The sequence below is a fragment of the Pseudoxanthomonas suwonensis genome (assembly GCF_010093235.1).
In the GTDB taxonomy this organism is placed as follows: Bacteria; Pseudomonadota; Gammaproteobacteria; order Xanthomonadales; family Xanthomonadaceae; genus Pseudoxanthomonas; species Pseudoxanthomonas suwonensis.
This window is the reverse complement of record NZ_PDWP01000004.1, coordinates 1-113,503: the sequence shown is the minus strand read 5'-3', so window position 1 is coordinate 113,503 and position 113,503 is coordinate 1. Positions and strand designations below refer to the sequence as shown.

Below are 113,503 nucleotides of genomic sequence, written 5' to 3'. Positions count from 1 at the left end.
GCCATCGAGCGCGGGGCCTGGAAATACTCGCGGCGCATGTCCTCGATCGTGCCGGTGTCCTCGTCCTCCACGATGCGGTCGTTACCGCCGGCGCGAAGGGTCCGTACCGCCGCCTCCAGCACTTCCTGGCGCCGCTCGGGGGTGGTGCGGATCAGGTATTCGCCGCTGACCGCATAGTGCGGGCGCACAGGGAAGATCATCGAATAGTGGGCGGCTTCGGGTCCGCCGACGCCGGCGGGGCGGATCAGGCGGTCGATCACCCCGACCACCGGGATCGGCAGGTCGCCCCACGCGTAGATCGTCCTGCCGATCGGGTCCTCGCCCGGGAACAGGCGCTGGGCCATGGAACGGGTGATGATGACCGCCGGCATGCCGCCCTCGTAGTCCGCCGACTGCGCGTCGTTGTACTCGATGTACTCCTCCGGGTTGAAGGTGCGCCCGGCGACCAGCTGCACGCCGAGCGTTTCCAGCATCTGGTCGTCGCCCAGGTAGATCGAGGCCAGCAGGGTGCTGCGCTGCTGTTCCAGGCTCAGGCGCACGCCGGTGTTCCAGGACGAGCGGGTGAACGGCATCTGGTTCATCACCGTCGCGTTCTTCACGCCGGGCAGGGCGCGGAGCGTGGCCAGGTCGCTGCGGGTACGCGCCACCTCGTCGGGGTCGCTGCCGATGCCCTCGACCTGGACCCGGACCAGCTCTTCCTCGGCGATGCCGCTGGGCTGGCGGACCTCGGCCAGGCGGTCGCTGATCAGGAACAGCGCATTGCAGATGATCGCGCAGGTCAGGGCGATCTCGACCACGATCAGGGAAGCCGCGGTCTTGTGCCGCAGCAGGGTGGAAAGGATGGGGCGGATGTCCATGGGTGGTCTCCGTTGTGCGGGTGGCGGACCGGGCCGTCACTGGCTCTTGAGCTGGATGGCGGGGGTCACCTGCATCGCGCGCCAGGCCGGCAGCAGACCGGCCAGCACGCTGGCGGCGATGGCCAGGACGAAGGTGAAGACCAGCATTCGCAGGTCCAGGTGGGCGAGCTCGGCGTAGCTGGCCGGCTGCTGGCGCACCGCCCACAGGCCGAGCAGGGAAAGGCCCAGGCCGAGGATGCCGCCGACCAGGCCCACGGTGCCGGCCTCGACCAGGCACTGGCTGAAGATCGCTTGGCGCGAGGCGCCCAGGGCGCGACGCACGCCGATCTCGCTGCCACGGCGCAGGAACTTGGCCAGCAGCAGCCCGACCGTGTTCACCAGGCACACCAGCAGGAAGCCCAGGCCCAGCCACAGCTGCATCACCACGTCGTTGGGCACCACGCGCTTGAACTCCAGCCACTCCATGACGCTGCGCAGGCGCACGTTGGTCGGGCGCTCGAAACGCCCGGCCGCGCGCTGCTGGTCGGAGTAGTTGGCCAGGTAGTTGCGGTACTCGGAGACCCTGGACGGATCGGCCAGCTCCACCCAGTACTGGATCCAGACGCAAGGCGCGCCCAGTCCCATCTCGTCGCCGTTGCTCGAGCCCCAGCAGTCCATGCTTCCGGAGCGGTCCATCTTCATCGCGACCGCGGTCTGGAACGGGACGAACACGTCTTCCAGCTTGCCGTAGCGGTCGCTGTTCATGTCGTAGAAGCGCGGCACCGGGCGCCAGTCGCCGACCACGCCGACCACGGTGAAGTCGCCCTGGTCCAGCCGGAGCTGCTTGCCCACGCTGTCGCCGCCGCCGAACACGCGCTCGTTCAGCGCGCTGGAGATCACCGCGACCCGGGCGCGCGCCTCGTCCTCGTTCGCGCTCCAGCCGCGACCGTAAAGCATGGGTACGTCGAACATCGGGAAGAAGTCGGCGGAGGTGAAGCGGGCCCCTGCATTGAACGGGACCACGCCCTCGCGGTCCGGCGTCACCACGACGCTGCCGCCGGTCATCATCGCCTGGCGGTCGCCGCGCTTTTCGCGCAGCAGGGTTTCGGCGTCCAGGCGGGTGACCTGCTCCTGGGGTTCGTCGCCGGGCTCGTAGCCCTGCATTGCCGCCGCGTCCAGCTGCACGTAGAACAGGCGGCTGCTCTTGGAGGGGATCGGGTCGCCGGACAGCACGTGGAACACGGTCAGCGTGGTCATGCACGCGCCGATGCCCAGGGCGATGGCCAGCACCATCAGCATCGTCAGGGCCTTGTCGCGGCGGAAGCTGCGCAGGGCGAGGTTGAAGTAGTAGGCGAACATGGCGGCTTCCTCAGGCGACCGCGGCGCGGGCCAGGTGGCCCTGGCCGGGTTCCAGCGTCAGGTCGGTGGCCACGCCGTCGACGATGTGGACGTTGCGCTGCGCGCGCGCGGCCAGCTCCGGGTCGTGGGTGACCATGACGATGGTGGTGCCGGCGGCGTTGATCTGCTCCAGCAGTTCCATCACCCCGCGGGCCATCTGCGAGTCCAGGTTGCCGGTCGGTTCGTCCGCCAGCAGCAGGCGCGGCTCGCCGGCCAGGGCCCTGGCGATGGCCACGCGCTGCTGCTGGCCGCCGGACAGCTCGGCCGGGAAGTGCTTCATGCGCGAGGCCAGGCCCACCTGCGACAGCGCCTTCTCGATGCGCGCCTTGCGCTCGGCCGCCGGCAGCCCGCGGTAGCGCAGCGGCACGTCGACGTTGTCGAACAGGTTGAGGTCGGGGATCAGGTTGAAGCCCTGGAAGATGAAGCCGATCTTGCGGTTGCGCAGGCGGCTGCGGGCGTCGTCCGACAGGCCGCGCACGTTCTCGCCGTCCAGCAGGTAGTCGCCGGAGTCGAACGGCTCCAGCAGCCCGGCGATGTTGAGGAAGGTGGTCTTGCCCGAGCCCGAGGGACCGGTGACCGCGACGAACTCGCCCTCGCGGACGTGCAGGTCGAGCGAGCGCAGCGCATGGGTTTCGACCATCGCGGTGCGGTAGACCTTGGAGACCTGGCGCATTTCCAACATCGGAAGCTCCTTGTGATTCGTGATTCGTGATTGGTGATTGGTGATTCGTGATTGGTGATTGGTGATTGGTGATTGGTGATTGGTGATTGGTGATTCGCCTGGTGGCCGGGAGTGAGCGGGTGGCAGTTGCTTCTGCTGTTACGAATCACGAATCCCGAATCACCAATCACTGGCCATCAATTGATGGCCACTCTCTCTGCCTCGCCGAACTGGTCGGCGCCGGAGACCACGATCCGCTCGCCCTCCTGGACGCCGGAGACGATCTCGACGTAGCCGAGGCTGCTGGCGCCTGTCTGCACCGGGCGGCGCACGGCGCTGCGTCCGTCCACGACCCAGGCGTAGTTGCCGCCGCCCTGCTCGACGAACGGGCCACGCTCGACCATCAGCACGTTCTTGCGGGTATCCAGCACGATGCGGCTGGACAGGCGCTGGTTCTGGCGCAGGCCCGGCGGCTGCTGGCCCTCCTCGAAGCGCAGGCGCGCGGTGACCTCGCCGTTGACCACTTCCGGCGACACCGCCGAGACCTTGGCCGGCCACGCCTTGCCCTGGCTGGTGACCTGCGCCGGCACGCCGATGCCCAGGTCGCGGGCGAAGCTCTCCGGCACGCGGATCTCGACCTCGAACTCGCTCAGGTCCACCACGCTGAGGATCGGCGCGTTGACCGCCACGTTGGTGCCCTGCGAGACCTGCACCTGGCCGACCTGGCCGTCGAACGGCGCGCGCAGGGTCAGCAGGTCCACCTGGCGGCGCAGCTCCTCCACCACCGCCTTCTGGCGGTCGGCCAGCAGGCGCTTGTTGCGCGCATCCAGCGCCGCGCCCTGTTCCTGCAGCCGGGCGTCGTTGCGCGCGGCCTCCAGTCCGATCTGGGCCTTCTTCAGCTCGTCCTGGGCGCGGGCCAGCTCGTTGTTGGACACCGCGCCGCCGGCATGGGCGCGCTCGTAGCGCTCCAGGTCGCGCTGCGCGGCGGTGTGGTCGATCTGGGCCTGGTCGCGCGCCTTGTGCGCGTTGAGGCTGGCGATGCGCGCGTCCAGCTGCGCGCGGCTGGCCTCGGCCTCCATGCTTGCCAGGGTCGATTCCTCCTGGACCAGCTTGCTGCGCAGCTCGGGGCTGTCGATCACCGCCAGCACCTGTCCCTTCTCCACCACGTCGCCGGCCACCACCTGCAGCGACACTGTGCCGCCGGCGATGGCGTAGAGCACCGGGCTGTTGGCGGTGATCACCCGCCCGTCGGCGGACAGGTCGCGGACCAGGTCGCCGCGCTTCACCTCGGCGATGCGCAGGCGCGAGGCGTCGTAGGAGCGCGCACCGGCGCTCCAGCCGGAGACCACCCAGCCGGCAAGGACCAGGACACCCGCGGCGGCGGCGGCCGGCAGCAGCCAGCGGCGCCAGGCCGGGGGCTGGCCGGCGTGGGAGAGGGGGCGGTCCTGGGCGGAGGTGTCGGGGATCATGTGGGTCCGTGTGGCATGGGTGTCCGGTCTCCCTGTTGCAGGTCCCGTGCCAACTGCAGGCTGTTGATTTGAAAGGTTTCCTGCACGGCGCCCCAGTGTCCGGGGCGTCCGCCGGACAGCCGGGCGGACACCGTCCGGGGGCGGACGGGCGGACACTGGTGGCCGGCACCCCCGGCGTGCGGCCGGCGAGTGGCCGTGCGCACGGCAAGGCGCACGCCAGGGCTGGATGGCGGGACGCCGGGCGCCACCGTTCCGCCGGCGCGTTCCGCCGGTCGGACCGTACGCTCCGGTAGAATCGCGGGCCTGTTACCCGTGGGAAGACGGCATGTGCGGCATTGTTGGCGCGATCGCGGATCGCGATGTGGTTCCGGTCCTGATCGAGGGACTCAAGCGCCTGGAATACCGCGGCTATGACTCGGCCGGCCTGGCCGTGGTCGAGACCGGGGGCATCCGCCGGGTGCGCCGCACCGGCCGCGTGGCGGAGATGGAGCATGCCGCCGCCGCCGAGGACTTCCACGGCGTGCTGGGCATCGGCCACACCCGCTGGGCGACCCATGGCGGCGTGACCGAGGCCAACGCCCACCCGCACGTCAGCCATGGCGAGCTGGCCCTGGTCCACAACGGCATCATCGAGAACCACGAGGAGCAGCGCGAACGCCTGCGCGGCCTCGGCTACCAGTTCGAGTCGCAGACCGATACCGAGGTCATCGCCCACCTGATCCACTACTACATGCAGCAGGGCCAGGACCTGCTGGGCGCGCTGCAGCACGCGGTCAAGGAGCTGAGCGGCGCCTACGCCCTGGCCGTGGTCAGCCTGCGCGAGCCGGGCCGCCTGGTCGGCGCGCGCATGGGTTGCCCGCTGCTGGTCGGCGTGGGCGAGGGCGAGAACTTCCTCGCCTCCGACGTCTCCGCGATCATCTCCGCCACCCGCCGGGTGATCTTCCTCGAGGAAGGCGATACCGCCGACATCCGCCGCGAGGGGGTGCGCGTGTTCGACTCGGCCGACCAGGAGGTGGCACGCGAGGTCCACGTGTCCGACGTGTCGCTGGCCTCGCTGGAGCTGGGCCCGTACCGGCACTTCATGCAGAAGGAGATCCACGAGCAGCCGCGCGCCATCGCCGACACCGTCGAGGCGGTGATCGACGCCGGCAGCTTCGAGCCGACCCTGTTCGGCGCCAATGCCGAGGAGGTGCTGCGCAAGGTCCGCGGCGTGCAGATCCTGGCCTGCGGCACCAGCTACTACGCCGGCCTGACCGCGCGCTACTGGATCGAGGCCGTCGCCGGCCTGCCCTGCAGCGTGGAGATCGCCAGCGAATACCGCTACCGCGATGCCTACGCCGACCCGGACTACCTGGTCGTCACCATCTCCCAGTCCGGCGAAACCCTGGACACGATGGAGGCGCTCAAGTACGCCAGGTCGCTGGGCCACCGCCACACGCTGTCGATCTGCAACGTGCCCGAGAGCGCGATCCCGCGCGCCAGCGAGCTGGTCTGCTACACCCGCGCCGGCGCCGAGATCGGCGTGGCCTCGACCAAGGCCTTCACCACCCAGCTGGCCGCGCTGTTCCAGCTGACCGTGGTGCTGGGCAAGCTGCACGGCCGGGTCACCGCCGAACAGGAGGCCGGCTACCTGGAGCAGCTGCGCATGCTGCCGGGCAGCGTGCAGCACGCGCTGAACCTGGAGCCGCAGATCCAGGTCTGGGCCGAGCGCTTCGCCGCCAAGCAGAACGCCCTGTTCCTGGGCCGCGGCCTGCACTACCCGATCGCCCTGGAAGGCGCGCTCAAGCTCAAGGAAATCTCCTACATCCACGCCGAGGCCTATCCGGCCGGCGAGCTCAAGCACGGCCCGCTGGCGCTGGTGGACGCGGCCATGCCGGTGGTGGTGATCGCCCCGAACGACCGCCTGCTGGAAAAGGTCAAGTCCAACATGCAGGAAGTGCGCGCCCGCGGCGGCGAGCTGTTCGTGTTCGCCGACCAGGACAGCAACTTCACCGCCTCCGAGGGCGTGCACGTGATCCGCACCCCGCGCCATGCCGGCGTGCTGAGCCCGGTGATCCACACCATCCCGGTGCAGCTGCTGGCCTACCACACCGCCCTGGCCCGCGGCACCGACGTGGACAAGCCGCGCAACCTGGCCAAGTCGGTCACGGTCGAGTAGCCGGCATCGGCCGGGGCGGCGCGGGTGCGCTGCACCGCGCCGGGCGCCATGGCCCCCGGCGCGGCCCGCGGCAGGGTGGCGCGGTGACGCCACCCCGCCGCGTCACCGGGCGGCCGATTCGCGCATGACCATGGCCGCCTCGACCATCCTGCGCAGCGCCAGGTCCGTTTCCTCCCAGCCGCGTGTCTTCAGCCCGCAGTCCGGGTTCACCCACAGCTGGTCCGGCGCCAGCACCTCCCGCGCCTTGCCGAGCAGTTCCACCATCTCGGCGGTGGTGGGGATGCGCGGGGAGTGGATGTCGTACACGCCCGGGCCGATCTGGTTGGGGTAGCGGAACCTGGCGAAGGCATCCAGCAGCTCCATCCGCGAGCGCGAGGTCTCGATCGAGATCACGTCCGCGTCCATCGCCGCCACCGCCTGGATGATGTCGTTGAATTCGGCGTAGCACATGTGGGTGTGGATCTGGGTGGCATCGTCCACCCCGGACGCGCACAGGCGGAAGCATTCGACCGCCCATTCCAGGTAGGCGTCCCAGTGCGCGCGCCGCAGTGGCAGCCCCTCGCGCAGGGCCGGTTCGTCGATCTGGATCACCCGGATGCCGGCCGCCTCCAGGTCCAGGACTTCGTCGCGCAGGGCCAGTGCGATCTGCCTGCAGGTGTCCGCGCGCGGCTGGTCGTCGCGCACGAACGACCACTGCATCAGGGTCACCGGGCCGGTGAGCATGCCCTTGACCGGGCGCGAGGTCAGCGACTGGGCGTACCGCGCCCAGCGCACCGTCATCGGCGCCGGCCGCGCCACGTCACCGAAGATCACCGGGGGTTTCACGCAACGGCTGCCGTAGCTCTGCACCCAGCCCAGCCTGGTGAACGCGAAGCCGTCCAGCTGTTCGCCGAAATACTCGACCATGTCGTTGCGCTCGAACTCGCCGTGGACCAGGACGTCGATCCCGACCTGCTCCTGGAAGCGCACGCACTGTTCGGTCTGCGCCTCCAGGAACGCCTCATAGGCCGCCCCCTCCAGCTTGCCCGACTTGAACTTCGCCCGCGCCTCGCGCACCTGGCGGGTCTGCGGGAAGGAGCCGATGGTCGTGGTCGGGTACGGCGGCAATGCCAGGGCCGCCTGCTGGGCCTGGCGGCGCGCCGGGGAGTCCGAGACGCGGCGGCCCAGCGCCGGGTCGATGGCGGCCACGCGCTGCGCCACCTCCGGCCGGTGCACGCGCGTGGAGGCGCGGCGCGAGGCGTGGCGCAGGCGTGCGTCCTCCAGCGCGGCCTCGGCACCGGGGTGGCCATCCAGGGCATCGGCCAGCACCCGGATCTCGCCGAGCTTCTGCTTGGCGAAGGACAGCCAGGAGCGCAGTTCCGGATCCAGGCCGTTCTCGGCGTCCAGGTCCACCGGCACGTGCAGCAGCGAACACGACGGCGCCAGGCACACGTTGTCCGCGCCGAGCCGGGTGCGCGCGTACCGCGCCAGCAGCAGCGCGTTGTCCAGGCGGGTGCGCCAGACATTGCGCCCGTCCACCAGCCCCAGCGAGAGCATCCGCCCGGGCGGCAGCGCGTCCAGCGCCGCTTCCAGCTGTTCCGGTGCGCGCACCAGGTCCAGGTGCAGGCCATCCACCGGCAGCGCCGTGGCCAGGGCCAGGTTGTCACCGAGCGCGCCGAAGTACGGGGCCAGCATCAGCTTCGGCCGTGGCCCGGTCGCCAGCCGGGCATAGGCGCGGCGACAGGCCTCGCGGACCGGCTCCGGCAGGTCCAGCACCAGGGCCGGCTCGTCGACCTGGACCCAGCCCGCGCCCGCCGCGTGCAGTTTCTCCAGCAGCTGCACATAGGCCGGGACCAGCCGGTCCAGCAGCGCGAAGCGGTCGCTGCCGTCGACCGTCTTGGACAGCCACAGGAAGGTGACAGGCCCGATCAGGACCGGCCGGGTCTCGATGCCGAGCCTGCGCGCCTCCAGGTACTGCGCCACCGGCGTGTCGCCGCGCAGGGCGAAGTCCTGGCCGGCCTCCAGCTCGGGCACGAGGTAGTGGTAGTTGGTGTCGAACCACTTGGTCATCTCCAGCGCGTGCAGGTCGATGCCCGGGCGCTGCAGTCCGCGCGCCATGGCGAAGTAGCCGGCCAGCGGTGCCGCCTCGACCACGGCGCGGTAGCGCCGGGGGATCGCGTCGAACAGCAACGCCGTGTCCAGGACCTGGTCGTACAGCGAGAAGTCGTTGGAGGGCGGCAGGTCGATGCCGGCCTCCCGTTGCAGCCGCCAGTGGCGGGCGCGCAGCTCCCGCGCGGTGTCGAGCAGTTGCGTGGCGGGCAGCTCGCCGCGCCAGTGGGCTTCCAGGGCCTGCTTCAGTTCGCGGCGTGGCCCGATGCGGGGAAAGCCGAGGTTGGTGGTCAGTGTCATCGATGTGATTCCTCATGCGTGGACGATGAGGAACGAAGGACCGGCGGCGTGCGCGGCTGGACACCGCGCACGCCGCCATGGCGACCTTCGCCCCCGCGGGCGAGCCGGCGCAGCCCGGGGGGCGGGCGCGGGAACACTGCGTGGCCACGGCCACGCGATGCCTCCGGCCACCTCCCCGCGGAGGCTCCAGGTCAGGCGGAAGACGGACGCGTCTTCCGGCCGGGGCAGGTCTTCGGGCTCATGGACGGGCGGCGAAGGCCGCGTGCCTACTGTCCGCCGCTTCCCGGCCGGTGGGCCAGTGCGATGGCGGGGTTCGTTTCCAATTACCGCTGCGGGGCAGCGCCGGAATTGTCCTGCAGGGCAGGACGCACCGGACTTCCCTTTTAATTCATCGCTACATCTGGATGAAGCGATGAAACCTTCGGCGCGGAGAAGGTAGCCGGTCCACCGGCGACCGGTCAACCGCCGCCGCCTGCACGGGCATGGCGCCGATCTGGGAAAATGGCGGCCGATCCGGGCCTGGCGCCCGGCAGGATTCCCGCTTGAGCAGTACCGCGTTCCCGTCCCTGTTCGCGCATGTGCCGGCCGGCGCCTTCGGGCCGCTGGCCTCGCCCAACCGCGAGCGCTACTGGCGCCTGCTGTGCCGGCTGTTCGACGAGTACTTCGGCCCGGACGCGCCGCTGCCGCCCAGCCATGGCTTCGCCCGGCGCGAGATCGTCGCCGCGCTGGAGCGCTACCTGCTGGCCGAGGAGACCTGGGAGGACGAGGGCGACGCCCCGCTGCAGGGCGGCCTGGCCGCGCGCGCGGCCGCCGTGTACGACCGCCTGCGCCAGGCCGGCTGGCTGCGCCAGGACAAGCTCGGCGCGCGCGAGATGGTGCTGATGCCACCGGCCCTGGCCCAGCTGTTGGGCACCCTGGTGGAGTTCGCCGATCGCGGTCCCACTTTCGTTTCGGCCAAGATCCGTTCGATCGAGCTGCAGCTGCAGCAGGTTGTCGACCGCCGCGCCGGCGGCGAGGCGCTGGACGAGGCGGCCGAACAGGCGCGCCGGCTGCTGTCCTCGCTGGCCTCGATGAGCCTGCAGGTGCGCGACCTGATGCCCGAGCTGGTGCGCTCGGAGACCACCGCCCAGTTCGCGCGGCAGTGGTTCGAGCGCTACGTGGCCCAGTTCTTCATCCGCGACTACGCCGACCTGCACCGCGCCGACCACCCGCTGGCGCGGCGCGCGCAGATCCTGCTGATGGTGCAGGAGATCGAGAACGGCCCGCTGCGCGAGGACATCGCCGCCTGGTACCGCGAGCACGTGGCCGAGGGCGACGATGCCCGTGCCCGCCAGCTGCTGCAGCGCAGCCTGATGCGCCTGCGCGAGCTGGAGCGCATCGATGAGTACCTCGCACGCCTGGACGAGGACATGCGCCAGGCCAACCGCCGCGCGCTGGCCTTCCTCGACTACCGCCTGCGCGCGCCGGACCGCCTGGACGTGCTGCTGCACCGCGCCGCCAGGGGTGCGCTGGCCGCCGACGAGAACGCGCTGCGCATGCCGGTCGGTCCGGGTGGGCTGATGGACGAGACTCAGCTGCGTGCGCCGCGCCGCCGTCCGCAGCCGATCCCGCGCAGCGCAAACAGCAATGCCCAGCCCAGCGCCGAGCAGATCGCGCGGCTGAGCCTGCTGCGGCGGATGAAGCGGGTGCGCCTGGTCACCGCCGAGGACATGGCCTCCTACGTCGGCCGCCAGCTGCCGGCCGGCGGCAGCGTCGACTCGGAAAAGCTGGATATCGCGACCATCCAGGACCTGCGCGCCTACCAGACCCTGCTGACCCTGGCCCTGCGTGGCAGCCGCCCCGGCGGCCTGCGTCGCGACGACCCGCTCAACCGCCTGCTGCGCGGCTTCCGCGTCGAACTGGTCGACGGCGGCGAGCCGGGCGACAACGGCTGGCTGCGCGCGCCACGCTTCGTCGTCCACCACGCCGCAGGCCGCGGCCCCTCCGCTTCCAATGCCGCGCGCGCCAGCGCGCAGGCCGAGCCCGATCCCGCATGAAACGTTCCTGGAACACCCTCAGCCAGCAGTCCAACGGCATGTACGCTGTGGCCGACTTCGAGCGCGCCGCCTACCGCCTGGTCACCGAGCAGGTGCTGTACGCCAGCGATGCGCGCTCGCGCAGCGCCTACCACCTGGTGGAGGCCTACCTCGAGGACTTCGCCTCCGCGCTGGACCCGTTGGGCATCCGCCTGGAGCGCAACGCCCACCACCGCTACGTGGTCGCCCTGCCCAAGCGCGGCGAGGGCACGCCGGTGCGCCTGGACGAAACCCTGCTGCTGCTGGTCCTGCGCCAGCGCTACGACGAGGGCATGAAGCAGGGCCTGGTCGAGGAGCTGGGCGAGGTGGTGGTCGAGCTGCCGGACCTGCAGGAGGCCTGGCCGGCGCTGACCGGGCGGCCGATGCCTGAGGTCGGCGCGCTGCGCGCGCTGGCCGCCACCGCGCGCCGCTGGGGCGTGTGCCGCCTGGTCGAGGGCGAGCCGGACGACCTGCAGCCGTTCCACCTGGTGGTGCGGCCGGCGATCGTGGACATCGTCGGCGAGCAGTGGCTGCACCGCCTGGACCAGCACAACCTGGGCGGCGGCGGGCCCGATGCCGAAGGCGACCCCGATGGCGACGCCGACACCCTGGACGCGGAGGACGACCATGCAGCTGCTTGAGCGCATGCACCTCGTGCAGTACTTCCTGTTCGAGGCCAAGACCCTGCAGCTGGACCGCACGTCGGCCATCATCGCGCCCAACGGCGCGGGCAAGAGCGCGCTGCTGGACGCGCTGCAGCTGGTCCTTCTCGGCGGCGACCGCCGCCATATCCACTTCAATGCCCAGGCCGGCGGCAAGGCGCGTGCGCGCAGCATCCGCGACTACTGCCTGGGCGTGTACCGCAGTGGCGAGGACGGTCGCAAGCGGCGCACCGCCACCACCTACGTGACCCTGGTGTTCCGCGACGAGGAGACCGGTACCCCGCTGACCGCGGGCATTTCGCTGGGCGCCTCGGTAGACGAGCCCGAGCATCGCCAGCACGGCCTGTTCCTGCTGCCGGGCGTGGCCCTGGAGCTGGAAGACCACCTGGAGAAGGTCGACGGCCGCGAGCTGCCGCTGGAGTGGAGCCGCTTCCGCGAGCTGGCCGCCAAACGCTGCCGCAAGGCCGGCACCACGCCGGAGTTCCACGCCAGTGGCGAGCGCTTCGTCAAGGACCTGCTGCACCGCCTGCGTCCCGGCAGCGGCGCCGGCGTGGACTTCAACGCCTACCGCAAGGCCTTCCAGAACGCGCTCAACCTGCAGCGCGTCGAGGACGTGGACCTGTTCGTGCGCACCCTGGTGGCCGAGGACCGGCCTACCGACATTGCCCGCTTCAAGGCGCTGCTGGACAGCTTCCGCCAGATCAAGGAACGCATCGAGCAGCTTGAACGGCGCATCGCCGAGGCCGAGGCGGTGGACGCGCAGTACGGCAAGGTCGCCGCGCAGGCCCAGCGTGCCGCCTCCTACCGCGCGCTGGCGGCCGAATACGCCCGCGACCTGCTCGGCGAGCAGGTCGAGCAGGCGCAGTCGGACTGCGATGCCGGCCGCGAGGAGCTGGCCGCCGCCGGCCTGGCGCTGGAGCAGGCGCGCGCCGAGCGGCGCAGCCTGCAGGAGGAATACGAACGCGTCCGCGAGCAGCTGCAGGGCAGCGCCGGCTATGGCGAACAGGCCTCGTTCCGCGAACTGGCCGGGCGCGACCGCGAGCAGCTGCAGCGCCTGCAGTCCGACCTGCTGCGTCGCCTGGAACATCTGCGCGAACCGCTGCAGGAACTGGCCGCGCTGCGCCTGCCGGGCGTGGACGAGGCTGGCCTGGCCAGGGCGCTGGGGCCGCTGGAAGAGCTGCGCGACGAAGTGGCGGCTGCCGCCGATGGCGATGGCGAGGGCCCCGCGCCCGAAGTGTTCCATGCGCGCCTGAAGCAGGCCCTGGCCGCTGCCGCGCCGGTGCAGGCCACGGTTGCCGCCTGGGCGCGGCAGTCGCACGAAGCCTGGCAGCTGGCGCGTGCGCGCCGCGACGCCGCGCGCGGCAACCAGCAGCGCCTGGACGCCGGCCAGGCCAACCTGCGCGACGAGGTCATGCGCCTGGTGAACCACCTGCGCGAGGCCGGGATCGAGGCGCAGCCGGTGTGCGACCTGGTGCGGGTCACCGACAAGCGCTGGCAGCCGGCGATCGAGGCCTACCTGCGCAGCCATGTCGAGGCCCTGCTGGTGCCGGCCGGACGCGAAGAGGACGCGGTGCGCGTCTATCGTTCGCTGCAGGGCGCCCGCGCCGTCTACGGGGTGAAGCTGGCCCTGCCCAGCCAGGCCCGCAGCCATCGCCAGGAGCGCCTGGCCGAGGACAGCGTCGCCGCCCTCATCGAGGGCGACAACGCCGATGCGGTGGCGTACCTGCGCCGCCAGCTTGGCGACCTGCGCTGTGTCGAGACCGAGGCCGAGGTGGTGCGCACGCGCCAGGGCCTGACCCGCGACGGCCTGGTGGCCAAGGGCGGCGGCATCGAGCGACGGCGCCTGCCGTCCAGCGGCGAGCTGAAGATCGGCGTGGCCCAGGACGGCGAGCGCCTGCGCCTGCTGCGCGCCGAGCTGGAGAACGCCGAGCGCGAGCTGCGCCAGTGCGAGCCGGAGGCGCGCCGCGCCGAGGCGCTGCGGCAGAAGCGGGCGCGGCTGGACGGCGACGACGTCGCCCGCGGCCTGCACGGGCTGCTGCTGCAGTACCGCCAGGTGCTGGCCCGTTACCAGGCGCTGGAGCGCAGCCACGCCGACGCGGTCGACCCCGACCTGCTGCGCCTGGGCGAGCGCGCCACCGCGCTGAAGGCGCAGGTGCAGAAGGCCGAGTCCACGATCGAGTCGCTGGTGCGCGCCGAGGCCCTGGCCCAGGGCGAACTGGAGCGGCGCCAGGCGCTGCTGCGCGCGCTGCAGGCGCAGGAGGAGATCGTCGCCCGCAACGCGGTCGAGGCCTTCCGCGATCCGCACGTCGATCCCAACCGGGTCGAGCAGCTGCGCGAGGAGCTGGAGGCGAAGGGCACCGGCCTGGAAGAAGCGCGCAACCTGTGCGAACGCCGCGCCCAGGACAACGACCGCCAGCTGGCCTCGCTGCTGCCGGAGGCCTGGAGCCAGCTGCAGCGCTATGCCGGCAGCCATGGCCTGGACCTGGATTTCGCCGCCGACGCATGGAAGCCGGCGCGCGCGCTGATGCAGCGCGAGCTGGTGCAGTTGCGCGAAACCGAGCTGGTCAACTACCGCGCCGAGGCCGACCGCGCCTACGAAACCGCGGTGGAGACCTTCCGCTCCAACGTCGCCAACACCCTGCACGACAACTTCGTGCGGCTGAAGGCGCAGATCGACGCGCTCAACCGCACCCTGCGCAACAGCCCGGCGTTCTCCAACAACGAGCGCTACCGCTTCCACTACGAGGTGGTGGCCGAGTACCGCGACCTGCACCGCTTCATCCAGAAGGTGGCCGACGTCGGCGCCGAGGACACCCTGTTCGGCACCGCCGGCGAGGTCCCGGAGGCGTTCCGCCAGCTGATCGAGGACAGCGCCAGCGCGAAGCTGGCCGCCTCCCCGCTGGACGACTACCGCCGTTTCTTCCACTTCGGCGTGGAGATCCGCCAGGACGACCGGGTGATCGGCACCCTCAGCGAGCGCATGCGCTCGGGCTCCGGTGGCGAGCACCGCGCGCCGCTGTACGTGATCGCCGGTGCAGCGCTGGCCGCGGCCTACGGCAAGAGCGAGGCGCATCCGGGCGGCATCGGCGTGATCCTGCTGGACGAGTTCGGCGACAAGATCGACGCCCAGAACGCCCGCGCCACCACCAACTACCTGCGCTCGCTGGGCCTGCAGCTGGTGCTGGCGGCGCCGGACACCGCGCAGGGCACGTTGTCGGGCGTGCTGGACAGCTACATCGAGCTGTTCCGCGATGGCGACCTGCTCCAGGCCGAACGGATCGAGGTCAAGGAGGCGGCGCGCGAGCTGCTGCTGTCCGACCAGTTCGACCTGCATCCGGAGCTGCTGGCCGAGGAGCTGGAGCGGCTGGCGCGGGAGACCGGCGCGACGACCTGACCACGTCGCTGAACGGAAGGCCTGCCCTGGCTGGCACTCGGCCCGGGCGGCTGCCAGCACGGCGCGCCGGACAGTACTAGCCTCGAACCTGTCTTCATGGCAGGAGGAAGACATGTTCGAGATGAAACAGGGGGCGCCGGCCGAGCTGTGGCAGGCGCTGGTGCGGGACGCGGCCGGACGCACCGGCCACCCGCTGGATGAATCGCGAGAGGCCTACCTGGTGTTCGTGCTGCTGCGCTACCAGGGCGACGCCCGGCTTCTTGCGCATACCCATGCGCTGGACTGGCTGCACGCCCAGGCGCAGGTGGGGCGGCTGCGCGCCGATGCCCTGCGCGACGTGGGTGACCGCTGCCTGCTGGTGGCCGGCCTGTTCCCGGGCCGGGCCGCGCGCCGCCGGGTGAGCGTGGACTACTTCGTCGACCTCGGCCGTGGCGCCTACCGCGAGGTGGCCGAGGCCAGCCGCGCCGCCTACGCCGCGCTGTTCGACCAGCTGGCCGAGGGCTACCGCGAACTGGTGGAGGTCCTGCGCGGGCTGCGTGGCGGGCCGCGGCTCCCGCACGCCTGGCCCGCCATGGCCGGCCGCACCCGGCACTGAACCGTTGCCACTGGCGGGCGCGCCGTCGCGATGGCGACGGCGTGCCCGGTTCCGGTTGCGCGTGGCGGGGCGGATAATCGGGCCTTTCCATCGCCGTGGATCGCCATGTCGCAGCGCGAGTGGGTGGCCGCCGCCATCCGCAAGATCGAGGCCGACTTCAACCGTTCGGCCGATACCCACCTGATCCCGATGCCGCTGCCCGGCTATCCCGGCATCGACGTCTACCTCAAGGACGAATCCAGCCATCCCACCGGCAGCCTCAAGCACCGGCTGGCGCGCTCGCTGTTCCTGTACGCGCTGGCCAATGGCTGGCTGCGCGAGGGCAGCACGGTGATCGAGGCCTCCAGCGGCTCGACCGCGGTGTCGGAGGCCTACTTCGCGCGGCTGCTGGGCCTGCCCTTCATCGCCGTGATCCCGGCCTCGACCTCGCCGGAGAAGATCGCGGCGATCGAGTTCCAGGGCGGCCGCTGCCACCTGGTCGACAGCCCATGCACGATCAACGAGGTTTCGGCCCGGCTGGCACGCGAGACCGGCGGCCACTTCATGGACCAGTTCACCTACGCCGAACGGGCCACCGACTGGCGCGCCAACAACAACATCGCCGAGTCCATCTTCAAGCAGATGGCCGAGGAACCGCATCCGGTGCCGGCATGGATCGTGTGCGGCCCGGGCACCGGCGGCACCAGCGCGACCCTGGGACGCTACGTGCGCTACCGCCGCCACGACACCCGCGTGCTGTGCGCCGACCCGGAGCATTCGGTGTTCTACGACTACTACCGCGGCGCGCTGGAGGGGCAGGCCGATCCGTCGCTGGCGCTGCCCGGCGGTTCCCGCATCGAGGGCATCGGCCGGCCGCGTGTGGAGGCCAGCTTCATTCCGTCCTGCGTGGACGCGATGGCCAGGGTGCCCGATGCCCTGAGCCTGGCGGCAATGCGCCACGTCAGCGCGGTGCTGGGGCGCCGCGTCGGCGGTTCGACCGGCACCAACTTCGTCGGCGTGCTGCGCGCCGCGCAGTCCATGCACGAGGCGGGGCAGGGCGGTTCGATCGTGACCATCCTGTGCGACAGCGGCGACCGCTACGCCCACAGCTATTACGATCCGGCCTGGTATTCGCGGCACGGGATCGAGGTGGAGGCGGCGGACCAGGCCATCGCCCGCGCCGTGGCCGGCGAGCCCCTGCCGCTGGAGGCCTGCGGCGATCTGTGATCCGGCCTGGCGCGGGTTGAAATCCCCGCTGCCGGGCGCATCTGCAAGTACACACGCGGCGCTGCCGCCCCCACCGCAACCGCGAGGTCCCATGGACAATCCGCTGCTCGACTTCTCCGGCCTCCCCCGTTTCGACCAGATCCGGCCCGAACACGTCGGTCCGGCCGTGGACACCCTGCTGGAACAGGCGGAAGCCGCGGTGAGGCGGGCCGAGACGGTCAGTCCGGTCACCTGGGACAGTTTCGTGACCCCGCTGGAGGACGCCACCGAGCGCCTGTGGCGCGCCTGGGGCCAGGTCCAGCACCTGCAGGCGGTGATGAACACCCCGGAGCTGCGCGAGGCGTACAACGCCAACCTGCCGCGGGTGATCCGTTTCGGTGCCTCGCTGGGCCAGAACCTGGCCCTGTATTCCCAGTACAAGGCCCTGGCCGCTTCGGCCGAATACGCCGGCTACGACGCGGTGCGGCGCAAGGTGGTGGAGAACGCCCTGCGCGACTTCCGCCTCGGCGGCGCCGAACTGGACGAGGCTTCCAAGCAGCGCTTCGCCGCGATCCAGGAAGAGCTGGCTGCCCTGTCGGCGAAGTTCTCGCAGAACGTGCTCGACGCCACCGACGCCTTCGCCCTGTACGTGGAGGACCAGTCGCGCCTGGCCGGGCTGCCGGCCGAGGTGGTGGCTGCCGCCCGCTCGGCCGCGGAGAAGGACGGCAAGCCGGGCTGGAAGCTGACCCTGCAGATGCCGTGCTACCTGCCGGTACAGACCTACGCCGAGGACCGCAGCCTGCGCGAGGCGCTGTACCGCGCCCACGGCCTGCGCGCCTCCGAGGCCGGCCCGGCCGAGTGGGACAACAGCGGCAACATCGACCGCATCGTCGCCCTGCGCGGCGAACTGGCCGCGCTGCTGGGCTTTTCCAGCTCCGCCGAGTACTCGCTTGCCACCAAGATGGCGCAGAGTCCGGACGAGGTGCTGGGCTTCCTGCGCGACCTGGCCGGCCGCGCGCTGCCGTTCGCACGCCGCGACCGTGCCGAACTGGAAGCCTTCGCCCGCGACGAGCTGGGCCTGGACGAGCTGCAGCCATGGGACCTGGCCTGGGCCAGCGAGAAGCTCAAGCAGTCCCGCTACAGCTACTCCGAGCAGGAGGTGAAGGACTACTTCACCGAACCGAAGGTGCTTGCCGGCCTGTTCGGCGTCATCGAGTCGCTCTACCAGGTGAAGGTGAAGCCGGACACCGCGCCGCTTTGGCACGAGGACGTGCGCTTCTACCGCGTCGAGGATGCGCAGGGCCGCCTGCTGGGCCAGTTCTACCTGGACCCGTATGCCCGCGAGGGCAAGCGCGGCGGGGCCTGGATGGACGATTGCCGCAACCGCCGCGTCCGCGCCGACGGCGTGCAGACGCCGCTGGTCTACCTCGTGTGCAACTTCGGCAAGCCCGCGCCCGGCAAGCCGGCGACCCTGCGCTTCAACGAGGTCACCACCCTGTTCCACGAGATGGGCCACGGCCTGCACCAGCTGCTGACCGCCATCGACGAGCTGCCGGTGGCCGGCATCAACGGCGTGGAATGGGACGCGGTGGAGCTGCCCAGCCAGTTCATGGAGAACTTCTGCTGGGAGTGGGAGCGGGTGCAGGCCATGACCGCCCACGTGGACACCGGCGCGCCGCTGCCGCGCGAACTGTTCGACAGGATGCTGGCGGCGAAGAACTTCCAGGCCGGCATGTTCACCGTGCGCCAGCTGGAGTTCGCCCTGTTCGACATGGAGCTGCACAGCCGCTTCGATCCGGCCCGGGACAGCGTCCTGCAGTTGCTGGAGCGGGTGCGCGACGAGGTCGCGGTCAATCGCGCCCCGGCGTGGCACCGTTTCCCGCACCAGTTCAACCACATCTTCGCCGGCGGCTACGCGGCCGGCTACTACAGCTACAAGTGGGCCGAGGTGCTCAGCGCCGACGCCTATGCTGCGTTCGAGGAAACCCCCGGGCAGCTGGCCGAAACCGGCGCCCGCTTCCTGCGCGAGATCCTTTCCCGCGGCGGCAGCCGCAGCGCGCTGGAGAACTTCAAGGCCTTCCGCGGCCGCGAGCCCAGCCTCGACGCCCTGCTGCGCCACAACGGCATGGCGGCGTGAGGCATCCCCCTCCCCCGCCGGGGAGGGGATGGGGGGGCAGGGTCGGATCAGCGGGCTGCGCCAGCCTCCGCTTCCCGCGCGCTGGCGGCTGCCGCGGCATAGGCTGCGCGTATGGCCGCCTTGCGCGCCTCCAGGTCGTCCCGCGGATACCAGCGGCCGTCGGCCATCACGCCCAGGGGTGATGCAAGGGTGGCGAGGTCGCGCAGTGGATCGGTGGCCACCAGCAGCAGGTCTGCGCGCGCACCTCCTGCCACCACGCCCGATAGCGGAAGCTCGGGGCGATGCCGACGCAGGAATTCGCCGGGCGTGCGGGTGGCGGTCGCAAGCGCCGCATGTGGCGTAAGCCCGGCCTCGACCAGCGCGGCGAGGTTGCGATGCAGTGCAAAGCCCGTGACCAGGCCGGGGATGCTGGGGGCATCGGTACCCGAGAGCAGCGGCACGCCCGCCTCGTCCATGGCTTTGGTGAAGCGGTGCAGGAACTGCAGGCGTGCGTCGAGGCTTCCATCCCGGCGGCTGTAGCCCTGCCTGGGCCAGGACACACGCATCTGCGGCGGCAGGTAGCGCGATTCCGGCGAGCGCAGGAAGGATTCGACCACCTCCGGCCGACCCCATTGCCGGGCGATCGCCTCGTAGGTCACCAGGTCGGCGACGACGGTTGCACCGTGCCGGCGCAGCAGGCTGATGGCGCCCTGCATCTGCTCCTCTCCCGGTGCCGCGTTCGGATCCGCATCCGATGGCTCGGGAAAGAATGCGTAGAGGAATTCCTCCGCATGCGCCACCAGCGACTGCCCCGCTTCCAGCTGTCGCTGCAGGCCAACGTCCTTCACGCCGTGGCCGACAAGTCCGACGCCGTGCTCCCGCGCCTCCCTGGCCAACGCCTCGAAAGCCGGCGCGGACAGCGTGTTGTAGACCTTGATGAAGTCGTAGCCGTTCCTGGAGGCGAGCCGCACCGCGGCCTGCGCGTCTCCCGCATCGGCGACCACGAGGTGGCCATAGCGCGGGGATCCATCGACCGCCAGCGCCGCCAGGATCCTCGGCCCGGCGCTCTCGCCGTTGGCCACCGCGTGGCGCATGCGCCCGACGAAGCTGTTGGGTGCTTCGCCCATGTGCAGCGTCGTGGTGATGCCGAGGGCCAGCAGCAACTCCTGGTCCTGTGGCGCGTGGGCGTGGTTATGCATGTCGGCCAGTCCCGGCAGCAGCCAGGCACGCCCATTGCCGTCGACCACGCGCGCGCCCTCGGGTATCTCCAGGGACGGGGCCACGGCGACGATGCGGCCGCCGTCGACCAGTACCGAGTGGTTGTGCAGTACGCCGGGCCGGTCCATCGGCAGGACATGGACATCGACGAAGGCAAGTGTTTCCTGCTCCGGAACGGCCGGTCGGGCGAGTGCCGGCGCGGCGGCGGCGGTCAGGCAGGCCAACAGCGCCCTGCAGGCATGGCGGCGGAATCGGGAATGCAAGGGACGGCTCCCGGAAAAGACGAGTCCCGATACTGCGTCAGTTGCCTTGTCCGCATCAGCGCACGTCGTCACATCCACGGGCATCACCGTGCCGTGCCAGCCCGACGGTGACGGGGCAGCAGGTTCCTCCGGGAAAGAAAAAGCCCGGCTTTCGCCGGGCTTTTCCGTGTCCTGCCGTCGTGGCGCTCAGGCCCGCGCGAACACCAGGGTCGCGTTGGTGCCGCCGAAGCCGAAGCTGTTGGACATCACCACGTCCAGCTGCGCATCGCGGCTCTCGCGCGCGATCGGGAAGCCTTCGGCCTTCGGGTCCAGGGTCTCGATGTTGGCCGAGCCGGCGATGAAGCCGTCGCGCATCATCAGCAGGCTGTAGATCGCCTCGTGCACGCTGGCCGCGCCGAGCGAATGGCCGGAGAGCGCCTTGGTCGAGGAGATTGGCGGCATGTCGTCGCCGAACACCTCGCGCACCGCGTTGAGCTCCACGATGTCACCCAGCGGGGTCGAGGTGCCGTGGGTGTTGAGGTAGTCGACCTTGCGGCCGCCCAGGTTCTCCATCGCCATGTGCATGCAGCGCACCGCGCCCTCGCCGGACGGGGCCACCATGTCGGCGCCGTCGGAGGTCACGCCGTAGCCGACCAGCTCCGCGTGGATGCGCGCGCCGCGGGCCACCGCGTGGTCCCAGTCCTCCAGCACCAGCATGCCGCCGCCACCGGCGATGACGAAACCATCGCGGCCGGCGTCGTACGGACGCGAGGCCTTCTCCGGGGTGTCGTTGTACGAGGACGACAGTGCGCCCATGGCGTCGAACATCACGCTCATGGTCCAGTCCAGGTCCTCGCCGCCGCCGGCGAACACCACGTCCTGCGCGCCGTGGCGGATCAGGTCCGCGGCCGCGCCGATGCAGTGCGCCGAGGTCGCGCAGGCGGCGCTGATGGAATAGCTGACGCCCTTGATCTTGAGCGCGGTGGCCAGGTTGGCCGACACGGTCGAGCACATCGTGCGCGGGACCATGTACGGGCCGACCTTGCGCACGCCCTTCTCGCGCAGGAGGTCGGCGGTCTCCACCTGCCAGCGGCTGGAACCGCCGCCGGAGCCGGCGACCAGGCCAGTGCGCGGATGGCTTACCAGGTCCTCATCCAGGCCGGCATCGGCGATGGCGTCGCGCATGGACACGTAGCTGTAGGCCGCCGCGTCGCTCATGAAGCGCTTGAGCTTGCGGTCGATCCCCGCGTCCAGGTCCAGGTCCACCGCACCGCCGACCTGGCTGCGCAGGCCGTGCTCGGCGGCATCGGGCAGGTGGCGGATGCCGGCGCGTCCCTCGCGCAGCGCGGCCGAGACGGGGTCCAGGTCGTTGCCCAGGCAGGAGGCGATGCCCATGCCGGTAATGGCGACGCGACGCATGATCAGAAATCCTCCGTCGAGGTGAACAGGCCCACGCGCAGGTCCCTGGCGGTGTAGATCTCGCGGCCGTCGACCAGCATGCGCGCGTCGGCCTGGGCCATCACCAGCTTGCGGTTGATCACGCGGCTGATGTCGATCTCGTAGGTGACCAGCCTGGCGGTGGGAAGCACCTGGCCGAAGAACTTCACCTCGCCGCAGCCCAGGGCGCGGCCGCGGCCGGGGGCGCCCAGCCAGGTCAGGAAGAAGCCGACCAGCTGCCACATGGCGTCCAGGCCCAGGCAGCCGGGCATCACCGGATCGCCGATGAAGTGGCACTGGAAGAACCACAGGTCCGGGCGGATGTCGAGCTCGGCGCGGATGAAGCCCTTGCCGTACTTGCCGCCGTCGTCGTTGATCTCGACGATGCGGTCGAACATCAGCATCGGGTCGGCAGGCAGGCGGGCGTCGCCGGTGGCGAACAGTTCACCGCGGCCGCTGGCCTCCAGCTGCTCACGGGTGAACGAAGAAGCGCGGTTCATGCGGAATCCGGTGGAGAAAGGACTGAAGCGTGCCCGACGCTGGCGTTTCAATCAATTGTTTGAGCCGTGAAGGCCGGTGCACGGCCCTCGCGAGCATGGTGATCCGCGGCCGGCCATGAGCCGGCGGGGCCATCGCAGGCGCCCCGGCCCCACCCCGTGCCCCGGACCGGTCCACAATGACGGGGCAATGCAGGCCCCGCCCGTTCCAGCCCAGCGCAAGATCATCCACGTGGACATGGACGCGTTCTACGCGTCGGTGGAGCAGCGCGACGACCCTTCCCTGCGCGGGCGCCCGGTGGTCGTGGCCTGGCGCGGTGCGCGCTCGGTGGTCTGCGCCGCCTCCTACGAGGCCCGCAAGTTCGGGGTGCGCTCGGCCATGCCGGCGCTGCGCGCCGAGCGGCTATGCCCGGACGCGGTGTTCGTGCCGCCGGATTTCGTCCGCTACAAGGCCGTTTCGCGCCAGGTGCGGCAGATCATGCTCGAGCACACCGACCTGGTGGAGCCGCTGTCGCTGGACGAGGCGTACCTGGACGTGACGTCGCCGAAGACCGGCCTGCCCAGCGCCACCGCGGTGGCCGAGGCGATCCGCGCCAGGATCCGTGCCGAGACCGGGCTGACCGCCTCGGCCGGCGTCGCACCGAACAAGTTCCTGGCCAAGATCGCCTCGGACTGGGACAAGCCGGACGGCCTGTTCGTGATCCGCCCGCAGCACGTGGAGCGGTTCCTGACCCCGCTGCCGGTCGAGCGCATCCCCGGCGTGGGCAAGGTCATGCAAGGAAAACTGGCGCAGCTGGGCATCGCCACCGTGGGCGACCTGCGCGCAGGGCCGCTGGAGGAGCTGCAGCAGCGCTTCGGCAGCTTCGGCGCGGCCCTGTACCGGCGCGCGCGCGGCATCGATGAGCGCCCTGTGGAGCCGGACCAGCCGGTGCGCTCGGTCTCCTCCGAGGACACCTTCGCCGAGGACCTGCCGCTGGAGGCGCTGGAGCCAGCGATCCGGCAGCTGGCGGAGAAGACCTGGAACGCCTCGCGCCGTGCCGGCCGCACCGGCCATACCGTGGTCCTCAAGCTCAAGACCGCGCAGTTCCGGATCCTGACCCGGAGCCTGACCCTGGAGCGGCCGCCAGCATCGGCGGCCGAGCTGGCGGAACTGGCCTGCGCCCTGCGCGAGCGGGTGTCGCTGGCGGCCGATACCCGCTACCGCCTGGTTGGCGTGGGCCTGTCCGGCTTCCGCGATGCGGACGAGGCCGCGCCACAGGGCGACCTGTTCGACGACCTGGCCGCGCCCGCGGAAGCCACGGCGCGCTAGCCCCTCTGGCAGGGGGCGCGGGCGGGGACGCCGGCTACCATCGGCTGTCCGCGCCTGCCGGCGCGATCGGCGCTGCCGTAGCCTCCGCGAACATTGGTCGTGGACGCCGGCGGCGCCGCCCAGCCGCCAATCCGGAGCGTCCATGTCCCATCCGTCCCGTGCCTCGGTCCTCGTCCTGTCCATGCTGCTGTCTCCCGGGCTTGCCGCGGCCGCCATGCCGGCTGCAGCCGGCAGCCGCCAGGTCGCCCAGGCCGGCACCCCCGCGCAGGCCCTGCGCGCGCTGTACACGGCCGAATGGGAATGGCGCCAGCGCGAATACGGCCACGAATACATCGATGGCCGCTGGCAGCCAGGCACGCGCATGCCCGCGGTGAAGCCGGCGGACTGGGAGCGGCGTGCCGCCTACTGGGACCAGGTGCTGCGCGACCTCGACCGCATTGCGCTGGAGCAGCTGCCGGGCGAGGAGCGGATCAATGCCGAGGTGTTCCGGGCGATGGTCGAGACGGATCGCAACAATGCCCGCTGGCGCACCTGGGAAGCGCCTTTCAACAGCGACAGCTTCTTCTGGGCCGAGGTGGTGCCGTGGGCGCCGTACCGCACGGAGGCGGAGTGGCGCCGCTTCATCGCGCGCCTGCGCGACGTGCCACGGTATTTCGCCGACCAGCGCGCCAACATGGAGGCCGGCCTGGCGCGCGGCTGGAGCGTGCCGCGGGCCTCCCTGGACGGCCGCGACCGCACCATCGAGCCGTACACCCGGACCGGTGCCGGCAATCCCGCGCTGGACGTGTTCGACGCCATCCCGGCCTCGATCCCGGGGGACGTGCGCAAGGCGCTGCGTGAGGAGGGCCGCGCCGCGGTGCTCCAGCACGTGGTCCCGGCCTACCGCGAGCTGCTGGACTACTACCGCAACCGATACCTGCCGCGCACCCGCACCACCGTGTCGGCGCGCGACCTGCCGGGCGGGGCGGAGTTCTACCGCAGCCAGATCCGCGAGTACGTCACCCTGGACATGACTCCGGCGCAGATCCACCAGTTGGGCCTGGCCGAGGTGGAGCGGATCTCGGCGGAAATGCGCGATGTGATGGCACGCGTCGGGTTCGAGGGCAGCTTCGAGGAATTCCTGCAGTTCCTGCGCACTGATCAGCGGTTCTATGCGAAGACCCCGCGCGAGCTGCTGGCGGCCGCCTCGTACCACGCCAAGCGCATCGACGGCGAGCTCAACCACGTGATCGGCACGCTGCCGCGCTACCGCTTCACCATCCGCCCGGTGCCGGACGACATCGCGCCCAACTACACCTCCGGCCGTGGCGGCCTGGAGTCGTGCCTGTTCAACACCTACGACCTGCCTTCGCGGCCGCTGTACAACCTGCCGGCGCTGGTGCTGCACGAGTGCGCGCCCGGGCACAGCCTGCAGGCCGCGCTGGCGCTGGAGGCGCCGGAGCGGCCCGAGTTCCGCCAGCAGGTCTACTTCTCCGGCTACGGCGAGGGCTGGGGCCTGTACACCGAATGGCTCGGTACCCGGATGGGGATCTACGAGACCCCGTACGAGGAGTTCGGCCGCCTGACCTTCGAGATGTGGCGCGCCGCGCGCCTGGTGATCGACACCGGCCTGCACGAGTACGGCTGGAGCCGGCAACAGGCGATCGACTACCTCGCCAGCCACACCGCGCTGGCGCAGATCGACGTGGTCAACGAGGTCGACCGCTACATCTCCTGGCCGGGACAGGCGCTTTCCTATTACATCGGCTACCGCACCCTGCTGGACCTGCGTCGCGAAGCGGAGGAGGAACTGGGCCCGCGTTTCGACCAGAAGGCCTTCCACGACATGGTGCTGGGCCTGGGCGCGGTGCCGCTGTCGACCCTGCAGCGCGAGGTGCGGGCGTCCATCGCCGCGGAGAAGGCGAAGCCGGAACCGGGCGCGGCGCAGGGCTGAGGCCGGCGCCACCCCGCGGCAGGCGCCAGGGCGGCGCCTGCCTCTGACCGCTCACGGCGTGCGGTACTGCAGAGCCAGGGCGTACTCGCGCCCGGGCTGGTTGTACCAGGCCGCGGTTTCGTAGCTGCGGTCGAACACGTTGTTCGCCTTGGCCTGCAGGGTCCACGCCGGCGACAGGGTCCACTCCAGGCGCAGGTCGACCAGTCCGTAGCCGCCCAGGCGGGTGGTGTTGGCGACATCGTCGTAGCGGTTGCTGGCGCCGGTGACGCTCAGGCCTGCATTGAACACGCCGAAGCGGCGGTCCACGTCGATGCGGCCGGTGCGGCGCGCGCGCCGCGGCAGCCAGTTGCCGTCGTTGAGGCCGTCGCTGTCGTTGCGCGGATCCAGCCAGCTCAGTTCCAGCGCCAGGTCGAAGCCGGCCAGCGCGGTGGCCGCGGTCAGCTCGGCGCCGCGGATGCGGGCGCGGTCGATGTTCACCAGGTTGAAGCCGGTGTCATAGCCGATCAGTTCGTCGATCCGGGTCTGGAACACGTCCACGCCCAGGCTCCAGCCTTCGCCCTGGCCGTGCACGCCAAGGTTCACGCTGCGCGACTCCTCCGGTTCCAGCAGCGGATTGCTGAAGCCGGGGTAGTACAGGTCGTTGAAGGTCGGCGCCTTGAAGCCGGTTCCGGCGCTGGCGGCCAGGCGCCAGGTCCCGTCCAGGTCGAAGCCGTAGCCGAGGCTGCCGGTGGCGTGGTCGCCGAACTGGGCGTTGTCGTCGTTGCGCACGCTGGCCTGCAGCGAGTGCGCGCCGAAGCGGCCCTGGTACTCGACGAAGGCGCCGAGGTTGTCGCGGCGGTCGCGGTCGAAACCGTTGGCGCTGGCGACATGGTCGTCCTGCCAGTCCAGGCCGGCGCTGAGCAGCTGGTCGGCGCCGAAACCCGCATCCAGCTGCAGCGAGGCCAGGTCGCGGCGGGTGCGGAACACGTTGACCAGGGTGCGCGAGGCGCCGTCGCGGTGGTAGCCGTGGGCGTCGTCGCGGGTACGGCCGAGCTGGGCCTGCAGGGAGACACGCTCGGCGATGCGCCAGTCGAGGCGGCCGCCGACCACCTGCTGCAGGTTGTCGGCTTCGTTGCCGCCGAACACGCTGCCGTCGTACTCGTTGCGGCTGGCGGAGTCGAGCAGGTGCGCCTGCACTTCCACGTCCTCGCCCAGCTTCATTCCGCCGCGCAGGTTGAGCGAGGTGTTGCGGTGGCCGTCCCGATCCGGCTCGTCCACGTAGCAGCCGGCGCCCCAGCCCGCGGCGGTGCCGCGGCAGGCGTTGAAGCCCTCTTCCTCGCGGTGGCCGGCGCGGGCCGCGACCCAGCCACCCTGGCCGCGGTACGACAGGCCGGCATTGGCCTCGCGCAGTCCATGGCTGCCCACGCCGATGCGCAGGTCCTGGCGCAGGCCATCGCCGGCGGCGCGGGTGAACACCTGGATCACGCCGCCGATCGCCTCCGAGCCGTACAGGCTGGAGCGCGGCCCGCGCACGATCTCGATCCGCTCGACCTGGTCCAGGGGGATGTCCTGCAGCGCGGGCATGCCGTTGCTGGCCGCACCGATGCGCATGCCGTCGACCAGCATCAGCACGTGGTCGGACTCGGTGCCGCGCAGCATCAGTGCGCTGACCTTGCCGTGACCGCCCTGGTTGGACAGGTTGATGCCGGCGCGGCCGCGCAGCAGATCCTGCAGCGAGCCGGCCTGGCTGCGCTCGATGGCGGCGCGGTCGATCACCTGCACCGGCACCAGGCTCTCGTGCACGGACTGGACGGTACGGGTAGCGGTGACCACGACCTGGTCGAGGTCGGTGGCCGCCTCCAGCGCGAAGGCGCTGGCAGGCGCCAGGGCAGCGGCCATGGCAAGGCAAAGCGGACGGAACGGGGACGGCTTCATGCATCTCTCCTGGGGTCGCGCACGCCCGCGCGACATGGCGGTAGGGGCTGCAAGGCAGGAGGGGATGCAAACGCCAGGCGCGTGCGGACGACACGCATCTGCCGCCCACGATGCCCACCGCATCGCAACCAGTCGTCTTCCGGGCCGGTCTCCGGGCTCGCGGGCGAACAGGCGCGTGGCCTGCTCCATCCGGGCGCCTTCCCATGCGATTCGCACAGTGGCGGTGTGCCCGGACTTGTCCTGCTTACCGTTGCGGGGGCAGCGCCGGACTATCCGCGTGGCCTGGGGCCGCGCCGGACTCACCGGCTTCCCGTTTCAACCGCGGCCCATGCCGCGGTCACCCGAAAGTGCGCGCAGTCTATGCCGAAGAGGCAGGGCGGGCAAAGGAGCGGGACGGAGGGCAGGCCGTGGCGGCCATGCCCTCGGGTGCCGCGATCAGCGCAGCGACTGCACGAAGGCGGCGGCGATGGCTTCCAGGCCGGCCTGGTCGTCCGCGTCGAAGCGGTCGGGCTCCGGGCTGTCCAGGTCGAACACGCCGATCAGGGAGTCGCCATCGACCAGCGGCACGACCAGCTCCGAACGCGAGGCCGAGTCGCAGGCGATATGGCCCGGGAAGGCATGCACGTCGGCCACGCGCTGGGTCTGGCGGGTGCTCGCCGCCGCGCCGCACACGCCCTTGTCCAGGGGGATGCGCACGCAGGCCGGCAGGCCCTGGAACGGACCCACGACAAGTTCCTCGCCGTCGTGGAAGTAGAAGCCGACCCAGTTGAGCGCGGGCAGGGCGTGGTAGACCAGTGACGACAGGTTGGCGGCATTGGCGATGCGGTCGCGTTCGCCATGCAGCAGGCCGCGCACCTGCGACAGGAGCTGGTCGTACTGTTCCGGCTTGCTGCCGGTAAGCGGGATGGTGGTGAAGGACATGCGCGCATGTTACCTGCAGCGCCGGCCGGACATCGCACGGGTCGCGGGATGCTGCGTGGCGCGTATGATCCGCCGGCCGCATCCGGCGGCCGACTGGAGTTGGAGATGGACCTGGGCAGCGTCGACCGCCTCTACGTCACCGGCACCGATACCGGCGCCGGCAAGACCCTCGCCAGCTGTGCCCTGCTGCATGCGCTGCGCAACGCGGGCCGGCGCGCGGTCGGCATGAAGCCGGTGGCCAGCGGTTGCGAGCGCATCGAAGGGGCGTGGCGCAACGAGGATGCGCTGGCGCTGCAGGCGGCCAGCGATCCGCGACCGGCCTATGCCGACCTCAATCCCTGTGCGCTGCCGGAGCCGCTGGCGCCGGAACTGGCCGCGCGCGCCGCCGGTGTCGGGATCACGCTGCCGCCGTTGCTGGAAGCCTTCGGCCGCCTGCGCGCGCAGGCGGACGTCGTCGTCGTCGAGGGCGTGGGCGGCTGGGCCGCGCCGCTGGCCGGTGATATCGACCAGGCCGACCTGGTGCGCGCGCTGGAGGCGCCGGTGGTGCTGGTGGTCGGCATGCGCCTGGGCTGCCTCAACCATGCCCGCCTGACCGCGCGCGCGATCGCCGCCGACGGGTTCCGGCTGGCCGGCTGGATCGCCAGCGAGGTCGATCCGCACATGGCCTGCCGCGAGGAGAACCTCGCACTGCTTTCGGCGCGCCTGGACGCGCCCTGCCTGGGCCGGCTGCCGTACTGCCCGGCGCCGGATCCGGCGCGGCTGGCGTCGAACCTGTCGCTGGCCGGCTGAGGCGCGCCCCGGGCGGGCGCGCCCCAGCCGCGGTCCCGGCTCAGCCTTCGAAGCCGGCCAGGGTGGTCTTGCCGATCGCCTTGCCGCTTTCCAGCAGGGCATGCGCCTGGCGCAGGTTGGCGGCATTGATCGCGCCCAGCGAACCGGTGCGGGTGGTGGAGATCTTCCCCGCGTCCACCAGGCGTGCCACCTCGCCCAGGATTTCCTGCTGGCGCTGCAGGTCCGCCGTGCCGAACAGCGGGCGGGTGAACATCAGCTCCCAGTGGATCGACAGGCTCTTGCGCTTGAGCGGCAGGATGTCCAGCGAGGCCGGGTCGTCGATCAGCGCGATGCGGCCCTGCGGTGCGATCAGGTCCACGATGTCGGCCAGGTAGCGGTCGGTGTGGGTGGTCGAGAACACGAAGGCCGGCGCGCCCAGGCCCAGCGCCGCGACCTGCGGCGCCAGCGGCTGGCGGTGGTCGATGACGTGGTGGGCGCCCATCTTCTTCACCCATTCCACGGTTTCCGGGCGCGAGGCCGTGGCGATCACGGTCAATCCGGTGAGCGCGCGCGCCAGCTGTATGGTGATCGACCCGACGCCGCCGGCGCCGCCGATCACCAGCAGGGCATGGGCCGAACCGGGCACAGGGTCGTGCACGCGCAGGCGGTCGAACAGGGTTTCCCAGCCGGTCAGGGAGGTCAGCGGCAGGGCGGCCGCGTCCTCGTCGCCCAGGGTCCGCGGCGCATGCGCGGCGATGCGCGCATCCACGGCCTGCAGCTGGGCGTTGGATCCGGGCCGGTCGATCTGGCCGGCGTAGTACACGCGGTCGCCGGGCTGGAACCCTTCGACCCGGCTGCCGACCGCCCGCACCTGGCCGACCGCGTCCCAGCCGAGGATGCGGTGGCTGCCGGCCTCGGGCTGGGCTGAGGCGCGGACCTTCACGTCCACGGGGTTGACCGAGATGGCGCGGACTTCGACCAGCAGGTCGTGTTCGCCGTATTCCGGATCCGGCAGCTCCAGGTCGACCAGCGAGCGCGGGTCGGAAGCGGGCAGGGGCCCGGTGGTGCCGATCGCTTTCATGGCGTGCTCCAAGCGTTCTGGGGGGAGCGCAATTTCGCGCTTATCCTGTCGCCATGGAAGTACGCACATGCCGTGCACATAGTGTCGAAGAAGGTACCGCCATGGCCCGCACTCCCCACGCACGCTTCGACTGCACCGCCGGTTGCACGGTGGAGGCCACCCTCGAGCTGATCGGCGGCAAGTGGAAGGGCGTGATCCTCTACCGCCTGCTGGAAGCGGACGTGCTGCGCTTCAACGAGCTGCGGCGCATGCTGCCGCGGATCACCCAGCGCATGCTCACCAACCAGCTGCGCGAGCTGGAGGGCGCCGGGCTGGTGGCGCGCACCGTCTATCCGGAAGTACCGCCAAGGGTGGAGTACCGGCTCAGCGACTATGGCCGCACCCTGGCGCCGGTGATCCGGGCATTGAAGGCGTGGGGCGACCAGCACATCGGCCGCACGGCGGCTGGTGCGGACCAGGCCGCCTGAGAGACAAAAAAAGGCCCGGCAGCGGGAGGGGATGCTGCCGGGCCTGGTTTGCGCGGGGGAGGGGGTCCGCGCAAAGACTTGGAACTGTTGTCCGGGGCGTGCCCCGGGTGCCGCTCAGCGCTTGCGCGCGGCCTTGGCGACGGTGGCCTGGACCTGGCTGGTGGCGGCCTCGAACTGGCCCTTGGCCAGCTCGCCCAGGGCCTCGCCGGTCTTCAGCGTCAGGCCGATGACCTCCTGGCCGGCGGCGGCGACGCGCTCGGCGTTGTCGCGGGCGACCTGCAGGCCCTTCGGCAGCAGGTTGCGGTAGGCGTCCAGGTCGCGGGCCTCGGCGAGTTCACCCAGGTAGCTGGTGGTCGCCTCGACGTTCTTCTCCAGCGTGCGCAGCTGCACACCGAACAGGGTCTCGGCGTTCTCCAGCGCCAGGCGGTTCACGCGCGCGGCGACCGAGGCGAACTGGTGGGTATAGGCGCTGAGCTGCTCGTTGAACTGGTAGGACATGGCTGGGCTCCCTTGCGGATCACCTCTATGGTGCGATGCAGCATACGCCGACATTTTGTGCGTTGCAACATGTCGCGTATGTTTCCGGCCAGCTTTGTGAAGGCCAGCACGGAATTGCCGCCGGCCGCCAGGCGGGGCGGGGCGTCCATGGGGGGGAAGGCTTGGCGCCGGCGGCGCGGCGCGCGTGCTCAGCCGCGGTAGCGGCAGCCGGAGGTGCAGGTCTCGTGGACCACGACCTCGCTCAGCAGCGGAACGGAGGGCTTGAGCCTCGCCCAGATCCAGGCGGCCAGGTTCTCACTGGTCGGGTTTTCCAGGCCGGGGATGTCGTTGAGATAATGATGGTCCAGCTGCTCGTACAGCGGCTTGAACGCGGCCTTGAGGTCGGCGAAGTCCATCACCCAGCCGGCCTGCGGATCGACCGGGCCTTCCACGTGCAACTCCACCCGGAACGAGTGGCCGTGCAGGCGCGAGCACTTGTGGCCCTCGGGCACGTTGGGCAGGCGATGTGCCGCCTCGAGGGTGAAGACCTTGAAGATTTCCATGGCAGGGATTGTCGTTCGTGGCTGGCCGGGCCGGCAATGCGGGTCCGGCGGGGGAATCGTGGAGCCTGTAACAGGAACGGCAGCCGTGGCTGCCGTTCCTTCGTGCCGCCGTGCCGTCGCCGACTTCAGCGGTTGGCGTCGCGGCGCGGGCCGCCGCCGTTGCGCTGCTGGTTGCGCTGGTTGGCGTGCGCGGCGCCGGCCGGAGCCCGGCTGCCGCTGCGGCCGTTGCCGCCGCGGTTGCCGGCATGGGCGTGGGCCTGGCCTTCGCCACCGCCGTGCGGACGCCGGCCGCGGCCGCCACCCGGCTTGCGCGGCGGGCGCTGGCCGCCCGGCTGCTCGGCCTTGCCCGGGGCGCTGTTGCCCCAGCGGATCGGCACCTGCGGCTCGAAGCCCGGCAGGTCGCGGATTTCCATGTCACGGCCGAGCATGCGCACGATCTGGCGCAGCAGCTTGGCGTCTTCCTGCGACACCAGCGACAGGGCCTCGCCACTGGCGCCGTTGCGGCCGGTGCGGCCGATGCGGTGCACGTAGTCCTCGGCGACCATCGGCAGGTCGTAGTTGATCACCCGCGGCAGCTGGTCGATGTCGATGCCGCGCGCGGCGATGTCGGTGGCCACCAGAACGTTGACCTTGCCGGACTTGAAGTCGCCCAGCGCGCGCAGGCGCTGGCCCTGGCTCTTGTTGCCGTGGATCGCGGCGGCACGGATGCCCGCCTTCTCCAGATGGGTGGCCAGCTTGTCGCTGCCGTGCTTGGTCTTGGCGAACACCAGGGTCTGCACCCGGGCGTCCTGGCCGAGCAGGTGCAGCAGCAGCTCGCGCTTGCGCGCCGCATCGACCGGGTGCACGCGGTGGGCGATGGTCTCGGCCACGGTGTTCTGCGGAGTCACCTGGACCTCGCGCGGGTTGCGCATGAACTCCATGGCCAGCTGCTTGATCGACTCCGGGAAGGTGGCCGAGAACAGCAGGGTCTGACGGTTCTGCTTGGGCAGCTTGGCCAGGATGCGCTTGATCGAGGGCAGGAAGCCCATGTCGAGCATGCGGTCGGCCTCGTCCAGGACCAGCACCTCGATGCCGGACAGGTCGATGCTGCGGCGCTCGATGTGGTCGATCAGGCGGCCCGGGCAGGCGATCACCAGGTCAACGCCGCGGCGCAGCGCGTCCAGCTGGTTGCCCATGCCCACGCCGCCGTAGATCACGGCGCTGGGGATGCGCAGGTACTTGCTGTAGCCGCGCAGGCTGTCATGGACCTGGGTGGCCAGCTCGCGGGTGGGGGTCAGGACCAGGGCGCGCGGCTTGCGCGGGCCGCCGGAGACCTTCTGCGGCTCGGTGCCCAGGTACTGCAGCAGCGGCAGGCCGAAGGCGGCGGTCTTGCCGGTGCCGGTCTGGGCGCCGGCCAGCAGGTCGTGGCCTGCCAGGGCAAGCGGGATGGCCTGCTGCTGGATCGGGGTAGGGGTTTGGTAGCCCTGCTCGGCGAGCGCACGCAGCAGGAAGGGCGCAAGGCCCAGCGATTCGAACGACATCAAGGAACACTCCATGGATGACCCGCGGCGGTTGCCGACGGGTGCTGACCGTCTAGGTCGGTGACTCGGAGCGTTCCCGTGAATCCGCGCTGCGAGAGGGGACAGGCCGGTGGTACCGGCGCGAATGCCAGGCGGAAGGCGTCGGGGTGGAGCAGCGGGACGCCGGAGCTGGTCCGGCGCTGCCGTTCCCTGGGGGAAACGGACGGCCGCTGGCAGATCGGTGCGCGCATTCTACGGCAAGTCCGGTCCCGGCGCCCGGCACGGCCGCGGAAAGCGTTCAGGCGGCCCTGGTGGCCTATGTTTCCGATGAAACCTTTGCCGGCCTGCCGCTACAATCGGCCATCCAAAGCCAGCTGGAGCGCGCAATGAAGCTCGGAACCCTCAAGGAAGGCGGTCGCGACGGCACCCTGGTCGTGGTCTCGCGCGACCTGACCCGCGCCGTGCGCGCCACCGCCGTCGCCGCGACCCTGCAGCAGGCGCTGGACGACTGGCAGAACGCCGCGCCGCGCCTGGTGGCGCTGGCCGAGGCCCTGGAGGAGGGCAGGGCCGACGGTGCGTTCGAGCTGGATCCGGCCAGCCTGGCCGCGCCGCTGCCGCGCGCCTACGAATTCGTCGACGGCAGCGCCTACCTGCCGCATGTCGAGCGCGTGCGCCGTGCCCGCGGCGCCGAAGTCCCGGCGAGCTTCTATACCGATCCGCTGATGTACCAGGCCACCGCCGCCGGCTTCCTCGGCCCGCGCGACCCGGTGCGCGTGGTCAGCGAGGACTACGGCATCGACCTGGAGGCCGAGATCGTGGTGGTCACCGACGACGTGCCGATGGCGGTCACGCCGGAGCAGGCCGCCGGCCACATCCAGCTGGTCGGCCTGGTCAACGACGTTTCCCTGCGCAACCTGATCCCGGACGAGCTGGCCAAGGGCTTCGGCTTCCTGCAGTCCAAGCCGCGCTCGGCGCTGGGCCCGGTGTTCGTGACCCCGGACGAGCTGGGCGATGCCTGGCGCGGCAACAAGCTGCACCTGCCCCTGGTCACCCACTACAACGGCGAGTGGTTCGGGGCGCCGGAGGCAGGCGAGGACATGCAGTTCGATTTCGCCCAGCTGGTGGCGCACGCGGCCAGGACCCGGCCGCTGGCGGCCGGCACCATCGTTGGTTCCGGCACCATCGCCAACCAGGATGTGTCGCGCGGCGCCTCGTGCTTTGCCGAGAAGCGCACGGTCGAAGCCCTGCGCGATGGCAAGCCGTCCACGCCGTTCATGAAGTTTGGCGACCGCGTCCGCATCGAGATGCTGGACCGGGAGGGCAACAGCATCTTCGGCGCGATCGACCAGCGCATCGAACAGCAGCCGCTGCCGGCCTGACGCCGGCGGCGGGCCCACGCAGGCGCGTCGCGCCGGGAGGCAGGATGTCCGCAGGACTGACGCTTTACACCTACTGGCGTTCCAGTGCCGCCTACCGCGTGCGGATCGGGCTGGAACTGAAGGGCCTGGACTACGCCAGCGCGCCGGTGCACCTGGTCCAGGACGGCGGCCAGCAGCACGCCGCCGCGTATGCCGCGCTCAACCCGCAGGAACTGGTGCCGGTGCTCAGGCACGGCGACGCGGTGCTGCGCCAGTCGCTGGCGATCCTCGAGTACCTCGACGAGACCTGGCCGCAGCCGGCGCTGCTGCCGGCCGATGCCGCCGGCCGCGCGCGGGTGCGCGCGCTGGCCCAGGCGATCGCCTGCGACGTGCATCCGCTCAACAACCTGCGGGTGCTGCAGTACCTGGAGCGCGGCCTGGGCGTGGCCCCGCCGGCGCGCGAGGAATGGGTCCGGCACTGGATCCGGCTTGGCCTGGACGCGGTGGAGAAGCTGCTGGCCGGGGATCGGGGCACCGGATCCTTCTGTCACGGCGACGTGCCGGGCCTGGCCGACTGCGTGCTGGTACCGCAGCTGTACAACGCCCGCCGCTTCGGGCTGGAACTGGCGGAATGGCCGGTGATCGCGCGGATCGATGCCGCCTGCGCCGCGCTGCCGGCGTTCGCCGCCGCCGCGCCGGAGGCGCAGCCGGACGCGCCGGCTCCCTGACCCTGCAAAGCGAAAAGGCTGCGCAGGTGCGCGGCCCTTCGCCCGGGAACCAGTGCCTCAGTTGAAGCCGTGGCTGATGGCCGGGGTCGGCTGGTTGAGGTCGGCGTAGGGGTCGTGCTCGCCCTCCGATCCCTCGGACAGGCGGAACTTCAGCGCCAGGCCGTCGCGCGAGTCGGCCGCGCGCAGCGCCTCCTCCTGGTCGATCCGGCCCTGCTTCACCATGCGGAACAGGCACTGGTCGAAGGTCTGCATGCCTTCCTCCAGCGAGCCTTCCATCGCCGCCTTGATCTCGTGCACCTGGCCGCGGCGCAACAGGTCGCGGATCATCGGCGTGTTCAGCAGTACCTCGGTGGCCGGCAGGCGGCGCCCGTCGATGCCCTTGACCAGGCGCAGCGAGACCACGGCGCGCAGGTTCAGCGCCAGGTTCATCAGCACGTTCTTGTGCGCGCTCTCGGGGAAGAAGTTGAGGATGCGCTCGATGGTCTGGTCGGCGTTGTTCGAGTGCAGGGTCGCCAGGCACAGGTGGCCGGTCTCGGCGAAGGCGATCGCCGCCTCCATGGTCTCGGCGTCCAGGATCTCGCCGATCAGGATGACGTCCGGCGCTTCTCGCATCGCGTTCTTCAGCGCGTTGTGGAAGGCATGGGTGTCCAGGCCCACCTCGCGCTGGTTGACGATCGACTTCTTGTGCTTGTGCAGGTACTCGATCGGGTCCTCGATGGTGAGGATGTGCCCGGTCAGGTTGCTGTTGCGGTAGTCGATCATCGAGGCCAGCGAGGTCGACTTGCCCGAGCCGGTGGAGCCGACGATCAGCACCAGGCCGCGCGGGGTCATGATGATGTCCTTCAGGACCTCCGGCAGGTTCAGCTCCTCGATCGTCGGGATCGTGCTGCGGATGGCGCGGATCACCATGCCGACCTCGCCGCGCTGCTTGAACACGTTGACGCGGAAGCGGCCTGCGTCGCCGACGGCGATGGCCATGTTCAGCTCGAGGTCGCGCTCGAACTGCGGCACCTGGCCCTCGTCCATCAGCGAGTACGCGATCTTCTTGACCATGCCCGGCGGCAGCCCGGTGTTGCCGAGCGGGTAGAGCTTTCCCTCGATCTTGATGTAGACCGGCGCCCCGGTGGTCAGGAACATGTCCGAGGCATTCTTCTCGGTCATCAGCTTCAGGAAGTAGCCGATATCCATTAAATGACGATCCCCAATCTGTATGGCTCCCCCGCCATCCATTGCATGGATGGCCGAGGGTTCCGACAATGGCCGCGACCTTCCGGACGCGACATTCCCCGATGAACGAGCCTAGCTTCGCATACTTCCGCAGGAGCCTGTACGCCTTGGTATGCACTTTCGGGCTGGCGGTCACGGCCCATGCGCAGTCCGGCCTGTCCGCGATCCAGCTGGCCGAGCGGGCGGTGCTGGAGGCCCAGCAGGCCGATGCCGACCATTACGTCCCGGACCTGATGCAGGCCGCCCGGGAGGGGCTGATCCAGGCCCAGGCCCAGGCTGCCTCGCGCAGCCGCAGCGAGCAGCGCAAGGCCGAAGCGCTGGCCGCGCGGGTCGCCGCCGATGCCGACCTGGCCCGCGCGCGCAGCGAGCAGGCCAAGGCCGAGGCGAGCGTGCTGCAGCGGCGGCAGGAGATCGAGGCGTTGCGGGAGCAACTGGATCGTCCTGCCACGGAGGCGGCCGAATGAGCGCCCGCTGGCTGGTTCGTGGGACCGTGGCCGCGGCCCTGCTGCTGTCCCTGGCCGGCGCCCCGGCGCTGGCGGCCGAGGATCCGGACGCCGCGCGCCTGCGCGAGCGCCTGGCCGCGGTGCAGGCCGATCCGGAGCTGGCCCGCGGGGCCGGGCTGGAGCTGCTCCAGGCCCAGCAGGCGGTCGCGGCGCTGGAGGGCGCGCGGCGCAGCGGGCGTCCCGACGCGCTCTACCTGGCCGAACGCCGGGTGGAGATCGCCGAGGTGATGGCCCAGGTCGGGGCGGCGCGCAACGAGCTGTCGCGACTGGAGCTGCAGCGCAGCGAGCTGCTGCTGCAGGCCAGCCGGCGCGAGGCCGAGAAGGCCCGGCGGGAGGCCGAGCGCCTGCGCATCCAGGCCCAGATCCGGGCCGAGGAGGCCGAACGCCTGCGGCTTGCCGCCGAGGCGGAGGCGATCGCCCGCAGCGAGGCCGAGGCGGCGCTGGGCAAGGCGGCGGGCCGGCAGAGCGCGCAGGTCACCGCGGCCCGGCGCAAGGAGGCCGACCTGGCCCGCCAGGAGGCCGAGCTGGTCTCGGGCAAGAAGCTTCCGGCCTCGACCTTCGGTGCCCAGGGCGAGGTGTTCCAGCTGCCGGGTGCGGCCTTCGCCAGCGGCAAGTCCAGCCTCACCGCCAGCGGCAAGGACGCGGCCACGGCGCTGGCCGCCTACCTGCAGATCGGCAGCAAGCGGGCGGTGCGCATCCGCGCCTGGGACAGCGACCCGAAGGTCGCCCAGGCACGCGCCGCGGCCCTGCGCGAGGCCCTGGTGGCGGCCGGCGTGGACAAGGGGCGGATCAAGGCCGAGGGGGTGAAGGATCCGGCCACCAGCAAACGTTCGGCGGAAGTCACGGTCGCCCTCTGATTGCGTATTTAGATTTGTAGAATCAATGACTTGCGAGCGGCGTCTCGCCGCCTGCCGGGACGGCGGGAGGCGCCGTTGGCAGTTCCGCTGCGCCGGGGCCGCGGGCCCTTGAACCCCCCTCGGGTTGGGAGTAGGGTCGGTCGTGCGGGTGGTCGTCGTGCCGCCCGCCTGAACCGGAGTCCGCGCCGATGCAGCTGTCTGCTTCTTCCGTCCACCCCGATGCCGGGCTCCCGCCGCGGCGGCGGGATGGGGGGGGGAAGCTGCCGCATCCGCCATCCGGCAACCCCGGCGCCCTGGGCCCCTGGCCCGGGGCGTTTGTTTTCCGGCGCCGGCCAGGACGGGCCGGCACACCGCCGTCAGGGATGTAACGACCCAGGAGGTGCACTGATGTTCGAAGGGCAATCGCAGGCCGAAATCGACGCGCTGATCAAGAGCAACCCGGAGTTCAAGCAGCTCTACCAGCGACACCGTCTGCTGGACAAGAAATGCATGCAGGCCGAACTCGGGGTGCTCCCCATCGACGACATGACCCTGGGACAGATGAAGCGCGAGAAGCTTGCCGCCAAGGAGCGCCTGCTGCGCATCTACGACCGGTCGCACTGACCGGGACAACCGCGTTCCACCGCCGCGGGCGGTGGTGGCCTCCTCGTCGGCCGCCACCGCCCGCGCATCTTTTCAGGTTCGTGAAAGGCGGCGCTTTGGCGCTGCGGCGAAAGTCTCTACAGGCCGGACCCGTAACAGCCGATAATCCGGGGTCCCGCTGCACCATGCGGCGTACCTGAACCGGATCCGAGAATGGCCCTGCACGCTTCCGTGCTCGAACTCATCGGCCGCACTCCCATCGTCAAGGCGCGCCGCCTGGACACCGGACCGTGCGAGCTCTACCTCAAGCTTGAGAACTTCAACCCGGGTGGCTCGATCAAGGACCGCATCGGTCTTTCGATGATCGAGGCGGCCGAGCGCCGCGGCGAGCTCAAGCCCGGCGCCGTCCTGGTCGAGGGCACCGCCGGCAACACCGGCCTGGGCCTGGCCCTGGTCGCCCAGCAGAAGGGCTATCGCCTGATCCTGGTGGTCCCGGACAAGATGAGCCGGGAAAAGATCTTCAACCTCAAGGCCATGGGCGCGGAGGTGGTGCTGACCCGCTCGGACGTGGGCAAGGGCCACCCGGAGTACTACCAGGACCTGGCCGCGCGGATCGCCTCCGAGACCCCCGGCGCCTACTTCATCAACCAGTTCGGCAACCCGGACAACCCGGCCGCCCACCAGTACGGCACCGGCCCGGAGATCATCGAGCAGATGGCCGAGGTCGGCGGCTTCGACGCCATCGTCTTCGGCTGCGGCAGCTCCGGCACCATGACCGGCCTGTCGCGCTGCCTGGCCGAGAAGGCCCCGCACGTGGAGATGGTGCTGGCCGACCCGGTGGGCTCGATCCTGGCCCAGTACATCAACGAGGGCGTGCTCAGCGACAAGTCCGGCAGCTGGCTGGTCGAAGGCATCGGCGAGGACTTCCTGCCCTCGATCTCGGATTTCAGCCGGGTGAGGAAGGCCTACGCCATCTCCGATGCCGAGAGCTTCCACACCGCGCGCGAGCTGCTGGCGAAGGAAGGCGTGCTGGGCGGCTCGTCCACCGGCACCCTGCTGGCCGCCGCGCTGCGCTACTGCCGCGAGCAGACCTCGCCGAAGAAGGTCGTGGTGCTGGTGCCGGATACCGGCAACAAGTACCTGTCGAAGATGTACAACGACTACTGGATGCTGGACAACGGCTTCCTGGAGCGCGAGCAGCACGGCGACCTGCGCGACCTGATCCTGCGTCCGTACAGCCAGCGCGACACCGTGGTCGTGGCCCCCGGCGACCTGCTCACCACCGCCTACCAGCGCATGAAGCTGTACGACGTCTCCCAGCTGCCGGTGATGGACGGCGACCGCCTGGTCGGCATCATCGACGAGAGCGACGTGCTGCTGCACGTGTATGGCGACGAGTCCCGTTTCCGCGATCCGGTCTCGGTGGCCATGGTCAGCAAGCTGGAGAAGCTGGACGTCAAGTCGCCGATCGAGGCCCTGCTGCCGGTGTTCGACCGTGGCCAGGTGGCCATCGTCACCGAAGGCGAGCGCTTCCTCGGCCTGATCACCCGGATCGACCTGCTCAACTACCTGCGTCGCCGGGTCCAGTGACGCCTCCGGCCGGCCCCGGATCGGGGCCGGCTTTCCCCCTCCGAGCCAAGCGCCGTTAAGCAGCGGCTGCTAGAATTCGCGGCCTTTACAGAGACCCGCCATGTCCGAAAAATCCCCCCGTGATGGCCTGCGCCCGGGCGACCGTGCGTTCGCCACCCTGGCGATCCATGGCGGCCAGGCCCCCGATCCGTCCACCGGCGCGGTCATGCCGCCGATCTACGCGACCTCGACCTACGCCCAGTCGGCGCCGGGCGAGCACCAGGGCTTCGAATACTCCCGCACCCACAACCCGACCCGCTTTGCGTGGGAGCGGTGCGTGGCTGCGCTGGAGGGCGGCAGCCGCGGCTTCGCCTTCGCCTCCGGCATGGCCGCCACCTCCACCGTCCTGGAGCTGCTGGACAGCGGCGACCACGTGGTCGCCATGGACGACCTCTACGGCGGCAGCTATCGCCTGTTCGAGCGCGTGCGCCGGCGCAGCGCGGCCCTGGACTTCAGCTTCGTCGACCTGGCCGACCTGGATGCGTTCGCCGCCGCGATCACCCCGCGCACGCGGATGGTCTGGATCGAAACGCCGACCAACCCGATGCTCAAGATCGTGGATATCGCCGCGGTGGCCGAGGTCGCGCGGCGGCACGGCCTGCTGGTGGTGGTCGACAACACCTTCGCCTCGCCGGCGCTGCAGCGCCCGCTGCAACTGGGTGCCGACCTGGTCGTGCACTCGGCCACCAAGTACCTCAACGGCCATTCCGACATGGTCGGCGGCGTGGTGGTGGCCGGTACCGACGAGCTGGGCGAGCGCATGGCGTTCCTGCAGAACTCGGTCGGCGCGGTGCAGGGGCCGTTCGACAGCTTCCTGGCCCTGCGCGGCGCCAAGACCCTGCCGCTGCGCATGCGCGCCCATTGCGACAACGCGCTGGAACTGGCCCGCTGGCTGGAGGCCCATCCGGCGGTGGAGAAGGTGATCTACCCCGGCCTGGCCTCGCACCCGCAGCACGCGCTGGCGGCGCGGCAGATGTCCGGCTTCGGCGGCATCGTCTCGGTCGTGGTCAAGGGCGGCTTCGACGCGGCCAGCCGTTTCTGCTCGCGGACCGAACTGTTCACCCTGGCCGAGTCGCTGGGCGGCGTCGAGAGCCTGCTCAACCACCCGGCCGTGATGACCCACGCCTCGGTGCCACCCGAGCGGCGCGCCCGCCTGGGCATCAGCGATTCGCTGGTGCGGCTGAGCGTAGGCATCGAGGACGTCGAGGACCTGCGCCGCGACCTGGACAGGGCATTGGCCGCAGGCTGACAGAGGTCTACATGCAGCAAGTATTTCGTGGTCCCCTGTTGCCCTACGGACCGCTGGTCCGTTACGGGTACCTCGTGCGCCAGCTGGTCTGGCGCGATCTCAGTGGAAAGTTCCGTCGATCCAGCCTCGGCATGCTCTGGATCGTGCTCAGCCCGCTGATGCTGCTGGCCGGCTACACCCTGGTGTTCGGCGTACTGCTGCAGGCGCGGTGGGGTGGGGCTGGCAGCAGCCTCGAGTTCGCCCTGGTCCTGTATTCGGGCCTGATCTTCTACAACTTCTTCAGTGAGGTGGTCGGCCGCTCCCCGGCGCTGATCCACGCCAACCAGCCGTACGTGAAGAAGATGGTGTTCCCGCTGGAGGTGCTGAACTGGTCGGTCGTGCTGTCGGCCGCCGTCAACTTCCTGGTCGGACTGTTGAGCTGGATGGTGTTCTGCGTGTTCGTGAAAAAAGGCCTGCCGCTGTCGGTCTTGTGGTTGCCGCTGGTTTTCATTCCTTTCGCGCTGTTTACCCTCGGCTGCTCCTGGCTGCTTTCCGGCTATGCGGTGTTCCACCCCGACGCAGAACACGTCGTGCCGATCGTGCTCTTGCTGCTGATGTTCCTTTCGCCGCTGTTCTTCCCCGTGGACGCGCTGCCGGAGCACTTCCGCGCGGTACTGCAGTTCAACCCGCTGTCCTATGTGCTGGAGGAGGGACGCGCGGTGCTGGTGGGCGGGCGTTCCCCGGACCTGGGAGTGGTGGCGATCGGCTGGGTGGTTGGTGTGCTGATGGCCTGGCTGGGCTACGCATCATTTATGGGCAACCGCGAGGGCTTCTCCGATGCCATCTGACATCGCGATCAGCGTGCGGGGCCTGAGCAAGTACTACGAGTTCGAGCACGTCAACGAATGGAGTCTATTCGGTCGCCGTGGTCGCCGCCGCGCACGCAGTGGGAGGGGCTACCTGGCACTGTCGGATGTGAGTTTCGAGATCCCGCGCGGCCAGGCTGTCGGCCTGATCGGCCGCAACGGTGCTGGCAAGAGCACTCTCTTGCAGATTCTCACCGGTAGCCTGCAGCCTTCTGAGGGCGAGGTGGAAGTCCATGGGCGCGTCTCGGCCCTGTTGGAGCTCGGGGCCGGCTTCAATCCGGAATTTACCGGACGCGAGAACATCTTCCTGGCCGGCGCTGTGCTGGGCATGTCAGCCGCGGAAATCCGCTCGAAGTACCAGGCCATCGTCGACTTCGCCGACATCGGCGAATTCATCGAGCACCCGGTCAAGTCCTATTCCAGCGGCATGATGGTGCGTCTGGCATTCGCATTACAGGTCCACGTGGATCCCGACGTGCTGATTGTCGACGAGGCGCTTAGTGTCGGCGACATCTTCTTTCAACAGAAGTGCATCGCCAAAATTCGCGAGATCCTGCAACGCGGCGTAACCCTGCTGTTCGTTTCACACGGCCTGAATTCGGTCAAGAGTCTGTGCAGCCGCGCAATCCACCTCGAGCGCGGGGTGGTGCGGGCCGATGGTCCGGCTGAGGAAGTGTGCGATGCCTACCAGAACTCCATGACCAGCAGCTCGCTGCAGGACTGGAAGCTTGCGGTGGAGGCCTCGAAGATGGCGGAGGACGGCGAGGCGCTGCTGCCGGTCGGATGCCTTCGCGGTGCCGACGGCGCGAAGGCCGATCCCGAATTCGAACGTCGCCTATCGCAGCGCTCCGGTAGTGGCGAGCTGCGCTTCACTGGCATGCTGGTCATGGATGAACGTGGGAATCCGGTACACGCGATTGAGCAGGCGGGGCGGGTGCGTGTGCGAGCCTACCTGCAGGCGCAGAAGGACATCCCCGATGGTGCTGCCATCGGTATCTTGCTGCGTGACGCGACCGGCGTGGACCTCATGGCGTTCAATACTGATTTCTACCGTTACCGGCTCCCGGCGCTGGAGGCGGGACGCTCCTATGCCTGGGAGCTGGAGCTGGACCTGCCGCTGGCGCGTGGGTATTACTCGCTGCATTGCGGAGTCAAACCGCACGCGTCCAGCGGTTACTTCTACGATCGCTGCTTCAACGCTGCGCTGTTGGAGGTGACCTCCAACCCGGTTACCTGGGGCGAGTACGGTGGTCGGATTATCCATGCTCCGGCTTCGGCCGGACTGTTCGCGATCGAGCAGGAGGCCTGATGTTCGCGTCTGTGCTGTTGCCGTTCGCCGAGCGCGGTGCCGGCCCGCTCCACCACTGGGTGATGCTGGCGCAGATGGCGCGTTTTTCGCCGGATGAGATCGTGTTCATTGGCGACAACGCCTGTTTCGATGAGGAAAGGGTGCCGTTTGGCGAGTGGACCAAGGTTGGTGGTCTGCGTTTCCTCTGCCCGACCCGCGATCAGTTCCGTTCGTACCAGTTCGTCGTCCTGGACCAGTCGATAGCTACCGCGCTGGCCAGTGCGGGCGGCGGCCACCTGAGCGTGTTCCGGCGCCTGCTGCTGGAGCGTGTACCGGAGCTGGAGGAAGCATTCTTCCAGGCACTACAGCCATTGGGCGACCGCCTGGAAGCGGTACTGACGTGGAGCAACTGTCCCTCGCTACGCGCGGCGCTGCAGCGACTGGGCGACGTACCGCTGGTGCATAACGAGCTCGGTCCGCTCCGCTCACCGCTTTATCGCGAGACCTTCTACTTCGATTTCAAAGGTGTCAACGGCAACACCAGCCCTGCGGCCTGGGAGCCGGGAGAGGTGCGCACCCAGATGGAGGGGGCCCAGCTGCTGTCCCCCGACGAGGTGCGTGGCCTGCTGGTGGCCGATCCTGCGCGCGTTCAGGCCATCGATGTGGCCGCATCGGAGCAGCTGGTTGGCGTCGCGTTGCAGGTGGAGGACGATTCCAACACCGTCGCCTATGGCAACGGCTGGAACTCCCTGGAGCTGCTTTACGATGTGATGGGGCGGGTCGGGCCGGACGGCATGCTGGTGCGCTCGCATCCCGGCGCACGCTTCCGCTACAGCGGCGGGCTGGGCCGCCAGGACGATTCGGTCGATTCGCTCGCCTTCCTCGCCCGCGTCGCCGAGGTCGTCTCCATCAATTCGAGCGTGCTCGTCGAGGCCGTCTTGTGGGGACGTCGGTTCGACGCCAAGGGTGATAATCCGGTGCGCTTCCTCGCTCGCCCGGGAGAAGGCGCCGACTGGGCAACGCTGGCGTTCAACGCATTCTTTCTCGGCTACCTGGTGCCCTCCGAACTGCTCTTCGACCCGGAGTACTACCGCTGGCGCCTGACCTGGCCTAGCCTGGCCGAATGCCATGCCCGGCACCTGCAGGTGCTGACTGCACGCGGGACGTGCCCCATCGCTGCGCTGCCTGACGCCAGGAGCGTGCCGGCCGAGGGCCTGGTGCGTCTGCCCGCGATGTGGACCTCAACCCTGGGCCTGGAGCGCCAAGTGGCTGACCTGTCGCGTCGCGTCGCGGAGGCTGGTGGAGCTGCCGCACGTTGGCAGTCGGAAGCCGAGCGCAACTGGGACGAGCTGACTTGGTTCAAGCAGGAGCACGCGCGCCTCACCGACGAGCTTGCCGCTGCGAGCCAAGCCCGTGAAGTTCTCCAGACCCAGGTCCAAGAACGCCTCGAGGGCCTCCAAGCGGCCCTGGATGCAGTGCAAGCCCGACTGCAGGAGCGTCCGACCCTTCTCAGCAAACTGAAACGCCTCATCCGCAGGATTCCATGAACACCATTCCCGACGGCGACAGGACGCCGCTGGTCAGTGCCATCATCACCTTCCACCGCGAGGGGGTTCTGGGGCACCCAACCCTACTTTCGATCGAGCGGTGCCGCCAGCATGCTGAGGCCCATGGCATTGCGGTGGAGTTCGTCATTACCCTGGACAACGCAGACGACGAGACCCGCCGGGTTGTGGGGGAGCATCCGGCCCTGCGTGCCTGCGACAGCATCCACGAGGTTTCCTTTCGCGACCTCTCCAGTTGCCGCAACTACGCCATCGGCAAGGCGCGGGGCAGGTATATCGGCACCTTCGACGGGGACGACTTCTTCTCGCGCAACTGGATTACGCGCTGCGTGGAGCTGATCCGTGAGCAGGGTGACCACGTGATCCTTCACCCCGAGGTGATCCTCGCCTTCGGTGGCTGGAATGCCTACTGGTGGCAAGTGGACCAGAAGAGCGAGTACTACCGCCGTGGTGCGCTGCTGACGATGAACTACTGGAATGCATGCGCCTTCGCCGCATGCGACGTGTTCAAGCACTGTCCGTACGACGTGTCTCGGGTCGGTGAGGCCGGTTTCGGTTTCGAGGACTGGCACTGGAACTGCGAGACCATCGCCGCAGGATATGTGCATCGCACCGCGCCGCGCACGGTTCGTTTCGAGCGGCGCAAGGAAGGAGGTTCCCTGAACGTCGCCCACCAGCTTGCCGGTGCGGTGATCCGGCCGACCCGGTTCTTCGACGGAGATGGCAGCCATGTATAAGTTGCTGTGGGCGGCTTATGGGCTGTTGGACCGGCTGTTCGAACGCTGCTTGCCGGACTCTTGGGTGCGCGCCTGGCGAGGACTCGCCCTGCGCGTGGCGCATCGTTTCTTCCCTGGCCGCCTGGTGGTCCACGACGTGGAACAACTTGAAGCGCTTGCCCGGGGCAATCATTGGAATCCCCCCGCGCTGCCAGACTGGGTGTACGAGGAGCTGGGGGCGCTGGAGGACATCGCTCCGGAGCTGCATCCACGCGGCGAGCTGGTTTCCTCCGCCCAGTTCTATTCGGCCCCCTGGACGTACGATCTACCGGGCGAGGCCTATTTCAAGCTGCGCGCACAGTTCCCGGCGCAGCTGGACGTCGTGCTGTTCGTGCCCTGGCTCAAGAGCGGCGGCGCCGACCTTGGCGCGATCCGCTTCGCCAACGCGCTTGCCGCAGACTTCGGACTGCGGGTGGCGGTGGTCGCCACCGAGGATTCCGAATCGCCCTGGCGTGAGCGATTGCTGCCGCAGGTTACGTTCGTGGCAGCGGGCAGCTCGCTAGTACCGCTGTATGAGCAGCACCAGGTCGAGGTGGTGGTCCGCCTCCTGCTGCAGCTGGCTCCGGCGACCGTGCACATCATGAACTCACGAGTGGCCTGGGACGCAGTGAAGCGTTTCGGTCTGGCGATCCGGCAGCAGAGTCGTGTGTATGCGAGCCTGTACTGCGACGACATCAGCGAACGGGGCGAGCGTGTCGGCTATGCGCGACGCTATCTGGTCGCTTGCCACCATCTGCTTGATGGCGTGATAAGCGACAATCCAATCACTCCCTTGCGTTGGTGCGCGGAAAGCGGGGTCAGCCCCCGACTATTCCACGTGGTGCGGTTCCCAGGGCCGCAGCCGGTGGAGGAAATGCGGGAGACGGTGGCTGGCAACGGCCAGTCACGGGTACTGTGGGCCGGGCGCCTGGATCGGCAGAAGCGGCCGGACCTCCTTGCGCGCATCGCCGCGGCCATGCCCGAGGTCCAGTTTGACGTCCACGGAACCGCTGTCGTAGACGATGTCGCCGACCACGGCCTGTCCCGCCTGCCTAACGTCCACCTGCATGGCGCTTTCGACGGTTTCGAATCGCTGCTGGCAGGCGGCCATGCTGCGTACCTGTACACGTCGCAGTGGGATGGGTTGCCCAACGTGCTGCTTGAAGCGGCTGCCGCGGGATTGCCGATCGTTGCCTCCGACGTGGGTGGCGTCGGCGATTTCTTGGCCCACGAACAGCGGGTGGAGCCGTTCGATGACGTTGATGGCTACGTGCGCCGCCTGAACGCGTTGCTGGCCGATCCTTCGCTCGCATCGGAGTGGGTCGCACGGCAGCGTGCCCGGCTGCGGCAGGCGCATTCCTCGGAGGCTTTCCTGACGGCCGTAGCCGCGATCCCGGGTTACTTGCCGGTGCGGGGTGGCGCACAGACCTGTCCCGGCCAGATCGCAAGCGGCAGTTGACATCAAGGGTTGGGAAGGCGGCGTCAGGATCCTGAGGCGCGCAGAAGCAGGCTGTAAGACAAGTCGCTCCAGGACCAGCCGCCTTCCAGTACTTCAAAACCAGCGCTGGCACTGAGCCGCGAGAGCATGTCCGGCGACAGTAGCCACCACCAGGGGCCGAAGTTTGGTTGGCCGTTTGACCAGATCCAGGGTTCGTCCAGCGCCGTATTGATGGCAGCGACCCTGATGCCGCGATCGTCGAAGTGCTGGGCCACGACCCGCCGTACCTCGTCGCGCAGCGCCGGCACGTACAGGGCAGTGTCCGCGGCTAGTTCGAGGCGCCCGGCGCTGTTTTCCAACAATGGCGGCAGCACCATGCTGGTCAAAATAACGTACTCGCGGCTGAGCTGGCGCAGATTGCGCAGCATCCGCCAGGGATCGGGAACGTGGTAGATGATGCCGGAACAGTGCACCACGTCGAATACCGGGTGCGCCGAGTGTAGATCCAGGCGAGTGATGTCGAACGAACCAATGGAATCGTAGCCGCGGGCCCCGTGCGCAGCCGCATGGCGGTGGAACTGGTCCCAAAGCTCGTGCCCCTCAGGGGCGATGTCGCTCATCGTGGCCTGGCTGGCTCCGGCAGCCAGTGCGACGGTCACTTTCTCGTTGACGGTCCCCCACAGGCCTCCAACGTCGATGAAACTCCTGCCTGGGACCAGACGCTGGATCCACGCGTCCTTCGGGCAACTCATTCGCGCTCCCGTTCTGCTGCGCCTTCTGGCGGGGCGCATTGTTCCCGATCATTCGTGGAAGTATCGTTAAGCCAGCGTGAAATTGACTGAAGGCTGAATTGCTAGAATGACTTCCTCCTGTCGCCCGATGGTGGTGTCGTCCCGAAGAGGTGGCGACGTCGCAGAGGGGGCGGCGAGGCATGGGATTTGATTGACTTGAAAGACATCGCGAAGCTGGTCGCTGCCCTAGTGCTTGTGGTGGCGTTGGCGACGGGGCTGGATCCGTATCTGTCCTATCACACCCCGCTGCGCGTGCAACTGTTGAATGCTGCAGCGCCGATAGCGTTGCTGCTGCTCGCTTGGGCCATTAGTGGCCGCGCCTGGCTGGCGTTGGTGGCGCCGCTGATCATGCTGGTGCTGCTGAGGGTCGCCGATGGACTGAAGCTCAGGTACTTGGATTCGAACCTGATTTATGCCGATTTTCGCGTCATCGGCGGGCTGCTCCACGATCCGCGGCTCGTGCTGGGTTTCGTCAAGCTCGAGTATCTGGCGTGGCCACTGCTCCTGCTGGGAGTGTTGGCCGCCGCCTGGTGGCTCTTGCGCCGGCGTCCGCCGGCGCCGCGGGGGCTGCGTTGGGTATGTGGTGGACTGGCAGCTGCGCTGCTGGTCTTTGCCTTCACGATTCAACTCCCACCAGTCGTTCCTGCGATGGATTGGGAGGTCTTCCACCAGAACAACGGGGCACGAAAGGTCGGCGTTTCCGGCAACCTAGTAATGGGCTGGCTGTCTAGGGGGCGGGTGGAGCCGGTACGGGAGCCCGGCTTGGCCGAGGCGTTCTGGACGGATCCACTGGTACTAGAGGCCCAGGCAGCTCTCCAGGCTGCAAGTCACGAGCGACAGCCGGACATCATCATCATCCAGAGTGAGTCGTTATTCGACCCGGCGACGTTGTGCGAGGTGCCCGCCGATACGCTGCTGCCCGCCCTCGCGGAGCATGGCGTCGGAGGTGGCTTGGAGGTGCCGGTCTACGGTGGGCGCACCCTGCAGACCGAATTCGAGGTGCTGTCCGGTGCGCCGATCTCGGCCTATCCGCTCTCGCAGCACGCCTACTACGAGCTGCTGGATCACCCGGTGGAAGCGCTACCGCGAGCACTGGCACGGCTTGGCTACCGCACGGTGGCGATCCATCCCAATAAGCGGGGATTCTGGCGACGTGATGCGGCGATGGATCGGCTCGGTTTCTCGACCTTTCTTGACCTGGGCAGCTTCCGCTATCCGAACGACTTCTCCCGGCGAGGCTATGTCAGCGATGCGGCGTTGACACGCGCGGTGCTGTCGCTCCTGGATAGCTCCCCGTCCCCGGCCTTCATCACGGCCATTACGATGGATAACCACGGACCCTGGGGCGATGGGCCGGTGCCCAATCCGGAAGCCTTGCCTCTGCCAGAAGGTCTCGATGGCGAGGCCCGTACGCTCTTGGCCGATTATATGGCCCGTGCGATCGATGCCGATCGCGCCTATGCGTACCTGGTCAATGCGCTGGAGCGGCGTGGTCGGCCCGCGGTAGTGCTGGTGTACGGCGATCACCTGCCGGCGTTGCCCGAGGTATACGACCAGTTGTGTTTCCGCGACGGCCAACGCCCGCAGACGCAACGGCCGCCGTTCCGCTTCTGGGCCAACTTCGAGTTGCCTCCGGTGCCGCAAAGTACCCGTTCCTACCTGTTGCCTGGACTGTTGCTGCGTAACGCCGGAGTGCCGATAGATGAGGCGATGCGGGCCAGCGTGCTCGCGGCGATGGTCGACGCCCGCGAGGATCTGCCGCAGGAGGCGCGCGAGCGTGTGCTGCGCGCTTACGCCCAGGTGGCGGTAAGGCGTATGGAGCAACCGGTGCGCGACCCGGGGCTGGCGCGCACATTGGTGGTCAAGCCATCCGAGGCGGCGCGGATGCTGGGGCGCCACCTGCTGCCGGAGTCCAGCGTCGAGCGGCTGGAGAACGGTTTCGGTTTCGGTGCCAGGAGCGAGGCGGTGTTCCAAGTTGGTGCGCGAGTGGAACGGGCCGTGCTGCGCGTGCGTTTGGACGACGTGGTCGGTTGCCCGCGCGAGCAGGCGCCGCGACTGGAGGTGCTCGGCGACGGCAACCTGCTCTATTCGACATGGTTGTCGCCGAAGACCTTCCGTCTGGTCGAACTGGAGCTGGGCGGCGTGGAGCGGTTGCACATGCGGCTCCGTGGCCCGCGCGAGGACTGTGGCGGCGTGACCGTCAGGATCGCCCAGCTGCAGTGCCCCATGGCCGGCTGCAAGGACCCCCAGCAGGTCCCGGCCCATGCCCGCGCGCGGCCGCAGATGCGTGCGGTAGAAGTGGACCCGACCGAGGATGACATCCGGGCCCTTTCCATGTTGCGCGCAGAGTTCCGCCGCTCGCGCGACGAAAAAGTGGCGAACCTCGACTTCCTGCTGGCACGCGTGCTGGAGAAGGACCAGGCCTTCGGGACGTTCCGGCGTACCGGCGACGGCCAGCTGTTCATGCATCCGGCCGATGTGCGGCCGGCCAGGCTGGTGCTGGACGTGGCCGACCTCGATGCGCTGGAGATAACCCCACGGATCGAGCCGCTGAGCGAGGAATGCCTGGGTTTCAACGAGCCCGGGAAGGAGGGCGGTGTGGTCGGCCTGGAAATACTACTGGACGGGCGTCCCCTGCTATCACGGATGGTCATCGACCGTGACCATGCGTCCTCGCTGCCGTTGCAGGTGGGTGGGGGCACGCGGCTGGAGCTGCGGGTGGACAAGGGCAACGAAGTGCCGTGGTGCGACTGGTTCTCTGTCGGCGCGCAGAGCATATCGACCCTGGACGAGGCCCACGCCAGCGGCGGTTGAGTGCCGCCGCGGCAAGGGTGCGTGCCGTGGCGTGGAGGCGCACGGGCGCTGGAGCGCTACAGAGAGGCCAACGAGGCCACCCACGCCCTCGGCCTGCGCGTGGTTACGGGGAAGTTGCGCCGTGAGGTCGCGGGCGGTCGACCGCGACCGTCCGCGCTCAGCCCAACGCCGCTTCCAGCTCCGGCAGGATCGTGAACAGGTCGCCCACCAGGCCGATGTCGGCGATCTCGAAGATCGGGGCTTCCGGATCCTTGTTGATCGCCACGATCGTGCCGGCGTCCTTGATGCCGGTCAGGTGCTGGATAGCGCCGGAAATGCCAATGGCCAGGTACAGTTCCGGGGCGATGATCTTGCCGGTCTGGCCGACCTGCATCTCGTTCGGGCAGTAGCCGGCATCCACCGCGGCACGCGAGGCGCCCACGGCCGCGCCGAGCTTGTCGGCCAGCGAGTAGACGTGGCGGAAGTTCTCCTCCGAACCCACGCCACGGCCGCCGGAGACCACCCGGCGGGCGGACTGCAGGTCGGGGCGGTCGCTGGCGCCAGCGGCCAGGCCGACGTAGCGGGTGTGCGTCGGCAGCGCGGCGTCGACCTGCGCCGCCTCGACCGGGGCGCTGTTGCCGCCGGCGGCCTGCGGCCAGGAGGCGGTGCGCACGGTGGCGACCACGACCTGGCCGGCCGGGGCCTGCACGGTGACGATGGCGTTGCCGGCGTAGATCGGGCGCTTGAAGGTGTATTCGCCCTCCACCGCCATCAGGTCGGAGACCTGGTTGACGCCGAGCAGGGCGGCGACCACCGGCATCAGGTCCTTGCCGAAGGTGGTCGAGGGGCCGAAAACGTGGCTGTAACCGGCGGCCAGCTTCGCCACCTGCGGGCCCAGCACCTGGGCGATGGCCTGGGCATTGGCCGGGTTGGCGACGGCGAGCACGCGGCTGACGCCGGCGATCTGCGCGGCCTCGGCAGCGACCGCGGCCGGGTCGGCGGCCAGCACGACCACGTCGATGGCCTCCGGGTTCAGCGCCTGCGCGGCGCTGACGGTGCGCGCGGTGGCGGGGTTGAGCTTGCCGTCCAGGTGTTCGGCGACGACGAGGATCTTGGACATTGGAGCGTTCTCCGGAATCAGGGTGCCGCGCGGCGCCGGGCGCCCGGCGCGGCCAGAAGGATCAGAGCAGGCCCTTGGCCTTGAGGGTGGCGACCAGCTCGGCCGCGTCCTTGACCATCACGCCGCGGCTGCGCTTCGGCGGGGGGGCATAGGCGGTGGTCTCCAGGCCGGGGCCGGCGTCGACGCCGAGGTCGGCCAGCTGCAGGGTCTCCAGCGGCTTGCTCTTGGCCTTCATGATGTCCGGCAGCTTGATGAAGCGCGGCTCGTTGAGGCGCAGGTCGGTGGTCACCACTGCCGGAAGGTCCACTTCCAGGGTCTCCAGGCCGGCATCGACCTCGCGGGTCACCGTGGCCTTGCCGTTGGCCACTTCCAGCTTGCTGGCGAAGGTGGCCTGCGGTCGGCCCCACAGGGTGGCCAGCATCTGTCCGGTCTGGTTGGCGTCGTCGTCGATGGCCTGCTTGCCCAGGATCACCAGGTCCGGCTGCTCCTTCTCGACAAGCTTCAGCAGGGTGCGGGCGGCGGCCAGCGGCTGCACCGCCTGGTCGGTGACCACGTGGATGGCGCGGTTGGCGCCCATCGCCAGGCCGTTGCGCAGGTGCGCCTGGGCGTCGGCCGGGGCGATCGTGGCCACCACCACCTCGGTGGCGATGCCCTTGTCGCGCAGGCGGAGGGCCTCCTCGAGCGCGATCTCGTCGAACGGGTTGGGGGAGAGCTTCACGCCCTCGGTCACCACGCCGGAGCCATCCGGCTTGACCTGGATGCGGACGTTGTAATCCACGACGCGCTTGTAGGCGACCAGGATCTTCATCGTGTACGGAATCCTTGAGCTGGGACGGGGCGGCCCGGTGGTCCGGTCCGGGACGGGACTGCGATTCTACCGGGCCGGGTGCCACCATGCGATCAGGTATGGTGGAGGCTGTAACCTGAACAGCTGGGATTCAACGGCGAACGGTATCCTTGCCGCCGGCAATGTATCCGCACAGCGGACAGGAGATTCGGCCTTGGCCACGTGGCTCGTTACCGGCGGCGCCGGCTTCATCGGCGGCAATTTCGTACTCGAGGCGGTGGCGCGCGGTATCCGGGTCGTCAACCTCGATGCGCTGACCTACGCCGGCAACCTCGACACCCTGGCCTCGCTGCAGGGCAATCCGGACCACATCTTCGTGCACGGGGACATCGGGGACCGCGAGCTGGTGGCCCGCCTGCTGGCCGAGCACCGCCCCGATGCGGTGCTCAACTTCGCCGCCGAGAGCCACGTGGACCGCTCCATCGACGGCCCGGCCGCCTTCATCCAGACCAACGTGGTCGGCACCCTTGGCCTGCTGGAGGCCGTGCGCGACTACTGGAAGGGACTGGAGGGCGAGGCGAAGGCGGCGTTCCGCTTCCTGCACGTGTCCACCGACGAGGTCTACGGGACCCTGGGCGAGACCGGCAAGTTCACCGAGACTACCCCCTACGCGCCCAACTCCCCGTACTCGGCGTCGAAGGCCGCCTCGGACCACCTGGTCCGCGCCTTCCACCACACCTACGGGCTGCCGGTGCTGACCACCAACTGCTCCAACAACTACGGCCCGTACCACTTCCCGGAGAAGCTGATCCCGCTGGTGATCGCCAAGGCCCTGGCCGGCGAGCCGCTGCCGGTCTACGGCGACGGCAGGCAGGTGCGCGACTGGCTGTACGTGGCCGACCACTGCGAGGCGATCCGCACCGTGCTGGCCAGGGGCCGGGTGGGCGAGACCTACAACGTCGGCGGCAACTCGGAGAGGCAGAACATCGAGGTGGTGCGCACCATCTGCCGCCTGCTGGACCAGCGCCGTCCGCGTCCGGACGGCCAGCCGCGCGAGACCCAGATCACCCACGTGGCCGACCGCCCCGGGCACGACCGCCGTTACGCGATCGATGCCTCCAAGCTGAAGGACGAGCTGGGCTGGGAGCCGAAGTACACCTTCGAGCAGGGCATCGCCGCCACCGTGGACTGGTATCTGGCCAACCAGGAATGGGTGCAGCGGGTGCTGGACGGCAGCTACCGCCTCGAACGCATCGGCACCGCGGCTTGATCGCGAGTCCCTCGCAAGAGCCCGCACATCCCTGTGCGGACTTTCCAAGGAAAACCACGATGGCACGCAAAGGCATCATCCTGGCCGGCGGCTCCGGCACCCGGCTCTATCCGATCACCAAGGGCGTCAGCAAGCAGCTGCTGCCGGTGTACGACAAGCCGATGATCTACTACCCGCTCAGCGTGCTGATGCTGGCGGGCATCCGCGAGGTGCTGGTGATCAACACGCCGCACGAGCAGGCCCTGTTCCAGAACCTGCTGGGCGACGGCTCGCAGTGGGGCATGGACATCCGGTACGCGGTCCAGCCCAGTCCCGACGGCCTGGCCCAGGCCTACCTGATCGGCCGCGACTTCGTTGCCGGCCAGCCCAGCTGCCTGGTGCTGGGCGACAACATCTTCCACGGCCATGGCCTGACCGCCACCCTGGCCCGGGCCAATGCGCGTACCGAGGGCGCCACCGTATTCGGCTACTGGGTCAACGATCCGGAGCGCTACGGCGTGGCCGAGTTCGACGCCAGCGGCAAGGTGGTGGGCATCGAGGAGAAGCCGGCCAACCCGCGCTCCAACTACGCCGTCACCGGCCTGTACTTCTACGACGGCAAGGCCGCCGACTACGCCGCCGAGCTCAAGCCCTCGGCCCGCGGCGAGCTGGAGATCACCGACCTCAACAAGCGCTACCTGGACGAGGGCGCGCTGTACCTGGAGCAGCTGGGCCGCGGCTACGCCTGGCTGGACACCGGCACCCACCAGTCGCTGCACGATGCCTCCAACTTCATCCAGACCATCCAGGACCGCCAGGGCCTGCAGGTGTGCTGCCCGGAGGAGATCGCCTACGGCAACGGCTGGATCGACGCGGCGCAGCTGGAGAAGCTGGCGCAGCCGCTGGCCAAGAACGGCTACGGCCAGTACCTGCTGGCCCTGCTCAAGCGCGGGGTGGTGCGATGAAGGTGATCGAGACCGCCCTGCCGGGCTGCGTGGTGATCGAGCCGGCGGTGTTCGGCGACGCCCGCGGCGTGTTCTTCGAGACCTGGAACGCCGAGCGCTTCGCCCAGCACGGCCTGCCGACCCGGTTCGTGCAGAGCAACGTGTCCACCTCCACCCGCGGCGTGCTGCGCGGCCTGCATTACCAGTGGCCGCGGCCGCAGGGCAAGCTGGTGAGCGTGCTGGAAGGCGAGGTCTACGACGTGGCGGTGGACATCCGCCGCGGCTCGCCGACCTTCGGCCGCTGGGAAGCGGTGGTGCTCAGTGCGCAGAACCGGCGCCAGTTCTGGATCCCGGACGGCTTCGCCCACGGCTTCGCGGTGCTGTCCGAGCACGCGATCTTCAGCTACCTGTGCACCGACGTGTACGTGAAGGAGGCCGATGCCGGGGTGCGCTGGAACGATGGCGACATCGGCGTGGACTGGCCCATCGCCGAGCCGGTGCTGTCGGCCAAGGACAGCAGCGCGCCGTTCCTGGCCGGGATCGCCGAGGACCGCCTGCCGGTCTACACGCCATGAGCCGGCTGTTGCTGGTGGGCGGCAACGGCCAGCTGGGGCGCGAGCTGCGCCGCAGCCTGGCGCCGCTGGGCGAGGTCGTCGCCACCACCCGCGACGGTCGCCTGCACGATGGCGGCCAGGCCATCGCCGCCGACCTGGATAGCCCTGGGCGCCTGGCCGAAGTGGTGCGCGAGGTCGCGCCCGACGCGGTCATCAACGCTGCGGCCTATACCGCGGTGGACAGGGCCGAGTCCGAGGCCGAAGCCGCGTTCCGCATCAACGGCGAGGCGCCCGGCGTGTTGGCCCAGGCCTGCGCCACCGCCGGCATCCCGCTGGTGCATTACTCCACCGACTACGTGTTCGACGGGCAGGGCAGCCGCCCCTACCGCGAGGACGATCCGACCGCGCCGCTGGGCGTGTACGGGGCCAGCAAGCTGGCCGGCGAGCAGGCGATCCGCGCCGCCGGCGGCCGCTACCTGGTGTTCCGCACCGCGTGGGTGTACGCCGCACACAGCCACAACTTCCTGCGCACCATGCTGCACCTGGGCGCCGAGCGCGACGAGCTGCGGGTGGTGGTCGACCAGCTCGGCACGCCAACCCCGGCAGCGCTGATCGCCGAGGTCACCGCGGTGGCGCTGCGCCGGGCGCTGGACGATGCCGCCGTGGGCGGTACCTGGCACCTGGTTGCGGCCGGACACACCAGCTGGCATGGCTTCGCCGAGGCGATCTTCGCCGAGGCCGTGGCCGCCGGCCTGCTGCCGCGCGCCCCCAGGGTCCATCCGATCACCACCGCCGAGTTCCCCACCCCCGCAAGGCGTCCGGCATACTCCTGCCTGGACACGGCGGCACTGGAGCGCGACTTCGCGGTCGACCTGCCGCAATGGCGCCAAGCATTGCGGAGAGTGGTCGGGAGCCTGGCCGCATAGTCGTTTCTTTCCCGAGGCAAAATGATGCATCTACTGATTTGTGGTGGCGCCGGTTACATCGGCAGCCACATGGCGCAATGGCTGTCCGCGCAGGGACATCGGGTCACTGTTTTGGACAACTTGTCCACTGGCCATCGTGAGGCCGTGCGCTGGGGTGAGCTGGTCGAAGCGGATCTGCTGGACCCAAGTTCGCTCGACAGGGTCTTCCTGGGACGTCACTTCGATGCGGTAATGCATTTTTGCGCGTTCTCGCTGGTCGGCGAATCCGTGCGTGACCCCTATGCCTACTACCGCAACAATGTTGCGGGCACTCTCAACCTGTTGGAAGTGATGCGGCGCCATGACGTGCAGCGCCTGGTGTTCTCGTCGACGGCGGCGGTATTCGGCAATCCGGTAAGCGACCTGATCGACGAAGAACATCCCAAGGTGCCGATCAATCCCTACGGGGCATCCAAGTTGATGGTGGAGCGCATTCTTGTCGATGCGGCATCAGCCTACGGCCTGCGCTCGACCGCCCTGCGTTACTTCAACGCCGCGGGTGCCCTGCCGGAGCATGGCATCGGCGAGGCCCATGCCTGCGAGACACACCTCATCCCCAATGTGCTCAAGGCGGCGCTGGGCAAGGGGCCGGCGTTGAAAGTCTTCGGCGACGACTACCCGACGCCTGATGGAACTTGCGTGCGCGACTATGTGCATGTACAGGATCTGGCCCAGGCCCATGCACTGGCGCTGGGGTATATGGAATCCCACCCGGGCGCTCACGCGTTCAACCTCGGAAACGGGCAGGGTTTTTCGGTCCGTGAGGTGATCGCGGCGGCAGGCGAGGTCGCTGGCCGCTCGATTCCCTACACGGTGGAGCAGCGCCGTCCCGGCGATCCTGCGGTACTCGTTGCGTCAAGCGACCGGGCGAGGCGGGAGTTGGGGTGGACTCCCGCCTGGACCGATCTGCGCGACATCATCCGCAGCGCTTGGGACTGGCACTGCGCACAGCCTTTTTGAGCCGGCCTGCGGCCGCTCAGGTGCGGCCGTAGGTGTCCTCGAAGCGGACGATGTCGTCCTCGCCCAGGTAGCTGCCGGACTGGACCTCGATCAGCTCCAGAGGCAGCTTGCCGGGATTGCGCAGGCGGTGGGTCACCCCCAGCGGGATGTAGGTGCTCTGGTTCTCGGTCAGCAGGGTCACCTCGTCCCCGCGGGTGACCTCGGCCGTGCCGCTGACCACCACCCAGTGCTCGGCGCGGTGGTGGTGCATCTGCAGGCTGAGGCTGGCGCTCGGCTTTACCGTGATGCGCTTGACCTGGAAGCGCTGGCCGCTGTCGATCGAGTCGTAGGCGCCCCAGGGACGGTAGACCTTGCGGTGCCAGGTCGCTTCCGGCCGGTTGGCCTGGCGGATCCGGGCGACGACCTCCTTGACCTCCTGCATGCGGTCGCCGCGGCCGACCAGCAGGGCGTCGGCGGTGTCCACCACCACCACGTCGTCCAGCCCGACCAGGGCGATCAGGCGCTCGCCATAGGCGTACGTGTTGCGGCAGTCGATCGCGATCACGTCGCCGTGGTGGGCGTTGCCATCGGCGTCGCGTTCGGACACCTCGCGCAGCGCGGTCCACGAACCCACGTCGTTCCAGCCCGCATCCAGCGGCACCAGCGAAGCATCGCTGGTCTTCTCCATCACCGCATAGTCGATGGAATCCGAGGGCACCTCGGCGAAGGCGGCCGCGTCCAGGCGCACGAAGTCCGCGTCGCGGCGGGCACCTGACCAGGCCTTGCGCACCGCGGCCAGCATCGCGGGATTGAACCGCTCCAGCTCGGCCAGGTAGCGCGAGGCGCGGAACAGGAACATGCCGCTGTTCCAGAAATAGTCGCCGGAGGCGACGTAGCCTTCGGCCGTGGCCAGGTCGGGCTTCTCCACGAACTGTTCGACCGCACGCACGCCTTCGCCGGCAGCCGCGCGGATGTAGCCGTAGCCGGTCTCCGGCCCGGTGGGCACGATGCCGCAGGTGACCAGGCGGCCGGCCCCGGCAGCGGGCAGGGCCGCGGCGACCGCCTGGCGGAAGGCCGCCGCGTCGCGCACCACGTGGTCCGAAGGCAGCACCAGCAGCACCGGGTCGTCGCCGCTGGCGCCCGCTTCCAGCGCGGCCACGGCGATGGCCGGGGCGGTGTTGCGTCCGGCCGGCCCCAGCAGGACCGCCTGCGGGTCGGCGCCGACCTGGTGCAGCTGCTCGGCGGCGACGAACCGGTGCGACTCGTTGGCCACCACCAGCGGCCGGCGGGGAGCCAGGGGGGCCACCCGCTGCCAGGTCTCCTGGAGCATGGTCAGCTCCCCGTGCAGCGGCAGGAACTGCTTGGGATAGGACTCGCGGGACAGCGGCCACAGCCGCGTACCGGAGCCGCCGGACAACAGGACAGGGAGCAGATCGTTCATGGGTTCCAGGTTCAGGCGGAAAGCAGGCGCGAGATTTCCTCGGTGCGCGCGCGCAGGAGCGCTTCGTCGCCGCGCGCCTCCACGTTCAGGCGCAGCAGGGGCTCGGTGTTGGAACTGCGCAGGTTGAAGCGCCAGTCGCCGAAGTCGGCGCTGATGCCATCGGTGTGGTCCAGCGCCGGCGACTGCGCGGCGAAGTGGTCCATCACCCGCGCCACGGCGGCCTTGGCGTCGGCGACGCGGAAGTTGATCTCGCCGCTGCACGGGAACTTGCGCACGCGGGCCTCGACCAGGTCGCCCAGGCTGCGGCCGCTGGTGGAGACCAGGCTGGCGATCAGCAGCCAGGGGATCATGCCCGAGTCGGCATAGGCGAACTCGCGGAAATAGTGGTGCGCGCTCATCTCGCCGCCATACACGCAGTCCTCGGCGCGCATCTTCTCCTTGATGAAGGCGTGGCCGCTCTTGCACAGCACCGGTACGCCGCCGGCTTCCTGCACCTGCTCGACGGTGTTCCAGACCAGGCGCGGGTCGTGCACGACCTTGCCGCCGGGGTGCTTGGCCAGGATCGCCTGGGCCAGCAGGCCGACCAGGTAGTAGCCCTCGATGAAGCGGCCCTGCTCGTCGAAGAAGAAGCAGCGGTCGAAGTCGCCGTCCCAGGCGATGCCGAAGTCGGCGCCGTGCTCGCGCACCGCGTCGATGGTAGCCTGGCGGTTCTCCGGCAGCAGCGGGATGGGGATGCCGTTGGGGAAGCTGCCGTCCGGTTCGTGGTTGATGCGCACGAACTGCAGCGGCAGGTGCGGGGCCAGCAGGTCGATGATCGCGCCGGCGCCGCCGTTGCCGGCGTTGACCACCAGCTTCAGCGGCCTGAGTGCGGGCACGTCCACGTAGCCCAGCAGGTGCTGGATGTAGGCGGTCTTGTCGGTCAGCGCGCGCTCGCCGGCAGCCGGGGGCGCGGGCGGGGCGGTATCGGCCTCGGCGGCGTCGGCGATCGCGAACAGGCCGGTGTCGGACGAGATCGGCCGGGCGTTCTCGCGCACCAGCTTCATGCCGTTGTAGTCCATCGGATTGTGGCTGGCGGTGACCATCACGCCGCCGGCCGCGTCCAGGTGGTCGACCTGGAAGTACACCTCCTCGGTGCCGCACAGGCCGATGTCGATGACCTCGCGGCCCTTGCCGCGCAGCCCGTCCGACAGGGCGGCCTGCAGCGCGGGGCTGCTCAGGCGCACGTCGTGCCCGAGCACCACCGCCCCGGGGCGCAGCTGGTCGGCCAGGGCGGCGCCAATCCGGCGCGCCAGTTCCTCGTCCAGTTCGTCCGGCACGCGGCCACGGATGTCGTAAGCCTTGAAAGCGGGGAGCGTCATGGTCATTCCTTTGGGGGACGGGGGGTTCCAGATTCTAACCGTGCCGGCGTCGGCACCGGCGCGAAGGGCGGCCGAAAGGCCGCGCGGACCCACTAGAATGGCCCCATCCCGACATTGGCGAGGACACAGATGGGCAACCGGACATCCCGCAGCAAGGTCGTGGCCGACGCGCACGCCGCGCTGGCCGACCTGGTGGCCGACGGGCAGACGCTGGCAGTCGGCGGCTTCGGCCTGTGCGGCATTCCCGAGGCGCTGATCGCCGCCCTGCGCGACTCGGGCGTGAAGGACCTGACCGTGATCTCCAACAACGCGGGCGTGGACGGCTTCGGCCTGGGCCTGCTGCTGGAGACCCGCCAGATCCGCAAGATGATTTCGTCCTACGTGGGCGAGAACAAGGAATTCGAGCGCCAGTTCCTGTCCGGCGAGCTGGAGCTGGAGTTCAACCCGCAGGGCACCCTGGCCGAGCGGCTGCGTGCCGGCGGCGCAGGCATCCCGGCGTTCTACACCGCCACCGGCTACGGCACCGTGGTGGCCGAGGGCAAGGAGACCCGCGAGTTCAACGGCAAGCACTACGTGCTGGAGACCGCGCTGGTGGCCGACGTGGCCCTGGTCAAGGCGTGGAAGGCCGACGCGGCCGGCAACCTGGTGTTCCGCAAGACCGCGCGCAACTTCAATCCGGCCTGCGCCATGGCCGGCAAGGTCTGCGTGGCCGAGGTCGAGGAGATCGTCGAGGTCGGCGCGATCGACCCGGACCAGGTCCACCTGCCGGGCATCTACGTCGATCGCATCGTCCACAACCCCACGCCGGAGAAGCGGATCGAACAGCGCACCGTGCGCCAGGAGAACAAGTGATGGCCTGGACCCGTGACGAAATGGCCGCCCGCGCCGCCCGCGAGCTGACCGACGGCGCCTACGTGAACCTCGGCATCGGCCTGCCGACCCTGGTCGCCAACCACATCCCCGAGGGCGTGGACGTGTGGCTGCAGTCGGAGAACGGCCTGCTGGGCATTGGCCCGTTCCCGACCGAGGACGAGGTCGACCCCGACCTGATCAACGCCGGCAAGCAGACCGTGACCGCGCGCCCGGGCGCCAGCTACTTCGGAAGCCACGATTCCTTCGCCATGATCCGCGGCGGCCATATCGACCTGGCCATCCTCGGCGCCATGCAGGTCACCGACAAGGGCGACCTGGCCAACTGGATGGTGCCGGGCAAGATGGTCAAGGGCATGGGCGGGGCCATGGACCTGGTGGCCGGGGTGAAGCGCGTGGTGGTGCTGATGGAGCACACCGCGAAGAACGGCGAGCACAAGATCCTGCCCGAGTGCACCCTGCCGCTGACCGGCGTGGGCGTGGTCCACCGCATCATCACCGACCTGGGGGTGTTCGACGTCACTGCCGAAGGCCTGAAGCTGGTCGAGGCCGCACCGGGCGTGGGCATCGACGAATTGCGCGGCAAGACCGGCGTGCCGATCCTCGCCTGAGACGCACGCGGCGGATAACGAAGAAGGCCGGCGGATCCGCCGGCCTTCTTCGTTGTCGGGATTACAGGTTCTGGTAATTGGGACCGGAACCGCCCTCGGGCGTGACCCAGGTGATGATCTCGTACGGATCCTTGATGTCGCAGGTCTTGCAGTGCACGCAGTTGGCGGCGTTGATCTGCAGCCGCCTTCCGGCCTCGTCTTCCACCATCTCGTACACGCCGGCGGGGCAGAAGCGGGTGCAGGGATTGCCGTATTCGACCGTGCATCGCTCCACGCAGATCGAGGTGTCGGCCACCTTCAGGTGCACCGGCTGGTCCTCGTCGTGCTCGGTGGCCGCGTAGTAGACGCCCTGCAGGCGGTCGCGCGGGGGCAGGGTGCGCTCCACGTAGTCGCGCTTGGGCTGCTCGTGCTCGCCCAGCCTGTCCAGCGTGCACCAGTCCGCCGAGCCCTTGAGCGTCCACGGCGAGGCGCCGCCGGTGACGGTCTCCCAGGCCGCGTTGGCCATGCCCAGCCACAGGCCCTTCTTGAAGCCGGGCTTGATGTTGCGCACCTTCCTCAGCTCGGCCACCGCCTCGGAGGTGCGCAGCCTGGCGTCGAACCCGGCCGGGTCCAGGCCGCTGGCGGCCAGGTGCTCGGCTGCCAGCATGCCGCTGCGGATCGCCTGGTGGGTGCCCTTGACCTTGGGCACGTTGAGCAGGCCGGCGGTGTCGCCGATCAGCAGCGCGCCGGGCATTTCGACCTTCGGCAGGGCCTGGTAGCCGCCGGTGACGATGGCACGGGCGCCGGCCGACAGGATGCTGCCGCCTTCCAGCAGCGGCTTGACGTGCGGGTGGTTCTTCCACTGCTGGAAGGCCTCCCACGGCTTGTACTCCGGATCCCTGTAGTCCAGGCCGCTGACGTAGCCGATCGCCACCTGGTTGTTCTCCAGGTGGTAGAGGAAGCTGCCGCCGTAGGTGTTGTTGTCCGCCGGCCAGCCGAAGCTGTGCACGATCCTGCCAGGGCTGGTGCGGCCTTCCGGCAGCTGCCACAGCTCCTTGATGCCGATCGAGTAGCTCTGCGGGTCGCTGTCCGCGTCCAGGCCGAAACGCTTGACCAGGCGCTTGGTCAGGTGGCCGCGCGCACCCTCGGCCAGCACCGTGACCCTGGCGCGGATGTCGATGCCGGGGGTGTAGCCGGGCTTGTGCGACCCGTCCTTGGCCACGCCCATGTCTCCGATGCGCACGCCCAGCACGGTGCCGTCCTCGGCATGCAGGGTCTCGGCGGCGGCGAAGCCGGCGTAGATCTCCACGCCCAGGGCCTCGGCCTGAGGCGCCAGCCAGGCGCACATCGCGCCCAGGGAGACGATGAAGTTGCCGTGGTTGCGCATGCCCGGCGGCACGACGGGCAGTTTCGTGCCGCCATCCTTCGTCAGCAGCCAGAACTCGTCCTCGGTGGCGGGGACGCAGACCGGCGGCGGGTTGTCGCGCCAGCCTGGCAGCAGCGCGTCCAGCGGGCCCGGCTCGATCACCGCGCCGGAAAGGATGTGGGCGCCGACCGTGCTGGCCTTCTCGATCACGCACACCGACAGCTCCGGATTGAGCTGCTTGAGGCGGATGGCGAACGCCAGGCCGGACGGGCCGGCGCCGACGGTGACGACGTCGTACTCCATCACGTCGCGTTCCACCTCTGGCGTGGGCATGGGGGCGGTGCTTTCCGTCATCACGGCTCCGGCTGGCTGTTCTGGCTGGCCCGGCATTCTCGGGTTTCGCGGACGGCGGGGCAAATCTCGCGCGCGGCGGCGGCCGGCCTGCTAGCGTTGCGGCGATGGAATGGCAGCGCTTCGACCTCCCTGATGCCCGCCTCGAACTGGCCTGCGGCTGGCTGTCGGTGGCCCGGGCCGGTGACCTCATGCAGCACCTGCTGCAGGAGCTGCCCTGGGAGGTGCACCGGATCCGCATCTTCGGCCGCGAGGTCGACTCGCCACGCCTGAGCTGCTGGATCGGCGACCCGGATGCGGTCTACCGCTATTCCAGCAGCTCGTTCGTGCCCCGTCCCTGGACCAGCGGACTGGCGGCGCTGCGCGAACGCCTGCAGCAGGAACTGGGTGCACCTTTCAACAGCGTGCTGGCCAACCTCTATCGCGATGGCCGCGATGCGATGGGCTGGCACAGCGATGACGAACCGGAGCTGGGCCCGGAGCCGCTGATCGCCTCGCTGAGCCTGGGCGCGGTCCGCCGCTTCGTCCTGCGCCGGCGCGACGATCCGGCGCGGAAGCTGGCGCTGGAGCTCGGGCCGGGCAGCCTGCTGCTGATGGGGGGCAGCCCCCAGCGCTACTGGAAGCACGCCCTGCCGCGGACCGCGCGCCCGGTGGGCGCGCGCATCAACCTGACCTTCAGGCAGATCGCGGCGCGGCCGTGACGCCGGGACTCAGGGCGCGGCGCGCCGCTGCGCATCGGCCTGGCCTTCGGCCAGGGTCCAGCCGGCGATCTCGCGACTGAGCCCGGCCAGGGCCTGGTCGAAGGCGGCGGCGACGCTGGCGGTGCTGGCGGCCGAAGCGGGCTGCGCGCGGGCGAAGCTGCGGCTGGCGACCACGCGCTGGTCGATGTTGTGCATCAGCTTGGCGGCCACCTCGATGACCGCGACCGGGTGTTCGCCGCCACGGTAGTCGGCCTCGAAGTGGCGGATGTCCAGGGCCAGGCGGTAGTTGGCGCGCAGGCCGGTGGCCAGGCGGCCGACCGCATCGATCTTCCCGGAGTCCTCCAGTACCCGCAGCACCGAGGCCTCGAGCATGTCCGTCGGCGGCTGGGCCCAGGCCGCGCCCTTGTACACCTGCAGTTCGCCGGGCACCGGGCGCACGCCGATGCGTGGCGTATCCAGCAGGCGCGGCGCGGAGGGTCGGGCGATGGCCAGCTGCCAGTCCACCTTCGGCCATGACGGATCCGGCGTGGCCGTGGCCTCGGGTGCGTAGATGGTCACCGCGTCGCCGCGCTTGCCGCCGAACGCGCAGCCGGCCAGGGCCGCGCCGAGGACGAGGAGGCTGAGGAGGCGCGCGGCGGTGGCGGGCCTTGCGGCAGGGGCGGGCATCATTTGGGTTCGAACTCCTTGGCTCCGTCGCGGCCCAGCAGGAACCTTGCCGGGTTGTTCTCGAGGCGGTCGCTGATCTGGCGCAGGTCGCGGATCAGGCCGCGCAGTTCGGTCAGGGTCGGGCCGAGCTGGGCCAGGCCGTCGTTGGCGAAGCTGTTGATCGCCGCGCGGTTCTCGCCAAGGATCGCGTCGGCGTTCCCGGCGGCCGAATCCAGCCGCGCCAGGGTCGAATCCAGGCGGCTGATGATCGCCGGCAGTTCCTGCACGAGGTTCTGGTCGACCCGCTGCACGGTGGCGTTGGTGTTCTGCAGGGTCACGTCCAGGCTGCGCGCGGCGTCGCGCGCGGTGGCCAGCAGGTCCTGCATGCCCTCGTCCTTGGCCGCGAGGCTGGCGCTGATCTGCTCGATGTTCTCCAGGGTGCGGCCGATGTGGGCCACGTTCTGGTCGCTGAGCACCTGGTCCAGGCGCTCGACGATGCGGTTGGCGGTATCGGTGATGTTCTGCAGGGCCGAGGGGATGGTCTGGATCTGCGGCGTGTCGCGCGTGTCGACCGCGGTCAGCAGGGGGGCGCCCGGCGAGCCGCCGGACAGCTGGATGATCGCCGGTCCGGTGAGGCTGGTGATGGCCAGCTTGGCGCGCGTGTCGGTCTTGACCGGCACGTTGGCGTCGGCGCGGATGATCGCCACCACCCGGCGCGGGTCTTCCGGGTCCAGCGAAAGCTTGTCGATCGAGCCGATCGAGATGCCGTTGTACTGCACCACGCTGCCGACCGACAGGCCGGTCACGGCTTCGTCGAACACGATCATGTAGCGCTGCCAGCTGCGCTCGGACGAGTACTTGCCCGCCCACAGGCCGAACAGGAGCAGGGCCACCGACACCACGATGGTGAAGGCGCCGATGAGCACGTAGTTGGCGCGGGTTTCCATCTCAGTCCGCCTCCTGGCGCCGGGCGCCGTCGTTGTGCTGGCCACGCGCGGCGCGCGCGCGCGGGCCGTGGAAGTACTCCTGCACCCACGGATGGTCGAAGCGCTCGACCTCGTCCAGGGGGGCGTTGATCACGACCTTGCGGTCCGCCAGCACCGCCACCCGGTCGCAGATAGCGTACAGGGTGTCCAGGTCGTGGGTGATGAGGAACACGGTCAGCCCCAGCGCCTCCTGCAGGGTGCGCAGCAGGTGGTCGAAGGCGGCCGCGCCGATCGGGTCCAGGCCGGCGGTGGGCTCGTCCAGGAACAGCAGCGGCGGGTCCAGTGCCAGGGCGCGGGCCAGGCCGGCGCGCTTGCGCATGCCGCCGGACAGCTGCGCCGGCAGCTTGGCGGCGGCGTCGGCCGGCAGGCCGGCGAGCTTGACCTTCAGCAGCGCCAGCTCGCGCCGCCAGGCCTCGGGCAGTTCAGGGTGGTGCTCGCGCAGCGGTACCTCGACGTTCTCGCCCACGGTCAGCGAGGAGAACAGCGCGCCGTCCTGGAACAGCACGCCGGTGTTGCGCTGGATGAGCTGGCGCTGGCGCGGATCGTCCGAACGCGCGTCCGCGCCCAGCACCTCGATGCGCCCGTCGACGGGGCGCTGCAGCCCGAGGATGCTGCGCATCAGCACCGACTTGCCAGTACCCGAGCCGCCGACCACGCCCAGGATCTCGCCGCGCCGCACGTCCAGGTCGAGCCCGTCGTGGACGGTCTGGTTGCCAAAGCGGTTGACCAGCCCGCGGACCGTAATGGCGGCTTCGCCGCCCCCACCGTCCGCGGGCTCGGGATTACCGGACGTTCGTCCGTTGGAAGCGGTGATTCGTGATTCGTGATTCGTCAAAGCAAAAGCGTCCTCTCCGGAGTCCCGGCTGCCTGCTTCTGGCTTCTGCGAATTACCAATCACGAATCACCAATCACGTTCGTCGAATCACCAATCCCGGCTCTTACCAACCCATATTCATGAACCACAGTGCCGCCAGCGCATCGATGATGATCACCAGCGAAATGGCCTGGACCACGCTGGAGGTCGTGCGCTCGCCGACCGACTGCGCCGTGCCCTTCACGCGCATGCCTTCCAGGCAGCCGATCAGGCCGATCACCATGGCGAACACCGGGGCCTTGGACAGGCCGACCAGGAAATGCCGCAGCTGCAGGGTCTCGTGCATGCGCGCCAGGTACATCTGTGGCGGGATCTCCAGGTCGAACGCGCCCACGGTCACGCCGCCGGCCAGGCCGGCCATCATCGCCACGAAGGTCAGCAGCGGCAGCATCACCAGCAGGGCGAGCAGGCGCGGGATCACCAGCAGGTCGATCGGGTCCAGGCCCAGGGTGCGGATCGCGTCGATCTCCTCGCGTGCCTTCATCGCGCCGATCTGCGCGGTGAAGGCCGAGGCGGTACGGCCGGCCAGCACGATCGCCGTCAGCAACACCGCGAATTCGCGCAGGAAGGCGATCGACACCAGCTCGACCACGAAGATCTCGGCGCCGAAGTCGGCCAGGATGGTCGAGCCCAGGAACGCGATCACCGCGCCGACCAGGTAGGCGAGCAAGGCCACCAGGGGCACCGCATCCAGGCCCACCTGCTCCATGTGCGCCACCGTGGCGGTCATGCGGAAGCGGCGCGGCTGCCGCAGCAGGCGCAGCAGCTTGACCCGGGTCTCGCCGGTGAAGCCCAGCAGCTCGACGATGTCCCGGCCCACCGCGTGGGTGGCGCGGCCCAGCCGCTCCAGGGCCGCGGCGAAGCCATAGTCGCGCCGCCGCGCGGGGCGGTCGTCGGCCACGTCGTCGATCCCCTGGACCAGGGCGGGGTGGCGGTCGCTGAAGCGCAGCGCGTCCACCGCCAGCGACCGCTGGCGCGCGAAGCGGGCAAGCAGCATCACCCCGGCCGAATCGATCCGCCGGACCCCCGATGCGTCCACCGCGGCCACGCCCTCCGGGATCTCGCGCAGGCGCGCGGCGATCTCCATGGCGTGGTCGAGGATCCAGTCGCCCTCCAGGCGGACCTCCTGTGCGGAGCCGGGGGCCGGGGTCCAGCCGGGGGGATTCGGGGAGGTCGGGTCCATAGTCCGGCCGCAGCATACAGGCAAGCAGGTGTTTGCTGCGCCGGGCGCCGCGCGATACTAGGACGATGTCGAACATCCCTTCCCGGCCCCAGGCCAGCTATCCCCAGCGCATCGCCTTCGTCGCGGAGATGGCCGAGCGCCTGCACCGCTACGGCACCACCGCGCAGCGCCTGGAGGCCGCGATCACCGCGCTGTCGCAGCGGCTGGACCTGGAGTGCGAGGCCTGGTCCAACCCGACCGGCCTGATCCTCAGCTTCAGCGACCCCGGCAAGCCGCTGGGCAGCACCGACACCACCCGGGTGATCCGCCTTCCCCCCGGCGAGAACGACCTGCACAAGCTGTGCGAGGCCGACCGCGTGGCCGAAGCGGTGGCCAGCGGGCGGCTGACCATCGCCCAGGGCCATACCGCCCTGCGCGTGCTCGACTGGCCTCCGACGCGGCTGGCCAGCCTGGTGCAGGTGGCCGGCTTCGGCCTGGCCGCCGCGGGCGTGGCCGGACTGTGGCGACTGCCGTGGCTGGACATCCTCGTGGCGGCGTTCACCGGCGTGCTGATCGGCCTGCTCGACCAGTACAGCGGCCGGCGGCCGGCGATGAAGGAGGCCGGCGAGGCGCTGTCGGCCCTGGCGGCCGGCGCGGTGGTCAGCCTGGTCGCCGCCCTGGTGGCGCCGCTGAACCTCAATACCGTCGTCATCGCCTCGCTCGTGGCGCTGCTGCCTGGTATGGCGATCACCAATGCCATGAACGAGCTTTCCAGCCAGCACTGGGTCTCCGGCACGGTGCGCTTCGCCGGCGCCCTGACCACCGTGCTGAAGCTGACGGTGGGCGCGGTGGTCGCGGTGACCCTGCTGGACGTGCTGGGCCTGGAGCCGCAGGTGCGCGCGCTGCGGCCGCAGCCGGAGGCGGTGGAATGGCTGTCGATGGTGGTGGCGTCGTTCGCCTTCGCGGTGCTGTTCAAGGCCAGCGCGCGCGACTACCCATGGGTGATGGGCGCGGCGATCACCGGCTACCTGATCGCGCGCTATGCCGGCCATACCTGGGGCAGCCCCGTGGGGATCTTCCTGTCGGCCCTGGTGCTGACCGCTGCCGGCAACGGCTTCGGCCGCTGGGCGCAGCGGCCCGGTGCGCTGATCCGCCTGCCCGGCATCATCATGCTGGTGCCCGGCAGCGCCAGCCTGCGCGGCCTGCTGACCATGGTCCAGGAGCAGGACGTGGACGCCGGCCAGAGCGCCCTGCTGCTGGTGCTCAATATCGTCGTGGCCCTGGTGGCGGGCCTGCTGTTCGGCAACCTGCTGCTGCCGGCGCGCAAGAGCCTGTGAGTCCCGGGGGGGTTCCCGGACGCGGCATGAATGAAAACGCCGGCCCGGGGCCGGCGTTTTCATTTGCTGCGGTTACTTGCCGCGGGCCTTCTTCACCACCCGCTTGCGCGCGCCCTTGGCGGGCTTGGCCGGGGTGGGGGCGGCGACGCCCGGGATCAGGAACTCGGCCAGGTCGCGGCCCTTGGCGGTATAGGCCGCCAGCCAGCGCGGCTGCTTGCCGCGGCCGGTCCAGGTTTCCTTCGGGTTCTCGGGGTTGCGGTACTTCGGCGGCACCTTGCCCAGCTTGCGGGCGCGGGCGGGCGCGGCGGCGCCGCGGGTGCCACCGGACGCGCCGAAGAGCTCCTCGATGGTGTAGCCCTCGGCGCGGGCCAGTTTGACCAGCTTGGCGCGGACCTTGGCCAGCGGGGCGCGCTTGGACAGCTGGGCCTGGCGCTTCTTGGCCGTGGCGATGAGGGAACCCAGTTCCCGCGGGGACAGCGTGCTCAGATCGATCGACATCAGGTTCTCCGGACAATCGAGGGAAAAACGCCCGTCCGTGGCAATGCGGCTGCAGGATAATCCATGGATATATCCCGGGCAATGAATAGGGCGTAAAAAAGGCCCGATTATCCTTTGGATAATCGGGCCCCGTTTTCCGGCGTCAGAAAACCGTCGTCAGGCGCGCAGGCGCTCCAGCAGCTGCGCGCGGTCCAGGGCTTCGGCCTCGCCGCCGCTGCGCGCGCGGTATTCGAACGTTCCCGATTCCAGTCCGCGTGAAGAAACCACCACGCGGTGGGGGATGCCGATCAGTTCCATGTCGGCGAACATCGGGCCCGGGCGCAGGCCGCGGTCGTCGAGCACCGCGTCGATACCGGCGTCACGCAATTCTGCGAGCAGCGCCTCGGCCGCCTGGTCAACCTGCGTATCTTTCTTCGGGTTGATGACGCAGATGGCCACGGTCCACGGCGCCATCGGCACCGGCCAGACGATGCCGGCCTCGTCGTGGTTCTGCTCGATCGCCGCGGCGACGATGCGCGACACGCCGATGCCGTAGCAGCCCATCGCCGGCACCGCGGCCTTGCCGTTCTCGTCCAGCACGGTGAAACCCATGGCCTGCGAATACTTGCGGCCCAGCTGGAAAACATGGCCGACCTCGATGCCGCGCGCCAAGCGGATCTCGCCGCCATCGGCGGCGCGGTCGCCGGCCACCACGTTGCGGATATCGGCCACTACGTCCGCCTCCGGCAGGTCGCGCCCCCAGTTCACGCCCGCCAGGTGGAAACCGGCCTCGTTGGCGCCGACGACAAAATCGGCCATGGCGGCGACCTCGCGGTCGGCGACCACGCGGATGGCCTTTTTCGGGCCCACCGGGCCGAGGAAACCGGGCTCGCTGCCGAGATGCTCGAGGATTTCGCTCTCGTTGGCCGGGCGATATTCACCCAGTCCGTCAACCTTGGCGAGCTTGATTTCGTTTACGGAATGGTCGCCGCGCACCAGGGCCAGGACAAAATCGCCGCCTTCCCCGACCACCGCCACGGATTTGACGGTGCGCTGCAGCGGGATTCCCAGCAGGGCAGCAACGTCCTCGCAGGTTTTCTGCACCGGGGTTTCCACCTTGCGCAGGGTTTCGGTCGCGGCCGGGCGCGGGCCCGGGGCGGCGGCCTGTGCGGTTTCCACGTTGGCCGCGTAGTCGGATGCGGTGGAGAAGGCCAGCGCATCCTCGCCCGAATCGGCCAGCACGTGGAATTCCTGGGAGGCGTCGCCGCCGATGGCGCCGGAATCGGCCTGCACCGCGCGGAACTCCAGGCCGAGGCGGCTGAAGATGCGGATGTAGGCGGCCTTCATGTTCTCGTATTCGCGCGCCAGGTCCTCGTCGGAAACATGGAACGAATACGCGTCCTTCATCAGGAATTCGCGCGCGCGCATCACGCCGAAACGCGGGCGGATCTCGTCGCGGAACTTGGTATGGATCTGGTAGAAATTCACCGGCAGCTGCTTGTAGCTGCTCAGTTCCTGCCGGGCGAAATCGGTGATCGCCTCCTCGGCGGTCGGACTGAAGCAGTATTCGGCTTCCTTGCGGTCCTTGATCTTCAGCAGCTGGCCGCCGAACTTCTCCCAGCGGCCGGTTTCCTCCCACAGCTCGCGCGGCTGGATGGTCGGCAGCTGCAGCTCGACCGCGCCGGCCCGGTCCATTTCCTCGCGTACCACCGCCTCGACCTTGCGCAGCACGCGCAGGCCCAGCGGGGTCCAGGTGTACAGGCCGGCGGCAAGCTTGCGGATCATGCCGGCGCGCAGCATCAGCTTGTGGCTGACCAGTTCGGCGTCGGCCGGGGTTTCCTTGGTGGTATGCAGGTGGAAGCGGGAGAGGCGCATCGGAATGCCGGGAAAGGTGCGGAAACCCGACATTCTGCCAGCACCGGGGCCCAGGCGGGTCGCGGGCCGGCCTGCCGCTGCGCTCCCGGCGCCTGCCAGAGGGGGATGTGGCGGGGGCCAGCGCTGGCCCGGCGCGCGGCGCCGGCTTCCCGGGGGCGTCTCGCCCTTCCGGAGCTGGTCATCTGGAGGCTTGTCCGCCGCGTGGAGGAAAGGGCTGACCGCCCCGGGCCGGGCCGGAGGGGGAGCGGTGGAAAGGAAACCGTATTTTTCAGGGAAGGGCGGGGACGATTATCTGGCGCGGCACATCGGCTACACCCGGCTCGGCCCGCTGCTGATCCTGGCCCTGGCCGGCCTGTACCACCCTGCCGCCTGGCCGGGCCTGGCCTGATCCCGGTCGCTGGCGGCAAAAAAATCCCCCGCCAGGGGCGGGGGACCGGTCATGCAGCGCCGCCAGGCGCGGGCGGCGCGGGCGGCTCAGGCTGCCGGGCAGTTGGCCTTGACCGCCGCCTCGGCCACGCCACGGTGCGACTGGCGCTCCTCGTCCGACAGGGTGCGGTCCGGCTTGCCGTCGCCATCGGTGTCCACCTGCACCGGGCGGGCGTCCTCGAAGGCCGACAGGCTGCGGCGCGCGCTGGCGCAGGCCGCGCTCTCCGCGGCCGGCTCGTCCCCGGGGATTTCCGCCGCGTACTGGCCGTCGACCCGGCGGACCTCGTAGGGCTGGCCTGCCGGCGGCTTGTCCGAGGAGTGGGTGACGCCGTTGGCATCCTTCCACTTGTAGACGTTGGCGGCCAGGGCGCCGCCGCTGGCCAGGGTGGCGGCCATGAACAGCAGGCAGGTGCGGGTCGACAGGCGCATCGGGAAGGCTCCATACGGTCGTGAAGGCCCCGATTGCAGCATCCGGAGGGGCAGAGGGCAAGCGACCTGTTCGCAGCCGGCCGGTCGCCCCGTACACTGGCGTCATGGATCTCGACCGCCCACCGCCGCGTTCCCGCGGCATCTACCTGCTGCCCAACCTGTTCACGACCTGCGGCCTGTTCGCGGGTTTCTACGCCATCATTGCGGCGGCCAACAGCCAGTTCACCGCGGCGGCCATCGCCGTGTTCGTGGCGGCGATCGCCGACGGCATCGATGGCCGGGTGGCGCGCCTGACCGGTACCAGCAGCGCCTTCGGCGTCCAATACGACTCGCTGGCCGACCTGGTCAGCTTCGGCCTGGCCCCGGCGCTGGTGATGTACCACTGGTCGCTGTCCTCGCTGAAGTTCGACGGCGGCATCGCCGGCCGCGTCGGCTGGGCCATCGCCTTCCTCTACGCGGCCTGCGCGGCGCTGCGCCTGGCCCGTTTCAACACCCAGGTCGGCGTGGTCGACAAGCGCTTCTTCATCGGCCTGGCCAGCCCGGCCGCGGCCGGGCTGATGATGTCCTTCGTCTGGGCCTTCGCCGATGGCGAGCTGGGCTGGAGCGGCGAGGAGCTGCGCTACGTGGCCCTGGGCGTGACCCTGTGCGCGGCCCTGCTGATGGTCAGCCAGATCCGCTACTGGAGTTTCAAGGGCAGCGGCGAGGGCGGAATGCGTGCCGACCGGGTGCCCTTCGCGGTGCTGCTGGTGGTGCCGGTGGTGATCGCGATACTGGTGATCGACCTGCCGCGCGCGCTGCTGGCGGTGGGCGTCCTGTATGCACTGTCCGGGCCGCTCATGTGGGCCTGGCTGCGCTTGCGGCCGTCGCAGGAGGCGGCCTGACCATGCAGGCCACGGTCGGCAGTCCCTGGAGTCCGCGCCAGCGCTACTGGCTGCAGGCGCTGGGCTGCAGCGTGCTGCGGGTGGCCGGGGCCGAAGAGGAACTGGCCGCGCCGGCCCCGGGCGCGGACGAAGTCGCGCAGGCGGCCCCGCCGCAGGTGCGCCAGGTCGCGCCGGCCGACCGCGATATCGCTCCGCCGCGCCGGCGTGCCCCGGTCGCATCCGAACCCGCGGCGGGGGGCGCGACCCCGGCGCCCACGGTTGCGGGGCGTCACGGCGCCATGCGCCGGCCCGCGGGCCTGCCGGACCGGCTGGAGCTGGCGGTGCTGCGTGCCTCGGGCCTGGCTCCGACCGATCCGCGCGTGCAGGCCCTGCTGGCCGAGTGGCCCGGCGAGCGGCTGCGTGCCGATCCGGCCGCCAAGCGCCAGCTGTGGCCACTGCTGCGCGCGCTGCGGAGGCCGGCGTGAGCATCGCCGCCTACCGCGAGACCGCGCGGCCGCACTGGCGGCTGCGGGCCATGCGCGAGGGCGACCTGGACGCGGTGATGGCGATCGAGAAGCGGGCCTATCCGTTCCCGTGGAGCCGCGGCATCTTCCGTGACTGCCTGCTGGCCGGTTACCCGGCCCTGCTGGCGCTGCAGGACGACCAGCCGGCCGGCTACGGGGTGATGAGCATCGCCGCCGACGAGGCGCACGTGCTGAACCTGTGCACCGCGCCGGAGCGACAGTCGCGCGGCCTCGGGCGTTACCTGCTGCGGGCCCTGCTGAAGACGGCGCGCGACCGCGGCGCGCACCGGGTATTCCTCGAGGTGCGCCCGTCGAATCCGCCTGCCATCGCTCTGTACCTGAGCGAGGGCTTCAACGAGATCGGCCGCCGTCCGCGTTACTACCCCGCGTACAGCGGCCGCGAAGACGCGCTGGTGATGGCGATGGAGCTGGTCTCCGGCGACATCGACCGGATGCCGCCGCTCTGACTGCGCGGCGCCCGTTCCTGTCTCCCCGCCCTGCGGAGGCCGCGTAACCCCGGCAAGCGCAGCGCATCCGGGAGACATCACGCCAACGGGATGTGGCACGGGCATGCCGTGGCACGCAAGCATGCCGCCCCGCGCGGGGGCAGGTTCCCGGGGCCGGGAAGCAAACGGGGCGGCCACTGGTCGCCCCGCTGTCCTCAAAGCCGCGCGCGCTGCTCGGTGAGCGCGGCGAGCTTGGTGGTCCAGTCGGCCAGGCGCTGGCGCTCCTGCTCGACCACCGCCGGCGGCACCTTGTCGCTGAACTTCGCCAGCTTGGCCTCGCTCTTTTCCTTCTCGCTGGCGATGCGCGCGATTTCCTTGTCCAGGCGGGCGCGCTCGGCGTCGAGGTCGACCAGGCCCTCCAGCGGCACCAGCAGCTTCAGCTCGCCGACCACGGCCGCGGCCGAGGCGGGGGGGGCGGCGCCGTCCAGCCACTGGACCGATTCCAGGCGCAGCAGGAAGCGCAGCTGCGACTCGAAGCGGGCCACGCGCGCGCGGTCGGCATCGACGCCGTCGGCCAGCAGCAGGCGCACCGGCTTGCCCGGCGACACGCCCAGCTCGCTGCGCACGCGGCGCAGGCCGGAGACCATGGCCTTGAGCCATTCGATGTCGGCCTCGGCGGCGGCGTAGTCCTGCCCGGCGAAGTCGGCCTCGGCCGGGTAGGGGCGCAGCGAGACGGTGGTCTCGGTGATGCCCAGGCGCGGGGCGACCTGGCGCCACAGCTCCTCGGTCACGAACGGCACCAGCGGGTGCAGCAGGCGCAGCAGCGACTCCAGCACGTACAGCAGGGTGTGGCGGGTGCTGGCTGCGGCGGCGGCGTCATCGCCGCCGAGCGCCGGCTTGGCCAGCTCGACGAACCAGTCGCAGAACTCGTTCCAGGCGAACTCGTACAGCGCCTGCGCCAGCAGGTCGAAGCGGTAGGCGGCGAACTGCGCGCGGGCCTCGGCGGTGACCGCGGCCAGGCGCGACAGGATCCACTTCTCGGCATCGGTCACCGGCTGCGGCGCGCCGTCGAAGCTGGCGCCGTCGGTGTTCATCAGCACGAAGCGGGTGGCGTTCCACAGCTTGTTGCAGAAGTTCTTGTAACCCTCGGCGCGGCCAAGGTCGAACTTGATGTCGCGGCCGTGGCCGGCCAGCGCGGCGATGGTGAAGCGCAGCGCGTCGGCGCCGTGGGCGGCGATGCCCTCGGGGAATTCCTTGCGCGTGGCCTTCTCGATCTTCTCCGCCAGCTTGGGCTGCATCAGGCCGCGGGTGCGCTTGGCGACCAGGTCCTCCAGCGAGATGCCGTCGATGATGTCCAGCGGGTCCAGGACGTTGCCCTTGGACTTGGACATCTTCTGGCCCTGGGCGTCGCGGATCAGGCCGGTGATGTAGACGTCGCGGAACGGCACCTTCCCGGTGAAGTGGTCGGTGGCCATGATCATGCGCGCCACCCAGAAGAAGATGATGTCGAAGCCGGTGACCAGTACCGACGACGGCAGGTAACGGTCGAAGCCGCGCTCGGCCATCGCCTGTTCGTTGGGCCAGCCCATGGTCGAGAACGGCCACAGCTGCGAGGAGAACCAGGTCTCCAGCACGTCGCTGTCCTGGGTCAGGGCCACGTCGGCGCCCAGGCCGTTCTTCTCGCGGACTTCGGCCTCGCTGCGGCCGACGTAGCACTTGCCTTGGGCGTCGAACCAGGCCGGGATGCGGTGGCCCCACCAAAGCTGGCGGCTGATGCACCAGTCCTGGATGTTCTCCATCCAGTGGCGGTAGGTGTTGATCCAGTTCGGCGGGACGAACTTCACCTTGCCGGACTCGACCAGCTCCAGGCCGCGCCTGGCCAGCGCGTCCATCTTCACGAACCACTGGTCGGTGAGGTACGGCTCGATGACCTGGCCGGTGCGGTCGCCGCGCGGCACCTGCAGCTTGTGCGGCCTGGTCTCGACCAGCAGGCCCAGGTCCTCGAGGTCGGCCAGCACGGCCTTGCGCGCGTCGTAGCGGTCCAGGCCGCGGTACTTCTCCGGCGCGTTGTCGTTGATCGCTGCCTCGGGCGTGAACAGGTTGATCAGCGGCAGCCCATGGCGCTGGCCGACCTGGTAGTCGTTGAAGTCGTGCGCCGGGGTGACCTTGACCACGCCGGTGCCGAAGGCGCGGTCGACGTAGTCGTCGCCGATCACCGGGATGCGGCGGCCGGTCAGCGGCAGCACCACTTCCTTGCCGATCAGGCCGGGGTAGCGCGCGTCCTCCGGGTGGATCATCACCGCGGTGTCGCCGAGCATGGTTTCCGGGCGGGTGGTCGCCACCACCAGGTAGTCGCGGACCTCGCGCAGGACCTCGTTGCCGTCGGCATCGACCTCGACATGCTCGTAGCTCGCGCCATCGGCCAGCGGGTAGCGGATCGACCAGAGGAAGCCGTCCTCCTCGACGTTCTCCACCTCCAGGTCGGAGATCGCGGTCTTCAGCACCGGGTCCCAGTTGACCAGGCGCTGGCCGCGGTAGATCAGGCCTTCCTCGTGCCAGCGCACGAAGGCCTCGATCACCGCCGCCGAAGGCTGCGGGTCCATGGTGAAGGTGCTGCGCGACCAGTCGCCGGAGGCGCCCAGGCGGCGCATCTGCCGCTCGATGGTGTCACCGGAGCTGGCCTTCCACTCCCAGACCTTGGCGATGAAGCCCTCGCGGCCCAGCGAGTCGCGGGTCTCGCCCTTGCCTTCCAGCGCCAGGTTGCGGCTGACCACCATCTCCGTGGCGATGCCGGCATGGTCGGTGCCCACCTGCCACAGCACGTCGTAGCCGTCCATGCGGTGGAAGCGCACCAGCGCATCCATCAGCGTGTGCTGGAAGGCGTGGCCCATGTGCAGGGTGCCGGTGACGTTCGGCGGCGGCAGCAGGATCGAATAGGGCTTGCCCTCGCCGCGCGGCGCGAAGCAGCCGCTGGCTTCCCATTCGGCATAAAGCCGCGATTCGAAGGTCTTGGGTTCGTAGCCGGAGGGAAGAGTCATAAGAGCGGTGATTCGGGATTCGTGATTCGGGATTGGAAAGAGCAGTGCTTCGTCGGACCGGGATGGGTGGCAGGCGGTTTGCCGTCGCCTTTTCGAATCACCAATCACGAATCCCGAATCACGGCCCCTCACATGTCATGTTTGTTCAGGTCGTAACCCAGGGCCTGGTACTGGCGCCAGCGCTCGCGCAGCGGGCCGCGGGCCGCGGGGTCGGCGGGCACCACTTCCAGCACCCGCTCGCAGGCCGCGGTCCACGCCGCATCGCGCAGGTTGATCACCAGCGGCCGCGGCGGCGCCTCCACCTCCGGCGGGACGACCAGGACGGGGGTCAGCTCGTCCTCGTCGTCGCCGGCGATCTGGTGCGGGATGTAGGCGTCGGGCTCGAACGACCACAGCAGGTCGTCCAGTTCCTCGGCCTGGGCCGCGTCGCGCGCCAGCACCAGGGTGAACTGGCCGGTGGCGTAGGCGCGCTTGGCCAGTTCGCAGACCAGCAGCAGCGGCTGTTCGGCGAACCGGGGCCTGGCGATCAGGTAGAAGTCGGCGCGGGGCATGGGTGGCCGCTTACGCGGCGTTCCCTTCGGCGACGCGATCCAGCAGCCACTGGCTCAGCAGGCCGACCGGGCGGCCGGTGGCCATGCCGCGCTTGCCCTCGTCGCTGGCCGAGCCGGCGATGTCCAGGTGCGCCCAGCGCTGGCCCTCGGCGAAGCGCGACAGGAAGCAGCCGGCGGTGATCGCGCCGCCCCAGCGGCCGCCGATGTTGTAGACGTCGGCGAAGCTCGACTCCAGCAGGGTCTGGTACTCGTCCCACAGCGGCAGGCGCCAGGCGCGGTCGAACACGTGCTCGCCGGCGGCCAGCAGCTCGTTGGCCAGGTCGTCGTGCTTGCTCATCAGGCCGGTGGCGAACTTGCCCAGGGCGACCATGCAGGCGCCGGTGAGGGTGGCCACGTCGACCAGCGCGGCCGGCTCGAAGCGCTGCGCGTAGGTCAGGGCGTCGCACAGGATCAGGCGGCCCTCGGCGTCGGTGTTGCCGACCTCGATGGTCTTGCCGGACATGGAGGTGATCACGTCGGACGGACGGTAGCTGTTGCCGTCGATCGCGTTCTCCACCGCCGGGGCGATCACCACCAGGTTCAGCGGCAGCTTCATCCTCACCGCGGCGACGAAGGTGCCCATGACGCTGCCGGCGCCGAGCATGTCGTACTTCATCTCCTCGATGCCGCCCTGGGTCTTCAGGTTGACGCCGCCGGTGTCGAAGGTGATGCCCTTGCCGACCAGCACGTACGGCCTGGCATTGCCGCCGCCGTTCCACTTCAGCACGACCAGCTTCGGGCGGTTGGCCGAGCCGCGGGCCACGGCAAGCAGCGAGCCCATGCCCAGCGCTTCCATCTGCTGCTCGTCCAGGATCTCCGCCTCGGCGCCCTCATGGGCGGCGGCGAACGCCTGGGCCTGCTCGGCCAGGTAGGCCGGGTTGCAGATGTTCGGCGGCAGGTTGCCCAGTTCGCGGGTGAAGGCCACGCCGGCGGCGATCGCCTCGCCCTGGGCCAGGGCGGCGGCATCGTCGCCGCTGACGGCCAGCTCGCGCAGGCCCGGCTCGTCCTTCTTCTTGCCCAGGGTGGCGGTGTAGCGGTAGGCGGCATGGTCGGCGGCGACCACCGCCTGGCGCACGTTCCAGGCCTGGTCGCGGCCGGGGACGGCGACCTCCGACAGGGTGAACAGGGCGCGCCCGACCGGGCCGGTCTTCAGGGCGCGGACGGCGTCGGCGGCGGCCTTCAGGTACTGCGGTACGCCGAACTTGGCGGCCTCGCCCAGGCCCAGCACGAGCACGCGCGGGGCGTTCACGCCGGGCAGGTCGTGCAGCACCAGGCTGCTGCCGGTGCGGCCGCTGAGGTCGCCGCGCTCCAGCAGGGCGCGCAGGCGGCCGCCGCTGGCCTCGTCGATCGCCTGGCCCGCGGGCGTGAGCGTCTTGTCGGCAAAGGCGCCGATGACGACGCAGTCAAGGGCGGCCGCCGGGGCGGCCTCGCGGTTCAGGGTGAATTGCAGGGCCATTGATCAGATTCCGGGAGCAGGTACGTACAATCGCGGATCGCCCCTCGATCTTGGGCCGGGAGATCCGGCCGGCGGGGGCCGCGAAGCGAACCCGGGCTTTTATAGGACTGGCCCCGCCGATGCCGAAGCTTGACCGATACCTGCTGCGCGATTTCGTCCAGAGTTTCCTGGCGACCCTGATCGTGCTGCTCACGGTGAGCCTGGGCGGGGTGCTGGTGGACGTGCTCGGGAAGATCGCCGACGGCGGCCTGCCCGCGCGCCTGCTGCTGTCCCAGCTGGGGCTGCAGCTGCTGGTCTACCTCCCCCTGGTGCTGCCCCTGGCCCTGATGCTGGGCCTGATGCTGGCCGTGGCCCGGCTGTACCGGGACTCGGAGATGGCCGTACTCAACGCCGTCGGCGTGGGCCCGCGGCGCCTGCTGCGGCCCCTGCTCATGGCGGTGCTGCCGGTGGTGGCCATGGTCGGGCTGTGCTCGCTGTGGCTGGGGCCCTGGGCCCAGCGCACCGCGGCGCGGATGATCGAGCAGGCCAACCGCAGCCTGATCGTGGCCGGGCTGGAGCCGGGCCGGTTCACCTCGCTGTCCAATGGCGGCATCGTGTACATCGACGGCATGAGCGAGGACGGCCGCACCCTGCAGGGCGTGTTCCTGCAGCGCGAGCGGGAAGGGCGGATCGACGTGGTCACCGCCCGGACCGGCAGCCTGGAGTTCGGCGGGGAAAACGACCGGTACCTGCGGCTGGCAGACGGCCACCGGCTGGAAGGGCCGCTGGACGGGGGCCTGGATTTCCGCCTGATGCGCTATGCGGTCAACGAGGTGGCGCTGCCCGATGGCGCCGATGAGCGCGCCAAGGACGACCCGGTGATCGCGCCCACCCTGTCCCTGTTCGGCGATGGCCGGCCGGCGGCGATCGCCGAGCTGCACGGCCGCCTCGCGCCGCCGCTGCTGGCCCTGGGCTTTGCACTGCTGACCGTGCCGCTGGCCCGCAGCTCGCCGCGCCAGCAGCGCTATGGCCGGCTGATGCTCGGCTTCCTGGCCTACCTGGTCGGGCTCAACCTGATGTTCATCGGCGTCCGGATGCTGGCCGAAGGCCGCCTGCCGGCGCCGGTCGGCCTGTGGTGGCTGACCCTGCCGCTGCTGGCCCTGGCCCTGTGGCTGTACCTGCGCGACGGGCGGCTGCCGCGTCCGCGGAGGGTGGCGGCATGAGGTCCCTGGTGCGCCTGCACGACCTCTATATCGGCCGGGTGGTCCTGGCCTCGGTGCTGCTGACCTGGGCGGTGCTGGTCGGGCTGGACGTGGTCCTGGCCCTGTCCGGCCAGCTCGGCGACCTCGGCAAGGGCAGCTACGACTTCCCGACCGCGCTGGCGGTGGTCGCCTACTCGGTGCCGCGCCGCGCCTATTCGATCTTCCCGTACGCGGCGGTGATCGGCTCCCTGCTGGGCCTCGGCCAGCTGGCCGGCACCTCGGAGCTGACCGCGCTGCGCGCGCTGGGGCTTTCGCGGCGGCGCCTGTCGATCTCCGTGGCCGCGGCCCTGGTCCTGCTGACCGGGCTGATGGTGCTGACCGGCGAGACCCTGGCGCCCTGGGGCCAGCGCCAGGCCGACCAGCTGAAGCTGGCGGCCAAGAACAACAACGTGGCCATGGCCCGCTACTCCGGCCTGTGGGCGCGCGAGGGCGATACCTTCCTCAACGCGGTCGACGGCCAGGAACGGGTGGTCGGCGGGCAGCGCGTACTGCAGCTGCGCGACGTGCGCCTGTACCAGGTCGGCGGGGACGGGCGCGTGCTGTCGCTGACCCGCGCCGGCATGGCGGTGCACGACGCGGCCGGCTGGCACCTGCGCGAGGGGCGCCGGGGGGCGTTCGCAGGGGATGCCGCGACCGAGGGAACCACCGACGGGCTGCAGTGGGATTCGGGGCTGGATGCCAACGCCCTGGCGGCCGGCGTGACCCGCCCGCGCAACCTCTCGGCGGCCGACCTGCACGCGAGCATCGAGTATCGCCGGCGCAACGGCCTGGACGCGCGCGATTACGAGGACACCTACTGGAGCCGCTGGTTCTACCCGCTGAACGTGCTGGCGTTGTGCCTGGCGGCGGTGCCGTTCGCCTTTGGCAGCCTGCGCAGCGGCGGCATGGGCAAGCGCCTGTTCCTGGGCATCGTCTTCGCCCTGGGCTTCATGCTGCTGCAGATGCAGTTCGGCCGGCTGGCCGGCGCGTTCCGCTTCGACTACCGCATCGCCTATGCGCTGCCGCCGGTGCTGATGCTGGCGACCTCGTGGTTCCTGTTCCGGCGCAAGTCCGGCTGAAGGCTCATTTCCCCCGCTTTGGCAGCCGCTCCAGGCGGGTAGCGCTGGCGCGGTCATGCCAGGCCAGGCGGTCGCGGTCGAACCAGGCCCACCAGAAGCCCAGTCCGCCGGACAGCAGCGACAGGGTGCCGACCGCGTAGCGCAGCCACAGCGCCCGCCACGACGGGACGCCGCCACCGGTCGCGCGGAGCCGTAGCCGCCAGGGCCGCATGCCCAGGGTCTGGCCGCCGCGGCGCCAGCTGATCGTTGCGTACAGCCCGGTCACCAGCCAGCAGGCGATCCACTCCGCCCAGGCCATCAGGCTGAAGGGCTCGATGTTGTGGCGGGTGTCGCCGCCGCTCATGGCCACGTCGGCCAGCACGAACGGGATCGCGGTGAGCATCCACAGCGCCACCACCGGCCACAGGTCGTAGAACAGCGACAGCAGGCGCCGGATGACCAGGGCGGAAGGGCGCGCGTCTGCGGCAGGCGAGGGCGTGGGGATGGATGACATGGCGCAAAGGATAGCGGTGGGGCGACGTATCCTGTGCGCGATGAGCTTCCGCTTCCCACGCCACCCAGCCGCCGGAGCCTTCCGGTGAGCGAAAAGCCGCGTACCCCGGCCGAGCGCCGCGAGCTGGCCATGTCCCTGCCGCCGCTGCGCGGGCAGGACGAACGCGCCATCGCCCGTTTCCTGGATGCGGCCTGGGCCGAGCGCGGCCTGGCCCGGGCCAGCCTGGAGGCCTACCGCCGCGACCTGGAGCTGCTGGCGCGTTGGCGCGACGGGGCTGGCGGCGGGCTGGAGGGCGCTGATCGCCAGGCGCTGTTCGGTTATCTGGCCTGGCGTGCGGCGCAGGGGTACGGGCCGCGCAGCAACGCCCGCCTGCGTGCCTGCCTGCGCGCCTTCTATGCCCACCTGGTGCTGTCGGGCGTGCGCCAGGACGACCCGGCCGCGCTGCTCGACCCGCCGCGGATGCCGAGGCCGCTGCCCAAGGCCATGTCCGAATCCCAGGTCGAGGCCCTGATGTCGGCGCCGGATGTCTCCACCCCCGAGGGGCTGCGCGACCGGGCCATGCTCGAGCTGATGTACGCGGCGGGGCTGCGCGTGAGCGAGCTGGTCAACCTGCCGGCCAACGCGGTGAACCTGCGCCAGGGCGTGGTCCGCGTGCGCGGCAAGGGCTCGAAGGAACGGCTGGTGCCGCTGGGCGAGGAATCGCAGCACTGGCTGGAGCGTTACCTGCGCGACTCCCGGCCTGCGCTCACCGGCGGGCGTCCCGTTCCGGCCGACGCCAGCGGCGAGGTACCGCTGTTCCTTGGCGCCAGCCGCAGCGCGCCGACACGCCAGGATTTCTGGCGTGCGATCAAGCGACATGCCGTCGTTGCGGGGATCGATCCGCGCTCGGTGACCCCGCACGGCCTGCGCCACAGTTTCGCCACCCACCTGCTCAACCACGGCGCCGACCTGCGCGCGCTGCAACTGCTGCTCGGCCACGCCAGCCTGTCCACCACCCAGATCTACACCCTGGTCGCGCGCGAGCACCTGCAGCGCCTGCACGCCAAACACCACCCGAGGGGGTGAGCCGCTTTTTCGGCATGCCGCAAAAGGGCGAACGCCCGGCCATGGATGGCCGGGCAGGGGCCTCCGGCGCCTGCGGTGCTCCGCCATGGATGGCGGGTGCCACATATCGAGCGCATCGATCGCGCACTGGCGCGCGGCTCGCCGATGCCTGGCCAGACGATTCGGGCCGGAGGTTCCGGGCCTCGCGATGTCGCGCCACGCGCCGGTGCGGGCCCGCTCATCGACCCTGTGCCAGAATCGTGGTTTCGCTCCCGCCAGGTTCCCTGCAATGTTCCGAGTCCCCGTATTCGCCCTGCTGTGCGCCCTCAGCCTCGGTGCCTGCGCCCAGCCGGCGCCCCCCGCCTCCGGGGCCAAGGACAGCGCGCCAGCAGGCAAACCCGCGTCGGCGAAGGCGCCCGCCGTGCCCTCCGGCAGCGCGGAGCGGGCGGTGCTGGCCGCGCTGGCCGAGGTGGTCCCGGAGGCGGCCCCGGATTACATCGGGCCGGCCCCGTTCGCCGGATTCCGCGAGGTGCTGCTCGACGGCCAGGTGCTGTACGTGTCCGACGATGGCCGCTACCTGGTGCAGTCCCAGCCGATCGACCTGCAGGCACGCGCCCCGGCCAGCAGCCCGGGCCTGAACGCCTTCCGCCGCGAGGCCCTGGCCCGGATCCCGAAGCAGGACCGCATCGTGTTCGCGCCGGCCAATCCGGTCCACACCATCACCGTGTTCACCGACGTCGAGTGCGGCTACTGCCGGCGCATGCACCAGCAGATCGCCGAGTACAACCGGCAGGGCATCGCGGTGGAGTACCTGGCCTTCCCGCGGATGGGCATGGCCAGCCAGGACGCCCGCGACATGGTCTCGGTGTGGTGCGCCAACGATCGCCGCCAGGCCCTGACCCAGGCCAAGTCCGGCGCGAAGGTCGCCAGCCGCGAGTGCACCAGCCCGGTGGCGATGCAGTACTCGATCGGCAAGCAGGTGGGCGTCACCGGCACGCCGGCGGTGTTCGCGCCCGACGGCACCCAGCTTGGCGGCTACGTGCCGCCGGCCAACCTGCGCGCCACCCTGGACCGCCTGGCCGGCAAGGGCCAGGCGGCGGGCAGCCGCTGAGCCACGCCCCGCGCGGTCGGTTGCCCGGTTCCGTGCCGGGCCCCGGCCGCCCGCCACGGGCCGGGCTGCCCCGCGGCGGCGCCGGCCGGGAAAGCCGACCGCCGCGTCCGGTACAATGGACGGCCTTTCCCAGCGACATCTCCCGGACATGATCGTCCTCGAGGGCGCGCCCGCCCTTTCGCCGTTCCGCCGGCAACGGCTCGAATCCCGCCTGCAGTCCCTCGTCCCCGGCCTTCGCATCGAAGGCGCCTGGCACGTCTATTTCGTCCAGCCGGGCGATGCCGTGCCGGATCCGGACGCGCTCAACCGCATCCTGCAGGCCGGCCCGGAGCCCGCAGCGCGTGCCGAAGGCGCGCTGTCGCGCTACGTGGTGCCGCGCCTGGGCACGCGTTCGCCGTGGTCGAGCAAGGCCACCGAGCTGCTGCAGGGCGCCGGGCAGCCCGTGGCCCGGGTCGAGCGCGGCCTGCGCCTGGACCTGGCCGGCTGGCCGGAGGACGCGGCCACCCGCGCCGCCGTGGGCAGGCTGCTGCACGATCCGATGACCCAGTCGCTGCTGGATTCGCGCGAAGCCGCCTCGGCGCTGTTCGCCGCCCCGGTCCGCCGCCCGCTGGAGCGCATCGCCCTGGCCGACCTGGAAGCGGCCAACCGCCGCCTGGGCCTGGCCCTGGCCGACGACGAGATCGAGTACCTGCGCGGCCGCTACGCCGAACTGGGCCGCGATCCGTCGGACGTCGAGCTGATGATGTTCGCGCAGGCCAATTCCGAGCACTGCCGGCACAAGATCTTCAACGCCAGCTGGACCATCGACGGCCAGGAGCAGGACCGCTCGCTGTTCCGGATGATCCGCAACACCCACCAGAAGGCGCCGCAGCACACGCTCAGTGCGTACAGCGACAACGCCGCGGTGATCGAAGGCCACATCGCCTCGCGCTACCGCCCGGATCCGGCCACCGGCGAATACCGGACCGAGCCGCCGGTGCCTTCGGCCTTCCAGATCAAGGTCGAGACCCACAACCATCCGACCGCGATCTCGCCGTTCCCGGGCGCATCCACCGGCGCCGGCGGCGAGATCCGCGACGAGGGCGCGACCGGCCGCGGCGGCAAGCCCAAGGCCGGCCTGACCGGTTTCAGCGTGTCCCACCTGCGCATCCCCACGCTGCCGCAGCCGTGGGAGGGCGAGCGCGCGCTCAACCCGCGCATGGCGCCGGCGCTGGAAATCATGCTCGACGGCCCGCTGGGCGGCGCCGCGTTCAACAACGAGTTCGGGCGGCCCAACCTGCTGGGTTATTTCCGCAGCTTCGAGCTGCCGGAAGGCGAGGGTCTCACCCGCGCCTACGACAAGCCGATCATGCTGGCCGGCGGCCTGGGCGCGATCGACCGCATCCAGGTCGAGAAGATCCCGCTCAAGCCCGGCGATGCGGTGATCGTGCTCGGCGGCCCGGCGATGCTGATCGGACTGGGCGGCGGCGCCGCCAGTTCGGTGGCCTCGGGCGAGAGCGCCGAGGACCTGGATTTCGCCAGCGTGCAGCGCGACAACCCCGAGATGGAGCGCCGTTGCCAGGAGGTCATCGACCGCTGCGTGGCGATGGGCGAACGCAACCCGATCCACTTCTTCCACGACGTCGGCGCCGGTGGCCTGTCCAATGCCATCCCCGAGCTGCTGCACGACTCGGGCGTGGGCGGCGTGATAGACCTGGCCAAGGTGCCGACCGACGATCCTTCGCTTTCACCGCTCGAGCTGTGGTGCAACGAGTCGCAGGAGCGCTACGTGCTGGGCGTGCCGGCCGAGCGCCTGCAGGAATTCGCCGAGATCTGCGCGCGCGAGCGCTGCCCGTTCGCCGCCGTGGGCGTGGCCACCGCCGAGGAGCGGCTGGTCGTGGCCTATGGCGCGACCCCGGGCAACATCCCGGCCGACGCGCCGATCGATCTGCCGATGGACGTGCTGTTCGGCAAGCCGCCGAAGATGCACCGCGACGCCATCCATCCGCCGGCGGCTCCGTGGCCGGCGCTGGGCACCGGCGCGCTGGACCTGCACCAGGCCGGCCTGCGCGTGCTGTCGCACCCGACCGTCGCCTCCAAGTCGTTCCTGGTGACGATCGGCGACCGCAGCGTCGGCGGGCTGACCGCCCGCGACCAGATGATCGGCCCGTGGCAGCTGCCGCTGGCCGACTGTGCCATCACCCTGGCCGACTACGAAGGCTTTGCCGGCGAGGCGATGGCCATCGGCGAGCGCACCCCGCTGGCCCTGCTGGATTCGGCCGCCGCCGCGCGCATGGCCGTGGGCGAGGCGCTCACCAACCTGTGCGCCGCGCCGGTCGAGGCGCTGGAGCAGGTGAAGCTGTCCGCCAACTGGATGGCCGCCTGCGGCCACCCGGGCGAGGACGCGCTGCTGTTCGACGCGGTCCACGCGGTCGGCATGGAGCTGTGCCCGGAGCTGGAGGTCAGCATCCCGGTGGGCAAGGATTCGCTGTCGATGCAGGCGCAGTGGCAGGCCGATGGCCAGCCGCAGAAGTCGGTGTCGCCGGTGTCGCTGGTGATTTCCGCGTTCGCGCCGGTGGCCGACGTGCGCGGCCAGCTGACCCCGCTGCTGGCGGAGGAGCCGGAAAGCGACCTGTGGCTGATCGGCCTGGGCGGCGGGCGCCAGCGCCTGGGCGGCTCGGTGCTGGCCCAGGTGCACGCCGAAGGACAGTTGCCCGCGTTCGGGGGCGAGGTGCCCGACCTCGACAGCCCGGAGCGCCTGCGCAATTTCTTCGCCCTCATCCGCGACGCGCGCGAGGCCGGGCTGCTGCTGGCGTACCACGACCGCAGCGACGGCGGCGCCTTCGCGGCACTGTGCGAGATGGCCTTCGCCTCGCGCCGCGGCCTGGAGATCGTGCTCGACGGCTGGGGCGATGATCCGTTCCGCACCCTGTTCAACGAGGAGCTGGGCGCGATCGTGCAGGTCGCCGACGAGGACCGGGCCGCGTTCGCCGACCTGGTCGAGCGCCATGCGCTGACCGAGTGCGCGCAGCGCATCGCCCGCCCGACCGGCAATCCGCGCGTCCGCGTCCGCCACTCCGGCGCGCTGCTGGCGCAGTGGGAGTGGGACGAGCTGTTCGATGCCTGGTGGTCGGTCACCCACGCCATGCAGAAGCTGCGCGACAACCCCGACAGCGCCGACGAGGAGCGCGCGGTGGCGCGCGACTTCGCCGCCCCGGGGCTGAAGCCGCAGCTGGCGTTCGACCCGGCCGAGGACGTGGCCGCGCCGTTCATCAACACCGGCGCCCGCCCGCGGGTGGCGATCCTGCGCGAGCAGGGGGTCAACAGCCACATCGAGATGGCGCGCGCGTTCGACCGTGCCGGGTTTGCGTCGGTCGACGTGCATATGAGCGACCTGGTCGCCGGCCGCATCGCCCTGGACGGTTTCAAGGGCCTGGCGGCGTGCGGCGGCTTCAGCTACGGCGACGTGCTGGGCGCCGGCCGTGGCTGGGCCACCTCGATCCTCGAGCGGCCGGAGCTGCGTGCCGCGTTCGCCGCGTTCTTCGGACGCGAGGACACGTTCTCGCTGGGCGTGTGCAACGGCTGCCAGATGATGAGCCAGCTCAAGGACATCATCCCCGGCGCCCGCCACTGGCCGAAGTTCCTGCGCAACCGCAGCGAGCAGTTCGAGGCCCGCACCTCGCTGCTGGAAGTGGTGGAGTCGCCGTCGGTGCTGCTGCGCGGGATGGCGGGTTCGCGCATCCCGGTGGCGGTCGCGCACGGCGAGGGCCGCGCCGAGTTCGACTCGGCGGTGGACCAGGCCGCCGCGCGCGTGGCGCTGCGCTACGTGGATGGCGACGGCAATGTCGCCACCACCTATCCGCTGAACCCCAACGGTTCGCCGGACGGCATCACCGGCCTGACCAGCGAGGACGGCCGCGCCACCATCCTGATGCCGCATCCGGAGCGGGTGGCGCGCACGGTCAACCTCAGCTGGCACCCGGCCGACTGGGGCGCCGACTCGCCGTGGATGCGGATGTTCCGCAACGCGCGGGTCTGGGTCGGCTGAGCCGGCCAATCCGGCCAATCCGGCCGATGCGACGGCGCCCTGCGGGGCGCCGTCGCGTATCCGGGCCCGGGGCGCGGCCCTGTTAAAGTTGCGCCGTTTCCAGAGGAGTCCCGTTCCGCCGTGAGCGACCTGCCCATCGTGCTGCTGCCGCTTGCCGCCGACGAGGACGCGCTGGACGCCTGCCTGGCCGCGCTCGACGCAGCCACCCCCGCGGGCACGCCGGTGTGGCTGGCCGACGATGCCCAGGCCGGTCCGCGCGGCATGGCCCTGGTCGAGCGCTGGCTGCAACGCACCCGCCTGCGTGCGGAGTACACCCGCCGCCCGCAGCCGGTGGGTCCGGTGGCCCACCTGCAGCAGATGCTGGCGGCCTGCGGCGACGCCGACGTGGTGGTGCTGTCGCCCGACGCCCAGCCGTTGCCTGGATGGCTGGCCCAGCTGGCCGCCTGCCTGGCGCGAGACGCTTCCATCGCCACCGCCACGCCATGGTGCAATGCCGGCGAGGGGGCCAGCTGGCCACGCATGGGGGAGGTCACGCCGTTGCCGGCCGAGCCGGCCCTGACCGGGCAGGCCTGCGCGGCGATGCCGCCGCGCCATCCGGAACTGCCCACCGCGGTCGACCACGCCGTGGCCCTGCGTGGTTCGGCGCGCCAGCGTGCCGGCGGCCTGGACACCGCCAGCTTCGGGTCCTGGTACGGCGCCCTGGCCGACCTGTCGTTGCGCCTGGCCGGGCTGGGCTGGCGCAATGCGCTGTGCGAAACCGCATTCGTCGCCCGCGGCGGCGAGGGTGGGGCGGCCGCCGGCGACCTCGACGTACTGGCTGCGCGCTGGCCGGCCTGGCAGGCGCGGCTGGCGGACTTCCTGATGCGCGACCCGCTGCGCGGCGCGCGCGCCGAACTGCAGGCGCTGCACGAGCGCCTGCGCGACAGCCGCCAGGACGACCTGTTCGACGCGGCCGGAGCCACTGCATGAGCATCCCAGCCGACATCGCCGCGGTGGTGGTCAGCTACCAGAGTGCCTCGACCCTCGATGCCTGCCTGCACCGCCTGCGCATTGCCGAGGGCGTGGGCCAGATCCGGGTGGTCGACAACGGCTCGGACGACGGCACCCTGGAGATCGCGCGCCAGCACGCGCTGGCCGATGCGCGGGTGCGCTTCATCGCCAATCCCGACAACCCCGGCTTCGCCGTGGCCTGCAACCAGGGCGCGCGCGACAGCGACGCGCCATGGATCGCCTTCGTCAATCCCGACCTGCAGGTCGAGCGCGACACCTTGCTGCGGCTGCGGGCCCATGCGCTCGAACACGGCGGGCCCTGCCTGCTGGGAGCCGACCTGTATGGCGAGGACGGCGTCCACGACGGCGCCGCGCGCCGGCGCGACCCCGATTTCGCCGCGATGCTGCGCAACCCGATGGCCGGGGCGCAACTCGAGGTCGCGGCCGACCAGGAGCGCGCGCTGCAGCCGGTGGCCGCGGTCTCCGGCGCGCTGATGCTGGTGCCGCGTGGCCTGTTCGAGCGCATCGGCGGCCTCGACGAGGGTTACCGCCTGCACGCCGAAGACCTGGACCTGTGCCGCCGCGCGCGCGAGGCCGGCGCCCTGGTGGCGGTGGCCAACGACGTGGCCGTGCTGCACGTGCGCGGCGTTTCCAGCCGTTCGCGCCCGCTGTTCGTGGAGTGGCACAAGCACCGCGGACTGTGGCGCTACTTCTCCCGTTTCGAGGCGCCCCGTCGCGGACCGCTGGTCCGTGCCGCGGTGTTCGCCGCGATCTGGGCCCATTTCCTGGCGCGGCTGCCGCGCATGTGGCCGCGTCGATGACGCTCCCTGAGGCGACCGTGCCGATCATTCCCTCGCTGCTGGACACCGACCTGTACAAGCTGACGATGATGCAGGCGGTGCTGCACCAGCATCCCGGCGCGCAGGTCGAGTACCTGTTCCGCTGCCGCACCGAAGGCGTGGACCTGGTGCCGTACCTGGACGCGATCTCCGAACAGATCGACGCGCTGTGCGCGCTGCGCGCCACCCCGGAAGAGCTGGACTACCTGCGCGGGCTGCGCTTCATCAAGCCGGATTTCGTCGACTTCCTCGGCCTGTTCCACTTCGACCGCAAGTACGTGCAGTTGCGCGCCAACCCGGACGAGAACGGCGGCATCGAGCTGCGCGTGCGCGGGCCGTGGCTGCACACCATCCTGTTCGAGGTGCCGCTGCTGGCGATCATCAGCGAGCTGTACATGACCGGCACCTACGGGCCGCCGGACCGCGAGGAAGGTCTGCGCCGGATCCGTGCCAAGACCGCCCGCCTGCGCGAGGCGGTGGGCTTCGAGGACTGCGTGATCACCGACTTCGGCACCCGCCGGCGCTACTCGCATGCCTGGCATGGCGAGGTGCTGCCGCACCTGCGTGCCGAGTTCGGCGCCCACTTCGTCGGCACCTCCAACGTGCACTTCGCCCGCAAGTACGGCCTGGTGCCGCAGGGCACGATGGCCCACGAATGGCTGCAGGCGTTCCAGGCCCTGGGTCCGCGCCTGCGCGACTCGCAGGTGGCCGCGTTCGACACCTGGGCGCGCGAGTACCGCGGCGACCTGGGGGTGGCGCTGACCGACGTGATCGGGCTGGATGCCTTCCTGCGCGACTTCGACCTGTACTTCTGCAAGCTGTTCGACGGCATGCGCCACGACTCGGGCGATCCGTTCGACTGGGGCGAGCGGATCATCGCCCACCTGCAGGCGCACCGGATCGATCCGCGTACCAAGACCCTGGTGTTCAGCGACGGCCTGGACATCGAGCGGGTGATGGCGCTGTACGACCATTTCCGGGGCCGCTGCCGCATGTCCTTCGGCGTCGGTACCAACCTCACCAACGACCTGGGCCCCAAACCGCTGCAGATCGTGCTGAAGATGGTCCGCTGCAACGGCCAGCCGGTGGCCAAGCTCAGCGACAGCCCGGGCAAGACGATGGTCGACGATCCCGCCTATCTGGCCTACCTGCGCCAGGTGTTCTCGGTGGAGGACAGGCCTGCCGCGGGGCTGGCAGCCGGAGGGCGGACGCTGTAACTCCGCCGCGCCGGCTCAGTCGGCCGGCATCGCCAGGACCGTGATCTCCTCGCGGTCGTGGTACAGCTGGCGCGCGCGGACGGTGAGCTGGCGCCCCGCCTGCGCCGCGAACAGGTCCAGGCACAGCCGGGTTTCCTGCCAGCGCTTCTTCATCGGCAGCTTGAGGTTGAACACCGCCTGCCGGCACCAGCCTTCGGCGAACCACTGCGCCATGCGCGCGGCCACCCGGCTGGGCTGCTCGACCATGTCGCACACCATCCAGTCCAGCGGCTGGGCCGGTTTCCAGTGGAAGCCGTCAGCGCGCAGGTGCTCGACCAGGCCGGTGTCCAGCACGTGCTGGCGCAGCGGACCGTTGTCGACCGAGGTCACGCGCAGGTGGTGGCGGGTCAGCACCCAGGTCCAGCCGCCGGGAGCGGCGCCGAGGTCGGCCGCGGTCATGCCGGGACGCAGCAGGCGCTCGCGCTCGCTTTCGCCCAGCAGGACCAGGAAGGCCTCCTCCAGCTTCAGCGTCGAGCGCGAGGGCGCTTCCGGATGCAGCTTCAGCCGCGGGATGCCCAGCGGCCAGGGCGAGCTGTCGCGCGGATCGGCCAGGGCCAGCAGCAGGTGGTCGCCGGCGAGGAAGCACACGTGCAGGCGCGGCAGGTGCGGATCTTCCTTCGCGCCGAGCACGCCGGCCCTGCGCAGTGCCGGGCGCAGCGCGTTGCCGAAGCTGCGCGCCAGCCCGGAAAGCGGCTTGCCGGCATCGGAGTCCGGGTGCTCGACCCACAGGTCGCCCACGCGCAGGCCCTCGGGCAGCGCGGCCAGCAGCGGGGGGAGCCGGTCCTTCGGGTCGATGCCGCGCAGCTCGGCGAACAGGCGCAGCTTCTGCCGCGCGAACACCAGGTCGCGGAAGGGCAGGGCACGGCCCAGCGCGCGCGCATCGGCCGCGTCGCCGGTGATGAACAGCACGTAGCCGTCGTCGCGGCTGGCGCGCGGATAGCCGGCGATGCCGGCCGCCGCGGCGCGTTCGCCCAGCTCGGCGGCCAGTTCCGGCTCGAAGCCCTGGCGGCAGTAGCCGAGCAGTCCGTTCATCGCAGGGTTCCCGGCGTGGAGGACATCAGTACTTCTCGCCGCCGCTTTCGCCGTAGGCGCGCAGTACCTCGCGGGCCTGGTCGCGGAGGATGTCGCGGGTCACGCTGATGCCGCGGCGTCCAAGCTCGCCGGTCCAGTCGGCCGGCAGCGGACCTTCGTCGAACTCGGTCAGTTCCATCACGTCCTCGGCGCGGGCGCCGATCAGCAGGCGGTCGATCCCGGCCCAGATGGTGGCGCCGTAGCACTGGCAGCACGGCTGCGAGGAGGTGGCCAGGGTCACCGGCGAGAGCACGTCGTTGAGGCGCGGGGTCTGCAGCTTCTGCTGCGCCAGCATGTAGGCCATGTTCTCGGCATGCGCCAGCGAGGTGGTGTGCGGCACCACGCGGTTCACGCCGGCCGCGATCACCCGGTGGTCCGGCCCGAACACCACCGCGCCGAACGGACCGCCGCTGCGCGCCTGGACGTTGCGGCGCGACAGCTCGATCGCCAGCGCCACCTTCTCCTCGTCCGTGGCGAAAACGGCGGCCGGATCGAAGGCTTCGTGGATCCAGACCGGGAGGGTGAGGTGGACCTGGGCGTGCAGCATGCGTCTGTTCGGTGCGATGGGGGGGCGTGCAGTGTATCGGCCCGGTGCGGGCGGGGCTAACCTGCGTGCGCGGGCGCATCGGCCGGCGCATGCAATGCGGCGCACCACAGCACGCCGGCGAGCAGGCAGGCGATGGCGGCCACTTCCAGTGCGCCGGGCAGGCGCCATTCCCAGAGGAAGCCGTACAGCAGCGCGAACAGGGTTTCGAACACGATCATCTGCCCGGCCAGGCTCAGCGGCAGGCGCCGGCTGGCCGCGTTCCAGAAGGCATTGCCGATCACCGAGGCGAACAGCGCCAGGGCGCTGGAAATGCCCAGCAGGCGCAGCCACCCGCCGGCCTCGTGCGCGGAGGCGCCCCACAGCAGTGCCAGCGGCGACAGCAGCAGGGCCAGTCCGCCCGTGGCCACGCCGGTCAGCAGCGACCAGTCGCGGCTGGAGATGTCCGGCCGCCGTTCCAGCCAGCGCGCGTTGCCGACCGAGTACGCCGACCACGACGCCAGCGCGCCCACCGCGCAGATGAGCCCGGCGACGCTGCTGGCCGCGTCGCTGCTGAGCCCGCGTCCGGCGCGCACCGCGTCGATCGCGACCAGGGCCATGCCCAGCACCGAGAGCACGCAGGGTCCGGCCAGTGCGCGCAGGCGGGGGCCGCCGGAATGGCGGCGGCGTACACCGGCCACGGTGACCACCACCGGTACCAGGCCCACGATCAGTGCGGTCGCTGCGCCGCCGGCGGCATGGATCGCGCTGGCCAGCAGCACGAAGTAGAGCAGGTTGCCCAGCAGGCTCAGCACGACCAGTGCGCGCCATTCCGCCTTGCCCAGCGGTGCGGTGGCGCGATGCCAGCGCGGCGCGAGCAGGGCCAGCGCAAGCACGCCGTAGGCCAGGTAGCGCGCCACCGACTGCTGCAGGGCGCTGAAATCCGGCAGCAGCTGTGGCGCCAGGAACACCAGGCCCCACAGCGCGCCGGCGGCCACGCCGCTGGCCACGCCCCGGGCCAGGCCCGGATGCGTGTGCGGATGGGATGCGGAGGGCGACATCAAGGGGGAACGTGGCCGGCGCCTGCCGGCCACGTGGCGTCAGTCGGTGGCGATCAGCCGGCGGTCCAGGTGTCGCGCAGGGTCACGCTGCGGTTGAACACCGGTGCATCGGCGCGATGGTCGTAGCGGTCGGCGACGAAATAGCCGGTGCGCTCGAACTGGAACGACTGCTCGGGCGTGGCCGCCGCGGCGGCCGGTTCGACCCAGCCACGCACGATCTTCTTCGACTCCGGGTTGAGGTAGTCGCGGTAGGTCTTGCCTTCGGACTCGTCGTCCGGCTTCTCCACCGAGAACAGGCGGTCGTACAGGCGGATCTCGGCGGCCACGGCATGCTTTGCCGACACCCAGTGGATGGTGCCCTTGACCTTGCGGTTGGCGCCCTCCATGCCCGGGCGCGATTCCGGGTCCAGCCAGCCGCGCAGTTCAACGACCTGGCCGGCCTCGTCCTTCACCACCTCGTCGATGCGCACGATGCCGGCGCCACGCAGGCGCGCCTCGCCGCCGGGGACCAGGCGCTTCCAGCCCTTCGGCGGGACCTCGGCGAAGTCCTCGCGCTCGATCCACAGCTCGCGCGAGAACGGCACCTGGCGCTGGCCCTGCGACTCGTCCTTCGGATGGTTGGGGAAGGCCAGCGACTCCTCGTGGCCTTCGTCCAGGTTGGCCAGCACCAGCTTCAGCGGATCGATCACCGCCATGCGCCGCGGCGCGGTGGCGTCCAGGTCCTCGCGCAGGCAGCCCTCGAGCACCGAGAAGTCGATCACCGAGTTCTGCTTGGAGATGCCGACGCGGTCCACCAGCAGGCGCAGCGAAGCGGGGGTGTAGCCGCGGCGGCGCAGGCCCTGCAGGGTGTACATGCGCGGGTCGTCCCAACCGTCGACCAGGCCTTCGGTGACCAGCTGGGTCAGCTTGCGCTTGCTCATCACCGTGTAGTTGATGTTCAGGCGCGAGAACTCGATCTGGCGCGGCTTGGCCGCTTCCTTCGGCAGGCCCTTGGCGACCAGCGGCTCCAGCAGCTCGGGGTGGCCGGCCAGGTCGACGTTGTCCACGCACCAGTCGTACAGCGGGCGGTGGTCCTCGAACTCCAGCGTGCACAGCGAGTGGGTGATGCCCTCGATGGCGTCGCCCAGCGAGTGGGCGAAGTCGTACATCGGGTAGATCGGCCACTCGTTGCCGGTGTTCTGGTGCTCGACGTGCTTGATCCGGTACAGGGCCGGGTCGCGCATGTTGATGTTGCCGCTGGCCATGTCGATCCTGGCGCGCAGGGTGCGGCTGCCGTCCGGGAACTCGCCGGCGCGCATGCGCCGGAACAGGTCCAGGTTCTCCTCGACGCTGCGGTCGCGGTAGGGCGAGTTGCGGCCCGGCTCGGTCAGGGTGCCGCGGTAGGCACGCACTTCCTCGGCCGACAGGTCGCAGACGAAGGCCTTGCCGTCCTTGATCAGCTTCTCCGCGGCCAGGTAGTAGACCTCGAAGTAGTCCGAGGCATGGCGCAGGCTGGCCCATTCGAAGCCCAGCCAGCGCACGTCGTCCTGGATGGCGCGCACGAACTCGGGGTCTTCCTTGGCCGGGTTGGTGTCGTCGAAGCGCAGGTTGCAACGTCCGCCGAACTCGGCGGCCACGCCGAAGTCCAGGCAGATCGCCTTGGCATGGCCGATGTGCAGGTAGCCGTTGGGCTCGGGCGGGAAGCGGGTCTTGATCGCGGTGTGCTTGCCGCTGGCCAGGTCCTCGCGGACGATCTGGCGGATGAAGTCGCGCTTCTCGGGAGCGGCGTCGGCGGCGGGCGTGGTGGCTTCGGACATCGTGGCGGGGGCTGCGAAGGCAAACCGCCAGTTTAGCCGAGCGCCGCCCTCCCCGGGCCGCGCCGCCGCGGCCGTTCATGGCCGCCATCCCGGCCGGGCGTATGCTCGGGCCAGGCCCATTCCCCCCCGGAGTCCGCATGCAGGTCGCCTACCGCGCCCACAACCTGATCGACGCCCACCTGGCCCGGCACGTGCTGGAGGACGCCGGGATCCCGGCCTTCGTGTTCGGCGAGAACCTGCTGGGCGGGGCCGGGGAACTGCCGCTGTTCGGCGTGCTGAGGGTCTGCGTCCCCGATCCGGCCATGCCCGAGGCCGACGCTGCGTTGCGCGCGGCGGGCTTGCGCCAGGAGCCGCAAGACCCCATCCCGGAAGCCGACCCCGGCCTGCTGCCGGCCTGAAGGAGCCCCACATGAGCCTGGAATCCCTGCTGGGCATCGGCGCGTACAAGCAGCGCCTGCCGCGCCCGGAGGACCTGCTTCCCGGCCGCGAAACCCCGCTGCCGCTGCACAACGTCCACCACGTCCATGGCCGTCCCCTGCGCGGGGATTTCCCCGGGATGGAGCTGGCGGAGTTCGGGCTGGGCTGTTTCTGGGGCGCCGAGCGCAAGTTCTGGCAGGTACCGGGGGTGTTCACCACCGCGGCCGGCTACGCCGGCGGCGGCACGCCGAACCCGACCTACCGCGAGGTCTGCTCCGGGCGCACCGGCCATGCCGAGGTGGTGCGGGTGGTCTACGACCCGGCCCAGGTGGATTTCGCCACCCTGCTCAAGGTCTTCTGGGAAAGCCACGATCCGACCCAGGGCATGCGCCAGGGCAACGACGTCGGCACCCAGTACCGCTCGGTGGTCCATTGCCACACCGAGGCCCAGCACGTGGCGGCGCGGGCCAGCCTGGAGGCCTACCAGGCCTCGCTGCGCGCGGCCGGCTATCCGCCGATCACCACCGAGGTGGTGTATCCGGCCCCGCCGTTCTACTACGCCGAGGACGAGCACCAGCAGTACCTGTCCAAGAACCCGCAGGGCTACTGCGGCCTCGGCGGGACCGGGGTGTCCTGCGCGATCTGAGGGGACCGGAACCCGGAAAGGAAGAAGGCCGCCCAGGGGCGGCCTTCTGTATCGGACGGCTGGGCGGATCAGGCGCCCAGGCGCGCGGCGATGTCGTTGCGCAGGGCGTCCAGGTCCTTGGCGAAGGCGGCGATGCCCTCGGCCAGCTTCTCGCTCGCCATGGCGTCGGCGGCCAGGTCGGCGGCAAAGCTCTCCGCGGTCACCGGGGCGATGGTGCGCTCCTCGCGCGGCACCGGCGACAGCTTGCGCTCGACGGCGCCGGTGGAGTTGTCCAGCTGCTCCAGCAGCTCCGGCGAGATGGTCAGGCGGTCGCAGCCGGCCAGGGCCAGCACCTGGTCCACCGAGCGGAACGAGGCGCCCATCACCACGGTGGCGGCGCCGCGCTTCTTGAACTCGGTATACACGCCGCGCACGAACTTCACGCCCGGATCCTCGTCGATGGTCGCCGGCACCTGGCCACGGGCCTTGTACCAGTCGAGGATGCGGCCGACGAAAGGCGAGATCAGGAACGCGCCGGCCTCGGCGCAGGCGATGGCCTGGGTCGGGTTGAAGATCAGGGTCAGGTTGCAGTCGATGCCCTCGGCCTGCAGCTGGCGCGCGGCTTCCACGCCTTCCCAGGTGGCGGCGACCTTGATCAGGATCTTCTCGCGCGGCACGCCGCGCTCTGCGTACATGGCCATGAACTTGCGCGCCTTGGCCACGGTGGCGGCGGTGTCGTGGGCCAGGTCGGCGTCGACCTCGGTGGACACGCGGCCCGGGACCAGGGCGCTGAGCATGGTGCCCACGCCGACGGTCAGGCGGTCGGCGACCTCGTCGACCACGGCGCGGCCGGTTTCCGGCTGGCTGCGGGCCCAGGCCAGCTCGCGCTCGATCAGCTCGGCGTAGACCGGCAGGTCCAGCGCCTTCTTCACCAGGGTCGGGTTGGTGGTGCAGTCGACCGGGCGCAGGCGGGCGATGGCGTCATAGTCGCCAGTGTCGGCCACGACCACGGACAGTTCGCGCAGCTGCTGCAGGCGGGAAGGGGAGGAGGCGTCGGTGCTGGTCATGTCGTTTCCTGGGAAGCGGAGCGGGCATTGTGGCCGCCCGGCGGCACCCGGTGGGGTGGGCAGGAGCGGGTTCATCGCCGATTATGCGATGCTGTTCATGGTAGCGGTATCAACCTGACGTCCTCCATTCCCTGGCGTATGTAGTCGCCGGGAAAGAAATCCTTGCGTGATGCGGGTTTGCGTCGCTGACAGCGCTGCCGTTTTGTTCATCCTTTGTGATAGTTTTCCCTGCCTTCCGCGAGCCCCTTCAGACATGACCGACCGCCTGCGCCGCACCAAGATCCTCGCCACCCTCGGACCGGCGACCGACCCGCCCGGAGTCCTCGAGGCGTTGTTCCGCGCGGGCGTCAACGTGGTCCGGCTCAACTTCTCCCATGGCGATCCCTCCGGCCAGGCCAAGCGCGCCGCCGAGGTCCGCATCGCCGCGCAGAAGGTCGGCGCCGAGGTCGGCATCCTGGCCGACCTGCCGGGCCCGAAGATCCGCATCGAGCGCTTCGCCGAAGGCAAGGTGACCCTCAAGGCAGGCGACCGCTTCGACCTGGTGGCCGACGCCAACGCCCCGGCCGGCGACGCCACCCAGGTGGGCGTCAGCTACCTGGGCCTGCCCGGCGACGTGAAGGCCGGCGACGTGCTGCTGCTGGACGACGGCCTGATGCAGCTGAAGGTCGACAAGGTCGATGGCGTGCGCATCATCTGCACCGTGCTCAACGACGGCGTGCTGTCCGACCGCAAGGGCCTGAACAAGCAGGGCGGCGGCCTGTCCCTGGGCGCGCTGACCGAGCGCGACAAGGAGCTGATCGGCATCGTCGCCAAGATCGGCGTGGACTTCATCGCCGTGTCCTTCTGCCGCAAGGCCGAGGACATGAACGAGGCCCGCCGCATCGCGCGCGAGCACGGTTCCGATGCCGCCCTGGTGTCCAAGATCGAGCGCACCGAGGCGATCGAGAACCTGGTCGAGATCGTCGAGGCCTCGGACGTGGTGATGGTCGCCCGCGGCGACCTGGGCGTGGAGATCGGCGACGCCGAGCTGCCCGGCCTGCAGAAGAAGATCATCCGGGAGGCCCTGGCCCAGAACAAGGTGGTGATCACCGCCACCCAGATGCTGCAGTCGATGGTCGAGAGCCCGATCCCGACCCGCGCCGAGGTGCTGGACGTGGCCAACGCGGTGATCGACGGCACCGACGCGGTGATGCTGTCGGCCGAGACCGCCGCCGGTGCCTATCCCATCAAGGCGGTGGAGGCGATGGCCCGCATCTGCCTGGGTGCCGAGCGCCAGTTCCAGACCGAGACCGACTTCAGCAAGGCCCAGCGCAACCTGGAGCGCGCCGACCAGGCGATCGCCATGGCGACCATGTTCCTGTCCGAGCACATCGGCGTGCGCGCGATCGTGGCCATGACCGAGTCCGGCGGCCCCCCGCGCTTCCTGTCGCGTTTCCGCGCCAAGGCGCCGATCTACGCGATCACCCGCCACGACGGCGCGCGCCGGCGCATGGCGCTGATGCGCGACGTGTTCCCGATCAACTTCGACAGCCGCGGCCTGACCCCGCGCGAGGCTGCCCGCGGCAGCATCCGCGTGCTGGTCGACGCCGGCATGCTGTCGCCCGGCGACCGCGTGGTGTTCACCTCCGGCGAGCACATGGAAACCCACGGCGCGACCAATACCCTGCGCCTGCTGGAAGTCGGTTCCGACGGCCGCGCCAGCGGCCTGGGCGACCTCTGAGGCCAATCGCGGACGCGTGAGTGGACGGGCGCCTCCGGGCGCCCGTTGCGTTTCCGGCGCGCGCTGGCGGATGCACCGGGCGCGGATGTGCCGGCGGCTATACTTCCGGGCCCCGCCTCCCCCGCCAAGGAAGTCCCCCAATGAGCATCGAGCAGCTCGCCGAGACCGCGCAGGCGCTGGTCGCGCCCGGCAAGGGCATCATCGCCATCGACGAGTCCACCGCCCCCATCGGCAAGCGCTTCGCCGCGGTGGGCATCGACAACACCGAGGAAAACCGCCGCGCCTACCGCGAGCTGCTGCTGACCACGCCGCGGCTGGCCGAGCACATCTCCGGCGCGATCCTGTACGACGAGACCATCCGCCAGGCCACTGCCGACGGCGTGCCGTTCCCGCAGTACATGGCCGAGCACGGCATCCTGCCGGGCATCAAGGTCGACAAGGGAACGGTGCCGCTGGCCGGCTATCCCGGCGAGCTGGTCACCGAGGGCCTGGACGGGCTGCGCGGCCGGCTGCAGGAGTACTACGCGCTGGGTGCGCGCTTCGCAAAGTGGCGCGCGGTGATCACCATCGGCGAGGACATCCCCACCGGCACCTGCATCGACGTCAACGCCCATGCCCTGGCGCGCTACGCGGCGCTGTGCCAGGAGCAGGGCCTGGTCCCGGTGGTCGAGCCGGAGGTGCTGATGGACGGCGAGCACGACATCGAGACCTGCTACGAGGTCACCGAGGCCGTGCTGCGCTCGCTGTTCGGCTCGCTGTACGACCAGAACGTGCTGCTGGAAGGCACGATCCTGAAGGCCTCGATGGTGATCTCCGGCAAGGACTGCCCGGAGCAGGCCGACGTGCAGGAAGTGGCCGAGTCCACCCTGATGTGCCTGAAGACCACGGTGCCGGCCATCCTGCCGGGCATCGTGTTCCTGTCCGGCGGCCAGTCCGACGAGGCGGCCACCGCCCACCTGGACGCGATGAACCGGCTCGGCCCCAACCCGTGGACCCTCAGCTTCTCCTACGGCCGGGCCATGCAGCAGGCCGCGCTGCAGCTGTGGGCGCGGGACATGAAGAGCAACGCGCGCAAGGCCCAGGACACGGTCTACGCCCGCGCCCGGGCCAACGGCCTTGCTGCGCTGGGGCAATGGCAGGGCGACTGAGCGCCGCGCAGTCCGCGCACAACGGAAAACGCCGGCCCCGGGCCGGCGTTTTCGTTGGGGCCGCCACGTGGCCGGCCTATTCGGTATGCAGCTGTCCGCCTGGCTTGAATACCCAGGTGCGGGTCACGTGCAGCACATCGACTCCATCCCTGGTGTCCGGCAGCGGCGGGAACGGTTCGGCCAGGCGCACGATGCGCTCGGCCGACGCGTCCAGCAGCGGGGTGCCGCTGGAACGCAGGATGCGAGTGCTTTCCACCGTGCCGTCGCGGCGCACGCCGACGCTGAGCACCACCTGGCCGCCAAGCCGGCGGCGGCGTGCCTCGTCGGGGTAGTTGAGGTTGCCGATCCGCTCGGCGCGGTCCACCCAGTCGCGCAGGTAGCTGGCGTAGGCGTACTCGCGGGTGCTGGCCGAGACGAACTTGCGGGTCGGGCGCTTGGCGTACAGCTCCGAGCGCAGGTAGACCTCGGCCGCCAGGCGGGCCATCTCGGCGTCGCGCGCGGCCCTGGCGGGGCTGACCGGGGCCACGGTATCGGCCTCCTCGCGCGGCTGCGGCTCCGGCACCGGTTCCTCGCCGCGACGGCTGGTGACCAGGCGGGCCTGGGTTTCCGGCGCCGGCGCGGCCTCCTGGCGCTGCTGCGGCAGCGGCGCATCACCCGGTTCGGCGCGCGGCACCGCGCCTGGCTGGCTGTCGCGCGGGCGCTGGGCCTTGTCGTGCTCGCCGCCGCCGCGGTTGTTGGCCTGGGCCAGGAAGTCGGCCTGCTCCGGCGTCAGCTCGGTGCTGGTACTGCTGAAGATCACGTCCAGGGTCGGGACCAGCGGGGCCTCGCCGCGGAAGGCGAAGCCCAGGCCGAGGATCAGGATCCCGTGCACCAGCGCGGACAGCACCAGGGTGGCACTCAGGCGCTGCCGCTCGCCGATGCGCGGTGCCGCGACCTCCGCCGTGCTCATGCCGCCGGCCCGGCCTCGATGGCGTCGAACAGCAGCCCGGCGATGTTGATGCCGAACTGGGCGTCCAGCTCGCGCACGCAGGTCGGGCTGGTGACGTTGACCTCGGTGAGGTAGTCGCCGATGACGTCCAGGCCGACGAAGCGCATGCCACGGCGGCGCATCTCCGGCCCGACCTGGGCGGCGATCCAGCGGTCGCGCTCGCTCAGCGGGCGGCCTTCGCCGCGGCCGCCTGCCGCCAGGTTGCCGCGGAACTCGTCGCCCTGCGGGATCCGCGCCAGGCAGTAATCCACCGGCACCCCGTCGACCAGCAGGATGCGCTTGTCGCCGTCGGCGATCTCCGGGATGTAGCGCTGGGCCAGGGCCAGCTTGCGGCCGCCCTCGGTCAGCGTCTCGAGGATTACGTTCAGGTTGGGGTCGCCGGCCTGGCTGAGGAAGATCGAGCGCCCGCCCATGCCGTCCAGCGGCTTGAGCACCACCCGGCCGTGTCCGGTGGCGAAGGCCTTGAGCTCGGCCGGGTCGCGGCTGATCCGGGTCGGCGGGCAGCACTGCGGGAACAGCTGGGCGGCCAGCTTCTCGTTGAAGTCGCGCAGGCCCTGCGGGTTGTTGACCACCTCCGCCCCGGCCGCGCGGGCGATGTCCAGGATGTGGGTGTCATAGAGGTACTCGCCGTCGAACGGCGGGTCCTTGCGCATCAGCACCACCTGGCCGGGACCGAAGGGCAGCTCGGCGTAGTCGCCCAGCTCGTACCAGCCGGCCTTGTCGTCGCGCACCCGCAGCGGGGCGGCGATGGCCAGGGCCCGGCCGTCGCGCAGGGACAGGCCGCCGGGGCGCACGTAGTGCAGCCGGTGGCCGCGCCGCTGCGCCTCCAGGAGCATGGCGAAGGTGGTGTCCTTGGCGATCTTGATCGACCCGATCGGGTCCATCACCACGACGACGTCCAGGGGCATTGGGGCGGGGCACGGGAGGTTGGACGGATGATGTTAGCCGATCGCCGCCCTGGCAATGCCGTTCCAGGCCCCATGAAGGCGCCCGGAACGACGCGTCAATATTCCGTCGGGCTTGACAGGTTTCGGCTGGACTGGGATATAGACACCCAAGCAGCGGTGCCGGGTATTGAAGAAGCGCCGCGCGCACGGGGAAACAGGGTAATGACAGACAACACGGCCCCAGCCGGGGCATTGGGTGGCCTGCGGGTTCTGGTCATCGACGACTCAAAGACCATCCGCCGCACCGCCGAGACCCTGCTCAAGCGCGAGGGCTGCGAGGTCGTAACGGCCAGCGACGGGTTCGAGGCGCTGGCGAAGATCGCCGACCAGCAGCCCCAGATCATCTTCGTCGACATCATGATGCCGCGGCTCGACGGCTACCAGACCTGCGCGCTGATCAAGGGCAACCAGAAATTCAAGTCCACGCCGGTGATCATGCTGTCCTCCAAGGACGGCCTGTTCGACAAGGCGCGTGGCCGCATCGTCGGCTCGGAGCAGTACCTCACCAAGCCATTCACGCGGGAAGAACTGCTCGGAGCAATCCGTACGTACGTAAACGCCTGACCGGGGGGCAGGCATAACATGGCTCGAATCCTGCTGATCGAAGATTCGCCGACCGACCGTGCCGTCTTCAGCCAGTGGCTGGAGCGCGGTGGACACCAGGTCATCTTCGCGACCAATGCCGAGGATGGACTGGAAATCGCACGCAAGCAGCTGCCTGACCTGGTGTTGATGGACGTGGTGCTGCCCGGCATGAGCGGCTTCCAGGCCACGCGCGCCCTGACCCGCGACCAGGCCACCAGCAAGATCCCGGTGCTGATCGTCAGCACCAAGAGCATGGAAACCGACCGCGCCTGGGCCATGCGCCAGGGGGCGGTCGACTACGTCGTCAAGCCACCGCGCGAGGAAGACCTCATGGCGCGGATCAACCAGTTGGTAGGCGCCTGATGCGCACTCCGTTCGACATCCTCTCCGACTACGAACGCCGGAGCCTCGCCCATGCCGTGCAGCTTCCGGCCCGAGACCTCGGGGCGGAGACCTGGCGAGGCGTCGGCTACCGCATCGGCCGGCAGCGGCTGGTGTCGCAGTTCGGCGAGGTGGTCGAAATCATGCCCATGCCGCCGGTGACGCCCGTCCCCGGCGCGCAGCCGTGGCTGCTGGGCATCGGCAACCTGCGCGGCAACCTGTTCCCCGTGATCGACCTCAAGCTGTTCCTGGAGGGCGAGCGGACCGTGCTGCACGAGGGCCAGCGCGTGCTGGTCATGCGCCAGCAGGGCGGCGACGTCGCGCTGACCATCGACGAGCTCTACGGCCAGCGCAGCTTCGGCGAGGAACAGGCCATCGATCCGGCCCCGCTGGCCCGCGGCCGCTACGCCAATTTCGTCGACCGCGCCTTCCACAGCGAAGGCGCCGACTGGGCCGTGTTCTCCCTGTGGCGGCTGGCCCGCACCCCTGAATTCAGGCAGGCCGCGGCTTGACCGCCGCCGCCTCTCCACGCATCTGATCGAGGCAATACGCGCATGAGCACTGCACCGGAAACGCAAAAGACCAGCCGCCTGGGTGGCGTCAGCACCGGGTTCTGGCTGGTCCTGCTGGTGCTGTCGGTGGTGGTTTTCGCCACCAACACCGGTGTGGCGACCTACCAGGGCAGCCGGCTTGCCGGCGCCAGCACCGGCGCGGCCGACCTGCAGGTGCTCTCGCAGCAGCTCGCCAACCAGGGCCGTGACGCGGTCGGCGGCAACGCCGAGGCGTTCAAGGCCTTCCGCCAGACCCGCGCCGAGATCACCACCACGGTGAGCGTGCTGCAGCAGCGCTTCGGCGGCGAGCCCGGCGTGTCCGGCCCGCTGCAGCAGCTGACCCGCACCTGGAACCCGCTGGCGCAGCATGCCCAGCAGATCATCGAGTCCGAAGAGGCGGTGCTGGCCCTGGCCGGCAACGCCGACCGCTTCGTCGGGCGCGTCCCGCAGCTGCAGGCGCAGCTCAACGAGGTCGTGCGCGCCATGCCCGCCGGCGGCGCGCCGGCGGCCCAGGTCTTCAACGCCCTGCAGCAGGTCGTGGTCGCCGGCACCAAGGCCCGCCGCGTCACCGAAATCCGCGCCGGCGGTCCCGGCGCCAGCGCCGCGGGCGACGCGCTGGCGCGCGACTCGGTGGTGTTCACCCAGGTGCTGACCGGCCTGATGCAGGGCAACGACGAGCTGGGCATCGCCCAGGTCCGCAATCCCGCCGCCCAGGCCGCCCTGCAGCAGTCGCAGGAGCAGTGGAACGAGATGCGCAAGGACGTCGAGGCGATCCTGGCCAGCTCGCGCAACCTGTTCGCCGCGCAGACCGCGGCCGCCAGCCTGGTGGCCGGCTCGTCGAAGATGCTGGAGGACAGCAAGCGCGTGTTCGAGGCCTTCGCCGCCTTCGGTTCGGCGCGCGACACCCGCGTGTTCCCGAACTTCTGGATCGGCGTGGTTTCCGGCAGCCTGGCCCTGCTGGCGCTGATCGGTTTCGTGTGGAGCTCGGTGCGCAACCGCCAGCGCGAACAGGAAATGCGCTACCAGGCGCAGGTGGAGTTCAACAGCCGCAACCAGCAGGCGATCATGCGGCTGCTGGACGAAATCAGCTCGCTGGGTGAAGGCGACCTGACGGTGAAGGCCTCGGTGACCGAGGACATGACCGGCGCGATCGCGGACGCTATCAACTACGCGGTCGACGAGCTGCGCAACCTCGTGACCACGATCAACGACACCTCGGTGCAGGTCGCGGCCTCGTCGCAGGAAACCCAGGCCACCGCGCTGCAGCTGGCGGAGGCGTCCAACCACCAGGCCGAGCAGATCAGCGCCGCATCCCAGCGCATCAGCGAAATCGCGGCCAGTATTGAGCAGGTGTCGCGCAACTCCACCGAATCGGCGGAAGTGGCGCAGCGCTCGGTGGTCATCGCGGCCGAAGGTGCCGGCGTGGTGCGCGAGACCATCAACGGCATGGACCAGATCCGCGACCAGATCCAGGAGACCTCCAAGCGCATCAAGCGCCTGGGCGAGTCGTCCCAGGAAATCGGCTCGATCGTGGAACTGATCAACGACATTTCCGAGCAGACCAACATCCTGGCGCTCAACGCGGCGGTGCAGGCCGCCGCGGCGGGCGAGACCGGCCGCGGCTTCGCGGTGGTGGCGGACGAAGTGCAGCGACTGGCGGAGCGCACCTCGAGCGCGACCCGCCGGATCGAAGGCCTGGTGCAGGCGATTCAGGCCGACACCAACGAGGCGGTCAGCTCGATGGAACAGACCACCGCCGAGGTGGTGTCCGGTGCGCGCCTGGCCGAGGACGCCGGTACCGCGCTGACCGAGATCGAGCGCGTGTCCAACGCGCTGAACGAACTCATCAAGAACATTTCGGTCGCCGCCCAGCAGCAGGCTGGCGCCGCGGCCGACATCACCAAGACGATGGACGTGGTCCGGCAGATTTCCGCACAGACTTCGCGTGGCGCGGGACAGACGGCTGAGTCGATCGGACACCTGGCGCAGCTGGCTGCGGACCTGCGCCGTTCGGTCGCCGACTTCAAGCTGCCTGGCTGAAGATGGGCCTGACAGGGGAAGATGGAATGAAGATGGCCCGGTATCCGCGCCTTGACTGCCTCGCGGCATGGAGGCAGCAATGAGTGCGTTGCGCGACGCGATGAGCCACGCCGTCCTCGGCTGGGTCAAGCCCGAACTCGACGAGACCCTGCGCCAGGCGCGCGGGGAGATCGAGGCGTTCGTCGAGAATCCCGCCGACAGCAGCCGCATGCGCTTCTGCGCCGGCTACCTGCACCAGGTGCAGGGCACGCTGCGGATGGTCGAACTGTATGCCCCGGCGATGGTCGCCGAGGAAATGGAACTGCTGGCCCAGGCGCTGCAGCAGGGCGCGGCCAACGACCGCGACGAGGCCTGCGCGACGCTGATGCGCGGCACCGTGCTGCTGCCGGACTACCTGGAGCGCCTGCAGAACGGCCATCGCGACATTCCGATCGTGCTGCTGCCGCTGCTCAACGACATCCGCGCCGCCCGTGGCGCCGCGGGGCTCAGCGAGAGCGTGCTGTTCGCGCCGGACCTGAGCGCGCCGCTGCCTTCGCAGCTGCCGCAGCCGTCCTCGCTGCCGTGGGCGCAGCGCCAGGACCTGGTCGCCTCCGCGCTTGCCCGCTTCCAGCAGGCGATGGCCGCCTGGCCGGAAGGCGCCGCCCCGGGCGACGCCTCCCTGCTGGCCGCCGCCGCCGGCGAGCTGCTGCAGAACGCCTCCCACGAGAACACCCGGCGCATGCTGTGGGTGCTCTCTTCGGTCGCCGCCGCGCTGCGCGACGGCGCCCTGGCCGCGGCCGAGCCGCTGCGTGGCGCCTTCGCCGCGGCGCTGCGCGCGCTGCAGCAGGCCAGCGAGAACGAATCCCTGCCAGCCGCCTCGCGCGGCGTGTCCACCCAGGAACCGACCCGCCAGCTGCTGTACGCGGTCGCCCATGCGCGGGTCTCGCACCCGGCGCTGGATGAACTGCGCGCCGCCTTCGACCTGGACGCCCAGGTGCCGAGCGAGGCCGAGCTCGACCACGCGCGTGGCAGCCTGTCCGGCCGCAACCGCGACCTGCTCAACACCGTCGGTGGCGTGGTCAAGGAGGAACTGCTGCGGGTCAAGGATGCGCTCGACCTGCACCTGCGCACCGGCGGCGATGCCGCCACGCTGCAGCCGCAGGCCGCCGAACTGACCCGCGTGGCCGACACCCTCGGCATGCTCGGCCTGGGCGTGGCCCGCGACGTGGTGCTGCAGCAGCGCGACGCCCTGCAGGCGATCGCCGCTGGCGATACCCCGGCCAGCGAAGGTGCGCTGCTGGACATCGCCGGCGCGCTGCTCTACGTCGATGCCACCCTCGACGACCAGGTCGCCAGCCTGGGCGCCGCCGAGGAGCGGAGCGAGGACGCCGCCGCCGCCGAAGCCCGCCGCACGGTGGAGGTGCTCGCCCACGAGGCGATCGCCAACTTCGGCGCCGCGCGCGAGGACTTCGTCGCCTTCATCGAGACCAACTGGGACCACGCCCGCCTGGAGTCCGTGCCGCGCCTGCTGGAAGAGGTCGCCGGCGCCCTGCGCATCCTCGAGTTGCCGCAGCCGGCCGACTACCTGGAAGGCGTGCGCCGCTACATCGTGACCGAGCTGATCGGTCGCCGCCGCGTGCCCAGTGGCCGCCAGCTGGACACCCTGGCCGACGCCATGGCCAGCCTGGAGTACTACCTGGAGGCCCTGCGCGACCGTCGCCCGAACCGCAACGAGATCCTGGAGATCGCGCGCAGCAGCCTGGAAGCGCTCAATTACTGGCCGCTCCCGGAAGAGGTCGCCATCGAACCGGCACCTGCCGCCGCTCCGGCCGCCCCGGTGGCGGCGAACGATGCCGCCGCTTTCGCCCCGCAGGCACCGGCCGCGCCCGCGCAGCCGGCCCCCGTCGCCGCCGATCCGCTGCCGCCGGTGCCCGGCCTGGATGTCGCCGCGGTCGAGCCGCCGCGTCGCGAAGTGTTCGAAGTGCCCGGGCTGGAGATTGAGCTGCCGCCGGCGGCGCCGCAGGCGCCTGAAGTCCCGGCCTCGCTGCCCGAAGCGCAGCGCTTCACCTACGACCCTGCGTCCGGCGAGTACATCGCCGTGGCCGATGCCGCGCCGTCGCCGGCCGCGCATGAGGGCCTCGGTTTCGACGCCCCGCGTGCCGACTCCGCGCCGCCGGCGCCGCCGGCACTGCCGGAGGCCGACCAGGTCTTCGTCGACAGCGCGCCGCAGCCGGTGGCACCGCCGCCGCCGCTGCCGCCCGTGGCCGCCGAGCCGCCGGCGCCTGCTCCGGCTGCGCCCACGCCGCCGGCCGCCAGCGAGGAGACCTGGCTGGACGTGACCGTCCAGTACCGCCCGCGCACGCCCGCCGCCGAGCCGCCGCCCGCCGCCGAGCCCACCGTCCCGGCGACCCCGGTTCCCGCTCAGGCTCCGGCTTCTTCGGCCGACGCCGCCGAGCAGGCGCTGCTGGCCGAGCTGGCCGCCGCCGCCGCCGCGCTGCCGGGCTCGTCCATCCCCGGGATGCCGGTCGCCCCGGCCGCACCCGCCGTGCCGCCGGCGCCGCCGGTGGCCGAGAGTGCCCCCACCACGATGGCTCCGTCCGCCGGCGGCTTCGACGACAACCAGGACATCGACGCGGACATCCGCGACGTGTTCCTGGAGGAGTTCGAGGAAGAGCGCGCCAACCTCGCGCGCCTGATGCCGCTGTGGTTGCGAGCGCCGGACGACATGGAACGCCTGCGTCCGATCCGCCGCGTGTTCCACACGCTCAAGGGCAGCGGCCGCCTGGTCGGCGCCAGCGCGCTTGGCGAGTTCGCGTGGAAGATCGAGAGCATGCTCAACCGCGTGCTCGACGGCACCCGTCCGGCGAGCCCGGCGGTGGTCGCGATGGTGCAGCAGGCGACCGAGGTGCTGCCGCAGTTCGACGCCGCGCTGCGCGGCCAGGGCGCGCTGAGCCTGGACCTGCACGGCATCGAGGGCGTGGCCGAGCGCATCGCCGCCGGCGAGGAGGCGTTCTACACGATGCCGACCGCCGCGGTGGCCGCGGAGGCGGCCGCGCCGGCCGTCGCCGAGGGCACGCCCGCTTCGGTGGACAGCGTGCTGCGCGAGATCCTGGAGACGGAAGTCGGCACCCACCTGGAGACGGTGGATGCCTGGATCGCCGCCGCCCGCCAGGCGCCGCGTCCGGTCGACGATCCGCTGCTGCGTGCCATGCACACCATGAACGGCGCGTTCGCGATGACCGACGTGCCGGAGATCACCGCCGTCACCGATTCGGCCGAGACCTACATCAAGCGCGCGCTGGCCGCCGGCCACGTCGCCGGGCCGGATGCGGTCGAGACCCTGGCCGCCACCGCCGCCACGATCCGTGCGTGCATCCTGGCGCTGCGCGCCGAGTCGCCGCGCATCCCGAGCTACGCCGGCCTGGCCATGCGCCTGCGCGCGCTGGCCGATGCGCTGCCCGAGGCGCGCTGGTCGCAGCCTGAAGTCGTCGAGGACGAGGGCGTGGCCACCCCTCCGGCGCTGGACGGCACGGTGGAGCTCACCGGCGTCGAGGACCTCAGCCGCTACCTGGCTGGCGAGGACACCCCGGCCGCCGCGGAGGCGCCGTCGGCGCCGGAAGCCACTTCCATCCAGACTCCGGATTGGAGCCTGGACGCGGGCGATGCCGCCGCTGCCGGCGAGCAGGTGTTCGTCGCCGCCGGCGGGCTCTCGCTGGCGCCGATGGAAGACCCGGCCGCCGGGGAGACCACGGGCTTCGACGGCCTGTCGCTGGACGAGGGCATGGGCGCCCTCGAGGCCACGGAGATCTCGCTGTCCGGCGATGCGCCGGCCGAGCCGGCGGTCACCGCCAGCGACGATTTCTCCTTCGACTGGACCCCGCCTGCCGCGCCCGCGGAGCCGGAGCCGGCGGAGCCGTCCGTTGCCGACGCCGCGCCGGTCGAGGCCGCCTGGACGCTGGAAACCATCGAGGCCGTCGCCGCTCCCGAGCCCGCGATCGGCGATGCCGCCGCCGGGGAGCCGTCGCTCGACGCCCAGGCGTTCGACGCGGCCGCCGTGGAGGCGTTCGAGGCCACCGCTCCGTCCTTCGAGGCCGAGCAGGCCCCGTCGCTGGAGCCGGTCGGGGAGCCTGCCGGGGAGCCGGCAGGCGAGGTCGCCCAGGCCGAGGCCGCCAGCGTGGAGCCGGCGCCGGTCCAGGCGGCCGTCGTGCCGCCGGCCGAGCCGGCGCCGTCGCTCAACGAGCTGCCGATGCTCGACTTCAACGAGCTCGACCGCGACCTGGTCGACATCTTCGTGGAAGAGGGCGGAGACCTGCTGGACCACGTCGATGCGCTGCTGGTCGAGCTGCGCGCCGACAGCAGCTCGCGCGAGCCGATCATCGGCCTGCAGCGCGACCTGCACACGCTCAAGGGCGGTGCGCGCATGGCCGGCATCGCCACCATCGGCGACCTCGGCCACGTGATCGAGTCGCTGCTGGAAGCGGCGGCCGAGCACCGCACCGAGCTGGGCCTGTACGACATCCAGCTGCTGGAGCGTGGCTTCGACACCCTGCACCAGCTGCTGGTGCAGACCCGCGCGCATCGCGTCACCGCCATGCCGCACGCGCTGATCGCGGCGTTCGAGGCGCGCATCCGCGGCGAAGCCCCGCCGCAGGTCGAAGCGCCCGTGGCCGCGGTCCAGGCTCCTGCCGCCCCGGTGGAGCCGGAAGTCGAGGCCGCGCCGGTTGCTGCCCCGGTTGTACCCGAGGCCCCGGCGCAGGATGTCGCTCCGTCGGAACCGGCCCCCGTTCACGTCGAGCCCGCGCCCGTGGCCGCAGCACCGGCCCCGGTGCAGCCGGTCGTGGCCCCGGTCGAGCCGGAGGTCCCGGCGGCCCCGGTGGCTCCCGCGCCGGTCGAAGCTGTCGCGCCGCAGCCCGAGCCGACGCCGGCTCCCGCGCCGGCCCCGGCTCCGGCTCCGGCTCCGGCTCCGGCCAGGCCTGCGCCGCAGGTCGATCCGGTCCCGGCTTCGGCGCTCGCGCTGCCGCCGCTGTCCGCCCCGGTGGACGACGAGGCCGCGGCTCCGGCCGAAGAAACCGGCACCGCCGCCCGTGCGCCGCAGGAGCAGGTGCGCGTCCGCGCCGACCTGCTCGACAACCTGGTCAACCACGCCGGTGAAGTGGCGATCTACCGCTCGCGCCTGGAGCAGCAGCTCGGCGCGTTCCGTTCGGCCCTGGCCGAGCTGGACCGCACCAACGCGCGTCTGCGCGACCAGCTGCGCCGCCTGGACCTGGAGACCGAGGCGCAGATCGTCGCCCGTTACCAGCGCGAGCAGGACAGCGCCGATCCGACCTTCGACCCGCTGGAGCTGGACCGCTTCTCGACCCTGCAGCAGCTCAGCCGCGCGCTGAACGAGTCCGCGGCCGACCTTACCGGCCTGCAGGGCGTGCTCGACGACCTCGGCCGCCAGTACGACGTCCTGCTGCAGCAGCAGTCGCGCGTCAGCTCGGAGCTGCAGGACGGCCTGATGAGCGCGCGCATGGTGCCGTTCGACAGCGTCGTGCCGCGCCTGCGCCGCGTGGTCCGCCAGGCCGGCCACGACACCGGCAAGCAGGTGCAGCTGCGCCTGGACGGCACCCATGGCGAACTGGACCGCAACGTCCTCGACCGCATGGTCGCGCCGATCGAGCACATGCTGCGCAACTCGGTGGCGCACGGCCTGGAAACCCCGGCCGAGCGCTCCGCGAGCGGCAAGTCCGAGGAAGGCACGATCACGATCTCGCTGCGCCACGAGGGCTCGGAAATCGTCCTGCAGGTGGCCGACGACGGCCGCGGCCTGGACCGCGACGCGATCCGCCGCCGCGCCGAGCAGCGCGGCCTGCTCAAGCCGGGCGCGGTGCTCACCGATGCCGAACTGGACTCGCTGATCTTCGAGGCCGGCTTCTCCACCTCCGAGCAGGTCAGCCAGCTGGCCGGCCGCGGCGTGGGCATGGACGTGGTCCGCAACGAAGTGCGCCAGCTGGGTGGTTCGGTCGAAATCCAGTCGGTGGTCGGCCGCGGCGTGACCTTCACCCTGCGCCTGCCGCAGACCCTGGCGGTCACCCAGGCGGTGTTCGTGCAGATCGGCGAGACCACCTATGCGGTGCCGGTCGCCTCGGTGGACGGCATCGGCCGCATCTCGCGCGAGCGCTTCGAGAGCGGCACCGGCGGTTACCGCTACGCCGGCGAGGAGTACGCGCTGCACGACCTCGGCCTGCTGGTCGGCCAGGGTCCGGCCAAGGCCGAAGGCCAGGCCCAGGTCCCGCTGCTGCTGGTGCGTGCCGGCGACCTGCGTGCGGCCGTGGCGATCGACCAGGTGATCGGCAACCGCGAAATCGTGGTCAAGCCGGTCGGCATGCAGATCGCCTCGGTGCCGGGCATCTACGGCGCCACCATCACCGGCGACGGCCGCGTGGTGGTGATCCTCGACGTCGCCCCGCTGGTCCGTCGTCACCTGGCGCAGCCGGAACGGCCGGCGCAGCTGGAGGCGCAGCAGGCCCACCATGTCCCGCTGGTGATGGTGGTCGACGACTCGCTGACCATGCGCAAGGTCACCGGTCGCGTGCTGGAACGCCACAACCTCGAGGTGGTGACCGCGCGCGACGGCATCGAGGCGCTGGAACGGCTGGAAGAGCGCGTGCCCGACCTGATGCTGCTGGACATCGAGATGCCGCGCATGGACGGCTACGAGCTGGCCACCGCGATGCGCGCCGACGCGCGCTTCCGCGACGTGCCGATCGTGATGATCACCTCGCGTACCGGCGAAAAGCATCGCCAGCGCGCTTTCGAAATCGGCGTCCAGCGTTACCTGGGCAAGCCGTACCAGGAACTGGACCTGATGCGAAACGTGTACGACCTGCTGGGGATTGCCCGTGCCCGCGAATGATTCCTCCAAGGCGGTCGCGCTTCTGGCCCGCGAGGGCCAGGCGCGCGAACGGCTGCGCCAGGCGCTGGATGCCGCCGGCGGCAGCGTGGTGCTGGAAGCCGATCCGGCCGAGCTGGACGTGGCCACCCTTGCCGGGGCGGGCGCCCAGGCGGTGCTGGTCGCGCTGGAGCCGGCGATCGAGGATGCGCTGGTGGTGCTCGAGCCCGTGCTCGAGGCGCCGGGCCTGCTGGTGATCTTCGACGAGGCCGACCTGGCCGCGCGTCGCGACGGCTGGGAAGCGCAGCGCTGGATCCGCCACCTGTCGGCCAAGCTGCACGGCCACGACGACGTGCTGCCGCCTGGCCGCGAGAACGACCTGGATTTCCTGGTCGGCCAGCTTGACGCGGCCCGTGCCCAGGCACCGAAGCAGGCGCCACAGCCCGTACCCACCCCGGCGC

At 70.5% G+C, this 113,503-nt stretch carries 92 protein-coding genes, 4 pseudogenes and 2 riboswitches (1 of these 98 cut by a window edge); of the genes and pseudogenes, 57 read left to right on the top strand and 39 right to left on the bottom strand.

The window, feature by feature from the left end; genetic code table 11:
• From CSC68_RS02975 to CSC68_RS02960, 4 genes are all read right to left on the bottom strand, one after another.
• A protein-coding gene (locus CSC68_RS02975) for an ABC transporter permease (RefSeq protein ID WP_162202011.1) crosses the window boundary here: on the bottom strand, window positions 1-857 show its 5' portion. 376 nt of this gene lie to the left of the window's left edge; only the first 857 of its 1,233 coding nucleotides appear in the window; the start codon lies at window positions 855-857; its stop codon lies beyond the left edge, outside the window.
• A gap of 36 nt (window positions 858-893) precedes the next feature.
• Window positions 894-2,195, bottom strand: a complete 1,302-nt coding sequence (locus CSC68_RS02970; RefSeq protein ID WP_162202010.1) for an ABC transporter permease — start codon at window positions 2,193-2,195, stop codon at window positions 894-896.
• Between the two features lie 10 nt (window positions 2,196-2,205).
• Entirely contained in the window at window positions 2,206-2,916 is a 711-nt protein-coding gene (locus tag CSC68_RS02965; RefSeq protein WP_162202009.1) for an ABC transporter ATP-binding protein, read from the bottom strand.
• 176 nt (window positions 2,917-3,092) lie between these two features.
• The gene (locus tag CSC68_RS02960; RefSeq protein WP_162202008.1) at window positions 3,093-4,364 is read right to left on the bottom strand and encodes an efflux RND transporter periplasmic adaptor subunit; all 1,272 of its coding nucleotides are present in this window, start codon (window positions 4,362-4,364) and stop codon (window positions 3,093-3,095) included.
• 325 nt (window positions 4,365-4,689) lie between these two features.
• Here CSC68_RS02960 and glmS point away from each other — a divergent pair, with 325 nt between their 5' ends.
• Window positions 4,690-6,522, top strand: a complete 1,833-nt coding sequence (glmS, locus tag CSC68_RS02955) for a glutamine--fructose-6-phosphate transaminase (isomerizing) (RefSeq protein WP_162202007.1) — start codon at window positions 4,690-4,692, stop codon at window positions 6,520-6,522.
• Between the two features lie 102 nt (window positions 6,523-6,624).
• Here glmS and metE read toward each other — a convergent pair whose 3' ends face one another.
• Window positions 6,625-8,910, bottom strand: coding sequence for a 5-methyltetrahydropteroyltriglutamate--homocysteine S-methyltransferase (metE, locus tag CSC68_RS02950; RefSeq protein WP_162202006.1), 2,286 nt, complete (start codon window positions 8,908-8,910; stop codon window positions 6,625-6,627).
• A 206-nt stretch (window positions 8,911-9,116) separates the two neighbouring features.
• Window positions 9,117-9,349, bottom strand: a riboswitch (cobalamin riboswitch).
• Between the two features lie 103 nt (window positions 9,350-9,452).
• Between metE and CSC68_RS02945 the strand changes: the two genes are divergently transcribed.
• The 6 genes from CSC68_RS02945 (at window position 9,453) to CSC68_RS02920 (ending at window position 18,937) form a co-directional block, all read left to right on the top strand.
• Window positions 9,453-10,946, top strand: coding sequence for a Wadjet anti-phage system protein JetA family protein (locus CSC68_RS02945; protein WP_162202005.1), 1,494 nt, complete (start codon window positions 9,453-9,455; stop codon window positions 10,944-10,946).
• Window positions 10,943-11,605 (top strand): DUF4194 domain-containing protein, encoded by a 663-nt coding sequence (locus CSC68_RS02940; RefSeq protein WP_162202004.1) that lies wholly within the window; start codon window positions 10,943-10,945, stop codon window positions 11,603-11,605. The genes CSC68_RS02945 and CSC68_RS02940 overlap by 4 nt, the downstream gene beginning before the upstream one ends.
• Window positions 11,592-15,020 (top strand): SbcC/MukB-like Walker B domain-containing protein, encoded by a 3,429-nt coding sequence (locus CSC68_RS02935; RefSeq protein WP_162202003.1) that lies wholly within the window; start codon window positions 11,592-11,594, stop codon window positions 15,018-15,020. Before CSC68_RS02940 ends, CSC68_RS02935 begins: the two co-directional genes overlap by 14 nt.
• Window positions 15,021-15,132: 112 nt before the next feature.
• On the top strand, window positions 15,133-15,615 hold the full coding sequence (locus CSC68_RS02930) for a hypothetical protein (RefSeq protein WP_162202002.1): 483 nt from the start codon (window positions 15,133-15,135) through the stop codon (window positions 15,613-15,615).
• A gap of 105 nt (window positions 15,616-15,720) precedes the next feature.
• Entirely contained in the window at window positions 15,721-16,821 is a 1,101-nt protein-coding gene (locus tag CSC68_RS02925) for a PLP-dependent cysteine synthase family protein (protein WP_162202001.1), read from the top strand.
• A gap of 91 nt (window positions 16,822-16,912) precedes the next feature.
• A complete protein-coding gene (locus tag CSC68_RS02920) occupies window positions 16,913-18,937 on the top strand; it encodes a M3 family metallopeptidase (RefSeq protein WP_162202000.1) in 2,025 nt (674 codons plus the stop codon).
• Window positions 18,938-18,984: 47 nt separating this feature from the next.
• Here CSC68_RS02920 and CSC68_RS02915 read toward each other — a convergent pair whose 3' ends face one another.
• The 3 genes from CSC68_RS02915 to fabA all read right to left on the bottom strand — a co-directional run bounded on the left by CSC68_RS02915 (window position 18,985) and on the right by fabA (window position 22,313).
• The gene (locus tag CSC68_RS02915) at window positions 18,985-20,397 is read right to left on the bottom strand and encodes an amidohydrolase family protein (protein ID WP_162201999.1); all 1,413 of its coding nucleotides are present in this window, start codon (window positions 20,395-20,397) and stop codon (window positions 18,985-18,987) included.
• Window positions 20,398-20,583: 186 nt separating this feature from the next.
• Entirely contained in the window at window positions 20,584-21,795 is a 1,212-nt protein-coding gene (gene fabB / locus CSC68_RS02910) for a beta-ketoacyl-ACP synthase I (protein WP_162201998.1), read from the bottom strand.
• A gap of 2 nt (window positions 21,796-21,797) precedes the next feature.
• On the bottom strand, window positions 21,798-22,313 hold the full coding sequence (fabA, locus tag CSC68_RS02905; RefSeq protein ID WP_162201997.1) for a 3-hydroxyacyl-[acyl-carrier-protein] dehydratase FabA: 516 nt from the start codon (window positions 22,311-22,313) through the stop codon (window positions 21,798-21,800).
• Window positions 22,314-22,500: 187 nt separating this feature from the next.
• Here fabA and dinB point away from each other — a divergent pair, with 187 nt between their 5' ends.
• Both dinB and CSC68_RS02895 read left to right on the top strand, forming a co-directional pair.
• Window positions 22,501-23,619 (top strand): DNA polymerase IV, encoded by a 1,119-nt coding sequence (gene dinB, locus CSC68_RS02900; protein WP_162201996.1) that lies wholly within the window; start codon window positions 22,501-22,503, stop codon window positions 23,617-23,619.
• Between the two features lie 142 nt (window positions 23,620-23,761).
• On the top strand, window positions 23,762-25,552 hold the full coding sequence (locus CSC68_RS02895) for a DUF885 domain-containing protein (protein WP_162201995.1): 1,791 nt from the start codon (window positions 23,762-23,764) through the stop codon (window positions 25,550-25,552).
• Window positions 25,553-25,603: 51 nt separating this feature from the next.
• On the opposite strand, the gene btuB is transcribed toward CSC68_RS02895, so the two are convergent.
• Window positions 25,604-27,466 carry a TonB-dependent vitamin B12 receptor gene (gene btuB / locus CSC68_RS02890; RefSeq protein ID WP_162201994.1) on the bottom strand — a complete coding sequence of 621 codons (1,863 nt, stop codon included), beginning with the start codon at window positions 27,464-27,466 and terminating at the stop codon, window positions 25,604-25,606.
• A gap of 125 nt (window positions 27,467-27,591) precedes the next feature.
• A riboswitch (cobalamin riboswitch) is annotated at window positions 27,592-27,826 on the bottom strand.
• A gap of 75 nt (window positions 27,827-27,901) precedes the next feature.
• Window positions 27,902-28,387 (bottom strand): GAF domain-containing protein, encoded by a 486-nt coding sequence (locus CSC68_RS02885; RefSeq protein ID WP_162201993.1) that lies wholly within the window; start codon window positions 28,385-28,387, stop codon window positions 27,902-27,904.
• A gap of 105 nt (window positions 28,388-28,492) precedes the next feature.
• Between CSC68_RS02885 and bioD the strand changes: the two genes are divergently transcribed.
• Window positions 28,493-29,176, top strand: coding sequence for a dethiobiotin synthase (gene bioD, locus CSC68_RS02880; RefSeq protein WP_162201992.1), 684 nt, complete (start codon window positions 28,493-28,495; stop codon window positions 29,174-29,176).
• Window positions 29,177-29,216: 40 nt separating this feature from the next.
• Here the strand turns inward: bioD and CSC68_RS02875 are convergent, their stop codons facing one another.
• On the bottom strand, window positions 29,217-30,236 hold the full coding sequence (locus CSC68_RS02875) for a zinc-binding alcohol dehydrogenase family protein (protein WP_162201991.1): 1,020 nt from the start codon (window positions 30,234-30,236) through the stop codon (window positions 29,217-29,219).
• A 101-nt stretch (window positions 30,237-30,337) separates the two neighbouring features.
• On the opposite strand from CSC68_RS02875, the gene CSC68_RS02870 reads away from it, so the two are divergent.
• Window positions 30,338-30,703 (top strand): winged helix-turn-helix transcriptional regulator, encoded by a 366-nt coding sequence (locus tag CSC68_RS02870; RefSeq protein WP_162201990.1) that lies wholly within the window; start codon window positions 30,338-30,340, stop codon window positions 30,701-30,703.
• Between the two features lie 114 nt (window positions 30,704-30,817).
• Here CSC68_RS02870 and CSC68_RS02865 read toward each other — a convergent pair whose 3' ends face one another.
• The 3 genes from CSC68_RS02865 to CSC68_RS02855 all read right to left on the bottom strand — a co-directional run bounded on the left by CSC68_RS02865 (window position 30,818) and on the right by CSC68_RS02855 (window position 33,263).
• Window positions 30,818-31,201: a phasin family protein gene (locus CSC68_RS02865; protein ID WP_162201989.1), complete on the bottom strand. Its 384-nt coding sequence runs from the start codon at window positions 31,199-31,201 to the stop codon at window positions 30,818-30,820.
• 188 nt (window positions 31,202-31,389) lie between these two features.
• A complete protein-coding gene (gene queD / locus CSC68_RS02860) occupies window positions 31,390-31,743 on the bottom strand; it encodes a 6-carboxytetrahydropterin synthase QueD (RefSeq protein WP_162201988.1) in 354 nt (117 codons plus the stop codon).
• A 125-nt stretch (window positions 31,744-31,868) separates the two neighbouring features.
• Window positions 31,869-33,263, bottom strand: a complete 1,395-nt coding sequence (locus CSC68_RS02855) for a DEAD/DEAH box helicase (protein ID WP_162201987.1) — start codon at window positions 33,261-33,263, stop codon at window positions 31,869-31,871.
• Between the two features lie 365 nt (window positions 33,264-33,628).
• Here CSC68_RS02855 and CSC68_RS02850 point away from each other — a divergent pair, with 365 nt between their 5' ends.
• Together CSC68_RS02850 and maiA are read left to right on the top strand one after the other, a co-directional pair.
• Window positions 33,629-34,621: a fumarylacetoacetate hydrolase family protein gene (locus tag CSC68_RS02850; protein WP_162201986.1), complete on the top strand. Its 993-nt coding sequence runs from the start codon at window positions 33,629-33,631 to the stop codon at window positions 34,619-34,621.
• Between the two features lie 44 nt (window positions 34,622-34,665).
• Window positions 34,666-35,328 (top strand): maleylacetoacetate isomerase, encoded by a 663-nt coding sequence (gene maiA, locus CSC68_RS02845; RefSeq protein WP_162201985.1) that lies wholly within the window; start codon window positions 34,666-34,668, stop codon window positions 35,326-35,328.
• Window positions 35,329-35,385: 57 nt separating this feature from the next.
• Here maiA and CSC68_RS02840 read toward each other — a convergent pair whose 3' ends face one another.
• Window positions 35,386-36,516 carry a PilT/PilU family type 4a pilus ATPase gene (locus tag CSC68_RS02840; RefSeq protein ID WP_162201984.1) on the bottom strand — a complete coding sequence of 377 codons (1,131 nt, stop codon included), beginning with the start codon at window positions 36,514-36,516 and terminating at the stop codon, window positions 35,386-35,388.
• Between the two features lie 101 nt (window positions 36,517-36,617).
• On the opposite strand from CSC68_RS02840, the gene CSC68_RS02835 reads away from it, so the two are divergent.
• The 10 genes from CSC68_RS02835 (at window position 36,618) to CSC68_RS02790 (ending at window position 47,287) form a co-directional block, all read left to right on the top strand.
• Window positions 36,618-37,019: a DUF4398 domain-containing protein gene (locus tag CSC68_RS02835; RefSeq protein WP_162201983.1), complete on the top strand. Its 402-nt coding sequence runs from the start codon at window positions 36,618-36,620 to the stop codon at window positions 37,017-37,019.
• Window positions 37,016-37,915, top strand: coding sequence for an OmpA family protein (locus CSC68_RS02830; protein WP_162201982.1), 900 nt, complete (start codon window positions 37,016-37,018; stop codon window positions 37,913-37,915). Before CSC68_RS02835 ends, CSC68_RS02830 begins: the two co-directional genes overlap by 4 nt.
• Before the next feature lie 387 nt (window positions 37,916-38,302).
• Window positions 38,303-38,518 carry an HP1242/YdcH family protein gene (locus CSC68_RS02825; protein ID WP_162201981.1) on the top strand — a complete coding sequence of 72 codons (216 nt, stop codon included), beginning with the start codon at window positions 38,303-38,305 and terminating at the stop codon, window positions 38,516-38,518.
• A 192-nt stretch (window positions 38,519-38,710) separates the two neighbouring features.
• Window positions 38,711-40,087, top strand: coding sequence for a pyridoxal-phosphate dependent enzyme (locus CSC68_RS02820; protein ID WP_162201980.1), 1,377 nt, complete (start codon window positions 38,711-38,713; stop codon window positions 40,085-40,087).
• 100 nt (window positions 40,088-40,187) lie between these two features.
• On the top strand, window positions 40,188-41,375 hold the full coding sequence (locus tag CSC68_RS02815) for a cystathionine gamma-synthase (protein WP_162201979.1): 1,188 nt from the start codon (window positions 40,188-40,190) through the stop codon (window positions 41,373-41,375).
• Window positions 41,376-41,386: 11 nt separating this feature from the next.
• Window positions 41,387-42,202 carry an ABC transporter permease gene (locus tag CSC68_RS02810; protein ID WP_162201978.1) on the top strand — a complete coding sequence of 272 codons (816 nt, stop codon included), beginning with the start codon at window positions 41,387-41,389 and terminating at the stop codon, window positions 42,200-42,202.
• Complete coding sequence (locus CSC68_RS02805; RefSeq protein ID WP_162201977.1) at window positions 42,192-43,529, top strand: ABC transporter ATP-binding protein; 1,338 nt, start codon at window positions 42,192-42,194, stop codon at window positions 43,527-43,529. Before CSC68_RS02810 ends, CSC68_RS02805 begins: the two co-directional genes overlap by 11 nt.
• Window positions 43,529-45,055: a GT99 family glycosyltransferase N-terminal domain-containing protein gene (locus tag CSC68_RS02800; protein WP_162201976.1), complete on the top strand. Its 1,527-nt coding sequence runs from the start codon at window positions 43,529-43,531 to the stop codon at window positions 45,053-45,055. The genes CSC68_RS02805 and CSC68_RS02800 overlap by 1 nt, the downstream gene beginning before the upstream one ends.
• Window positions 45,052-45,810 (top strand): glycosyltransferase family 2 protein, encoded by a 759-nt coding sequence (locus CSC68_RS02795; protein ID WP_162201975.1) that lies wholly within the window; start codon window positions 45,052-45,054, stop codon window positions 45,808-45,810. Before CSC68_RS02800 ends, CSC68_RS02795 begins: the two co-directional genes overlap by 4 nt.
• The gene (locus CSC68_RS02790; RefSeq protein WP_162201974.1) at window positions 45,803-47,287 is read left to right on the top strand and encodes a glycosyltransferase family 4 protein; all 1,485 of its coding nucleotides are present in this window, start codon (window positions 45,803-45,805) and stop codon (window positions 47,285-47,287) included. Before CSC68_RS02795 ends, CSC68_RS02790 begins: the two co-directional genes overlap by 8 nt.
• A 23-nt stretch (window positions 47,288-47,310) precedes the next feature.
• On the opposite strand, the gene CSC68_RS02785 is transcribed toward CSC68_RS02790, so the two are convergent.
• Window positions 47,311-48,018: a methyltransferase domain-containing protein gene (locus CSC68_RS02785; protein WP_162201973.1), complete on the bottom strand. Its 708-nt coding sequence runs from the start codon at window positions 48,016-48,018 to the stop codon at window positions 47,311-47,313.
• A 195-nt stretch (window positions 48,019-48,213) separates the two neighbouring features.
• Between CSC68_RS02785 and CSC68_RS02780 the strand changes: the two genes are divergently transcribed.
• Window positions 48,214-50,871 (top strand): LTA synthase family protein, encoded by a 2,658-nt coding sequence (locus CSC68_RS02780; RefSeq protein WP_162201972.1) that lies wholly within the window; start codon window positions 48,214-48,216, stop codon window positions 50,869-50,871.
• A gap of 157 nt (window positions 50,872-51,028) precedes the next feature.
• Here the strand turns inward: CSC68_RS02780 and CSC68_RS02775 are convergent, their stop codons facing one another.
• On the bottom strand, window positions 51,029-51,970 hold the full coding sequence (locus CSC68_RS02775; RefSeq protein ID WP_162201971.1) for an electron transfer flavoprotein subunit alpha/FixB family protein: 942 nt from the start codon (window positions 51,968-51,970) through the stop codon (window positions 51,029-51,031).
• A 61-nt stretch (window positions 51,971-52,031) separates the two neighbouring features.
• A complete protein-coding gene (locus tag CSC68_RS02770; protein ID WP_162201970.1) occupies window positions 52,032-52,778 on the bottom strand; it encodes an electron transfer flavoprotein subunit beta/FixA family protein in 747 nt (248 codons plus the stop codon).
• Between the two features lie 193 nt (window positions 52,779-52,971).
• On the opposite strand from CSC68_RS02770, the gene rfbB reads away from it, so the two are divergent.
• The 5 genes from rfbB to galE are packed head-to-tail and all read left to right on the top strand — an operon-like array spanning window position 52,972 to window position 57,429.
• Window positions 52,972-54,027: a dTDP-glucose 4,6-dehydratase gene (gene rfbB, locus CSC68_RS02765; RefSeq protein ID WP_162201969.1), complete on the top strand. Its 1,056-nt coding sequence runs from the start codon at window positions 52,972-52,974 to the stop codon at window positions 54,025-54,027.
• 59 nt (window positions 54,028-54,086) lie between these two features.
• Window positions 54,087-54,971, top strand: a complete 885-nt coding sequence (gene rfbA, locus CSC68_RS02760) for a glucose-1-phosphate thymidylyltransferase RfbA (RefSeq protein WP_162201968.1) — start codon at window positions 54,087-54,089, stop codon at window positions 54,969-54,971.
• On the top strand, window positions 54,968-55,525 hold the full coding sequence (gene rfbC, locus CSC68_RS02755; RefSeq protein WP_162201967.1) for a dTDP-4-dehydrorhamnose 3,5-epimerase: 558 nt from the start codon (window positions 54,968-54,970) through the stop codon (window positions 55,523-55,525). The genes rfbA and rfbC overlap by 4 nt, the downstream gene beginning before the upstream one ends.
• On the top strand, window positions 55,522-56,430 hold the full coding sequence (gene rfbD, locus CSC68_RS02750) for a dTDP-4-dehydrorhamnose reductase (protein ID WP_162201966.1): 909 nt from the start codon (window positions 55,522-55,524) through the stop codon (window positions 56,428-56,430). Before rfbC ends, rfbD begins: the two co-directional genes overlap by 4 nt.
• Window positions 56,431-56,454: 24 nt before the next feature.
• Window positions 56,455-57,429 carry a UDP-glucose 4-epimerase GalE gene (gene galE, locus CSC68_RS02745; protein ID WP_162202047.1) on the top strand — a complete coding sequence of 325 codons (975 nt, stop codon included), beginning with the start codon at window positions 56,455-56,457 and terminating at the stop codon, window positions 57,427-57,429.
• Between the two features lie 16 nt (window positions 57,430-57,445).
• On the opposite strand, the gene CSC68_RS02740 is transcribed toward galE, so the two are convergent.
• Window positions 57,446-58,849, bottom strand: coding sequence for a mannose-1-phosphate guanylyltransferase/mannose-6-phosphate isomerase (locus tag CSC68_RS02740; RefSeq protein WP_162201965.1), 1,404 nt, complete (start codon window positions 58,847-58,849; stop codon window positions 57,446-57,448).
• 11 nt (window positions 58,850-58,860) lie between these two features.
• The gene (locus CSC68_RS02735; RefSeq protein WP_162201964.1) at window positions 58,861-60,207 is read right to left on the bottom strand and encodes a phosphohexomutase domain-containing protein; all 1,347 of its coding nucleotides are present in this window, start codon (window positions 60,205-60,207) and stop codon (window positions 58,861-58,863) included.
• A 129-nt stretch (window positions 60,208-60,336) separates the two neighbouring features.
• On the opposite strand from CSC68_RS02735, the gene CSC68_RS02730 reads away from it, so the two are divergent.
• Both CSC68_RS02730 and CSC68_RS02725 read left to right on the top strand, forming a co-directional pair.
• Entirely contained in the window at window positions 60,337-61,059 is a 723-nt protein-coding gene (locus tag CSC68_RS02730; RefSeq protein WP_162201963.1) for a CoA transferase subunit A, read from the top strand.
• Entirely contained in the window at window positions 61,059-61,688 is a 630-nt protein-coding gene (locus CSC68_RS02725; RefSeq protein ID WP_162201962.1) for a CoA transferase subunit B, read from the top strand. Before CSC68_RS02730 ends, CSC68_RS02725 begins: the two co-directional genes overlap by 1 nt.
• 61 nt (window positions 61,689-61,749) lie before the next feature.
• Here CSC68_RS02725 and CSC68_RS02720 read toward each other — a convergent pair whose 3' ends face one another.
• Window positions 61,750-63,387 (bottom strand): electron transfer flavoprotein-ubiquinone oxidoreductase, encoded by a 1,638-nt coding sequence (locus tag CSC68_RS02720; RefSeq protein WP_162201961.1) that lies wholly within the window; start codon window positions 63,385-63,387, stop codon window positions 61,750-61,752.
• A 104-nt stretch (window positions 63,388-63,491) separates the two neighbouring features.
• On the opposite strand from CSC68_RS02720, the gene CSC68_RS02715 reads away from it, so the two are divergent.
• Window positions 63,492-64,085 carry an alpha-ketoglutarate-dependent dioxygenase AlkB family protein gene (locus CSC68_RS02715; RefSeq protein ID WP_162201960.1) on the top strand — a complete coding sequence of 198 codons (594 nt, stop codon included), beginning with the start codon at window positions 63,492-63,494 and terminating at the stop codon, window positions 64,083-64,085.
• Between the two features lie 9 nt (window positions 64,086-64,094).
• On the opposite strand, the gene CSC68_RS02710 is transcribed toward CSC68_RS02715, so the two are convergent.
• The 4 genes from CSC68_RS02710 to CSC68_RS02695 all read right to left on the bottom strand — a co-directional run bounded on the left by CSC68_RS02710 (window position 64,095) and on the right by CSC68_RS02695 (window position 67,773).
• Window positions 64,095-64,751 (bottom strand): ABC-type transport auxiliary lipoprotein family protein, encoded by a 657-nt coding sequence (locus tag CSC68_RS02710; protein ID WP_425501195.1) that lies wholly within the window; start codon window positions 64,749-64,751, stop codon window positions 64,095-64,097.
• The gene (locus CSC68_RS02705) at window positions 64,751-65,677 is read right to left on the bottom strand and encodes an MlaD family protein (protein ID WP_162201958.1); all 927 of its coding nucleotides are present in this window, start codon (window positions 65,675-65,677) and stop codon (window positions 64,751-64,753) included. The genes CSC68_RS02710 and CSC68_RS02705 overlap by 1 nt, the downstream gene beginning before the upstream one ends.
• A gap of 1 nt (window position 65,678) precedes the next feature.
• The gene (locus CSC68_RS02700) at window positions 65,679-66,551 is read right to left on the bottom strand and encodes an ABC transporter ATP-binding protein (protein WP_246193427.1); all 873 of its coding nucleotides are present in this window, start codon (window positions 66,549-66,551) and stop codon (window positions 65,679-65,681) included.
• A 103-nt stretch (window positions 66,552-66,654) separates the two neighbouring features.
• A complete protein-coding gene (locus CSC68_RS02695; protein ID WP_162201956.1) occupies window positions 66,655-67,773 on the bottom strand; it encodes an ABC transporter permease in 1,119 nt (372 codons plus the stop codon).
• Between the two features lie 65 nt (window positions 67,774-67,838).
• Between CSC68_RS02695 and CSC68_RS02690 the strand changes: the two genes are divergently transcribed.
• Window positions 67,839-69,089, top strand: coding sequence for a threonine/serine exporter family protein (locus tag CSC68_RS02690; RefSeq protein WP_162201955.1), 1,251 nt, complete (start codon window positions 67,839-67,841; stop codon window positions 69,087-69,089).
• A gap of 72 nt (window positions 69,090-69,161) precedes the next feature.
• On the opposite strand, the gene CSC68_RS02685 is transcribed toward CSC68_RS02690, so the two are convergent.
• Window positions 69,162-69,587: an H-NS histone family protein gene (locus tag CSC68_RS02685; RefSeq protein ID WP_162201954.1), complete on the bottom strand. Its 426-nt coding sequence runs from the start codon at window positions 69,585-69,587 to the stop codon at window positions 69,162-69,164.
• A 156-nt stretch (window positions 69,588-69,743) separates the two neighbouring features.
• Window positions 69,744-71,441, bottom strand: a complete 1,698-nt coding sequence (locus CSC68_RS02680) for a proline--tRNA ligase (RefSeq protein ID WP_162201953.1) — start codon at window positions 71,439-71,441, stop codon at window positions 69,744-69,746.
• Window positions 71,442-71,688: 247 nt separating this feature from the next.
• Between CSC68_RS02680 and CSC68_RS02675 the strand changes: the two genes are divergently transcribed.
• The gene (locus CSC68_RS02675; protein WP_162201952.1) at window positions 71,689-71,829 is read left to right on the top strand and encodes a hypothetical protein; all 141 of its coding nucleotides are present in this window, start codon (window positions 71,689-71,691) and stop codon (window positions 71,827-71,829) included.
• Between the two features lie 86 nt (window positions 71,830-71,915).
• Here CSC68_RS02675 and CSC68_RS02670 read toward each other — a convergent pair whose 3' ends face one another.
• The gene (locus CSC68_RS02670) at window positions 71,916-72,296 is read right to left on the bottom strand and encodes a DUF4124 domain-containing protein (protein ID WP_162201951.1); all 381 of its coding nucleotides are present in this window, start codon (window positions 72,294-72,296) and stop codon (window positions 71,916-71,918) included.
• Window positions 72,297-72,400: 104 nt separating this feature from the next.
• On the opposite strand from CSC68_RS02670, the gene pssA reads away from it, so the two are divergent.
• From pssA to rimI, 3 genes are read left to right on the top strand one after another with little or no spacing between them, the layout of a single operon-like run.
• Entirely contained in the window at window positions 72,401-73,177 is a 777-nt protein-coding gene (pssA, locus tag CSC68_RS02665; protein ID WP_162201950.1) for a CDP-diacylglycerol--serine O-phosphatidyltransferase, read from the top strand.
• 2 nt (window positions 73,178-73,179) lie between these two features.
• Window positions 73,180-73,641 (top strand): hypothetical protein, encoded by a 462-nt coding sequence (locus CSC68_RS02660; protein ID WP_162201949.1) that lies wholly within the window; start codon window positions 73,180-73,182, stop codon window positions 73,639-73,641.
• A 50-nt stretch (window positions 73,642-73,691) separates the two neighbouring features.
• On the top strand, window positions 73,692-74,147 hold the full coding sequence (gene rimI / locus CSC68_RS02655) for a ribosomal protein S18-alanine N-acetyltransferase (RefSeq protein WP_162202046.1): 456 nt from the start codon (window positions 73,692-73,694) through the stop codon (window positions 74,145-74,147).
• A 194-nt stretch (window positions 74,148-74,341) separates the two neighbouring features.
• Here rimI and CSC68_RS02650 read toward each other — a convergent pair whose 3' ends face one another.
• From CSC68_RS02650 to CSC68_RS02640, 3 genes are all read right to left on the bottom strand, one after another.
• On the bottom strand, window positions 74,342-77,164 hold the full coding sequence (locus tag CSC68_RS02650; protein ID WP_162201948.1) for a valine--tRNA ligase: 2,823 nt from the start codon (window positions 77,162-77,164) through the stop codon (window positions 74,342-74,344).
• Window positions 77,165-77,292: 128 nt separating this feature from the next.
• On the bottom strand, window positions 77,293-77,715 hold the full coding sequence (locus tag CSC68_RS02645; RefSeq protein ID WP_162201947.1) for a DNA polymerase III subunit chi: 423 nt from the start codon (window positions 77,713-77,715) through the stop codon (window positions 77,293-77,295).
• A 10-nt stretch (window positions 77,716-77,725) separates the two neighbouring features.
• Window positions 77,726-79,210 carry a leucyl aminopeptidase gene (locus CSC68_RS02640; RefSeq protein WP_162201946.1) on the bottom strand — a complete coding sequence of 495 codons (1,485 nt, stop codon included), beginning with the start codon at window positions 79,208-79,210 and terminating at the stop codon, window positions 77,726-77,728.
• A 119-nt stretch (window positions 79,211-79,329) separates the two neighbouring features.
• Here CSC68_RS02640 and lptF point away from each other — a divergent pair, with 119 nt between their 5' ends.
• Both lptF and lptG read left to right on the top strand, forming a co-directional pair.
• Window positions 79,330-80,412 carry an LPS export ABC transporter permease LptF gene (gene lptF / locus CSC68_RS02635; protein ID WP_162201945.1) on the top strand — a complete coding sequence of 361 codons (1,083 nt, stop codon included), beginning with the start codon at window positions 79,330-79,332 and terminating at the stop codon, window positions 80,410-80,412.
• Complete coding sequence (gene lptG / locus CSC68_RS02630) at window positions 80,409-81,509, top strand: LPS export ABC transporter permease LptG (protein ID WP_162201944.1); 1,101 nt, start codon at window positions 80,409-80,411, stop codon at window positions 81,507-81,509. The genes lptF and lptG overlap by 4 nt, the downstream gene beginning before the upstream one ends.
• A 4-nt stretch (window positions 81,510-81,513) precedes the next feature.
• On the opposite strand, the gene CSC68_RS02625 is transcribed toward lptG, so the two are convergent.
• Entirely contained in the window at window positions 81,514-82,002 is a 489-nt protein-coding gene (locus tag CSC68_RS02625; protein ID WP_162201943.1) for an RDD family protein, read from the bottom strand.
• A gap of 129 nt (window positions 82,003-82,131) precedes the next feature.
• Here CSC68_RS02625 and xerD point away from each other — a divergent pair, with 129 nt between their 5' ends.
• The 6 genes from xerD to pncB all read left to right on the top strand — a co-directional run bounded on the left by xerD (window position 82,132) and on the right by pncB (window position 91,230).
• Complete coding sequence (gene xerD, locus CSC68_RS02620; protein WP_162202045.1) at window positions 82,132-83,067, top strand: site-specific tyrosine recombinase XerD; 936 nt, start codon at window positions 82,132-82,134, stop codon at window positions 83,065-83,067.
• Between the two features lie 268 nt (window positions 83,068-83,335).
• Window positions 83,336-84,157, top strand: a complete 822-nt coding sequence (locus CSC68_RS02615; protein ID WP_162201942.1) for a thioredoxin fold domain-containing protein — start codon at window positions 83,336-83,338, stop codon at window positions 84,155-84,157.
• Between the two features lie 148 nt (window positions 84,158-84,305).
• Window positions 84,306-88,184, top strand: coding sequence for a phosphoribosylformylglycinamidine synthase (purL, locus tag CSC68_RS02610; RefSeq protein ID WP_162201941.1), 3,879 nt, complete (start codon window positions 84,306-84,308; stop codon window positions 88,182-88,184).
• A gap of 120 nt (window positions 88,185-88,304) precedes the next feature.
• Complete coding sequence (locus CSC68_RS02605; RefSeq protein WP_162201940.1) at window positions 88,305-89,153, top strand: glycosyltransferase; 849 nt, start codon at window positions 88,305-88,307, stop codon at window positions 89,151-89,153.
• Window positions 89,150-89,995, top strand: coding sequence for a glycosyltransferase family 2 protein (locus tag CSC68_RS02600; protein WP_162201939.1), 846 nt, complete (start codon window positions 89,150-89,152; stop codon window positions 89,993-89,995). The genes CSC68_RS02605 and CSC68_RS02600 overlap by 4 nt, the downstream gene beginning before the upstream one ends.
• Before the next feature lie 17 nt (window positions 89,996-90,012).
• A complete protein-coding gene (pncB, locus tag CSC68_RS02595) occupies window positions 90,013-91,230 on the top strand; it encodes a nicotinate phosphoribosyltransferase (RefSeq protein ID WP_162202044.1) in 1,218 nt (405 codons plus the stop codon).
• Window positions 91,231-91,245: 15 nt separating this feature from the next.
• Here the strand turns inward: pncB and rlmM are convergent, their stop codons facing one another.
• The 4 genes from rlmM to CSC68_RS02575 are packed head-to-tail and all read right to left on the bottom strand — an operon-like array spanning window position 91,246 to window position 95,720.
• Window positions 91,246-92,301, bottom strand: coding sequence for a 23S rRNA (cytidine(2498)-2'-O)-methyltransferase RlmM (gene rlmM, locus CSC68_RS02590; protein ID WP_162201938.1), 1,056 nt, complete (start codon window positions 92,299-92,301; stop codon window positions 91,246-91,248).
• Between the two features lie 25 nt (window positions 92,302-92,326).
• Entirely contained in the window at window positions 92,327-92,887 is a 561-nt protein-coding gene (locus CSC68_RS02585) for a nucleoside deaminase (protein ID WP_162201937.1), read from the bottom strand.
• Window positions 92,888-92,943: 56 nt separating this feature from the next.
• Entirely contained in the window at window positions 92,944-93,924 is a 981-nt protein-coding gene (locus CSC68_RS02580) for a DMT family transporter (protein ID WP_162201936.1), read from the bottom strand.
• Window positions 93,925-93,977: 53 nt separating this feature from the next.
• Complete coding sequence (locus CSC68_RS02575) at window positions 93,978-95,720, bottom strand: glutamine--tRNA ligase/YqeY domain fusion protein (protein ID WP_162201935.1); 1,743 nt, start codon at window positions 95,718-95,720, stop codon at window positions 93,978-93,980.
• Window positions 95,721-95,857: 137 nt separating this feature from the next.
• On the opposite strand from CSC68_RS02575, the gene CSC68_RS02570 reads away from it, so the two are divergent.
• Window positions 95,858-96,118: a putative signal transducing protein gene (locus CSC68_RS02570; RefSeq protein WP_162201934.1), complete on the top strand. Its 261-nt coding sequence runs from the start codon at window positions 95,858-95,860 to the stop codon at window positions 96,116-96,118.
• A 26-nt stretch (window positions 96,119-96,144) separates the two neighbouring features.
• Complete coding sequence (msrA, locus tag CSC68_RS02565) at window positions 96,145-96,783, top strand: peptide-methionine (S)-S-oxide reductase MsrA (RefSeq protein WP_162202043.1); 639 nt, start codon at window positions 96,145-96,147, stop codon at window positions 96,781-96,783.
• A gap of 68 nt (window positions 96,784-96,851) precedes the next feature.
• Here the strand turns inward: msrA and CSC68_RS02560 are convergent, their stop codons facing one another.
• On the bottom strand, window positions 96,852-97,829 hold the full coding sequence (locus CSC68_RS02560; protein ID WP_162201933.1) for a transaldolase: 978 nt from the start codon (window positions 97,827-97,829) through the stop codon (window positions 96,852-96,854).
• Window positions 97,830-98,082: 253 nt separating this feature from the next.
• Here CSC68_RS02560 and pyk point away from each other — a divergent pair, with 253 nt between their 5' ends.
• The gene (pyk, locus tag CSC68_RS02555) at window positions 98,083-99,549 is read left to right on the top strand and encodes a pyruvate kinase (RefSeq protein WP_162201932.1); all 1,467 of its coding nucleotides are present in this window, start codon (window positions 98,083-98,085) and stop codon (window positions 99,547-99,549) included.
• 140 nt (window positions 99,550-99,689) lie between these two features.
• Window positions 99,690-100,697 carry a class I fructose-bisphosphate aldolase gene (locus CSC68_RS02550; protein WP_162201931.1) on the top strand — a complete coding sequence of 336 codons (1,008 nt, stop codon included), beginning with the start codon at window positions 99,690-99,692 and terminating at the stop codon, window positions 100,695-100,697.
• Window positions 100,698-100,773: 76 nt separating this feature from the next.
• Here the strand turns inward: CSC68_RS02550 and CSC68_RS02545 are convergent, their stop codons facing one another.
• Together CSC68_RS02545 and gshB are read right to left on the bottom strand one after the other, a co-directional pair.
• Window positions 100,774-101,646, bottom strand: coding sequence for an energy transducer TonB (locus CSC68_RS02545; protein WP_162201930.1), 873 nt, complete (start codon window positions 101,644-101,646; stop codon window positions 100,774-100,776).
• Window positions 101,643-102,593, bottom strand: a complete 951-nt coding sequence (gene gshB / locus CSC68_RS02540) for a glutathione synthase (protein ID WP_162201929.1) — start codon at window positions 102,591-102,593, stop codon at window positions 101,643-101,645. Before gshB ends, CSC68_RS02545 begins: the two co-directional genes overlap by 4 nt.
• Window positions 102,594-102,794: 201 nt before the next feature.
• Between gshB and pilG the strand changes: the two genes are divergently transcribed.
• From pilG to CSC68_RS02505, 8 genes and pseudogenes are all read left to right on the top strand, one after another.
• Complete coding sequence (gene pilG / locus CSC68_RS02535; RefSeq protein ID WP_013536059.1) at window positions 102,795-103,196, top strand: twitching motility response regulator PilG; 402 nt, start codon at window positions 102,795-102,797, stop codon at window positions 103,194-103,196.
• Between the two features lie 18 nt (window positions 103,197-103,214).
• Complete coding sequence (locus tag CSC68_RS02530) at window positions 103,215-103,580, top strand: response regulator (RefSeq protein ID WP_162201928.1); 366 nt, start codon at window positions 103,215-103,217, stop codon at window positions 103,578-103,580.
• Entirely contained in the window at window positions 103,580-104,110 is a 531-nt protein-coding gene (locus CSC68_RS02525) for a chemotaxis protein CheW (RefSeq protein WP_162201927.1), read from the top strand. The genes CSC68_RS02530 and CSC68_RS02525 overlap by 1 nt, the downstream gene beginning before the upstream one ends.
• A 42-nt stretch (window positions 104,111-104,152) precedes the next feature.
• Complete coding sequence (locus CSC68_RS02520; RefSeq protein WP_162201926.1) at window positions 104,153-106,189, top strand: methyl-accepting chemotaxis protein; 2,037 nt, start codon at window positions 104,153-104,155, stop codon at window positions 106,187-106,189.
• 79 nt (window positions 106,190-106,268) lie between these two features.
• A pseudogene (locus CSC68_RS16120) lies at window positions 106,269-108,128 on the top strand (FimL-related protein); the annotation flags it as partial.
• A 558-nt stretch (window positions 108,129-108,686) separates the two neighbouring features.
• Window positions 108,687-110,687 (top strand): annotated as a pseudogene (locus CSC68_RS16115) (Hpt domain-containing protein); the annotation flags it as partial.
• 405 nt (window positions 110,688-111,092) lie between these two features.
• Window positions 111,093-113,066: pseudogene (locus tag CSC68_RS16110) on the top strand (response regulator); the annotation flags it as partial.
• Window positions 113,053-113,503, top strand: a pseudogene (locus tag CSC68_RS02505) (hypothetical protein); the annotation flags it as partial. The pseudogenes CSC68_RS16110 and CSC68_RS02505, both read left to right, overlap by 14 nt.

Coding starts and splice junctions, on each gene's coding strand:
- bioD (WP_162201992.1), top strand. CDS start 28,493: ATGGACCTGGGCAGCGTCGACCGCCTCTACGTCACCGGCACCGATACC.
- CSC68_RS02720 (WP_162201961.1), bottom strand. CDS start 63,387: ATGACGGAAAGCACCGCCCCCATGCCCACGCCAGAGGTGGAACGCGAC.
- CSC68_RS02640 (WP_162201946.1), bottom strand. CDS start 79,210: ATGGCCCTGCAATTCACCCTGAACCGCGAGGCCGCCCCGGCGGCCGCC.
- CSC68_RS02705 (WP_162201958.1), bottom strand. CDS start 65,677: ATGGAAACCCGCGCCAACTACGTGCTCATCGGCGCCTTCACCATCGTG.
- CSC68_RS02575 (WP_162201935.1), bottom strand. CDS start 95,720: ATGTCCGAAGCCACCACGCCCGCCGCCGACGCCGCTCCCGAGAAGCGC.
- CSC68_RS02940 (WP_162202004.1), top strand. CDS start 10,943: ATGAAACGTTCCTGGAACACCCTCAGCCAGCAGTCCAACGGCATGTAC.
- CSC68_RS02715 (WP_162201960.1), top strand. CDS start 63,492: ATGGAATGGCAGCGCTTCGACCTCCCTGATGCCCGCCTCGAACTGGCC.
- CSC68_RS02550 (WP_162201931.1), top strand. CDS start 99,690: ATGAGCATCGAGCAGCTCGCCGAGACCGCGCAGGCGCTGGTCGCGCCC.
- fabA (WP_162201997.1), bottom strand. CDS start 22,313: ATGAACCGCGCTTCTTCGTTCACCCGTGAGCAGCTGGAGGCCAGCGGC.
- CSC68_RS02885 (WP_162201993.1), bottom strand. CDS start 28,387: ATGTCCTTCACCACCATCCCGCTTACCGGCAGCAAGCCGGAACAGTAC.
- pyk (WP_162201932.1), top strand. CDS start 98,083: ATGACCGACCGCCTGCGCCGCACCAAGATCCTCGCCACCCTCGGACCG.
- rlmM (WP_162201938.1), bottom strand. CDS start 92,301: ATGAACGGACTGCTCGGCTACTGCCGCCAGGGCTTCGAGCCGGAACTG.
- CSC68_RS02650 (WP_162201948.1), bottom strand. CDS start 77,164: ATGACTCTTCCCTCCGGCTACGAACCCAAGACCTTCGAATCGCGGCTT.
- btuB (WP_162201994.1), bottom strand. CDS start 27,466: ATGAAGCCGTCCCCGTTCCGTCCGCTTTGCCTTGCCATGGCCGCTGCC.
- xerD (WP_162202045.1), top strand. CDS start 82,132: ATGTCCCTGCCGCCGCTGCGCGGGCAGGACGAACGCGCCATCGCCCGT.
- CSC68_RS02970 (WP_162202010.1), bottom strand. CDS start 2,195: ATGTTCGCCTACTACTTCAACCTCGCCCTGCGCAGCTTCCGCCGCGAC.
- rimI (WP_162202046.1), top strand. CDS start 73,692: ATGCGCGAGGGCGACCTGGACGCGGTGATGGCGATCGAGAAGCGGGCC.
- pssA (WP_162201950.1), top strand. CDS start 72,401: ATGGATCTCGACCGCCCACCGCCGCGTTCCCGCGGCATCTACCTGCTG.
- purL (WP_162201941.1), top strand. CDS start 84,306: ATGATCGTCCTCGAGGGCGCGCCCGCCCTTTCGCCGTTCCGCCGGCAA.
- CSC68_RS02850 (WP_162201986.1), top strand. CDS start 33,629: ATGAAGCTCGGAACCCTCAAGGAAGGCGGTCGCGACGGCACCCTGGTC.
- CSC68_RS02625 (WP_162201943.1), bottom strand. CDS start 82,002: ATGTCATCCATCCCCACGCCCTCGCCTGCCGCAGACGCGCGCCCTTCC.
- CSC68_RS02875 (WP_162201991.1), bottom strand. CDS start 30,236: ATGAAAGCGATCGGCACCACCGGGCCCCTGCCCGCTTCCGACCCGCGC.
- CSC68_RS02810 (WP_162201978.1), top strand. CDS start 41,387: ATGCAGCAAGTATTTCGTGGTCCCCTGTTGCCCTACGGACCGCTGGTC.
- CSC68_RS02775 (WP_162201971.1), bottom strand. CDS start 51,970: ATGTCCAAGATCCTCGTCGTCGCCGAACACCTGGACGGCAAGCTCAAC.
- CSC68_RS02735 (WP_162201964.1), bottom strand. CDS start 60,207: ATGACGCTCCCCGCTTTCAAGGCTTACGACATCCGTGGCCGCGTGCCG.
- CSC68_RS02870 (WP_162201990.1), top strand. CDS start 30,338: ATGGCCCGCACTCCCCACGCACGCTTCGACTGCACCGCCGGTTGCACG.
- CSC68_RS02935 (WP_162202003.1), top strand. CDS start 11,592: ATGCAGCTGCTTGAGCGCATGCACCTCGTGCAGTACTTCCTGTTCGAG.
- CSC68_RS02800 (WP_162201976.1), top strand. CDS start 43,529: ATGTTCGCGTCTGTGCTGTTGCCGTTCGCCGAGCGCGGTGCCGGCCCG.
- CSC68_RS02570 (WP_162201934.1), top strand. CDS start 95,858: ATGCAGGTCGCCTACCGCGCCCACAACCTGATCGACGCCCACCTGGCC.
- CSC68_RS02795 (WP_162201975.1), top strand. CDS start 45,052: ATGAACACCATTCCCGACGGCGACAGGACGCCGCTGGTCAGTGCCATC.
- CSC68_RS02680 (WP_162201953.1), bottom strand. CDS start 71,441: ATGCGCCTCTCCCGCTTCCACCTGCATACCACCAAGGAAACCCCGGCC.
- metE (WP_162202006.1), bottom strand. CDS start 8,910: ATGACACTGACCACCAACCTCGGCTTTCCCCGCATCGGGCCACGCCGC.
- rfbC (WP_162201967.1), top strand. CDS start 54,968: ATGAAGGTGATCGAGACCGCCCTGCCGGGCTGCGTGGTGATCGAGCCG.
- CSC68_RS02585 (WP_162201937.1), bottom strand. CDS start 92,887: ATGCTGCACGCCCAGGTCCACCTCACCCTCCCGGTCTGGATCCACGAA.
- CSC68_RS02865 (WP_162201989.1), bottom strand. CDS start 31,201: ATGTCCTACCAGTTCAACGAGCAGCTCAGCGCCTATACCCACCAGTTC.
- CSC68_RS02580 (WP_162201936.1), bottom strand. CDS start 93,924: ATGTCGCCCTCCGCATCCCATCCGCACACGCATCCGGGCCTGGCCCGG.
- CSC68_RS02690 (WP_162201955.1), top strand. CDS start 67,839: ATGTCGAACATCCCTTCCCGGCCCCAGGCCAGCTATCCCCAGCGCATC.
- CSC68_RS02965 (WP_162202009.1), bottom strand. CDS start 2,916: ATGTTGGAAATGCGCCAGGTCTCCAAGGTCTACCGCACCGCGATGGTC.
- rfbA (WP_162201968.1), top strand. CDS start 54,087: ATGGCACGCAAAGGCATCATCCTGGCCGGCGGCTCCGGCACCCGGCTC.
- lptG (WP_162201944.1), top strand. CDS start 80,409: ATGAGGTCCCTGGTGCGCCTGCACGACCTCTATATCGGCCGGGTGGTC.
- CSC68_RS02805 (WP_162201977.1), top strand. CDS start 42,192: ATGCCATCTGACATCGCGATCAGCGTGCGGGGCCTGAGCAAGTACTAC.
- CSC68_RS02660 (WP_162201949.1), top strand. CDS start 73,180: ATGCAGGCCACGGTCGGCAGTCCCTGGAGTCCGCGCCAGCGCTACTGG.
- galE (WP_162202047.1), top strand. CDS start 56,455: ATGCATCTACTGATTTGTGGTGGCGCCGGTTACATCGGCAGCCACATG.
- CSC68_RS02895 (WP_162201995.1), top strand. CDS start 23,762: ATGTCCCATCCGTCCCGTGCCTCGGTCCTCGTCCTGTCCATGCTGCTG.
- rfbD (WP_162201966.1), top strand. CDS start 55,522: ATGAGCCGGCTGTTGCTGGTGGGCGGCAACGGCCAGCTGGGGCGCGAG.
- CSC68_RS02560 (WP_162201933.1), bottom strand. CDS start 97,829: ATGACCAGCACCGACGCCTCCTCCCCTTCCCGCCTGCAGCAGCTGCGC.
- pilG (WP_013536059.1), top strand. CDS start 102,795: ATGACAGACAACACGGCCCCAGCCGGGGCATTGGGTGGCCTGCGGGTT.
- fabB (WP_162201998.1), bottom strand. CDS start 21,795: ATGCGTCGCGTCGCCATTACCGGCATGGGCATCGCCTCCTGCCTGGGC.
- CSC68_RS02820 (WP_162201980.1), top strand. CDS start 38,711: ATGGCCCTGCACGCTTCCGTGCTCGAACTCATCGGCCGCACTCCCATC.
- dinB (WP_162201996.1), top strand. CDS start 22,501: ATGCAGGCCCCGCCCGTTCCAGCCCAGCGCAAGATCATCCACGTGGAC.
- CSC68_RS02525 (WP_162201927.1), top strand. CDS start 103,580: ATGCGCACTCCGTTCGACATCCTCTCCGACTACGAACGCCGGAGCCTC.
- CSC68_RS02530 (WP_162201928.1), top strand. CDS start 103,215: ATGGCTCGAATCCTGCTGATCGAAGATTCGCCGACCGACCGTGCCGTC.
- CSC68_RS02770 (WP_162201970.1), bottom strand. CDS start 52,778: ATGAAGATCCTGGTCGCCTACAAGCGCGTCGTGGATTACAACGTCCGC.
- CSC68_RS02960 (WP_162202008.1), bottom strand. CDS start 4,364: ATGATCCCCGACACCTCCGCCCAGGACCGCCCCCTCTCCCACGCCGGC.
- lptF (WP_162201945.1), top strand. CDS start 79,330: ATGCCGAAGCTTGACCGATACCTGCTGCGCGATTTCGTCCAGAGTTTC.
- queD (WP_162201988.1), bottom strand. CDS start 31,743: ATGGAAATCTTCAAGGTCTTCACCCTCGAGGCGGCACATCGCCTGCCC.
- CSC68_RS02835 (WP_162201983.1), top strand. CDS start 36,618: ATGAACGAGCCTAGCTTCGCATACTTCCGCAGGAGCCTGTACGCCTTG.
- CSC68_RS02790 (WP_162201974.1), top strand. CDS start 45,803: ATGTATAAGTTGCTGTGGGCGGCTTATGGGCTGTTGGACCGGCTGTTC.
- CSC68_RS02600 (WP_162201939.1), top strand. CDS start 89,150: ATGAGCATCCCAGCCGACATCGCCGCGGTGGTGGTCAGCTACCAGAGT.
- CSC68_RS02740 (WP_162201965.1), bottom strand. CDS start 58,849: ATGAACGATCTGCTCCCTGTCCTGTTGTCCGGCGGCTCCGGTACGCGG.
- glmS (WP_162202007.1), top strand. CDS start 4,690: ATGTGCGGCATTGTTGGCGCGATCGCGGATCGCGATGTGGTTCCGGTC.
- CSC68_RS02645 (WP_162201947.1), bottom strand. CDS start 77,715: ATGCCCCGCGCCGACTTCTACCTGATCGCCAGGCCCCGGTTCGCCGAA.
- CSC68_RS02545 (WP_162201930.1), bottom strand. CDS start 101,646: ATGAGCACGGCGGAGGTCGCGGCACCGCGCATCGGCGAGCGGCAGCGC.
- CSC68_RS02815 (WP_162201979.1), top strand. CDS start 40,188: ATGTCCGAAAAATCCCCCCGTGATGGCCTGCGCCCGGGCGACCGTGCG.
- CSC68_RS02670 (WP_162201951.1), bottom strand. CDS start 72,296: ATGCGCCTGTCGACCCGCACCTGCCTGCTGTTCATGGCCGCCACCCTG.
- CSC68_RS02825 (WP_162201981.1), top strand. CDS start 38,303: ATGTTCGAAGGGCAATCGCAGGCCGAAATCGACGCGCTGATCAAGAGC.
- CSC68_RS02920 (WP_162202000.1), top strand. CDS start 16,913: ATGGACAATCCGCTGCTCGACTTCTCCGGCCTCCCCCGTTTCGACCAG.
- CSC68_RS02925 (WP_162202001.1), top strand. CDS start 15,721: ATGTCGCAGCGCGAGTGGGTGGCCGCCGCCATCCGCAAGATCGAGGCC.
- gshB (WP_162201929.1), bottom strand. CDS start 102,593: ATGCCCCTGGACGTCGTCGTGGTGATGGACCCGATCGGGTCGATCAAG.
- CSC68_RS02725 (WP_162201962.1), top strand. CDS start 61,059: ATGGCCTGGACCCGTGACGAAATGGCCGCCCGCGCCGCCCGCGAGCTG.
- CSC68_RS02930 (WP_162202002.1), top strand. CDS start 15,133: ATGTTCGAGATGAAACAGGGGGCGCCGGCCGAGCTGTGGCAGGCGCTG.
- CSC68_RS02615 (WP_162201942.1), top strand. CDS start 83,336: ATGTTCCGAGTCCCCGTATTCGCCCTGCTGTGCGCCCTCAGCCTCGGT.
- CSC68_RS02830 (WP_162201982.1), top strand. CDS start 37,016: ATGAGCGCCCGCTGGCTGGTTCGTGGGACCGTGGCCGCGGCCCTGCTG.
- CSC68_RS02695 (WP_162201956.1), bottom strand. CDS start 67,773: ATGGACCCGACCTCCCCGAATCCCCCCGGCTGGACCCCGGCCCCCGGC.
- CSC68_RS02730 (WP_162201963.1), top strand. CDS start 60,337: ATGGGCAACCGGACATCCCGCAGCAAGGTCGTGGCCGACGCGCACGCC.
- CSC68_RS02685 (WP_162201954.1), bottom strand. CDS start 69,587: ATGTCGATCGATCTGAGCACGCTGTCCCCGCGGGAACTGGGTTCCCTC.
- CSC68_RS02855 (WP_162201987.1), bottom strand. CDS start 33,263: ATGTCGTTCGAATCGCTGGGCCTTGCGCCCTTCCTGCTGCGTGCGCTC.
- CSC68_RS02785 (WP_162201973.1), bottom strand. CDS start 48,018: ATGAGTTGCCCGAAGGACGCGTGGATCCAGCGTCTGGTCCCAGGCAGG.
- CSC68_RS02710 (WP_425501195.1), bottom strand. CDS start 64,751: ATGCCCGCCCCTGCCGCAAGGCCCGCCACCGCCGCGCGCCTCCTCAGC.
- CSC68_RS02840 (WP_162201984.1), bottom strand. CDS start 36,516: ATGGATATCGGCTACTTCCTGAAGCTGATGACCGAGAAGAATGCCTCG.
- maiA (WP_162201985.1), top strand. CDS start 34,666: ATGTCCGCAGGACTGACGCTTTACACCTACTGGCGTTCCAGTGCCGCC.
- CSC68_RS02520 (WP_162201926.1), top strand. CDS start 104,153: ATGAGCACTGCACCGGAAACGCAAAAGACCAGCCGCCTGGGTGGCGTC.